At 72.2% G+C, this 115,343-nt stretch carries 76 protein-coding genes, 1 tRNA gene and 1 pseudogene (1 of these 78 running past the window's edge); 30 read left to right on the top strand and 48 right to left on the bottom strand.

All coding sequences use genetic code 11. The features are described from left to right. The 6 genes and pseudogenes from FJ309_03000 to FJ309_02975 form a co-directional block, all read left to right on the top strand. A pseudogene (locus FJ309_03000) lies at positions 1-500 on the top strand (ABC transporter ATP-binding protein) (it extends 1,885 nt beyond the left edge of the window). After that, a complete protein-coding gene (locus tag FJ309_02995; protein MBM3953586.1) occupies positions 482-949 on the top strand; it encodes a DUF1854 domain-containing protein in 468 nt (155 codons plus the stop codon). The pseudogene FJ309_03000 and the gene FJ309_02995 overlap by 19 nt, the downstream one beginning before the upstream one ends. 261 nt (positions 950-1,210) lie before the next feature. Continuing rightward, positions 1,211-3,217, top strand: a complete 2,007-nt coding sequence (locus tag FJ309_02990; GenBank protein ID MBM3953585.1) for a hypothetical protein — start codon at positions 1,211-1,213, stop codon at positions 3,215-3,217. Positions 3,218-3,383: 166 nt separating this feature from the next. Next, the gene (locus FJ309_02985) at positions 3,384-4,610 is read left to right on the top strand and encodes an NADP-dependent isocitrate dehydrogenase (protein MBM3953584.1); all 1,227 of its coding nucleotides are present in this window, start codon (positions 3,384-3,386) and stop codon (positions 4,608-4,610) included. A 12-nt stretch (positions 4,611-4,622) separates the two neighbouring features. Then, on the top strand, positions 4,623-5,498 hold the full coding sequence (locus tag FJ309_02980) for a ThuA domain-containing protein (GenBank protein ID MBM3953583.1): 876 nt from the start codon (positions 4,623-4,625) through the stop codon (positions 5,496-5,498). Positions 5,499-5,527: 29 nt separating this feature from the next. After that, positions 5,528-6,550, top strand: coding sequence for a tetratricopeptide repeat protein (locus tag FJ309_02975; protein ID MBM3953582.1), 1,023 nt, complete (start codon positions 5,528-5,530; stop codon positions 6,548-6,550). A 30-nt stretch (positions 6,551-6,580) separates the two neighbouring features. On the opposite strand, the gene FJ309_02970 is transcribed toward FJ309_02975, so the two are convergent. Together FJ309_02970 and FJ309_02965 are read right to left on the bottom strand one after the other, a co-directional pair. Further along, positions 6,581-6,976 carry a hypothetical protein gene (locus FJ309_02970; protein ID MBM3953581.1) on the bottom strand — a complete coding sequence of 132 codons (396 nt, stop codon included), beginning with the start codon at positions 6,974-6,976 and terminating at the stop codon, positions 6,581-6,583. A gap of 34 nt (positions 6,977-7,010) precedes the next feature. After that, complete coding sequence (locus FJ309_02965) at positions 7,011-7,355, bottom strand: hypothetical protein (GenBank protein ID MBM3953580.1); 345 nt, start codon at positions 7,353-7,355, stop codon at positions 7,011-7,013. Positions 7,356-7,834: 479 nt separating this feature from the next. Here FJ309_02965 and FJ309_02960 point away from each other — a divergent pair, with 479 nt between their 5' ends. Both FJ309_02960 and FJ309_02955 read left to right on the top strand, forming a co-directional pair. After that, on the top strand, positions 7,835-10,087 hold the full coding sequence (locus FJ309_02960) for a DNA topoisomerase VI subunit B (GenBank protein ID MBM3953579.1): 2,253 nt from the start codon (positions 7,835-7,837) through the stop codon (positions 10,085-10,087). Positions 10,088-10,287: 200 nt separating this feature from the next. Further along, complete coding sequence (locus FJ309_02955) at positions 10,288-11,520, top strand: glycosyltransferase family 4 protein (GenBank protein MBM3953578.1); 1,233 nt, start codon at positions 10,288-10,290, stop codon at positions 11,518-11,520. A 16-nt stretch (positions 11,521-11,536) separates the two neighbouring features. On the opposite strand, the gene FJ309_02950 is transcribed toward FJ309_02955, so the two are convergent. After that, positions 11,537-12,637: a hypothetical protein gene (locus FJ309_02950; protein MBM3953577.1), complete on the bottom strand. Its 1,101-nt coding sequence runs from the start codon at positions 12,635-12,637 to the stop codon at positions 11,537-11,539. 404 nt (positions 12,638-13,041) lie between these two features. On the opposite strand from FJ309_02950, the gene FJ309_02945 reads away from it, so the two are divergent. The 3 genes from FJ309_02945 to FJ309_02935 are packed head-to-tail and all read left to right on the top strand — an operon-like array spanning position 13,042 to position 16,148. Then, positions 13,042-14,055 (top strand): hypothetical protein, encoded by a 1,014-nt coding sequence (locus tag FJ309_02945; GenBank protein MBM3953576.1) that lies wholly within the window; start codon positions 13,042-13,044, stop codon positions 14,053-14,055. An 18-nt stretch (positions 14,056-14,073) separates the two neighbouring features. Beyond that, on the top strand, positions 14,074-14,922 hold the full coding sequence (locus tag FJ309_02940) for an RNA methyltransferase (GenBank protein ID MBM3953575.1): 849 nt from the start codon (positions 14,074-14,076) through the stop codon (positions 14,920-14,922). Further along, positions 14,919-16,148 (top strand): hypothetical protein, encoded by a 1,230-nt coding sequence (locus tag FJ309_02935; GenBank protein ID MBM3953574.1) that lies wholly within the window; start codon positions 14,919-14,921, stop codon positions 16,146-16,148. The genes FJ309_02940 and FJ309_02935 overlap by 4 nt, the downstream gene beginning before the upstream one ends. 264 nt (positions 16,149-16,412) lie before the next feature. On the opposite strand, the gene FJ309_02930 is transcribed toward FJ309_02935, so the two are convergent. The 3 genes from FJ309_02930 to FJ309_02920 form a co-directional block, all read right to left on the bottom strand. Beyond that, positions 16,413-16,841 (bottom strand): hypothetical protein, encoded by a 429-nt coding sequence (locus tag FJ309_02930; GenBank protein ID MBM3953573.1) that lies wholly within the window; start codon positions 16,839-16,841, stop codon positions 16,413-16,415. Between the two features lie 124 nt (positions 16,842-16,965). Continuing rightward, positions 16,966-18,426 carry a glycogen synthase GlgA gene (gene glgA / locus FJ309_02925; protein ID MBM3953572.1) on the bottom strand — a complete coding sequence of 487 codons (1,461 nt, stop codon included), beginning with the start codon at positions 18,424-18,426 and terminating at the stop codon, positions 16,966-16,968. Between the two features lie 4 nt (positions 18,427-18,430). After that, positions 18,431-21,499: a c-type cytochrome gene (locus FJ309_02920; protein MBM3953571.1), complete on the bottom strand. Its 3,069-nt coding sequence runs from the start codon at positions 21,497-21,499 to the stop codon at positions 18,431-18,433. 158 nt (positions 21,500-21,657) lie between these two features. On the opposite strand from FJ309_02920, the gene FJ309_02915 reads away from it, so the two are divergent. Then, the gene (locus FJ309_02915; GenBank protein MBM3953570.1) at positions 21,658-22,311 is read left to right on the top strand and encodes a hypothetical protein; all 654 of its coding nucleotides are present in this window, start codon (positions 21,658-21,660) and stop codon (positions 22,309-22,311) included. A gap of 106 nt (positions 22,312-22,417) precedes the next feature. On the opposite strand, the gene FJ309_02910 is transcribed toward FJ309_02915, so the two are convergent. The 6 genes from FJ309_02910 to FJ309_02885 all read right to left on the bottom strand — a co-directional run bounded on the left by FJ309_02910 (position 22,418) and on the right by FJ309_02885 (position 30,151). Beyond that, complete coding sequence (locus tag FJ309_02910; GenBank protein MBM3953569.1) at positions 22,418-22,759, bottom strand: hypothetical protein; 342 nt, start codon at positions 22,757-22,759, stop codon at positions 22,418-22,420. A gap of 15 nt (positions 22,760-22,774) precedes the next feature. Then, complete coding sequence (locus FJ309_02905; GenBank protein MBM3953568.1) at positions 22,775-23,104, bottom strand: DUF433 domain-containing protein; 330 nt, start codon at positions 23,102-23,104, stop codon at positions 22,775-22,777. 102 nt (positions 23,105-23,206) lie between these two features. After that, positions 23,207-25,327: a redoxin gene (locus FJ309_02900; protein MBM3953567.1), complete on the bottom strand. Its 2,121-nt coding sequence runs from the start codon at positions 25,325-25,327 to the stop codon at positions 23,207-23,209. Continuing rightward, positions 25,324-26,424 carry a serine hydrolase gene (locus FJ309_02895; GenBank protein ID MBM3953566.1) on the bottom strand — a complete coding sequence of 367 codons (1,101 nt, stop codon included), beginning with the start codon at positions 26,422-26,424 and terminating at the stop codon, positions 25,324-25,326. The genes FJ309_02900 and FJ309_02895 overlap by 4 nt, the downstream gene beginning before the upstream one ends. A gap of 149 nt (positions 26,425-26,573) precedes the next feature. Further along, complete coding sequence (locus FJ309_02890; protein ID MBM3953565.1) at positions 26,574-28,622, bottom strand: helicase; 2,049 nt, start codon at positions 28,620-28,622, stop codon at positions 26,574-26,576. Positions 28,623-28,678: 56 nt separating this feature from the next. Further along, entirely contained in the window at positions 28,679-30,151 is a 1,473-nt protein-coding gene (locus FJ309_02885) for a glycosyltransferase family 4 protein (GenBank protein ID MBM3953564.1), read from the bottom strand. Here FJ309_02885 and argH point away from each other — a divergent pair. From argH to FJ309_02870, 3 genes are read left to right on the top strand one after another with little or no spacing between them, the layout of a single operon-like run. Next, entirely contained in the window at positions 30,039-31,472 is a 1,434-nt protein-coding gene (gene argH / locus FJ309_02880) for an argininosuccinate lyase (protein ID MBM3953563.1), read from the top strand. The two genes, FJ309_02885 and argH, sit on opposite strands and share 113 nt — an antisense overlap. 12 nt (positions 31,473-31,484) lie before the next feature. Continuing rightward, positions 31,485-33,842: a response regulator transcription factor gene (locus FJ309_02875; protein MBM3953562.1), complete on the top strand. Its 2,358-nt coding sequence runs from the start codon at positions 31,485-31,487 to the stop codon at positions 33,840-33,842. Next, a complete protein-coding gene (locus FJ309_02870; protein ID MBM3953561.1) occupies positions 33,814-34,890 on the top strand; it encodes a sigma-54-dependent Fis family transcriptional regulator in 1,077 nt (358 codons plus the stop codon). Before FJ309_02875 ends, FJ309_02870 begins: the two co-directional genes overlap by 29 nt. 22 nt (positions 34,891-34,912) lie before the next feature. Here FJ309_02870 and lipA read toward each other — a convergent pair whose 3' ends face one another. From lipA to FJ309_02850, 4 genes are all read right to left on the bottom strand, one after another. After that, on the bottom strand, positions 34,913-35,806 hold the full coding sequence (gene lipA / locus FJ309_02865; GenBank protein MBM3953560.1) for a lipoyl synthase: 894 nt from the start codon (positions 35,804-35,806) through the stop codon (positions 34,913-34,915). A 40-nt stretch (positions 35,807-35,846) separates the two neighbouring features. Next, entirely contained in the window at positions 35,847-36,632 is a 786-nt protein-coding gene (locus FJ309_02860; GenBank protein ID MBM3953559.1) for a hypothetical protein, read from the bottom strand. 38 nt (positions 36,633-36,670) lie between these two features. Further along, positions 36,671-37,345 (bottom strand): DUF1080 domain-containing protein, encoded by a 675-nt coding sequence (locus FJ309_02855; GenBank protein ID MBM3953558.1) that lies wholly within the window; start codon positions 37,343-37,345, stop codon positions 36,671-36,673. 69 nt (positions 37,346-37,414) lie between these two features. Beyond that, entirely contained in the window at positions 37,415-41,407 is a 3,993-nt protein-coding gene (locus tag FJ309_02850; protein MBM3953557.1) for a hypothetical protein, read from the bottom strand. 250 nt (positions 41,408-41,657) lie between these two features. Here FJ309_02850 and FJ309_02845 point away from each other — a divergent pair, with 250 nt between their 5' ends. Further along, positions 41,658-43,151: a hypothetical protein gene (locus FJ309_02845; protein MBM3953556.1), complete on the top strand. Its 1,494-nt coding sequence runs from the start codon at positions 41,658-41,660 to the stop codon at positions 43,149-43,151. Between the two features lie 18 nt (positions 43,152-43,169). Here FJ309_02845 and FJ309_02840 read toward each other — a convergent pair whose 3' ends face one another. The 5 genes from FJ309_02840 to FJ309_02820 form a co-directional block, all read right to left on the bottom strand. After that, positions 43,170-43,958 (bottom strand): zinc-dependent peptidase, encoded by a 789-nt coding sequence (locus tag FJ309_02840; GenBank protein ID MBM3953555.1) that lies wholly within the window; start codon positions 43,956-43,958, stop codon positions 43,170-43,172. A 349-nt stretch (positions 43,959-44,307) separates the two neighbouring features. Then, a complete protein-coding gene (locus FJ309_02835; protein ID MBM3953554.1) occupies positions 44,308-45,168 on the bottom strand; it encodes a hypothetical protein in 861 nt (286 codons plus the stop codon). Positions 45,169-45,265: 97 nt separating this feature from the next. After that, a complete protein-coding gene (gene lnt, locus FJ309_02830; protein ID MBM3953553.1) occupies positions 45,266-47,035 on the bottom strand; it encodes an apolipoprotein N-acyltransferase in 1,770 nt (589 codons plus the stop codon). After that, entirely contained in the window at positions 47,032-47,322 is a 291-nt protein-coding gene (locus tag FJ309_02825) for a biotin attachment protein (protein ID MBM3953552.1), read from the bottom strand. Before FJ309_02825 ends, lnt begins: the two co-directional genes overlap by 4 nt. A 109-nt stretch (positions 47,323-47,431) precedes the next feature. After that, positions 47,432-49,705: a M28 family peptidase gene (locus FJ309_02820; protein MBM3953551.1), complete on the bottom strand. Its 2,274-nt coding sequence runs from the start codon at positions 49,703-49,705 to the stop codon at positions 47,432-47,434. A 45-nt stretch (positions 49,706-49,750) separates the two neighbouring features. Here FJ309_02820 and FJ309_02815 point away from each other — a divergent pair, with 45 nt between their 5' ends. Next, a complete protein-coding gene (locus FJ309_02815; protein MBM3953550.1) occupies positions 49,751-50,290 on the top strand; it encodes a hypothetical protein in 540 nt (179 codons plus the stop codon). Positions 50,291-50,329: 39 nt separating this feature from the next. Here the strand turns inward: FJ309_02815 and FJ309_02810 are convergent, their stop codons facing one another. Then, positions 50,330-52,099: a hypothetical protein gene (locus tag FJ309_02810; GenBank protein MBM3953549.1), complete on the bottom strand. Its 1,770-nt coding sequence runs from the start codon at positions 52,097-52,099 to the stop codon at positions 50,330-50,332. Between the two features lie 72 nt (positions 52,100-52,171). Between FJ309_02810 and metG the strand changes: the two genes are divergently transcribed. The 3 genes from metG (at position 52,172) to genX (ending at position 55,746) form a co-directional block, all read left to right on the top strand. After that, positions 52,172-54,247, top strand: coding sequence for a methionine--tRNA ligase (gene metG / locus FJ309_02805; GenBank protein MBM3953548.1), 2,076 nt, complete (start codon positions 52,172-52,174; stop codon positions 54,245-54,247). 77 nt (positions 54,248-54,324) lie between these two features. After that, complete coding sequence (locus FJ309_02800; protein MBM3953547.1) at positions 54,325-54,768, top strand: universal stress protein; 444 nt, start codon at positions 54,325-54,327, stop codon at positions 54,766-54,768. 12 nt (positions 54,769-54,780) lie between these two features. Beyond that, positions 54,781-55,746: an EF-P lysine aminoacylase GenX gene (genX, locus tag FJ309_02795; GenBank protein ID MBM3953546.1), complete on the top strand. Its 966-nt coding sequence runs from the start codon at positions 54,781-54,783 to the stop codon at positions 55,744-55,746. A 21-nt stretch (positions 55,747-55,767) separates the two neighbouring features. Here genX and FJ309_02790 read toward each other — a convergent pair whose 3' ends face one another. The 9 genes from FJ309_02790 to FJ309_02750 all read right to left on the bottom strand — a co-directional run bounded on the left by FJ309_02790 (position 55,768) and on the right by FJ309_02750 (position 64,332). Next, positions 55,768-56,451, bottom strand: a complete 684-nt coding sequence (locus FJ309_02790) for a hypothetical protein (protein ID MBM3953545.1) — start codon at positions 56,449-56,451, stop codon at positions 55,768-55,770. 6 nt (positions 56,452-56,457) lie between these two features. Beyond that, positions 56,458-57,060, bottom strand: coding sequence for a hypothetical protein (locus FJ309_02785; GenBank protein ID MBM3953544.1), 603 nt, complete (start codon positions 57,058-57,060; stop codon positions 56,458-56,460). 17 nt (positions 57,061-57,077) lie between these two features. Beyond that, positions 57,078-58,871 (bottom strand): hypothetical protein, encoded by a 1,794-nt coding sequence (locus FJ309_02780; GenBank protein ID MBM3953543.1) that lies wholly within the window; start codon positions 58,869-58,871, stop codon positions 57,078-57,080. Further along, entirely contained in the window at positions 58,871-60,079 is a 1,209-nt protein-coding gene (locus FJ309_02775) for a PilT/PilU family type 4a pilus ATPase (protein MBM3953542.1), read from the bottom strand. The genes FJ309_02780 and FJ309_02775 overlap by 1 nt, the downstream gene beginning before the upstream one ends. A 41-nt stretch (positions 60,080-60,120) precedes the next feature. Continuing rightward, on the bottom strand, positions 60,121-60,903 hold the full coding sequence (hisF, locus tag FJ309_02770) for an imidazole glycerol phosphate synthase subunit HisF (protein ID MBM3953541.1): 783 nt from the start codon (positions 60,901-60,903) through the stop codon (positions 60,121-60,123). 5 nt (positions 60,904-60,908) lie between these two features. After that, entirely contained in the window at positions 60,909-61,772 is an 864-nt protein-coding gene (locus tag FJ309_02765; GenBank protein ID MBM3953540.1) for a thiazole synthase, read from the bottom strand. Between the two features lie 16 nt (positions 61,773-61,788). After that, complete coding sequence (gene thiS / locus FJ309_02760; GenBank protein ID MBM3953539.1) at positions 61,789-62,067, bottom strand: sulfur carrier protein ThiS; 279 nt, start codon at positions 62,065-62,067, stop codon at positions 61,789-61,791. Next, a complete protein-coding gene (locus FJ309_02755; GenBank protein MBM3953538.1) occupies positions 62,064-62,594 on the bottom strand; it encodes a hypothetical protein in 531 nt (176 codons plus the stop codon). The genes thiS and FJ309_02755 overlap by 4 nt, the downstream gene beginning before the upstream one ends. A gap of 109 nt (positions 62,595-62,703) precedes the next feature. Further along, complete coding sequence (locus FJ309_02750) at positions 62,704-64,332, bottom strand: WD40 repeat domain-containing protein (GenBank protein MBM3953537.1); 1,629 nt, start codon at positions 64,330-64,332, stop codon at positions 62,704-62,706. Positions 64,333-64,471: 139 nt separating this feature from the next. Here FJ309_02750 and FJ309_02745 point away from each other — a divergent pair, with 139 nt between their 5' ends. Both FJ309_02745 and FJ309_02740 read left to right on the top strand, forming a co-directional pair. Beyond that, positions 64,472-66,157 (top strand): fucose isomerase, encoded by a 1,686-nt coding sequence (locus FJ309_02745; protein MBM3953536.1) that lies wholly within the window; start codon positions 64,472-64,474, stop codon positions 66,155-66,157. A gap of 110 nt (positions 66,158-66,267) precedes the next feature. Beyond that, the gene (locus tag FJ309_02740) at positions 66,268-67,812 is read left to right on the top strand and encodes a hypothetical protein (GenBank protein ID MBM3953535.1); all 1,545 of its coding nucleotides are present in this window, start codon (positions 66,268-66,270) and stop codon (positions 67,810-67,812) included. Positions 67,813-67,874: 62 nt separating this feature from the next. Here FJ309_02740 and FJ309_02735 read toward each other — a convergent pair whose 3' ends face one another. Next, positions 67,875-68,897, bottom strand: coding sequence for a nucleoside hydrolase (locus tag FJ309_02735; protein ID MBM3953534.1), 1,023 nt, complete (start codon positions 68,895-68,897; stop codon positions 67,875-67,877). 35 nt (positions 68,898-68,932) lie between these two features. After that, positions 68,933-70,075 (bottom strand): quinolinate synthase NadA, encoded by a 1,143-nt coding sequence (gene nadA, locus FJ309_02730; GenBank protein MBM3953533.1) that lies wholly within the window; start codon positions 70,073-70,075, stop codon positions 68,933-68,935. 179 nt (positions 70,076-70,254) lie between these two features. On the opposite strand from nadA, the gene FJ309_02725 reads away from it, so the two are divergent. Further along, positions 70,255-70,599, top strand: a complete 345-nt coding sequence (locus FJ309_02725; GenBank protein MBM3953532.1) for a hypothetical protein — start codon at positions 70,255-70,257, stop codon at positions 70,597-70,599. 69 nt (positions 70,600-70,668) lie between these two features. Here FJ309_02725 and FJ309_02720 read toward each other — a convergent pair whose 3' ends face one another. Further along, positions 70,669-71,496 carry a 3'-5' exonuclease gene (locus FJ309_02720; protein MBM3953531.1) on the bottom strand — a complete coding sequence of 276 codons (828 nt, stop codon included), beginning with the start codon at positions 71,494-71,496 and terminating at the stop codon, positions 70,669-70,671. 13 nt (positions 71,497-71,509) lie between these two features. Beyond that, positions 71,510-72,670 (bottom strand): Gfo/Idh/MocA family oxidoreductase, encoded by a 1,161-nt coding sequence (locus FJ309_02715; GenBank protein MBM3953530.1) that lies wholly within the window; start codon positions 72,668-72,670, stop codon positions 71,510-71,512. A gap of 349 nt (positions 72,671-73,019) precedes the next feature. Between FJ309_02715 and FJ309_02710 the strand changes: the two genes are divergently transcribed. Further along, positions 73,020-73,889, top strand: coding sequence for a rhomboid family intramembrane serine protease (locus FJ309_02710; GenBank protein MBM3953529.1), 870 nt, complete (start codon positions 73,020-73,022; stop codon positions 73,887-73,889). Here the strand turns inward: FJ309_02710 and FJ309_02705 are convergent. Then, positions 73,867-74,649, bottom strand: a complete 783-nt coding sequence (locus tag FJ309_02705) for a hypothetical protein (GenBank protein ID MBM3953528.1) — start codon at positions 74,647-74,649, stop codon at positions 73,867-73,869. The two genes, FJ309_02710 and FJ309_02705, sit on opposite strands and share 23 nt — an antisense overlap. A gap of 105 nt (positions 74,650-74,754) precedes the next feature. After that, entirely contained in the window at positions 74,755-77,706 is a 2,952-nt protein-coding gene (locus FJ309_02700; GenBank protein ID MBM3953527.1) for a hypothetical protein, read from the bottom strand. On the opposite strand from FJ309_02700, the gene FJ309_02695 reads away from it, so the two are divergent. After that, complete coding sequence (locus FJ309_02695) at positions 77,705-78,625, top strand: hypothetical protein (GenBank protein MBM3953526.1); 921 nt, start codon at positions 77,705-77,707, stop codon at positions 78,623-78,625. The two genes, FJ309_02700 and FJ309_02695, sit on opposite strands and share 2 nt — an antisense overlap. Before the next feature lie 9 nt (positions 78,626-78,634). Here the strand turns inward: FJ309_02695 and FJ309_02690 are convergent, their stop codons facing one another. From FJ309_02690 to FJ309_02665, 6 genes are all read right to left on the bottom strand, one after another. After that, entirely contained in the window at positions 78,635-80,179 is a 1,545-nt protein-coding gene (locus tag FJ309_02690) for a hypothetical protein (GenBank protein ID MBM3953525.1), read from the bottom strand. 425 nt (positions 80,180-80,604) lie between these two features. After that, positions 80,605-81,525 carry an NAD(P)-dependent oxidoreductase gene (locus FJ309_02685; GenBank protein ID MBM3953524.1) on the bottom strand — a complete coding sequence of 307 codons (921 nt, stop codon included), beginning with the start codon at positions 81,523-81,525 and terminating at the stop codon, positions 80,605-80,607. A 27-nt stretch (positions 81,526-81,552) separates the two neighbouring features. Further along, the gene (locus FJ309_02680) at positions 81,553-82,269 is read right to left on the bottom strand and encodes a hypothetical protein (protein ID MBM3953523.1); all 717 of its coding nucleotides are present in this window, start codon (positions 82,267-82,269) and stop codon (positions 81,553-81,555) included. 76 nt (positions 82,270-82,345) lie between these two features. Continuing rightward, entirely contained in the window at positions 82,346-83,395 is a 1,050-nt protein-coding gene (locus FJ309_02675) for a UPF0365 family protein (GenBank protein MBM3953522.1), read from the bottom strand. Between the two features lie 51 nt (positions 83,396-83,446). Beyond that, positions 83,447-84,055 carry a hypothetical protein gene (locus FJ309_02670; GenBank protein MBM3953521.1) on the bottom strand — a complete coding sequence of 203 codons (609 nt, stop codon included), beginning with the start codon at positions 84,053-84,055 and terminating at the stop codon, positions 83,447-83,449. Beyond that, complete coding sequence (locus FJ309_02665; protein MBM3953520.1) at positions 84,052-86,235, bottom strand: hypothetical protein; 2,184 nt, start codon at positions 86,233-86,235, stop codon at positions 84,052-84,054. Before FJ309_02665 ends, FJ309_02670 begins: the two co-directional genes overlap by 4 nt. Before the next feature lie 120 nt (positions 86,236-86,355). Between FJ309_02665 and pyrE the strand changes: the two genes are divergently transcribed. The 3 genes from pyrE to FJ309_02650 all read left to right on the top strand — a co-directional run bounded on the left by pyrE (position 86,356) and on the right by FJ309_02650 (position 89,806). Continuing rightward, positions 86,356-86,940, top strand: a complete 585-nt coding sequence (gene pyrE / locus FJ309_02660) for an orotate phosphoribosyltransferase (protein MBM3953519.1) — start codon at positions 86,356-86,358, stop codon at positions 86,938-86,940. An 86-nt stretch (positions 86,941-87,026) separates the two neighbouring features. Further along, on the top strand, positions 87,027-88,940 hold the full coding sequence (locus FJ309_02655; GenBank protein ID MBM3953518.1) for a hypothetical protein: 1,914 nt from the start codon (positions 87,027-87,029) through the stop codon (positions 88,938-88,940). Between the two features lie 44 nt (positions 88,941-88,984). Next, on the top strand, positions 88,985-89,806 hold the full coding sequence (locus FJ309_02650; GenBank protein ID MBM3953517.1) for an alpha/beta fold hydrolase: 822 nt from the start codon (positions 88,985-88,987) through the stop codon (positions 89,804-89,806). On the opposite strand, the gene FJ309_02645 is transcribed toward FJ309_02650, so the two are convergent. From FJ309_02645 to FJ309_02635, 3 genes are all read right to left on the bottom strand, one after another. After that, positions 89,748-90,854 carry a hypothetical protein gene (locus FJ309_02645; GenBank protein MBM3953516.1) on the bottom strand — a complete coding sequence of 369 codons (1,107 nt, stop codon included), beginning with the start codon at positions 90,852-90,854 and terminating at the stop codon, positions 89,748-89,750. The genes FJ309_02650 and FJ309_02645 overlap by 59 nt on opposite strands. Continuing rightward, positions 90,851-91,420: a sigma-70 family RNA polymerase sigma factor gene (locus FJ309_02640; GenBank protein ID MBM3953515.1), complete on the bottom strand. Its 570-nt coding sequence runs from the start codon at positions 91,418-91,420 to the stop codon at positions 90,851-90,853. Before FJ309_02640 ends, FJ309_02645 begins: the two co-directional genes overlap by 4 nt. Before the next feature lie 192 nt (positions 91,421-91,612). Continuing rightward, a tRNA-Ala gene (locus FJ309_02635) sits at positions 91,613-91,685 on the bottom strand. Positions 91,686-91,803: 118 nt separating this feature from the next. Here FJ309_02635 and uvrA point away from each other — a divergent pair. Continuing rightward, positions 91,804-97,851, top strand: a complete 6,048-nt coding sequence (gene uvrA / locus FJ309_02630) for an excinuclease ABC subunit UvrA (GenBank protein ID MBM3953514.1) — start codon at positions 91,804-91,806, stop codon at positions 97,849-97,851. On the opposite strand, the gene FJ309_02625 is transcribed toward uvrA, so the two are convergent. After that, entirely contained in the window at positions 97,814-99,139 is a 1,326-nt protein-coding gene (locus FJ309_02625) for a hypothetical protein (protein ID MBM3953513.1), read from the bottom strand. The two genes, uvrA and FJ309_02625, sit on opposite strands and share 38 nt — an antisense overlap. Positions 99,140-99,382: 243 nt before the next feature. Then, positions 99,383-113,818 carry a hypothetical protein gene (locus FJ309_02620; protein MBM3953512.1) on the bottom strand — a complete coding sequence of 4,812 codons (14,436 nt, stop codon included), beginning with the start codon at positions 113,816-113,818 and terminating at the stop codon, positions 99,383-99,385. 332 nt (positions 113,819-114,150) lie between these two features. Here FJ309_02620 and FJ309_02615 point away from each other — a divergent pair. Beyond that, positions 114,151-115,343 (top strand): hypothetical protein (locus tag FJ309_02615; GenBank protein ID MBM3953511.1); only part of this gene is annotated, 1,193 nt, incomplete at its 3' end.

Raw genomic sequence — 115,343 nt, 5'->3', positions numbered from 1 at the left:
GCCCAGACGCCACGCCCGAGCGGATCGTCGCCGCCGCCCGCGCCGCCGGCGCCCACGACTTCATCCTCCGGCTTCCGGCCGGCTACGACTCCCGGGTGGGAGAGCGCGGCAGCTCGCTGTCTGGCGGCGAACGGCAGCGGCTGTCGATCGCCCGGGCGTTGCTCGTCGACCCGCGGATCCTGATCCTCGACGAGGCCACGTCGGCGGTCGATGCCGAGACCGAGCGCGTGATCCAGGCGGCCGTCGACCGGCTCGTCACCGGACGGACGACGATCGCCATCGCCCACCGCCTGTCGACCCTCCGCCGCGCCGACCGGCTCGTCGTGCTCGAGGCGGGGCGGATCGTCGAGATCGGCACGCACGAGGACCTCCTCGCCCGGGCCGGGACGTACGCCCGGCTGTACCACGCCCAGACGAAGGAAGCCGAGGCGGCCGCCTGACCCGGCCGCCGCGGCGCCGGAATCCACGACGGAGCCACCCTATGCCCGACCCCGGCTGGCGCCTCGAGCGTCTCCCCCACGGCCGCGTCGACTTCCTCGCCGCCTCTGGACAGCGCCACGAAGACGTCGACGTCGTCCGCGCCTTCCCGCTGTCGCACCCCGACGGGCTGGTGGCGATCGTCGCTGCCGACGGCAGCGAATTGGCCTGGATCGAGTCGCTCGCCGCCCTCGGCGACGAACGTGCGGCCGATCTCCGCGCCGAATTGGCGGCCCGCGAATTCCTTCCGCTCATCGCCCGGATCGACGCCGTCAACGACGCCGAGCCGGCCGAATGGTCGGTCGTCACCGACCGCGGGCCGCGCCGCTTCCGTGTCGCCGGCAGCGACGATGTCAGCCGGCCAGGCGACGGCAGCGCCGTGATCACCGACACCCACGGTGTCCGCTACCGGATCCCCTCGCTGGCGGCACTCGACGCCGCCAGCCGTCGGCTGTTCGAGAAGAACCTCTGAGGCCTCGGGCGACGCCGGGCTTGGGCATCGTCGTCGCCTCCCGCGTCGGCCCCTGCGACCCCGCCGGCCCGGCGCCACGTTCCCCAGCCTGCCGCTGTCCGCGCGGCGGCACGGCAGGGGGCGGAAGCTGCGCCGGTTGCGCCGACGGTGCGGCCCGGCGGTCGGTTTTTTTCGGGAAAAATGCCGGAAAAAACTGAACAAACCGCTTGAAGGTCGCATTCGCGGGATTAGTCTCGGAGGATCGAACCAGGAGGAGATCCGATGCTTCGTGCGCGGTCCAAGTCGATCTTCAGCCGCCAGCTGATCGCCGTCGTGTGCGCCGCCCAGGTCGCGGCCAGCCCGCTGGTGATCGCCCGGGGGCAGTGCTGTGGCGAGGTCGCCACGGCCCCGGTCGTCACCCAGACCTACCGGCTGCAGTACCAGACCGTCTACGACGAGCGCCAGGTGAGCGCGTCGCTGGTCAGCTACGAAACCGTCTACGACACCCGCAGCTACACAGTCAGCCGTCCGGTCTGGGAGACGCAGACCACCCAGCGGCGCTACACCGTCCAACGCCCCGTCTGGGAGACCAGCACGCGCGAGGAACGCTACACGGTGATGAAGCCGGTCTGGGAGACGGTCGTGCAGGACCGGAGCTACGACCAGGTGCGCGACGTCGTCGAGACGAGCACGCGCGAGGAACGCTTCACCGTCATGAAGCCGGTCACCGAGACCGTGATGCAGCAGCAGGTCAGCGTCGTCCGCAAGCCGGTCGCCGAGACCGTCATGCAGCAGCAGGTCAGCATCGTCCGCAAGCCGGTCGCCGAGACCGTCATGCAGCAGCAGGTGAGTGTCGTCCGCAAGCCGGTCTACGAGACCGCCGAGCGCGAGGAGGCCTACACGGTCGCCGAGCCGATGACGACGATGCGCACCGCCTACGCCGACCAGGGCGGCTACGTCGACCAGGTGACGCCGATGGTCGCCCCCGGCACGACGCAGCTCTCGTGGGTACCGGGGGGTTGGGCGGTGAATCCGTGGAACGGCTTGGCGACGTGGCAGCGCGGCGGCTACGGCTGGACGATGACGCCCGGCGTGGTCGTCAACCAGGTCAACCGCGTCTACCAGCCCAACATGGTCGCGGTCCAGGTTCCGGAGACGACGGTCGTCAACCGCGTGGTCAACCGCAAGGTTCCCGTCCAGACGATGCGCTACGTCGACGAGCAGGTCGTCCAGCAGGTCCCCGTCCAGACGATGCGCTACGTCGACGAGCAGGTCGTCCAGCAGGTTCCCGTCCAGACGATGCGCTACGTCGACGAGCAGGTCGTCCAGCAGGTCCCCGTCCAGACCACGCGGATGGTCGCCGAGGAGCAGGTTCGTCAGGTTCCCGTCCAGACCGTCCGCAAGGTGGTCGAGCGGATCGAGAACAAGGTCCCTATCCAGGTCTGCCGGATGGTCGCCGAGGAGCAGGTCCGTCAGGTGCCTGTCCAGTCCTGCAAGTTCGTCACCGAGGAGAAGGTCGAACCGGTGACCGTCCAGGTCCTCAAATACGTCGCCGAGCAGAAGACCGTCCAGGTGCCGCGCGTCGTCGAGAAGCGCACACCCTACACCTACACCGTGCGGACGCCGCGGACGGTGGTCCTGAGGATCCCGCTCGATCCGTGCGGCAATCCCCTCCCCACCGCCAGCGCCGCCCCGCTCGTGCCAGCGGTCACGTCGGCCCCGGCGGTCGTGCCGGCGGCGACGTTCTCACCGTCGACGTCGGCCGTCGTCCCGGCGAGCCCCCGGCCGGCCGAGACGGGCAGCGCCGCGGCGGCCCGGCCGACCACGGCGCCTCCGGCGCTGTCGGCGGCCGAGGCCGAGAGTGCGACCCGCACGTTTTCCAGCGGGTCGACCGGCGCCAGCCCGCCGGTGGAGAACGGTTGGACCGGTTCGGCGCTGCCGCACGTCGACCCCACCGACGCCGCCGCCACGGGCAGTGAAGCGACCGGCACGATCCGGTTCGAGAAGCCGGTCGAGCCCGCGACCACTCCCGATCCGACGTCCGGCAATCCCGCGGCGACCGCGCCGAAGACCGTCACTCCGCCGGCGCCGAGCCAGGGCGCCATCCGTCCCGTTCCGGCCACGATCGCGGTCGAGACGATTCCCGCCCCCTTGCCGGCGGCATCGGGGCGCGCCGAGCGGACCGGGCCGGTGATCATCAAGCCGATGGTTCCCGTGCGCGGCGCCACCCCGCCCGCCCTGCCGGCTGCCGGCTCTGCACCGGCGGCAAGCGCCGGCCCGACGACCTGACCGGTCGCGCGGGCAGCGCGGCCGGGTTTCGGATCACCTCCCTGCCGGGTGGTGTCGGTCCACGCGGTCGCGGTCACGGCATCCAACCGACGCGCGCCGATCCTTGTCGCCGTCCCTGGCAGGGGGTAGCTTCTCCGCGGTCGTGCCACCACCGGAGCCAGCGACCGTGACGAAGCACACGCGCATCAAGGTCAAGGGCCCCGTCGTCGATCTCGACGGCGACGAGATGACGCGGATCATCTGGCGGTTCATCAAGGACCAGCTGATCCTCCCTTACCTCGACCTCGATCTCCGCGAGTTCGATCTCTCGATCCAGAATCGCGACGCCACCGGCGACCAGGTGACGATCGACGCAACGCACGCGATCCTCGGGTGCGGCGTGGGGGTGAAGTGCGCCACGATCACCCCCGACGAGGCGCGGGTCAAGGAGTTCGCGCTGAAGTCGATGTGGAAGAGCCCCAACGGCACGATCCGCAACATCCTCGGCGGCGTGATCTTCCGCGAGCCGATCATCATCGACAACATCCCCCGGCTCGTCCCCGGCTGGACCAAGCCGATCGTCGTCGGCCGCCACGCCTTCGGCGATCAATACCGCGCGACCGACGCGCGGATCCCCGGACCGGGCACGCTGACGCTCACCTTCACACCGGCCGACGGCGGCGCGCCGATGGAGATGAAGGTCTACCAGTTCCCCTCGGCCGGGGTCGCGATGGCGATGTTCAACCTCGACGACTCGATCCGCGACTTCGCCCGGGCCAGCTTCCGCTACGGCCTGGCACGCGGGTTTCCGGTCTACCTGTCGACGAAGAACACGATCCTCAAGGCGTACGACGGCCGCTTCAAGGACATCTTCCAGGAGGTCTTCGACGCCGAGTTCAAGGCCGAGTTCGCCGCCCGTGGCCTGACCTACGAACACCGCCTGATCGACGACATGGTGGCCAGCGCCCTGAAGTGGGACGGCGGCTACGTCTGGGCCTGCAAGAACTACGACGGCGACGTGCAGAGCGACGTCGTCGCCCAGGGATTCGGCTCGCTCGGGCTGATGACCAGCGTCCTGATGACACCCGACGGCAAGGTGGTCGAGGCCGAGGCGGCCCACGGCACGGTGACGCGGCATTTCCGCCAGCACCAGCAGGGCAAGCCGACCTCGACCAATCCGATCGCCTCGATCTTCGCCTGGACGCGCGGCCTGGCCCACCGCGGCCGGCTCGACGGCACGCCCGCGGTGGTGCACTTCGCGGAGACGCTCGAGCGCGTCTGCGTCGCGACCGTCGAGTCGGGGAAGATGACCAAGGATCTGGCGGTGCTGATCGGCCCCGATCAGCCGTATCTCGAGACCCGGGCGTTCCTCGCTGCGATCGACGACAATCTCCGCCGTGCGATGAACGCCTGAAGGAGGCCCGCCATGACGCTCCGGACCGCGCTGGTTTTCGTCGCCCTCCTCACCCCCGCCGGCGCCGCGGCGGCCGAACGGCTGGCCGCGCTGATCGTCGACGGCCAGAACAACCATGCCAACTGGCCGCGGACGACACGGATGATGCGGCGCTACCTCGAGGACAGCGGCCGGTTCCGCGTCGACGTCGCGACGCATGCCCCGCAGGGGGAGGATCCGGCATTCCAGCCACGGCTCTCCGACTACGCCGTCGTGATCAGCAATTTCGGCCATGGAGCCGCGCCGTGGCCGGGCGCGACGCGTGCCGCGTTCGAGCAGTTCGTCCGTGGCGGCGGCGGCTTCGTCGTCGTCCATGCCGCCGACAACTCGTTTCCCGACTGGCCGGCCTACAACGAGATGATCGGGCTCGGCGGCTGGGGCGGCCGCAACGAGGCGAGCGGCCCCTACGTCTACTACACCGACGACGGCCGGCTCGTCCGCGACGACAGCCCGGGGCCCGGGGGCAGCCACGGGCCGCAGGCTCCGTTCGCGGTCATCGTCCGCGACCGTGACCATCCGATCACCCGCGGCATGCCGGCGACCTGGATGCACGCCAAGGACGAACTCTACGACCGGCTCCGTGGCCCGGCCGCCGCCCTCGACGTGCTGGCGACGGCCTGGTCCCCGCAGACCAAGCGTCACGAGCCGATGCTGATGACGATCCGCTACGGCCAGGGGCGGGTGTTCCACACGCCGATGGGCCACGGCGACGATTCCCAGGAGTGCGTCGGCTTCATCACGACCCTCGTCCGCGGCACCGAGTGGGCGGCGACCGGGGCCGTGACCGCCCCGCTCCCCGACGATTTCCCCTCCGCCGACCAATCCCGGAGCCGCCCGTTCACCCCGTGAACGGCGGCCGATCCGCACGGGACCCGCGCATGGCAGGCGACGCGAGCGATCGGCGCCGAGCGATCCCCGGAGCCGCGGGCCCCGGGATCGACGATTCGCTGTTCGCGCGGCAGCAGCGCGGCGAGCGGCAGTTCCACACCGCCGCCCTGGTCGCCGACCTGCTCGGGATCTCTCCGGCAGCGCTGGCCCACTGGGTCCGTCGCGGCCTGCTCCGGCCGGTGACGCACGAGGCGGGGGTGGCTTGGTTCGACTATCCGCAGATCGTCGCGGCACGCCACCTCGCCACGTTCCTCGCCGCGGGCCTGTCGCTGCGCGAGATCGACGCGGCGCTCGCCGGCTTCGCCGCCGACGGCGCCGAACTGCCGCTCGACCGGCTCGTCCTCGACGGCCGGCGGATCCGCCTCCGCCGGCATGGCCGACTCGTCGGCCCGGGGGGGCAGCTCGATCTGCCGTTCGGCGCGACGGCGATCGACGAAGACGACGCTCCGGTGATCCCCTGGCCGGCATCACGCCTCCGCAGCGAACCGACCGACGACGATCCGCCGGCGGACGACGGCGAGGGGCTCGACGACCTGCTGGCGCTGGCCGCCGATCTCGAGGCCGGTGGGGAGGCCCACGAGGCTGCCGACGTCCTCCGCGCCGTGCTCCAGGCGACGGGCCCGAGCGCCGAGACGGCGTTCGCCCTGGCCGAGTTGCTGTTCCGCTCCGGCGACCTCGCCGCCGCGCGCGAGCGCTACTACGCGACGATCGAGATCGATCCCGACCACCTCGCGGCGCGCACCGGGCTGGGGAGGGTGCTGGCGGCGCTCGGCCAACCGCAGGTCGCCCTCGCGGCGCTCGAGGGGGTGATGTCCCGCGCGCCCGCCTATCCCGACGCCCACTTCCACGCCGCCGGCGTGCTCCGCGCGCTCGGGCGCGACGCCGAGGCGCGGCGCCGGCTGCGGACGTTCGTCGATCTCGCACCGGCCGGACCGTGGACCGCCGTCGCGCGGCGCTGGCTCGACGAGGCCGCTCCGGCCGGCGACGACGATCCCGGCGCGGGGCGGAACTGAACCGCTCCCGCGGCGGTCACCGGCGTCGGTTCACCACGGCCCCCGGACCGGATGGACACCGAATTGCACGGTGTCGCTGGGCCACATCGGCGTCGGGTACAGACCGCCGCCGTTCCCCGGCACCGCCCCCGGCCCCGGATAGGAACGCCGGAACTGGTGATACAGCGGCACGACGCGGTGGCTGGGAACGCCCCACGCGTACTCGGCGGTGAACTCCGCCGTCGGCGGCACGACCAGCGCCATCGGCCGACCGATCGACGGGTCGTACCAGACGCTGTGCCACGCCTTGTTGCGGCTGCGGAGGAAGTAGCGGTGGGCGATGGCGCTGTCGCCCGCCTCCGCAGCGCTCGGGGCGGCGACCGCACCGAGCGCGAGCAGTGCCAGCGCGAGCAGCGCCCGGGCAGGACGGACCGGGAGGGACTTCATCGGGGGAATCCTCGAAGGGAACGCGGGGCGGGGCTCACCACCAGTGGCCGTGGGCGACCGTCCGCAGGCCGGTGGCGCCGGCAGGGCGGACGTACTTGCGGCGGTGTTTGTAGAGGAACTCGTGCGGCATGAACGGCGGGTACGTGTACCAGGTGTGGCCGACGTGCGGCGGCACGGGGCGCGGGGCGACGTAGAGCTGCGCGCCGAATCCGGGGGCGGATCCGGCCGGCACCGGCGGCACCCAGTAGTTGTGAAAGACGTCGGGCGTCGGGGCGTCGACGCCCCAGTTGATCGGCGCGGCGGTGGCGACGGCCATCGTCGCCAGTTCCAGCGCCACCGCCGCGAGGATCCACCGGCCCGTCCGCGTCGACGTTGTCATCGTCGCACCTCCGCTGTGCTGTCCGTGGCGGCGGCCGTCCATGGCCGCCGGAGTCCGTCGTCCACGGGAGGCCCGCCTCCCGTCACCGCCCGCCGCATCCCACGGCGGACCGGCCGTGCCTTCCCGCGCCGCGCTCCTCCGTGAGCCATCGGCTGCGGGACAGCCCGACGGGCCGGCCGGATCCCTCCATGGAATTCGGTCCCGACCCGCCCCGGAGAGGCACCGCGCTGTCGCGCCGCACCGTCCGGACAAGAGGAAGGTTCGGCAACCGTGGCAGGGCCGGTTGATCCGGCAGGCCGCGGCGCCAAACCGGCTACGTCCCGGGCACATCCGGCATGAACGGCACCACCCCACCCCTCCCGCCGCACGGTCACCGCGACCGGTATACTTCGCCCCGCTTGCCAGCCCCCGCCCCGCAGACGAGAGTCGGGGGAAAGCCCGGCCGGGTCGCCGGCGCGCCCCGCCCGCACAGCATTCCGATGGCCACTCCCGCGAAGAAAACGGCACCCGTCCCCCGCCCGGCCGTCGCGCTGGCGGAGGGGACGTCGCCTCCCGCGCCTGCGCCGACGAAGCGGCGGGCCACCGCCCAGGCCCTCGCCGCCGGGCAGCGCGACATCTCGGTGAGCGAGTTCTTCGCCAAGAACCGCCACCTCCTCGGGTTCGACTCGCCGCGCAAGGCGCTGCTCACGAGCGTCAAGGAGGCGGTCGACAACGCCCTCGATGCCTGCGAGGAGGCGGGCATCCTCCCGGAGATCTGGGTCCGGATCGAAGCGGTCGGCGAGGGGGTGAGCCGCTACCGGATGGCGGTCCAGGACAACGGGCCTGGAATCGTCTCCAAACAGATCCCGCTGATCTTCGGCAAGCTCCTCTACGGGTCCAAGTTCCACCGCCTGCGGATGAGCCGCGGTCAGCAGGGGATCGGGATCTCGGCCGCCGGGATGTACGGCGTGCTCACCACCGGCAAGCCGGTGAAGATCATCTCCAAGACCGCCGCCAAGGAGCCGGCCCACTACACCGAGCTGCGCATCGACACCAAGACCAACCAGCCGGAGATCCTCAACGGCAAGGGGGCGGGCGTCGACATCCCGCCGGGCAAGGCCGGCGACGAACTGATGCGCAAGCACACCATCGAGTGGGTCGCGGCCAACGACCGCGGCGACGCGCTGGAGCACGGCACGCGCGTCACGATCGAGATGGAGGCGAAGTACCACCGCGGCCGGGGCAGCGTCGAGGAGTATCTCCAGCAAACGGCGATCTCCAACCCACACGCCCGGATCCACTTCCAACCTCCCGAGGGGGAGGAAGTGCTGCTCGAGCGATCGAGCCACGAGCTCCCGCCGGAACCGAAGGAGATCAAGCCCCATCCCTACGGCGTCGAGCTCGGCCGGCTGGTGACGCTCCTCCAGCAGCAGCCCAAGGCCACGCTGTCGCAGTTCCTCACCCAGTCGTTCTCGCGCGTCTCGCCGGGGATCGCCCGCAAGCTCTGTGAGGCGGCGAAGCTCTCGCCGCGGGCCACCGGCGCCAAGCTCGGCCGCGGCGAGGCCGACGCCCTCTACAAGGCGATCCAGGAAACGCGGATCCCGCCGCCGGCGACCGACTGCGTGGTGCCGATCGGCGAGCAGCGCCTCCTCGCCGGGCTCCGCCAGGTCGTGCCCGGGGAGTTCTTCACCGCCGCCACGCGCCCCCCCGGCGTGTACCGCGGCAACCCGTTCGTGATCGAGGCCGCGCTCGCCTACGGCGGCGGCCCGGGGGCGCAGAAGGTGTCGCTCGAGGCGCTGGTCGAGCTGGCCGGCCAGTCCGACGCGCGGAGCCTGCGGCAATTCCTCACCACGACGTTCGCCGGGCTGGGCGCCGAGGCCGCCGACGCGATCCTCGACGAGGCGAAGCTCGCTCCCCGGCAGTCGCCGTCGAAGCTCAAGAAGGCGGCGCTCGAGGCCCTCCACGGCGCCATGCAGCACGTCAACGCCGAGGACGGCCAGACGATGACCGTCCTCCGCTACGCCAACCGCGTGCCGCTCCAATTCCAGCACGGCGCCTGTGCCGTGACGCAGACGATCCTGTCCACCAATTGGCGCGCCTACGGCCTGTCCCAGTCACGCAATTCGCTCCCCGCCGGCCCGGTCACCGTGATGGTCCACGTGGCGAGCGTCTGGGTGCCGTTCACGAGCGAGTCGAAGGAGGCGATCGCCTCGTACCCAGAGATCCTCAAGGAGATCCGCCTCGCGCTCCAGGCGGTGGGGCGGAAGCTCGGCATGTACCTCCGCCGCCGCCAGCGCGTCGCCCAGGAGGGGCAGCGGCGGAGCATCTTCCTCCGCTACCTCGGCGAGGTCGCCAGCGCCGTCAGCGTGATCAACGGCACCGACCGGGCCCGGCTCTACGAAGACCTGCTCGCGGTCGCGAAGCGGAAGACGGCCGAGGCCGACGTCAAGCTCGACGACCGCGGCCGCCCGGTGGCCGAGGAGGAAGACCTCGACTTCGGCGACAACTGCATCATCGTCGCCCAGGGTGAGGTCGGGCTGACCCCGGCGGCGGCCGACGCCGTCGACGACGAGATCTCGGCCGGGCGGGCGACACCGCGGCAGGAAGGAAAGCTCCCGGCCAAGGGGAGGGGAAAGACTCGTCGCCACTCCGCCGCTGGCGACGATCCCGTGGCCGCCGACTCACGTCCCTCTCGGCCTGATCCTCGGGCGGCCGCGGAAACCCGCGGGAAGGCGAAGCGCCCGAGTCGCTGACGCGCGCCGGAGGAACCGGTGCCTGTCCACCGAAACCCTCGCTCCCGGCAAGCCCATCGGGAACGGTGCGTGTGCCACGTGGTACGATATCGTCGTTTCCACTGTCTGCAGACTTCACTCCCGGGCGGCCGCAGCGTGCCGGCTCGCGGCAGGATGGAGCTCGTCCAACGGCGGGATGTTCACCGGCAACTGGCCTATCGATGCGCGTCGCCTTGATCCAGGACGGAGCCCGCGGGCATTACGGGTTGGCGATCGCGCTACGACGGGCCGGCATCCTCGAATCGGTGTACACCGACTTCTACGCCACCCCGGCGACGGTGCATTCCGCCGTCGCCGCCGGTGTTTCCCGGATGGCACCTGCCGTCGGCAAGCGGATGAGCGAGCGTTACGCGCCGCAGCTGCAGGATGTCACGATCCGGCAAAGCCTGCCGCTCGCCGCCTCCCTCCAGGTCGGCTCCCGGTTCATCCATCCGGTGTCGGCATACTACCGCTGGGCATCGCAGCGAGTGGGCCGGTGGGTGCGCCGCGTCGGCCTCGGCAACGCGGACGTCGTGGTCGGATTCGTCCGCAACATCGACCCCGACCTGTGTCGCTGGTGCCGCGACCGCGGTCTCACCGTGATCGGCGACCAGATGATCGCTCCGGCAGCGACCGAGCGGGCCGAGATGCGGATCCAGCAGCAGCGCTGGCCCGGCTGGCAGGCGGGTGGCACCGAGAACGACGATTTCTTCAGTGCCATCGACGAGGTGGAACGGTCGACGTGGCAGAACGTCGATCATGTCGTCGCGCCGTCGCGCTACGTGAAGGACGAAATGGTGCGGCACGGCGTGTCCGCCGACCTCGTGTCCGTCGTCAATTACGCGGTCGGCGAACAATACACACCCCAAGACCGCAGCGCGGATCGCGACGTCATCACCGTCGGATTCATGGGGACGGTCGGCCTCCGCAAGGGGATTCCGTATTTCGCCGAGGTCGCGAAGCGACTCGCGCGACCGGGCCGTGTCCGGTTCGTCGCGGTCGGGCCGATCGAACTGACCGAACACGGCCGGCGCGAAGCCGGGGCAAGCGTCGAGCTGGTGGGCAAGGTGCCGCGGTCGGAGGGCGTCGAGTGGTTACGACGCTTCGACATCTTCTTTTTCCCGACGACCTGCGAGGGATCGGCCTACGTCCTCATGGAGGCGATGGCGACCGGCCTGCCGATCGTGACCTCGCCGAACAGCGGCACCGTCGCCCGCGAAGGCGAGGAAGCGTTCATCGCCCCGTACGACGCGATCGACACGCACGTCGCGCTGCTCGAGCGGCTCATCGCCGACCGTGATCTGCGCCTCGAGATGGGGCGATCCGCCGCGCGGTCGTACCGTCAATTCGACCTCGAGGCCTACAGCAGTCGGCTCGCCGACGTGATTGGCAGGACGGCGCGGGATCGCGGCTGACCGGCCACGACCGAGCTCACTCGCGCCGCGGACCCTCCGCCGCTCCCTCACGCCGCAGCGCCTGCTCGATCCGCTCGAGCCGCTCCTCGAACGCGGCCAAGCGCCGCTTGGTGTCTTCGGCACGCTCGCGCTGCTCGCCGACGGCCCGGCGCGTCTCCTCGAGGACGCGGCGGACCTCCTCGAAGCGCTCGCCGACCGCCCGTTCCATCTCCTCTCTGACCCCGCGGATCCCCTGGCCGGCCTTCTGGGAATGGGCCTCGAAGCGCTCGGTGAGCATCCGCTCGAGCTGCTCCTTCAAGTCGCGGACATGCGCTGCGGGGTCACCGTGGTCCTCCGGCTTGTCCGACGCCTTCAGCGTCCGGGCCTCGAACCGAAACACCTGCGGCGCGACGGCAACCGGCTGACCGGGCACGGCCGGGACGGCAATCGCCACACCAGGCGGCGGCGGCGCGACCGGCACCGGAGGCACGACAGCCTGCGGGGGCGCGACGGGGGCCATCGGCGGCGCCGGGGGCTGCGGTCCCGGCTGCTGTGCCATCGGCAGATGGGGAGCGTGCGGACCATGGCTCTGGTGACCGGGCCCCTGCGGACCTGGCCCCTGGGGACCAAGACCAGGCTGATGCGGGCCCTGATGCATCGGCCCCTGCTGGAACTGTCCTGGACGCATCATCTGACCAGGACCGCCGAAGCGCGGCCCCGGCTGCATGCCGGGCCGGGCGGGCGGCCCCATCGGGCGCGGCCCGCTGCCCTGACGAGCGCCACCCGATCGCGCCCCCTCCGCCATCCGCCGCTCGATCTGCTCGAGGCGCTGCATGATCGTGTCGAGCCGGCGGTCGATCTCCTGCCGCGCGCTCGGCTGCTCGCCATCGGGGCGGCGCGGCGGAACGGGAGCGTCGCGCCGTGGGCCGCTATCGCGCTCGCCTCCGCGCGGTTCGAAGGCCGGGTCCTCGGGTGGCCGCCGATCGCGCTGTGCGAGCATGTCGGTGGCGTCGCGCCACCGGTCGACCGCCTCGGCCACGGTCTCGCGGGTATCGACCGGCGTCGCTCCGGCGCTGCCGGCCAGGCAGGATCCGACGACCAGTCCCAATGACACCTCGCCGATGATCATGCGTCGCATCGTGATGCTCCTCTGTCGGATACCCGGATCGCGTTCCGGTAACGCCCGACAGTATCGCGGGGGGGTTCGGGGATTTCCAATGGATCGGGAGATGGATCAGCCATTGGGAAACCCCTGCCAGATCCATTGCCGCGAGGAAGACGCCTCTGCTCGGGCTCTGCAGAGGGGCCGCCCCCCGCGCCTCTGCCCTCGCATCGACCCGCACGACATTGCGACGGGCCGATGCGAGGGCGACGGCGGAGGGGCTCCGCGGGTCCTCGATAGAAGAAGGCGGGGACGGGCGTTGCTCGGGAGCTCGCCGCCCCTTACCGGGTCGAACGTATCGTAGGGGTGACTGCCGCCCGACACGGACGGGGCGGGTTCCGCGCTCCGCGTCGGTCGTCCGCGCCCTTCGTCACAGCCTCATGAACGCTCCGGCACCGGGAACACCGCTCGATCCGGCGCTCGTCGACCACGGGGGCGGCCGGCGCCTCGATCGGCTCGGCGGCATCCTCGTCGACCGACCCTGCGCCGCCGCGCTCGGGGCCCCGGCCGATCCCGCCGCCTGGGCACAGGCGACGGTCCGTCATGTCACGCCATCTGGGGCTGCGCCATCTGGATCACCTGAGGCCAGTCCATCTGGGTTTTCCGGCGCCGCGGCACTCGGCGCCGGGCTTCCTCGCGTCACGCCCTCCCGCGTTCCTCCACCCCGCGCCACACCGTCTGGCCCTGGCGCGGAGTGGGCGATCAGCGGCGGCGTCCCCGAGCCCTGGTCGGTGGTGCTCCCGATCGGACCTGCCACGATCACACTCGCGGTGCGGCCCGCGCCCTCCGGGCAGATCGGCCTGTTTCTCGAGCAGCTCCCGCAGTGGCGCTGGCTGGCACAGCGCGTCGGGATGGGGCAGCGGGTGCTGTCGCTGTTTTCCCATTCCGGTGCCGCGTCGCTGGCGGCAGCCGCGGCAGGCGCCGCCGTCGTGAGTGTCGATGCGTCGCGGCCGGCCACGGCACTGGCGCGTGGCAACGCCGCGCTGTCGGGCCTCGCCGACCGGCCGATCGCCTGGATCGAGGACGACGCCCGGAAGGTCGTCGGCCGGCTCGGGCGGCGCGGCGAGCGCTTCGACGCGGTCGTCCTCGATCCGCCGTCGTGGGGCCATGGTACGCGCGGCGAGGCGTTTGCCATCGACCGCGACCTCGAGCCACTCCTCGACGACGTCGCCCGGCTCCTCTCCGCCGACGGGCCGGGCACGTTCCTGGTCACCTGCCATTCGCCGCGCTGGCCCGCCGACCGACTGCGCCACGTCGTCGAGGGAACGCTGGCCCGTGCCGGCAGGCCGGGCGCGCGGATCGAAGCGGATTCACTCGTGCTCGACGCCGAGTCGGGCCGCCGGCTCGCGCTCGGGGTATTCGCCCGCGCGGGTGGCGCGGCACACTCTCGCTAGCCCTCGCTTGGATCCGCGATGCCCTCCGAGCCGATCACCAGCGCTTCCAATCCCCGGATCCTCGCCGCCGCCCGGCTCCGCGATGGCCGGCAGCGGCGCGACACCGGCCTGTCGCTCGTCGACGGCCAGCGGGAGATCGCCCGGGCGGCGGCGGCCGGCGTCGAGATCGTCGAGGTGTTCATCGATCCGGCGGCGTTCGCGACACCACCCGCTTGGCTCGCGCGGCTCGAAGCGGGCGGCACGCGCGTCACTCCGGCCCACGGCGCCGCCTTCGCCAAGGTCGCGTTTGGCGACCGCAACGAGGGATGCGTCGCCGTCGTCCGTTTCTCCGGCCGCACGCTCGACGAAACGCCGCTGCCCGCCGATCGCCCGGTGCTCGTGGTCGAGGGGGTTGAAAAACCGGGCAACCTCGGCGCCATCCTCCGCACCGCCGACGCCGCGGGGCTCGGCGGCGTGATCGCCTGTGGCGGCGGGACCGATCCGGCCAATCCCGCGACGATCCGCGCGAGTCTCGGCACGGTGTTTTCCGTGCCGTTGGCGACCGCGACGACCGCCGCCGCGATCGGGTGGTGCGCGGCCCACGGCCGCCGCGTCGTCGCAGCCACTCCCACTGGCGCCGCGCTCTGGCACGCCGCCGACCTCACCGGCCCGGTGGCGCTGCTCCTCGGGAGCGAGGCCCACGGGATCGATCCGGCCTGGGCCGCCGCCGCCGCCGCGGGACGGCTGACGCTCGACACCGTCCGCCTCCCGATGCACGGCGCCGCCGATAGCCTCAATGTCGCCGCCACCGCCGCCGTGCTGGCATACGAGGCGCTGCGCCAGGAAACTATCCGCCCCCGCCGAGCCTCCGAGGACCGCTCCCGATGACATCCCCTGCCGCCGATCCGTTCACCGCGCTAGCCGACACGGCGACGCGCGAGGGAGTCGCCGCGGCGTTCGCGGAGCTGTGCGCATCGCTCGCCACCCGGCGCCGCTGGCACGCGCTGTTCGATGCCCGGCTGCTCGAGGCGCGCCAGCGCCTCGGGCTGCCGCTCGCCGGTGATCTCTCGGCCACCCCGCAGGACGCGCGCGACGCCCTCGAGGCCGCGTCGCTGACCGCCTGCCGCGAGGCGGGCTGGCCGCTGCTCGACGAGGGGCGGGTGGCGGCCGGCTGGATGTATCTCCGCGCCGCGGCGGAGCCGACGGATGTCGCCGCGGCGCTGGCGAAGGTCGCTGACCGCCTCGACGCGCCTCGCGAGGGGGATGATCCTGCGGCCGACGAATCGCTCCAGGAGCTGATCCACGTCGCGCTGTGGGAGGGGGTCGATCCGGCGCTCGGCCTGCGGATCCTCCTCGCCCGCTCGGGCACCTGCAACACGATCACCGCCTACGAGCAGGCCGTGTCGCGCCTCCCCGCGGACCGGCAGGAGCCGGCGGCCCGGCTCCTCGTCGAGCACCTCCACCGCCACGTGGCCGAGTCACTGGCGGGCGATCTGGCGCGGCGCGGCCTCCGCGGCGACGAGCGCGTGCCGGAGGGGGAAGCGCCGATCGCGGCGCTCGTGGCCACCGCCGACGGCCTTGCCGACGGTTCGATCCACGTCGACGTCTCCCACCTCCAGTCGGTGCTGCGGATCGCGCGGGTCTGCACCGACAGGCCGTCGCTCGCGCGCGCCTGGGATCTGGCCGGCTATGCCTGCCGGCTGCCGAGCGAGGTCGTGTATCCGGGTGAGCCGCCGTTCGAGCAGGTCGGGCCGGCGTCGCGCGCCTTCTTCGGCGCCCAGCTCGGCCACGACGTCGACGGCGCGGTCGCGCTGTTTCGCAAGGCGGCGATCGAGGCGAAGGTGGCCGAGTCGGGCACGCTGCCGGCCGACGTCCTGGTGCTGCTGCTGTATCGCCTCGGCCGCGCCACCGAGGCGCTCCACGCGGCGCTCGACCGTCCGGCCGACGACGGGATGCCCAGCGCCCTGTCGGCGACCGGCATGCTGCCGTCGCTCGTCGAGCTCGCCACCACGGCCGGCGACCACGAAGCCCTCCGCGCGGCCTGCCGGCGGCACGGCGACGAGATCACGTTCATGGCGAGCCTCGCGGCCGAGCGCGCCGCGGCAGCGCGGTAGCAGCCGAAGGGCAGCGCGATCGGCCGCGGGATGCGGCCGACGGCGACCCGGGAAACCCTCCACGGCTCCCGCCGTCACCCGGATGGACCGGATCGAGCGGGTGGACGCGGCCCGATTCGACGAGGATCGGGCGAAGGGGCGATCGTGGGGCGTCATCCACGGGCCGAATCTGATCCGACTGGTCAACGGCCGTGGCAAGGCCGGCGATAGGCCCGGTCGCCACATGGCCATGCGAAGCCTGCGCACCCGAATGCGTGCGCCGCCTCAGCGGATCCAGTTGGCCGGGCAGAGCCAGCCGAGCTTCGCCAGGCAGCCGCCGAGGCAGCCACCCAGGGGGCCGGTCGTGCAGTTTGAGCACGGATCGGGAGTGATGTAGCCCTGCGTTTCCGGCGGCATGAAGCCGCGGCCCGGGGGAAGCTGCCAGGGGGCAAGCAGGTCGGGCCCCTGGCGGGCGCCGTTGCAGCCGAACCAGCGGTTGCAGGCGTCGCAGGGATCGGGAGGACAGGGCTCGTCGTGGCAGGGCCACCAGTACCGCGGCCCGCAGCCGGTGTCGCCGCAGGGAGGCTCCATGCCCCACGCCGACGGCTTGCAGGGGCGCGGCGGCCGGCAGGTGGCGCAGAAGTCACCGGCCAACGCCGTGAGCGCCGAAAGGACCATCACCGTCGCCGTGATCAGGAGTGTCGCGCGTCGCATGGCCGGAGGTATCGGCAGCCGGCGCCGTCGGGATTCGCTGAAAAAGCCACACGTCGCGCGGGACACGCCGGCCCGACGGGCACGACGATTGCCAGCACAGCGCAACTTGCCCGGCCTGCCGCGCTCAGGCTTCGAGCGGCGGATCGGCGAGCGTGCGTTCGAAGAGGCGCACGTATTCGCGGGCGCTCGAGGCCCACGACCAGTCGAGTCCCATCACCTGCTGCACGAGCCGGCCCCAGAGGTCGCGGTCGGCATGGGCGTCGAGCCCGCGGAGAACGGCCTGCTCGAGCTCCGAGCCGTCGACCGACTGGAACACGAAGCCGCTGGCCGTGCCCGACCGGACCGTGTCGGGGGACACGTCGACGACGGTGTCGACCAGGCCCCCGGTGGCCCGGACCACCGGGAGCGTGCCGTAGCGGTGGGCGTAGAGCTGCGTCAGGCCGCATGGCTCGTAGAGGCTCGGCACGAGAAACAGGTCGGCCGCCGCCTGCACGAGGTGCGCGAGCCCCTCGTCGAACCCGACGACGACGTCGATCGCGTCGGGATGGACGGCGGCGGCGTGGCTCAACTCCCCTTCCCAGTGCTCGTCGCCGGCGCCGAGGACCACGAACCGCACCCGGCCGCTCCCGCCGAGACGGTGGAGGAGATCGACGACCAGGCCGATCCCCTTCTGCCCCGCCAAGCGCCCGACGAACGCCACCAGCGCCCGGCCGTCGGGGGTCGCCGACCCGAGCCGGGCATGGAGCGCCTCCTTGGCGGCCTGCTTGCCAGCCGCCGCGTCGGCGGCGCCATACGGGCGCGGGAGGAACGGGTCGGTGGCCGGATTCCAGGCGACGGTGTCGATGCCGTTGACGATTCCCGCCACCGTGCCGCTGCGCTGCGCGAGCACCCCCTCCAGGCCACAGCCTCCCGGGCTCGACTGGATCTCGCGCGCGTAGGTCGGGCTCACGGTCGTGACCAGGTCGGCGAACACGATCCCCGTCTTGAGGAGGTTCACCCGGTCGTGGCACTCCATCTGCTTCCAGTTGAAGTAGCGCCAGTCGAGCCCCGTCAACGGCATGTCGCCGGCGGGGAAGCTGCCCTGGTAGGCCATGTTGTGGATCGTCATCACCGTCCGCGTCGCCGCCGGCACGACCGGCGGCAGGAGCTTGAGCAGCGCCGGCACAAGGCCCGCCTGCCAGTCGTGGCAATGGACGATGTCGAACGGGGCCTCGAGCCGGGCGGAGAGCTCGGCCGCCGCACGGGCGAAAAACATCCACCGCGCCGCGTCGTCGGGGTAGTCGCCATACAGCGTGGGGCGGTCGAAGAACCCGGGGTGGTCGACGAGCAGGGCGTCGAACCCGCCGGCGACGCGCGCCCGGAGGATCCGCGCCGGCTCGCGGCGCTCGCCGATCGGCACGTCGAACCCGATCCCCGCCGGCTCGATCGTGATCCCCTGGGCGAGCGCCTGGCGGTGCGCCGGGATCACGAGCGTGACGTCGCAGCCGAGTCGTGCCAGCGCCGCCGGTAGCGACCCGGCCATGTCGGCCAGGCCGCCGGTCTTGGCGAACGGGATCGCTTCGCTGGCTATCTCGAGAACACGCATGGGGCTAACGCGGCACCTTGAGGGTCTCGAGCCAGGTGACGAGATCGACCAGCTCGTCGACCGAGAGCGTCGTCGCGAGGTCGGCGGGCATCAGCGACACCGGCTGCTTCACCAGCTCGGCGACATCGCCCGCCGCCAGCGTGACGTCGATCCCGTCGGCGCCGCGGACGACGACCTCGGAGGGGGTCTGCGAGACGACCAGGCCGGTCACGCTGCGGCCGTCCTCGCCGACCATCGTCCAGGTCTCGTAATTGTGGCTGATCGCCGCCGACGGCGCGAGCAGCGATTCCCACAATCCCTCACGCGACAGCTTCGCGCCGACGCCCGACAGATCGGGGCCGACCGCCTTCCCAGCGCCGGCGACGACATGGCACTTGCCGCACGTGCCGGCACCGGCAAAGAGCGCCTGCCCCGCGGCGGCATCCCCCGTGCGCTTCACGAGCTCGGCCACCGGCGGCAGCACCACGCCACCGCGCGCCGGCGGCAGCGGCAGCACGCCAGCCGCCTCCTTGCGGATCTCCGGCCAGGGTGACGCGGAAATTGCCAGCGCTGCTCCTTGGGCCAAGGCGCCTGTGACCACGCCCTCGCGGGCCAGCTCGATCAGCCGCCGGCTGCCGCTCTGCGAGCGCGCCAGAGCGCGGACGGCGACGGCGCGCAGCGCGTCGGGCACGTCCGCCTTCACGAGCAGCCCGGCGAGCAGATCGGTCCCCTTGCCGCTCCCGCCCGCCCCGACCGCGGCGAGGAGCCGGGTGGCCGCCGCCTCGTCGCCACCGCGGGCACGATGAGCGAAGGCATCGCCGGCGCCGAGCTCGAGCGCGGCGCTCGCGGCGGCGACGGCGAGTTTTTCATCGGTCCCGGCCGCCGCCGCGAGGGTGACGAGGGAGTCGGCCCGGTCCCGCAGGCCGAACCGTGACACGAGCGCCACTTCCTGCGCCGTGCCGGCGGCGAGGTCGGCGGCCGCGGCGATCGCCCCGGCCAGCGGCCCGGCCGCATCGGCCGGATCGAGTCGCAGCGTTACGATCGGGAGAATCACGCTCCGTTTGTCGGCCGGCCAGCCCGCGGCAGCGGCGAGGATCGCCGGCAGGGCAGCGCGGACGGTGGCGGCCGGCTGGAAATCGAGCGCCCTCACCAGCGCCAGCGACTCGCTGGTGCCGAGCGAGGGATCGGCGATCAACCGGGCGATCAACTCGGCCGAGCGCGTGCCGCGGCTGCGCCACACGATCTCGCGGGCCGCCGGCGAGAGCGGCTCCTGGAGGTCGGGCTGCCAGGCGGCGAGGCGGCTGTTCCAATGGCCGTCGGCGCCGATCCCGAGGGCTTCGAGCTCAAACCGGTCGCCGGCAACGTGGGCGCGGGCGAGGCGCGCCCAGATTCCGTCGGCACGGCCGCCGCCATGGCCGGCCAGTGCGATCGCCACCTCGCGGCGCACCGCCGGCGATGCGTCGCCGGCGAGCACGTCGGCAAGCGCGAGCGTGTCGCCGCGCGTCGCCCGCGAGAGCCGCAGCGCCACCGTGCGCAGCTCCGGCGCCGGCGCCCCGGCGAGAAACGCCACCACCCACTCCGGGTCGCGCCCCGGCAGCGTGCCCAGCGCCCAGGCGAGGCGCGCCGCATGGCGCAGGTCGGTCGCCTTCTCGAGCGCGGGGAGCAGCGCCGTCCCCGCCGCGGCAGGGTCTCGCGTGAGGCGCTCGAGCGCCGTGGCACGGGTCGACAGGTTGGGGCTGGCCAGCGCCGCGACGGCGCCGTCGACCGTGGCCAGATCGGCCGTGGGCACCGTCCAGCGTGCGCCGGCCGGCGCGATCCGGTACAGCCGCCCCTTCTCGACGTCCCCCATGCCGTGGCCGCCGACGCCAGGGTCGTACCAGTCGGCCACGATCAGCGATCCGTCGGGAGCGACACAGACGTCGCTGGGGCGAAACCAGCGGTCGGCGGCGCCGTCGACGAGCGTTTCGCTACCGGCCTCGTAGCCGGCACCCGCGGCGCGCACATGGTAGGCGCGGACGACGTTGGGCCCGGCGTCGCAGTGGATCAGGGAACCGTGGAAGCGCTCGGGCAACAGCCTGCCTTCGTAGACGCAGATCCCGGTCGGCGAGCCGGCGCCGGTATGGAGCAGGTTGGGGACGACGCCGGGGTCGTTCTGGTGCCAGTGGCGGCGCTCGACCGAGTCTTCGAGGTTGGCACGGGACTGCTGCCAGCCGGCGCCGGTGAGCTCGTCGACGTAGCCGTAGTTGCCGCGCTCCATCACCCAGTTGATGCGGACGCCGCGGTTGCCGTCGTCGTCGTTGTCGCTCTGCCACAGCGTGCCGAAGGAATCGACGGCGACCTCGTAGTTGTTGCGGAAGTTGTGGCCGAGGACCTCGAGCTCGCTGCCGTCGGGGCGGCAGCGGAACACCATCCCCTGGCGAAACGGCTTCCCCGAGTCGTCGACCGTGCGCCCCTCGCGGTCGACCACCGGATGCCCGTCGCGGTCGTGGATGGCGTGGCCGGTGTTGCCGAAGTTGAAATACCAGCGGCCGTCGGGGCCGACGACGAACGCATGGACCGAGTGGTCGTGCTGCGGCTGGCCGGTCTTCGTGAACAGCACCTCCTTGCGGTCGGCGACGAGGTCGCCGTCGTCGTCGTGGAGGATGAATACCTCCGGCGCGCACGACACGATCGCCCGCCGGCCGGGTCCGTCGCCGATCACGCAGATCCCCAGGGCGCTATCGACGTCGCGCCCCTGGTGGAACACGGTCTGCTTGTCGGCCGCGCCGTCACCGTCGGTGTCTTCGAGGACGAGGATCCGGTCGCCGTCGGGGCGCGTGTCCTTGCGCCCGCGGTAGTTGGTGACCTCGCACACCCACACGCGCCCCGACGCGTCGACGTCGATGTCGGCGGGGCTCGAGAGGAGCGGCTCGCCGGCGAACAGCGTCGCCGCCAGCCCCTCCGGCAGCACGAGCGTGCCGGGGCCGTCGGCCGGCTCGACCGGGCCCCCCGCCGCCCGGGCGACCGGCGGTGCGGCACCGGCACGAGGGGCGACGAGCACGAGGGCTGCGGCAGCGGCGGCCCCGATGGCAAAGCCCGAGCGTCGCATCGGCATCTCCGAAATGCGTGGAAGAGGTCCTGTTGAGCGGTGTGGCCGGGCCGGTGGCCACCGGCTCGTTCCGCCCCCGGAGCCACCCCGCGCGGGCAGTATAGTATGGAGGGAGTTGATCCTCCGGTCGCCACGCCTCCGGGTGCCCTCCGCCTGACTGCCCCGTGACTCCCCTCGTCAATCCGGCCGCGCTGTTCACGTTTCGGTTTCCCTGCCGGAAGCGCGACGCGCTGTGGCCGCCGGCTTCGGCGACACTCGACGACGCCTGCCGGCTGCCGTCCCTGGCGGCGGTCGTCGAGGTCCCCGACGTCGTCGAACTGTCGACCGCCTGGAACGAGCGCGGGCTGGCGGTCCGCGGCGTCGCCCGGGGCGTCGGCACGGCGCGGTGGTGCCAGCCGACACGCGCCGAAGACAGCGACGGACTGCACCTGTGGATCGCCACGCGGCCCACCGGCGAGAGCCACCGCGCGGGGCGCTACTGCCGGCGGCTGGCGCTGTTGCCCACCGGCGGCGGGCGCACGGCCGACAAGCCGATCGCCGTGGCCTGCGCGATCCCGCGGAAGAGTGAACCGCTCGCCGAGCTTCCCGAGGGGAGCGTGTCGATCGCCGCCACGCTGGCCGCCGACGGCTGGCGGATCGACGCCTTCGTCGCCGCCGCGGCGTTGCCCGGCTGGGATCCGGAGGAGATTCCCCGGCTCGGGTTCTTCGCGGCGCTCGTCGACCGCCGTCTCGGCCGCGTGCCGCTGTTCGCCCCGCCGGAGTACCCGTGGGACTCCGACCCCACGACCTGGGCCGAACTGGAACTCCTCGCGGAGTAGGAGGTAGGTGCCGGGCTGGCCAACCGAGGCCGCCTCCTGAACAGCAGGGCGGACCGCCGGGAAAACCCGTGGGATCAGCCGTTGATTGGCAGGGAGCGGCCGCCGTTCACTGCGCAGGCCGATTCACCCGCAGCAGCAGTCCATCGAGACTCTGCGGCTTCCGAACCGCCTCGTCGATCCGCGTTGCCAGCCTTTCGAGATCGTGATCGGCACTGCACACGACGATGCCCGCATGGCCCGGCCTCTCATCGTGAAGGCGGACGAAATGGCGCCGGTTCAGGGTGACTAGCACACGCTGCTCGCCGGTCGCGAATGCGAGCACCGCGTCATCGGTCAACGCCTGGCCCGCCAGACCGCTCTCCTGGATGGTCACCACGTCATGACCGAGCCTGCGTAGGTGCCGGGCTGCCGGCTCGGGAAAGTTTTCGTTTGTGTAGAGACGGGCCATCGGCCTCCCGATCCGTCACGCGGCCTCGTTGTCGTGGATCTGCCGTTCGATTTCCGCAGGGTGGGCGCGCCAGTAAGCCCACGCCGCGACGAGATCCTGCGCCCGTAGTGTCGGGTATGACCGAAGCAGATCGGCCTCGCTCGTGCCGAGCCGGTGTGTCTGCACCAGCAGCCACACCGGGATCCGGGTTCGCACGATGCACGGCTCCCCCCCGCAGACATCCGGGCGGGAATCGACACCGGGAAATGTCTCGTCGATCTGGGCGACGATATCCCGGACAAGCCGTGCCTTCTCCCCCCGGGTCAGGCGGCCGATCAGATCCAGCGCTTGTTCGAGAGCCGTCATCGACCCTGACCCAATGTCCCATGTGACCATCCCGATCGTCCCTCATCATACCCTTCCACCCGACCAGCACGACCGATGACGCCCCGTGCGATGCACCGGCCGTCAGGGTGTCGCCCTGCCGCGGAGCAGACCGCGGCCGCGGCGCAACCCCGGCGGCGACTCCCCCGGCGCGAGCCCCGGAACGAAATACTCGACGTAGCCGAGGTACATCTCGTCGAACGTCTGCGGCCCCCAGCGAACCGTCTTCGTCGGGTCGGGATTGGCGGGGTTGGCGGCGCTGTTGTCGAACCAGGCGGTGAACACCAACCGGTCCCCCGCCCGGAGCTCGAGCGGCTCGTGGAGCCGGTAGAGGAGTTGCCAATTGAAGTCGTAGCGGGGGATGTCGAGGAGCGTCGAACGGCCGCCGTCGCGGCGGACCAGTTCGTAGCGGCAGGCCTTGCCGCGGACGTGGAGATGGGGGAGGAAGCCGATGATCGTGGCGTCGAACGGCACGGTGAGCGACGCCTCCTCACGGTGGTCGGCGGCGTGCGGCGGGATCGAGATCCGCGGATTGACGATCCCCGCCACGCGGACCTCGTGCTTCGGGGGCTCCTTCGCGTAGATCACGCCGACGCGCGTCCGGTCGGTCGTGGCGGTACCGTTGGGCGTGTAATGCATCTGGAACCGCAGCCGTGCCCCCTTGGGGAGCTTCTTCGCGAAGCCGTCGGGAAAAACGAGCGTGCTCTGCCCGGGGACGTATTCGCCCCAGAAGCCCCCCCGTTCCTCGGCGGCGGCGGCGACGTCGGCCAGCGAGTCGATCTCGCCGGCGAGGTGGATCAGGGCATGGTGCACGACTCCAGGATCGCCGGGCACAACCTCGATCGCTTGCACCCAGCGATCCTCCGGGAGGTGCGTGTCGACGAACACCGTCTGGTAGGGCATCACGCCTGTCGCCTTCACCGCCACCGGCTCGGCAAACTCGAAGACGGCGTCAGGAGTGCCGATGTGCCACTCGTCCGGATAGACGCGCGGAGCGGGTCCATCGGCAGGATCCCCTTCGGGCCGGCCACCGGCCAGCCAGGCGAGGAGATCGCGCTTGTCCCCCTCCGCGACCGAGCGGTCGTTGGCCCACGGCGAGTGGACGCGGCCCGTCTCCGGATCGGGCGCCGGTGCCGCGGCAAACCACGGGGGCATCGTGCCGCGCTCGACGACGTCGCGCACCATCCCCGCGTGGGCGACGAGGTCGGCGTACGAATCAAGGGGAAACGGGCCGGCACCGCCGTCGCGGTGGCACTCGGCGCAATGCCGAGCGACGATCCGCGAGACCCGGCCATGGTAGGTCACCGCCGCGGTCGGGCCGGCGTCGACCGGCTGGTCGAGCACGCACCCGGGCGCCTCGGTCGCGGCGACCGGTGGGTCGTTGCCCCGGCCGAGCGCGCTCAGCGCGTCGGCGAGGTAGCGCCGCCGCGGCGCGTCGAGCGCGTAGCCGAAACCGTATTGGTCGTCGATCGCGCCGTGGTAGGCCACGGTCCGGTCGGGCGCGAGCACGACGACGTCGGTCGTGGAGAGCGCACCGACCGCGGCGGCGAGGCGCCCCTCCCGGTCGTGCACCCAGACCGCGCGGCCGAAAAACCGTGCGGCCGCCTCGCACTGCATCGCCTGGTCGTCAGTCGCGACGGGATCGACGAGGATCCAGGCGATCCCCTCCCCCGACGCCGCCACGAGGTCGGCGAGCGTCGGCAGGTATTTCCTGCTCAGCGGGCAGCTGGTGCTCGTCATCGCGAACACCACGACCCGGCCGGCCGCGAACCGCGCCAGGTCGTGCACGGTGCCGTCGAGAGCGGTGAACGTCACAGCGCCGACGCGGCGGCCGATGCCATGATCCCCGGGCCGGACGGGCTTGGGTCCCGCGCGCAGCGGTGGCTCGGCCGGAGCCGACGGCGCGGGCGTTGCCGGGGCCGCGGGCGGGGCCCCCGCGTTATCGCGCACGTCCCGCAGTGCGCCAGCCCGCACCGCTTCGAGCGCCTCGCGCTTGATGATCGCACCGTCGCCGTCGAGATCGAGCCGCTCGAAGAACGCCCGGGCGGGCAACTCGTCGGGGGTCACCCGGCCGTCACCGTCGCGGTCGAGCCGGTCGAACCGTTCGCCGACCCCCGGCTGCGCCGCGGCGCGGCCCGCAAGGGCCACCCCACCGATGGCCAGCACAAGGGCGGCGCCCGAAACCGTCACACGGAACCTCGTCATGGCTGGTCCTCCGAACGATCGGAACCAACCGGCGGCCCGTCCGCTCCGCGGACGGTTGCCGCCGGAATGGCGCGCGCGAGCCGGCGCCACAGCTGCACATCGAACCGGGATTGCGTGCCGTTCCCCTCGGTGTCGCCGCCGTGGCCCGCGGCAGGGTTCTCGCCGAGCCGCACGACCACCAGCCCCGCGCCGGGCGCGACCGAGATCCGCTGGCCGCCCTTGCCGTTGGCGCTGACCATGTCGGCGGGTGCGTCGGGCACCAGCGCGCCGCGCACGGCGGCACGCGGAGGTCCAACCGTCCGAAACGACTCCTGGCCGTTGAGCCACCAGAGGTAGCCGTAGGCGCGATTGAGCCGCTGCGACGGCGCGAGCATGGCGGCGAAGTATGCTCGATCCTCGATCACCGACCGGTCGTTCCAGGTGCCCCGGGCGAGGATCAACAGTCCGAACCGGGCCATCTCGCGGGCGGTCATCACGAAGCTGTGGGAGCGGAACCGGGAGTGCTTCATCCCCAACGGCTCGAACAGCACGCGTGCCGAGAACGCATCGACGCTCGTCCCGACCGCCTTCTCCAAGAGCGGATGGAGCTGCTGGTAGGCGGGGGTGTTGTAGCGCCATACGGCGCCGGGGGGCGCCTCGTAGGCCAGCCGGGCGTCGAGGCCGCTGGTCATCGTGAGCAGGTGCTCGACACGGATCTCGCGTTCCTGCGTTGGCGTCGCGCGCGACCAACCGGGTCCGATGATCTCCGACACCGGCTGCCCGAGCGTGAGCTTCCCCTCGGCCCTCGCGACCCCGACCAGGAAGGCCGTGATGCTCTTGCCGGTCGACATCACGTACTGCGCGTGCGCGGGCCCGGCCGCAGTCCAATGGCGCTCGACGACGATCCGGCCGTCCTTGAGGATCAGGAACGACTTGCCGTGGGTGTCACGGACGAAGTCGCACGCCTCGTCGAGCGCCGCGCGATCCCACCCCAGTGCCTCGGGGCTCGCCGTCTCCCACGTCTCGTCGGCGGTCGGCAGAAACAGGTCGCGCGCAGGAGCGAGAGCGGTCGCTGATACGAGTGCCGTAAGGCACAGTGCCCCGATCAGCGTCGGCATCGATCGCTCTCCGAAGGACTGCCGGGTGATCTGCCCCCGGCTGCACCTGCAGTCGACACGGTCCCCGCACGGTGTTCAACGCCCGCCGATTGCCGGTGTCGCGGAAACGCACGCACTACCCGAAATCGCCCGGTTGCACAGGGCCCCCGTTACGCCTGCTCGACCACCAGGCGCGCCGGGGGGAGGCTGTCGAGAAACACCTTCCCGTAGGGCTTGGTGCGGACGCGCGGATCGAGGATCACCACCCGGCCGGTGTCGGTGGCGGTGCGGATCAGCCGGCCAAACCCCTGCTTGAGTTTCAGCACCGCCTCCGGCACCTGGTAGTCCATGAACGGATTGCCGCCGGCGGCCCGGATGGCGTCGATCCGCGCCGCCACCAGCGGCCGGTCGGGGACCGCGAACGGGAGCTTGGTGATGATCACGGTCACCAGTTGCTCCCCCGGCAGGTCGATCCCCTGCCAGAAGCCGTCGGTGCCCAAGAGCACGCTGCCGGGCCCGGCGCGGAAGTCGGCGAGCATCTTCGAGCGCGACAGGCCGTCGGCCTGGCTGACGAGGCGGAGGTTGTTCCGCGCGCAGAACCCGGCCAGGTCGGCGGCGACGCGCTCGAGCGACCGGAGGCTCGTGAACAGCACCAGGGCACGGCCGCCGGAGCGCTCGATGAACCGGTGGATGACCGGAATGCTCGCGCGGTCGAAGGCCTCGCGCTCCGCCGGGTCGGGCATCCCCTCGATGAGCACCAGTTCGGCGTGCGCGGCGTAGTCGAACGGGCTGCCGAGGCGCGCCGCCAGCGCCGTGTCGATCCCCAGCCGGGCCCGCGCGAAGGCGAACGGATCGGCGGCCGGCGCCACGCCCCCCGCCCGCGGCGGCTCGACGGCCAGCGTGGCACTGGCGAGGATCACGGTCGGGATCCGCTCGAACAGCTCGCGGCGCAGCGTGGAGCCGACGTCCACTGGCGCGCTCGAGAGCGTGATCCGCGCCCGGCCGCGGCGGCCGCGCGCCACCTCGACCCAGTGCACGTTTCCCGACTCGTCCTGCCCGAGCCAGCCGGCCACGGCGGCCGCCTGGGTGGTGAGCCGGTCGGCCACCGAGAGCAGGTCGTGGCGCTCGGCCTCCGCGGCCAATTCCTCGGCGGCGGCGCGCAGGCCGCGGGCGAGCGCTGCAAGGGCGTCGCCGAGCGTGTCGGGCACGGCCGGCGGTGCGCTGACGCGCCACGGCCCCTCGCCGCGGTCGGCGACCGCGGCGTGGACGGCGGCGAAGAACCCCTCGGCCGCGCGCCGGCAGCGGAACACGTCGGCTTCGAGATCGTGCATCCCGTAGTGGCGCAGCAGCCCACGGTGGCCGCGCTCGGCGAGGAGCCGGGAGAGAAGCCGCTCGACCCCGGTGCTCGAGACCCCGACGCCGAGGTGGTCGCCGGCCACCGCCTCCACCATGTGGGCCTCGTCGAAGACGACGATGTCGTGGTCGGGGAGGAGGCTGGCGCCGCCGCGGCGGAGGGCGAGGTCGCTGAAGTACAGTGCGTGGTTGACGACAAGTAATTGGGCCCGCGCCATCCGCCGCCGGGCAGCGTAGTAGAAGCATTGCTGGTGCTCGGGGCAGGTGCGCCCCATGCAGTTCCCCGAGTCGCTGCGAACCTCGTCCCAGACGGCGGCCGCGGGAACATGGTCGAGGTCGGCCAGCGACCCGTCGGCCGTGTCGCGGGCCCAGGCCGCCAGCGCCTCGAGCTGGGCGATCTCCTCCTCCTCGCCGAACAGGTTCGCGGAACGGTCGACCGCGAGGTCGAGGCGGCGGCGCGAGAGGTAGTTGCCCCGCCCCTTGACGAGCACCGCGGAGAACTCGCGCGGCAGGACCGCCGCCACCAGCGGGATGTCCTTGCCGATGAGCTGCTCCTGCAGCGCGATGGTGTGCGTCGAGATCACCACGCGCCGCGGCCGGGAGCGCGGCGGCTCCGGGGCGTCGGGATCTTCGTCAACGCCGGCCGGGAGCGGCTCCTGGTCGCCGGTCGCCGCCAACAGCGCCGGCACGAGGTAGGCGAGGCTCTTGCCGACCCCGGTACCGGCCTCGACCAGGGCGTGCCGCCGTCCGGCGATCGCCTCGGCGACCAGCCGCGCCATCTCGAGCTGCTGCGGCCGCGCCTCCCACGCCGGCAGGCGCGCCGACAGCCGGCCACCGGGCGCGAGGAAGTCGTCGGGGGTCGTCATGGAGCGGACGCCATCGGGAGGGCTGTCGGGGGCATCGGGCGGACACCGCGGCGCGGTCAGGCAGGCTGGTCGTGCCGGCCCGCCGGACCGTCCCCCTCGAGGATGTCGCAGACGCTCCCCAGGAAGCGCTCGCGCGCGAACTCACGCCGGGCCACGTCGCGCGCCCTCTCACCCATCGCACCGAGCTCCGCGCGCGGCGTGCGGACGAGGTCGCGGAGAATCGCCACCAGCCCGGCGATGTCGCCATGCTCGACGCGCCACCCGACCCCGTGCTCGGCGATGATGTCGGAGACGTGGCTGGCGCGAGGCGCCAGGCCGAGGATCGGGCGGCCGATCGCCAGCGCCCCGTAGATCTTGCAGGGATGGACCACCCCGACGCCGTCGTTGCCCAGCGACACGACATGGACGTCGGCACTCGACAGCGAATAGCGGATCCCCGGAAGCGGCTGGTAGGGAAGGGTGACGATGTTGGGGGGCGCGTCGCGGTCCACCATCTCATCGATCGCCCGCTTCAGCACCCCCCCGCCGACGAACACGAACAACAGCCCCGGCTCCCCCTCGAGGGCCTTGGCGGCGTCGAGCAGTGTGTCGAGCGGGTGCGAGTAGCCGTGATTCCCGGAATACATCACCACCAGCCGGTCGCCGAACCCGTGGGCGGCACGGAACGGGTTGTCCTCGTGGGGGACGTTGTCGCGGACGACGTCGTGCGACCAAGGGGGCACGACGGCGGTCTTCACCGCGATGTCGGCCTTGCGCAGGATCCGCGCGCGCATGTAGCGGTCGAGCACGATCACGTCGCGGGCTCCGCGGAGCGTGACGCGGTTCATCCAATCGAAGACCCGTGCGACCAGCGACGTCTCCGTGATCCGCCCCGAGGTCACCATCTGGTCGGGGTTGATGTCCATCACCCACCAGGCGAACGGCACCCGGCGGATGGCCGCCAGCAGGGCGCCACCGAAACCGGCGAATGGCGGGCTGGTGCTGACGAGGATCCGCTCGAGCCCGCGCGTGAACAGCGCCCGCGGCAAGGCCTGGATCATGAACAGCGCCTGGGCCGCGAGCCGGACGGCGATCGCCCCCTTGCCGAAGCTCGAGAACGGCAGCCGCCGTACGTCGACGCCGCGGAGCCGTTCGCGCCAGGCGAAGCGCTGGCTCGGGTCGTCGTACCCCCGGCGCGACGTGTACACGACCACGCGCCAGCCGCGGGCCGCCATCTGCTCCGCGACGTCGGCGATGTGCTGGCCGACTGCCGCGGGATCGGGCGGGTAGGTCTGGGAGAGGATGAGGAAGGTGCGCATCGACGGGGTGGCGTCCGTGCCCGCGAGGGGCCACCGTGGGGCGATTGGTAGCATACGGCCGTCGTGGCGGGCCAGCGAGCGGGCCGCGCCGCGTTCCCATCTTTCCGAGAGATCCGCCATGACCGATCCCGTCCCCCCGCAGCACCGGCCCGAACCGCTCGCCCCGAAGGCGTGGGGGGGTGTGTTCAGCGAGGCGACCGACGGGCGCGTCGAGGCCTTCTCGGAGAGCATCTCCTACGACCGCCGCCTCGCCGACGACGACATCGACGGCTCGATCGCCCATGCCCGGATGCTCGCCGCCACCGGGATCGTCAGCGCCGCCGAGGCCGAGTCGATCGAGCGCGGCCTCGAGGAGATCCGCGCCGAGATCCATGCCGGCACGTTCGTCTACTCGATCGCCAAGGAGGACATCCACCTCCACGTGGAAAGCGCGCTCACCGCGCGGCTCGGCGACGTCGGCCGCAAGCTCCACACGGCGCGCAGCCGCAACGACCAGGTGGCGACCGACCTGCGCCTCCACTGCCGGCGGGCGATCGACCGGCTCGACGGCGCGCTGGCCTGCTTGCAGCGCGCCTTTCTCGCGCTCGCCGACGCCCACCGCGACCTCGTCATCCCCGGCTACACCCACCTCCGCCGCGCCCAGCCGCTCCTCGCCGCCCACCAACTCCTCGGCTGGTGCGAGCGCCTCGACCGCGACCGGCAGCGGCTCGCCGACTGCCGGCGGCGCACCAACCTCCTGCCGCTGGGCAGCGGCGCGCTCGCCGGCACGAGCCTGCCGATCGACCGCGACCACGTCGCCGCGACGCTCGGCTTCGAGGGGGTCACCGCCAACAGCCTCGACGGCGCCAGCGACCGCGATTTCGTCTGCGAGCTGGCGTTCGTGGTCGCGCTGGCGATGGTCCACCTGTCGCAGTGGGCCGAGGAATGGATCCTCTGGAGCGGCGAGGAATACGGGTTCCTGCGGCTGCCGCAGGCGTTCTGCACGGGCAGCTCGATCATGCCGCAGAAGATCAACCCCGACGTCCTCGAACTGGTCCGCGGCAAGTCGGCACGGGCGATCGGCAACCTCCAGACGCTGCTGGTGCTCCTCAAGGGGCTGCCCACGGCCTACAACCGCGACCTTCAGGAGGACAAGGAGGCGATCTTCGACTCGATCGACACCCTCGAAGCCGCGCTCGGGGTCGCCGCGCCGCTGGTCGCCGCGACGCGCTTCGACGCCGGACGGATCGCCGCCACACTCGACCGCGGCCACCTCGACGCCACCAGCCTGATGGAGGCGATCATCGACTCGGGCGTGCCGCAGCGCACCGCCCACGAGACGGTCGGCCGTCTCGTCCGCCGCGCCCTCGACAAGGGGGTGGCGCTGGCCGACCTTGCCGACGGCGAGTTCTCGGCGGAGTGGGCGGGCTGGAATGCCGCGCTCCGCGGGGCTCTGGGGGCCTCCCGGGCGGTTGAACGGATGCGGAGTTTCGGCTCGACCGCGCCGGCCCGCGTGGCCGACCAGATGGAGTGGTGGCGGCGGCGGCTGGAGGCCGCCCCCGGGGGGCGTTGACGGGGCAGCGTCGTGAAGGTGTCGCGGCAGGCGAGCGTGTGGTGCGCCGTGGCGGCCGGGGGGCTGCTCGGCGGAGCCCTGCGGGGTGCCGAGCCGGCGCGGCCGGCGTTCCGGCCCCTCGATCAGCTCGCCCAGTCGGTCGTCGACTCGCTCGACGCCCGGCCGCGGACGACGCCCGCCGAGCGGCTCGACGCCGCCGTCCGCGCCGCGGAGGTCGATGCCCGCGAGGCAGCGGCGCGGTACTTCGCCGATCTGGTCGACTCGCTCCGCGACCTCGACGACGCCGCCCGCCCCGGCGTCCTCGCCGACCTCGGCGACGCGGTCGACGACGCGGCGCTGTCGCGGCTGGCGCGGGCGGTCGCCTCCGCCGACGACGATGCGGTGCGCGTCATCGACGCGATCCGCGACACCGGACGCGCGCGGCGCCGTGATCCGCAGGTCCTCCGCGCGGCTGCCGCCGACCTCGCCAGCCCCGATGCCGCGGCGCGCCGCGCCGCCGGCGACCGCCTCGCGGCCGCGGGGGTCGACGCCCTGCCGGCCCTCGCCGGCGTGCTGGCCTCGGCCGATCCGCGACTCGGCCGGGCCCGACCTCTGGCGGGGGCGCTCGTCGCCGCACTCGGCGACGATGCCCGCGAGCCGCTCCTCTCCTGGCTGGCGACCGCGCCCCCCGACCAGTGGCCGGCCGTGATCGCCGCACTCGATGCCAGCACCGCCGCGGGGATCGACGACTTCCTCCTCGCCCCGGCGGCCGTGCCGGGGACGCCTCCGGCGATCGCCCGCCCGGCGCGGGCCGCACTGGCCGCCCGCGAGAGTCGGCCACCGACGGTCGTCGACGCGATCGGCCGGCTCGGTGACCGCCTCGGCAAGATCCTCTCGCCGGCCGGCCTTCCGGCCGTCGAGTGCGACCCGTTGGCCGGCCCGCCGACCGTCGCCCGGACCGTGTGGAACCCGGCCGCCGGCCGGTTCGACCGCGTCCAGCTGCGGCCGCGCGCGGCGCGCAGCCTCGACGCCCTCCACGTCGCCCGCGACCTGGGGGCGCTGGGTGTCCGTGATCCCGACACCGTGAAGCTGGTGCTGCTGGCGCGCGTCGAGGCCCTGCTCCTCGGCGCCGGCGATCCGCTCACCGCGACCGACTCGGTCGATCCCGAGCGGCTCACCGCCGCGCTCACCGGACCGGACGGCGAGGATCCGGCACTGCTGCTCGACCTCGTCGACGAGGCGGTGGCACGCGAGATGCCGGAGGCGGCCGTGGCGGTCCTCCGCGAGCTCGAGCGACTCCACTCGTCGACACCCGAGGCGCTGGCGACGACCCTCCCGCTCACGGCGCGGAAGCGCCTGGCACGCCTCCTCGACGCCCCCGACGAGGCGCTGGCGCTGGCGGCGGCACGGACGCTGGCGCTGTGCGGCGGCGGACCGTCGTTCCCCGGGGCGAGCCGCGTCGTCGCCCGGCTGCTACGGACGGCGGCCTCGGAAGGAGTCGACAAGGCGATCGTCACCCACCCCGAGCATGCCGTCGTCGAGGAGCTGGCGACGGCGATCTCGCGTTATGGCTACCGGCCGCTCCGGGCCGGCACCGGTCTCGACGCAGTCCACCTGCTGCGCCACGATCCCGACGTGACGCTCGTGCTCCTCGCGGCGCGGCTCGGTCACCCGTCGGCGTTCGAGACGGTCCAGCTCATCCGCGGCACCGGCCATGGCGACCTGCCGGCGGTGATGGTGGTCGTCGATCCGCTCGACGACCTCGGCCGCGGCCGCAAGCTGACGCAGCTCACGCTGCAGGCCCGGGCCCACGACCACGTCGCCCTCGTCGACCGGCTCGACAGCTTTTTCGAACCGCTCACCGACCCGGAGTCGGGGGCGACGACGGCGCCGCGGTTTCCCGAGGCGCTCGCCGCGGCCGCAGGCCCCGAGGCAGCCGATCCGACCACGAGGCAATCCCGCGCCGCTGCCCGTCTCGTCCGCGCCCGGCAGGCGCTCGACCTCCTGGCTACGCTCGGGGAGCGGGGCTGGGACGTCATCGCCGCCGCCGACACGGCGCGGCGGGCCCTCGGCCGCGACGACCTCGCCCCGGCGGCCCTCGGGCTGCTGGCGACGATCGGCACCCCCGATGCCCAGGGGGCCCTCGTCGAGCGGGTCATCGACCCGGCGCGGCCGGCGGAGGAGCGCACGGCCGCCTTGGCGGCCCTCCGCGACCACGTGGGGCGGTTCGGCACGGCGATCGACTGTGATCGGCTGGCGGAGGTGGCGCGGGGTTACAATCGGGCCGCCGACACGGACGGCCGTGATCTGGCCGGCGCGGTGCTCGAGACCGTCCGCGCCCCCCTCCCGCCCCCCGAGGCCGATGCCCTCCCGCGACGGACAGGCCGGTGACGACTCAGCGGCCTCGCCGATCCGCGGCCTGATCGGCTCGGCGCCGGCGATGCACGAGGTGTACGCGATGACGCGGCGCGTCGCCGCGAGCAACGCCTCCGTGCTCCTCGTCGGCGAGACAGGCACCGGCAAGGAACTGATCGCCAAGGCGATCCATCAACTCTCCCCCCGTGGCACCGGGCCGTTCGTGCGGGTCAACTGCGGCGCGCTGTCGGAGAGCCTGCTCGAGAGCGAGCTGTTCGGCCACGTCCGCGGGGCGTTCACCGGTGCCGTCGCCAACCGCACCGGCCGCTTCGAGGCCGCCCACACCGGCACGATCTTCCTCGACGAGATCAACTCCACGACCCCCAAGCTCCAGGTCAAGCTCCTCCGCGTCCTCCAGGAGCGCGAATTCGAGCGCGTCGGCGACACCGAGACGATCCGCGTCGACACCCGCGTGATCGCCGCCTCCAACCGCGAGCTACTCGACGAGGTGGCGCGGGAGAACTTCCGCGAGGACCTCTACTACCGGCTCAACGTCGTGCCGATCTACCTGCCGCCGCTCCGTGCCCGCCGCGACGACATCCCGCTCCTCGTCGGCCACTTCCTCGAGCACTACAACGAGGCCAACGACCGCTACGTCGTCCACATCCAGAAGGAGGCGCTCGGGGCCCTGGTGAAATACCACTGGCCGGGCAACGTCCGCGAGCTGCAGAACGTCGTCGAGCGCTGCGTGGTGCTGGCGCCAGGCGACGAACTGACGCTCGACCTCCTCCCGCCGGCGGTCCGCGGCGGGCGGCCGCCGGTCACGCTCCCCGGCCGCGGCGGCGACCTCGACAGCCTCGCCCGCGAGCTCGTCGAGCAGGGTTTGGCCGCCGCCGCTCCCGACGACGACACCCTCTTCGAACGGATCGTGAGCCGCGTGGAGCGCGAGCTGATCACCCAGATGCTCGCCGCCTGCGGTGGCGTGCAGCTCAAGGCGGCGGCGCGGCTGGGGATCAACCGCAACACGCTGCGCAAGAAGCTCGTCGAGCACGGCATGGACGGCGCCGGCGACGACGAACCCTGATCCGGCCGGGACGCGGCCCCGGTCAGGCTTCCGCCATCTCGCGGGCGTGGTAGCTCGAGCGCACCAGCGGCCCCGAGGCGACGCGGGCGAAGCCGAGCGACTCGGCCAACCGCCCCAGCTCCACGAACTCCTCCGGCGGCACGTAGCGCTCGACGGGGAGCGAGTCGGCCGTCGGCTGGAGGTATTGGCCGAGGGTCAGGAAGTCGACGTCGTGGTCGCGGAGGTCGGCGAACACGTCGAGCAGTTCGTCGCGCGTCTCGCCGAGGCCGAGCATCAATCCGCTCTTCGTCTTCACCCCCGGGAGGATCCGTTTGGCGTCGGCCAGCAGCTGCAACGTCCAGGGGTAGCGGCTCTTGCGGCCGCGGACGGCGCCGTACAGGCGGGGAACGGTTTCGGTGTTGTGGTTGAAGACGTCGGGGCGCGAGGCCATCACGGTCTCGAGGGCCCCCGGCTTGCCGAGGAAGTCGGGGACGAGGACCTCGACGGTCGCCCCGGTCGCCTCGCGGACGGCGATCACGGTGCGCCGGAAGTGCTCGGCGCCGCCGTCGGGGAGGTCGTCGCGGGTGACGCTCGTGACGACGACGTGGGCCAGGCCCAGGCGCCGCGCCGCCTCGGCGACGCGCTGCGGCTCGTCGTCCTCGAGGGCCTCGGTGCGCCCGCGCGGCACGGAGCAGAAGCCGCAGGGGCGCGTGCAGACGTTGCCGAGGATCATGAACGTCGCCGTCCGCTGCGACCAGCACTCGAGGCGATTGGGGCACTTCGCCGAACTGCAGACCGTCTCCAGGCCCAGTTCGGCGATCAGGGCGGCGGTCTCGCCGTGGCCCCCCCCGGGCTCGAGGTTGCGGCGCAGCCACGGGGGGAGGCGGCGCGCTCCGGCCGGAGGTGTCACCTCGAGCGACACGATCGGCAGCGCCACGGCAGCCGGACGGGCGCCGGCACGGGAATCGACCTGCTCGCTATCCGACACTGCGGCTCGACTCCTGCTGCGGCTCGGCGTCGCGCACCGGGAGGGGAAACCCGGCGTGGACGTGGGGGGATCCGAACGCGAACGCGTCGGCGATCTGCTCGACCAGCGCGGCACGCGCGTCGGGGAGACGGACACGGCGGCCGAGGTCGGCTTCGACCGATCCCATCATAGCCCCGCCCCCGGCACCGCGCCCCGGCACCGTCCGGACCCGCCGCACCGTCTCCAGCGCCGGCGACACGTTGAGGAAGGCGCCGTGCCAGGAGACGCCGCGGCGGATCGCGATCCCGACGGCGGCCAACAGCCCGCTGCGGCCAAACACGCCCGCGGCCCGCGAGTCGCGGGCGGTGCCGCAGCGGAGCGAGCGGATCGCCCCTTCGAGGCCGGTCTCGAAACGCTCGACGAACGGTCCGACGGCATGCCGTGCCAGGCCGACGTCGGGGAGCGCCACGAACAGCGCCGCGAACACCTGCCCGGGCAGGTGGACCACCGCCCCGCCGCCGCGGCCGACGAAGCGCACGGCCAGCGACCGGGCCGCCAACTCTTCGTCGGTGAATTCGACGTCAGACCGGCTACCGAGGCGCCCGACGGTGATCGACGCGGCGAGCTCGCCGAGCACGAGGGTCGGTGGTCGGCCGTTGGGCTCCGACACCTCCCAGGCGAGCTGCTCGGCCATCCGCAGGTAGGCCTCCCAGCCGATCCGCCCTGCCATCCACACCGACAGCGAGCGCTGCGGCGCGGGGCGCGGGTCACGGCGGCGCGGGGACGGGGACGGCATACGGCGGTTGTACCACGGCTGGTGGGCGCCGCGACCGCTCAGTCCGCCCCGGCCGCGAGCGGCTGGAGGCGCAGGTTGCGGTAGCGCACCGTGCCCACCATGCCGCCGTGGATCTGCAGGGCGACCATCCCGCGCCGCGCCACCGCCGACTCCGGCTCGGGCTCCGTCCAGTCGACCGTCTCGACGCCGTTGAGCCACAGCCGGACACGCGGACCGGTGCAGCGGATCCGGTAGTCGTTCCAGCCGTCACGCGTGGCAGCCAGCGCCTTCTCGACGACTTCGTCGGCCGGCTTGACGAGGATCCGGTTGCGCCGGCTCTCGTCGTACAGCGCGCCGAAATACCCGGGGCCGATGTCGGCCTGGTAGCCGCTGACCTCGTGGTGGTCGGGGATCCGCCGCGAGCGGAACTGCACGCCGGCGTTGCCGGCGCGGGTGAAGTCGAGGCGGTACTCGAGACGCAGTTCGAAATCACCGAACTCCCGATCGGTGGCGAGGAACTCGTTGCGCGGCACGGGACGCGCGGGATCTCCGGCGACGATCGCCCCCTCCTCGACGCGCCACGTCGTCGCCGTGTCGCCGTTCCACCCGGCGAGCGTGCGGCCGTCGAACAGCGGCTCGAACCCCGGCTCGGCGCCGCGCGCCGGTGAGGCGACCGGCAGCGCCACGAGGATCGCGACGGCCCACACGATGTGGCAGCGGGGGACGGGCTTCATCGGATCCTCCTGGCGATGTCCGGGACCGGCGCGGATGCCGTGACGGCCGAGTATCGCGCGCCGCCCCCTTCATGGCGACAACGACGCGACCAGTTCGGCCCAGGGCACGCGCCGCCAGGGCAGTGCTTCGGGAAGTTGGTCGGCACGCCGTGCGCCGCCGTCGGGAGTCGTCTCCAGCGCCTGATCGACGCACGCCGCGAGCCGCTCGCACCACTCCGGCACCTCGACACCCGAACCGCCGGCGAGCCCGAGGAACGACTCGGCGCGCGTCTCGAGCGACTCCCCGGCGGCCCCGGGGCGGCCCGCCACCGCTTCGGCCACCGCCGGTGCGACAAGGGCTTCCAGTTCGTCCTGCTCGAGGACGGCCGTGAACGGCCGGCGGAGCCGGTCCGAGACACTCGCCAGGCGCACGCCCGAGCGCGACTCGAGCTCCGCCAACCGGGTCACCAGGTCGGTGGCGGTGTCGAGCGTCTCGTCGCGCATCCGTCCGCGCCACGCCTCGGCCGCGGCGGTCGCGCCGCGCCGGGCGAGGACGCGGTGCGCCATGTTCACCGGACGCAGCGTCCAGGCGATCCGTTCGTACTCCGCCTTGAGCCGGAGGAACTCGAGCAGCACGTGGAGGCATTCGCCGCGGTCGGACTGCGTGGTGGTCGAGTTCCAATCGCGGTACTCGGCGTGGTTCTCGGCGACCGCCTCGAGCACGAAGCGGATCCGCGCCGCGGCCTGCCGCAGCGGCAGCACGCCCGACTCGAGATCGGCCAGCAGCCGCAGCGGGCGGCGCGGGGCCCCGTCGACGGGCTGCCCCCCTTCGCGGGCGTGCTCCTCGAGCAGCGCCTCGAGGTAGGCGGTCACCCCGCGGCGGAGCACGCCGCGCAGCGTCGCCGGCGCGAGGAGATGCTGGGTGAACAGGCCGGCGCCGTAGCGCTCGATGAAGTCGTGGACCGGCGCGAAGCTCTTCGGATCGCGGACGCGCTCGAGCACCGACAGGCGCAGCTGCCGGGCGTGCGTCATCCAAGTGTCGAGCAGCCGCGGCACCAACAGCGCCAGCCCCTCGAGGATCCGGGCGGTGACGACGTCGGCCGGCGGCGGTGCACCGTCGCCGTCGCCGGCGCTCTCGACGATCCGCTCCACCAGGGCGGTCGTCCCTGCCTCGAAGACGCGGTCGAACTCGCTCACGCTCGCCGGGCCCGGTGGGCGGCGGCTCTCCAGCGCCTTGGCCAGCTGCACCGCGGCCGAACCCTCGGCGACCAGCCCGACGCGCGGCAGCGCGGCGGCGAGCCGCTCGAGGAGCCGCTCCCGCGACCGGGCCCGCACGACGCGCGCCGGGCGCCCCCCGCGCGACAGCGGGACGTAGAGCACCGGCCGCCCCACCAACCGCTGCCGGACGCGCTCCAAGGCGTCGCGGACCGCCCCCACGTCGCCGGCGGCGAGCGCCGCGAACAGCCGCCCGACGGCATGCCCGCGCCGCTGCGGCCGCAGCATCCCGAGACGGGCCGCCACCAACCAGCGGGTCTCGGTCGCCTGGACGGCGGCGTCGACGAGGCGCTCGACGGTCACGTCGCGCTGCCAGCGGGCGCGCTCGTCGTCGGCCGTGACGGTGCCGGGGACCACCGCCGTGTCGTCGGCGGCGACGACGTCGGCGGCGGCGACGAGCGCCCGGCCGAGCCGCTCGAGGAAGTGGCGCCAGGCGACGAGCGAGTCGTGCTCGAGCCGATCCTCCGAGGCCAGCGCCCCCTCCGCCTCGCCGCCGGCACCGGCGGGAACGACGATCGCCGCCGCCAGCGCCTGGCGCAGCAGCCGGCAGACGCCGCCGATCAGCTCCGCCGCACCTTCCAGTTCGCCGAGGCCCGTCGCCGACGCCCCGGGGGTGCCGCCGGCGTCGAGCATGCCCCCCTCGTGACCGTCGTCGGCCGAATCGCGCCAGACCATCGATTCGTACGCCGCCGCGAGCCGCTCCTCGCCGTCGGCCGACTCGTCGGCGTCGCCGTCGTCGCCGCGCCGTCCGCGCCGCGGCGCCGCCCCGGCCTGTTCGACGCAGTCAGCGACGGCCGAGATGTTGGCCTCGACCAGTTCGAGGAAGCGCCGCACCCGGGCCCGGCCGCCGGGCGAGCGGTCGGCTCCGGCCAGCGCCACCCACCGTCCTGCCGCGGCCAACCATTCGGTCCCAGAGCGCTCCACTGCCGGACCTTCGAGGAGCGACGCCCAGTGGACGAGCAACCCCATCGCCCCGTCGAGGTCGTGTTCGTCGAGCAGCTCGGCGGCGGCCTGGGCATGGCTCCGCGGCGAGGAGAACGAGGCCATCTCGGTCCGCCAGAATCCCGGTGGCGGTGCGGCCGGTGCGGCGCGGCGGCGGCGACCGAGCGCCGCGATCACGTCGCGGGTCCCGTCGACGATCTCGCGGCCGCTGAGGTGCCTGACCCCCGATACGGTCGCGGTCGCGTGGCGGTCCCACCAGGTCGCGAGCCGTTCCAGCGCCCCGGCGGCGCGGGCCTCGGTGGTCCGGTCGGCGGCGGCACTGGCGGCGCGCCAGGCGGCCGCCTGCCCCTCGAGGATCGATGCGGTCGTTGCCACGAGGTCGTCGACGCGCGGATCGGGGAGGCTCTCGCCGCCGGGGTCGTGGAGGGGAAACTGACCGCCCAGCCCGAGGATGTTCCAGGGATCGACCAGCGCTCCGCAGGCCACGCCACGGAACAGCAACTCGACGGCGGTGTCGAGGTCGTCGAGCGCGGCCGCCGCCCCGGCGCCTTCGTCGTGCAGGTGGCGCTGGGCCGCCACCACGCACGCCGTGATCCGCGACAGCAGCCGGGCCGACGCCGCCGGCACCCGGGCGGTGAGCCGTTCGGCCGCGGTCGCCCGGCCGAGGCGCGCGAAGACCGCCGCCAGCGCCACTGCCTCGACCTGCCGTGCCCGCCGGCCCGCGAGCAGCGAATTGATGTGCCGGCGCACGCCGCCGAACGGCTGCCGGAGGCGGGCCGTCTCGCCGTCGAGGGCGCTGCGGTGGTCGGCGGGAAGCTGCCCGAGGAGCCAGCGGTAGAACCCGTCGCGGTACTCGGCGATCCGCGGCAGGAGTTCCGCCAGCGGCATCCCCGCGTGCCGCGCCGCCGGACCGTGCCCCGACAGGCCGGCCGCCATCAGGATCACGCCGGCGAGGACGCCGGCGGCCTCGACCTCGAGCTGCGCGGCGGTCCGCCCGTGGTCGGCACCGGCGGCCGACCAGGAGAGGATCCCGTCGAGCGTCGCCTGCTGGACCACCATCCGCCGGTAGCGCCCTGCCTCGTCGATCCGGGCGGGATCCCACAGTCCGAACAGGTAGTTGGGCCGGCTGGCGGCCGGATGGAGGAAGTCGAACGCGCGCGGATCGATCGCCAACTCCTCCATCTGGCCCGGATCGAAGTCGGCCTGGCCGAGGAGCGCGGAGGGGGCGGAACCGAGGATCCCGACCGCGGCACCGACGAGCGTCCGGTAGCGCCCGGCGGCGGCCCCGGACCCCGGCAGCCAGAGGGGCAACGGCCGGACCCGTTCATGGGGATAGGGAGCCGAGAGGCGCCCGTTCTCGAGCACGGCGACCGGGCGCCAGCCGACGTAGTCGTTGAGACGGTCGATCGCGGCGGCGATCGCGGCGCTCCAGCCGGGGGTTCCGCTCTCCGGCCATGGCCCCCCCGCCTCGAGCACGGCCTGCACGGCGGCCATGACGAAGTACGGGCGTTCGAGGCCCCCGGGGGGCTGGTGCTCGAGCAGATCGGCGTGAAATTCCCGGTACCCAGGGAGCACGCCGTCGCTCACCAGCCGCAACACACGCCGGGCCTGCGTCGAGTCGCGGAACGCCGGGGCCTCGCGTTCGAGGTCGTCGAGACGCCGTGACAGCCGGGCCGCTACCTCGGGCCACGCCGTCGGCGACTCGCACGCCGAACCGCTGCCGTCCCCTTCCTCGACGGCCGCATACAGATCGTTCAATCCCCCCCAGACCGCAGGATCGAACGCTCCGGAACTGAAGTTGAGGTAGCCCAGGATCCGGGCGGCGACGTCGGGAACGGTGGCCAGCGTGCACTCCTGCCGCGGCATCCCCGCGGCCCCACGAGACGGCCCGGCCCGGTCGTTCGTACGTCGGGAGGGCGGACGGACGACCGGCATTCTACCGGCCGGATCGCCCGCCTGGCCGCGCCGCGTGGGCTATCTTTGCCGGGTGGTCCACGGCCCGAGCCGTGGACTGTCCGCCGAGCGCGGATGGGTGGCCGAGCGTGTTTCGCCACCCGGGCACGACCACGCCCCCGACGCCGTGCGCCCTTGCCAGCGTTCCCTGGGGAGCCACCTGATGCCTGCCACCGCCCCTGCTCCGACCCGACGCCCCCGCACATCCAACGCTCGTGGCAGGCATACCGCCGCCTGGGCCGTCATCCTGCTCGGGCTCGCCGCCGGCCGCGCCCCTGCCGGCTGCCTGCAGGGCACGCTCGCCGACGAGCTCACCGCCGACCGTCTCGGCCTGGAACGTGATTGGCTCGTCCAGGTCCCGTTCGATTCGTCCGGGTACGGCGTCAGCCACGTCGTCGTCGGTGACGATCTGGTCGTCGTCCAGACCGGCGACGGTGGCGTGCACGCGATCTCTGCGACCGACGGCAGCGCCGGCGAACCGTGCCGCGGTGCCGTGCTGTGGTCGGCGCACGTCGCCACCGGCGGGCAACCGGTGCCACCGGCGGGCATCGGCCGCGACCTCATCGCCGTCACCGGCGGCCGGGGGATCGTCGGGATCGAGCGCCGCACCGGCGCCGTCCGCTGGGAGCACCGCCTCCAAGGGTCGCCGATCGGCGGCACGCTCGTGATCGGCGATTGGGTCTACCAGCCGGAAGGGGCCTCCTCGATCCTCCGCCTCCCCGCCAACCCGCTCGGCAAGCCGGCCTCCGTCGTCGCCGCCCAGGCGGCGGCCAAGGCCGAGCGTGAGAAGGCCAAGGGGAAGACGAAGCCCGCTCGCACCACGCAGATCAACGACACCGCCGCGTCGCGCGAGCCGCTGTCGCTCAAGGCGGGCGGCACCCTCGACCTCGCCCCCCAGGCCTTCGAGGACGGCCTCGCCTGGGTCACCCGCGACGGCCTGCTCGTCGCCCTCGAGGAGGACCAGTCGGGCTGGCAGCGTGCCGAATTCGACCTCGTCAGCACACCGGCCGGTCCGCTCGCGATCGCCGACAAGGCGATTTTCGCCGCCACGACCGGCGCCGACCTGGCGCGGATCGATTCGTCGGTCATCGGTGGCGGCGGGCTGCGGCTCGGCTGGCACGTGCGCCTCGACAATACCCCGGACGACGGTCCGTTCCTCGCCGGGGAGGTCGTCGTCGTCTCGCTCGGCGAGGCGGGGATGCGCGGATTTTCGGCCGCGACCGGCGACCTCGTCTGGGAGACCTGCGTGCCCGGCACGATCGTCGCCGCCTGCGCCGGCCGGATCTGGTTCCTCGACCGGGCCGGCCGGCTGGCGAGCCTCGATGCCGCCACCGGCGCCCCGCGCGATCTGGTCTGCCTCGGCGGCTTCTCTGTGGCCGCACCCAGCCGCGTCGCTGACCGCCTGATCCTCGCCAGCCCCGACGGCGCGCTGGTCGCGCTGTCGCCGCGCGGGACCGCCGCGCGGCGGGCGGCTGCCGCCCGCGAGGCGCTGCCGACGCCGACGGCGACGCCTGCCGCCCCGACCCCCGAGCCCCCCGCCCCCGAATCGCCGTTCGACACGCCTCCGGAGACCGGGCCGGACGATGCCATGACCGGAGAGGACGCGCCGGCGAAACCGGAGGAGGAGGATCCGTTCGCGGCCCCGGGCGATCGCTGAAGCGCCGCGCGGCCGCGGTCAGCCACCGCGACGAGCGCCCCCGCTGACCGGCACGCGGCGGCGCGGATCCTGGCGCCACGCCATGGCCAACACGTCGTACAGCGTGTGGTCGAACCGCCACAGTGGATGGGGATCCTGGAAGAAGCATTCGCTGGCGACGGCGAAGAACTCCGCGGGGCTGGTGGTGGCGTAGTCATCGAACGGCACCGCACGCCCCTCGTCGAGTACTTCCGCATAGTGTTCGCGGCAGACAGCGAACTGCTCCTCCCAGCGACCACCGCCCCCGGTGATCGCGCCGTCGATCTCCCCGTCGAGTCCGTCGAGAAGGTGCGCCGTCTCGTGGATCACCAGCGCCCTGGCGCCGTCGCGCAGCCGGCCCCCGGCGCGGACGCGTGGCCAGGAGAGGGCCATCGCCCCGGTGGTCGAGACCTCCCCTTCGAGCGGTTGGCGCCATTCGATGTCGACACCGCTTCCGAGCGACTCGGCGCGCGGGGCCTTGAAGTCGCCCGGGTAGAGGAGCACCGACCCGAGCCGATCGAACAGATCGACCGACAGCCCCAGCGCCGTCAGGGCCATCTGCCCGGCGGTCACCACCCGGATCTCATCGTCGACTTCGAGCCCGCCGCACCCCTCGAATCGCTTCTCGGCGAGGAGGACCGCCACCATGCCGCGGAGGAGTTGGCCGTCGTCGGGCGGCAGCCAGGCCACCTGGCGCACGCCGGCGACCAGGAGCCGCTCCCACTCGGCGGGAAACGGCACCGTGGCGAGGGCACGACGCCGCCGGGACCTGAGCCAGGAAAAAAGCATCGTCGCGGTGTCTCGGTCACGCGGTCGGTGGCGCCCACGAAGGGGAGCGTCCACCGGCCGCGTCACGCCTCGGCTCGTCGGCCGCCGGGCCCCGGGGCCGCACGCCGGCGCCGAGCGACGCTGCGACCGGTCAGGACCTCACGTCGCCCGGGGGCTGCACCTGGAACCCGTACCGGTTGAGGTCGAGCGCCAGGAAAATGCAGCCCACCGCGATCGCGATGAAGCTCAGGACCAGCATCGCCGTGTAAACGTTGACCGGCGGGCGGGTCTGGGAATCGGCAGCCATGCGGTCCTCCGGACCCGTCGGGTATCTGGTGATCGCCCCGCGAACCTGCCCTCGGACGGGTGCTCAGGCCTTGAGGCGGGTGGCCACGCGGTCGCCGCGCTGGATGACGCCACGGACGAACTGCGGCACGACGACGGCCACCGAGCGATCGGGTTCGACGCTCACCACGCGCAACCGGCCGAGGTACTTGTCGTTGCGATAGACCTCGACCTCGTGGCCGGCCTGGAGGCCATCGTCACCGCCGAGCGAAAGCTCGACCGAGTCGGCCACGACAGCAGTCACCACGCCGTCGATCGCCGGAACGCTGTCGCGCGGCAGGCTGTCGACCGAGAGACCGTTTTGCTGGAGCAGCAGCCGGGCATTGGCGACCTGCTTCTCGAGCTGTGCTTTGCGCTCGTTGGCGATCGCCAGGAACGACTCCTGCTCGTGGAGCTCGCCGGCGAGCTTGGCGGCACGGTCGACGTGCTCGTCGACGGTGGCCTGCATGTCGCGGATCTCCGTGCGGAGGTCGGCGACGACCTTGGTGGCGGTTTCCAGCTCGAGCCGCGTCTTGACCAGCTCCGCCTGCGCCTTCTCACGCTCCAGCTCGCGGGCTTCCTTGTCCTTGCGCAGGCTCTCGAGGTCCCTGTTCTTTTCCTCGAGCGCGGTCTGGATCTTGGCGACGACCTGGTCGCGGGCGGCCTCGGAGGCGGACACCTCGGCGGTCAACCGGGAGATCTCGGCGGTCAACTGCTCCCGTTGCTTCTGGGCCTCGGCGAGCCGGACCTTGTACCCGACCGTCTGCCCAGGCCGCGCCTGGTCGGCCGTGCGCAATACCTCGTCGCGCCAATTGGTGTGGGTCGAGTAAAGCGCGACGGCGAACGCCATGAACAGCAAGCTCATGACGAACACCGCGAACACGAAGATCTTGCCGATGATGTTCATGGGATCCCCGCTGAGGGCGCCCGGCCACCCCACGGGGGCGGGTGCGGCGGTGCATGCCGTGCTGACAACCGAGAATAGTTGTGCATCGGCCGGGGGGTCAACGCGTCTGGAGCGGCCCGGGACCCGCCGTTCCAGCCTCCCGCGCCGCCGCCGGATCCCGCCGCAGCCATTCCCGGAAACACCCGGTCAGGGCGACTGCCAGGATCGCCACGGTCACCCCGGTCGGCACACTCCCCCAGGTCAACCAGGGACTTTCACGCCCGTCGGTGGCCACCACGGCCCGGAGGGTGGCGGTCGCCCGGCGCGGGCCCCGGGCCCGGATCCGGCCGGCACCGTCGATCACCGCGGAGAACCCGGTGTTGGCGGCGACCACCAGCGGCGTCCGGACCTCGACCGCCCGGAAGACGGCGCTGGTGAGGTGCATGTCGAGTTCGCTCGACCCCCAGAACCAGCCGTCGTTGGTGAGGTTGACGAGCACGTCGGGGCGACCTCCAGCGGCCGCGAGCCGGTTGACGATCGCGCGGATCGCCTCCGGGAGCGTGGTTTCGTAACAGATCGTGGGCGCGATCCGGCACCCCTCCAGATCGACCGCCACCGGCTCACGGCCGGCCGTCAGCCCAGCCGGGAGAGGGGTGAGCCGCTGGAGCCAGGGGATCCGGTCCGCCAGCGGGACGTATTCCCCGAACATCACCCGATGCATCTTGTCGTACCGGGCCCGGATCCGCCCCGTGCCGTCGAGACACACCGCGGTGTTGAAGTACCGGGCCCCGGCCGGGAGGCGGGGATCGACCTCCTGGCGGTCGACCCCGACCAGCCACGTGGTCCCGTAACGCCGGGCGTAGGACGCCAGCGCCGCGCGCCGCTCGGTCTCGATCGCCTCGCGGCATTCGCGCTGCCGTCGCTGATCGAGCGCGGCCGATGGCGGTTCCGTGGCCGGTCCGAGGACGCGGTCGACGACGGCGTCGGGGAGACGTTCGGCCGGATCGATGTCGACCAGCCCGTAGCGCCACATCGTCTCCGGCCAGACGATCAGGTCGGGGAGCCGGTCGTCTTCGGCGAGGCCCGCGCGCGTCAAACCGTCGTAGTGTTCGAGCACCTCGCCGGCGGCTTCGGGGTCGTGCTTGAGCTCGGTGTCGATCGATCCCTGGACGAGGAGCACGTCGAGGCAGGACCGCGCCGCGCCGATCGCCGCCGGCTCCGTCGCCAGCCGCCACCCGCCGTAGGCCATCGCCAGGCCGAGCAGTGTCCCGGCACCGGCCAGCACCCGGAGCGTGCCGGCGGGGTGCCGCGGTGCCGAGCCGCACCCGGGCGGTGCCGGCAGCGCCGTCGCCAGCGCCGCGGCGACGGCCATCACCAGGCCACCGACGCCACAGGCACCGAACAGGTCGGCCACCTGGAGGAGCGGCAGGACGCGCCACTGTGTATGGCCGAGGGCCCCGAGCGTGAACCCACCGAGGATCCAGCCGCGCGCCTGCTCGAGGCCGACCCAGGCTACCGGCGCTGCCACCACCAGCCCCCAGCCCCAGGCTCCCGTCATGCGGCGGGCGGCGGCCACGAACAGCGGCAGCGAGCACCCCAGATACGCCGACAGCGCGATCCAGCCCAGCGACGTCGCCGGATGGGGCAGCCGCAGCCAGTGGAGCGTGAGCATCCAGTGGAGCCATCCCGCAACGAACAGCGTGCCCCAGGGAATCGCCCCCCGGGAGCGGACCAACCACAGCCACGGGAACGGTGCCACCCAGGCCAGCATCCACAGATCAGCCGGTGGCTGGACGAGGAACATGCTCACGGCGCCGGCGAGCGCCAGCCACCGCGCCGTCCACGGGCCGGTGCCGGCCGCATCGGCGGGGGAGACGGGAGCGGTCACGGGGCGGCCCCCGCAGCGCCCCTGAACGCCGCCAGCACGTCCCCCGGGGCGACCACGGCGTCCTCGTCGACGCACTGGTGCACCAGCCACCCCGACACCGGTGCCTCGAGGTCGAGCGTCGCGCCGCCGGCCACCAATTCGACGATCCGGTCTCCCTCGCTGACCGCGGCCCCTTCGGGCACGAGCCACAGCGACACCAGCACCTGCCCGTCGCCGAGACCGAGATCGGGCACAACCAAGAGGTGCTCGGCCGGGGAGGTGCCGGCGGGTGCCGGATCGACGTCCATCGAGGTCTCTCCCGGAAGCCGCCGGTGTCTCGCGCGGCCGCCGACGTCGTTCGACCGGGCGGGCCGCTCCGCCACCGCCCCGGGTCACGGACGTCCCGGCCCCCACCGGCTAGCGCTGCTCGCGCAGCCAGGTGAGGACGACGCGCCCCACCGCCCCGAGCGACTCGGCCGAGCAGCGGGCGGCGACGTCCTCGGTGGTGTGCCAGTGGGGATAGTCGAAATCGATGACGTCGCAGGTCGGGATCCGGGCGATGTTGCGCAGCGGCACGTGGTCGTCGTCGACACGGTACCGCGGCCGGGGCACGAACTGCCGCACGCCGAGCCGGGCGGCGACTCCCCACAGCGATTCGACGACCGGGCGGGTGTCGTCCCACTCGACGCTGTACTGCTCCTGCCAGATCGCGAGGTCGGCGTCGCCGACCATGTCGAGGAGCACGCCGCACCGGTAGCGGCGGACGTCGGTGCCGGCGGGCCGGCCGGCGAGGTACTCGCGGGCGAAGTGCCGCGACCCGAGGAAGTAGGGATCGCGCGGGGAGACGACGCACTCCTCGGCGTCGAAGCAGACGAAGTCGACGCCGACCGGCCCCTCCAGCGCCGGCATCCACCGCGCCAGTTCCATCAGCACCGCGACGCCGCTGGCGCCGTCGTTGGCCCCGACGAACACCCCGCGCGGGTCGACCGGATCGCGGTCGGGAAAGGGACGGGTGTCGTAGTGGGCGGCCAGCAGGATCCGGTCCTTCCGGTCTGCGTGCCACTCGACGATCAGGTTCTCCATCTCGATCGACTGTCCGGTGCGCGGATCGCGGCCACGGAAGCGCTGCGGAACGACGGTCGCGCCGGCGGCGCGGAAGTGGTCGGAGAGCAGTTGTCGCTGTCGCGCCATCCCCGGCGATCCACTCGGCCGCGGCCCGAGGCCGACGAGGCCTTCGAGATGGGCCATCGCCCGGGCTCCGGAGAAGTCGTCCGCCGTCGGCTCCGCGGCCCCGGCCACAAGCGCGACGGAGAACAAGGCTGCCGAGAGGAACTGCAGCGGCGGGGCAACGCGACGATTCATGCGCCGAGTGTAGCGGTCGGCGGAACGATCGATCCATGGCATCCTGGCCGCCCCCGCACGGGGCGGTGGAGCGGACAACCATCGCCGGCTACATTCCAGGGCGCGGGGTCGCCGTGGCGGTGCCTTCCGCCAGGGCCGGTGGTCGCAGCGGATCAGGGAGGGGCCATGCCGGGGGAGACGAGACGCAACTGCCGCGGGTGGGCGATCTGCCTCGCCCTCGGGCTCACGTGTGCCGGCGGCGCCGCCCGCGCGGGCGGCGGGCCGGAAAACGTGTTTCTCGTCGTCAATTCGACCAGCGGCGGCAGCATCGCCGTCGCCAATGCCTACGTGCGGCTGCGGCGGATCGCCCCGATCAACGTCTTCATGATCCCCTGGGAGGGGAGCAGCGAGGCGGTGTCGATCGGCGCGTTCCGCGACCAGATCCTGACCCCGATCCTCAAGACGATCGATGCCCGTCGGCTGTCGACCCAGATCGACCAGATCGTCTACTCGACCGATTTCCCGTGGCGCGTCGACTTCAAGGACGAACTGCCCCCGCAGATCGCCGCCAAGGACCAGTACCCGTCGGGGTCGCTGACCGGGATGACGATGCTCTACGCCAACGTGATCGCCGGCAACTACGGCTATCTCGACGTCGCCAGCAACCATTACTACCGGCCGATCGACGGCGACGGGGTGCCGGTGACGACCTTCGGGTTCCGGAATTGGTACGGCTGGGGCCGGCTCGGCGAACTGTACGAGGCCGGCGGCACGCGCTACCTCCTGTCGACGATGCTCGGCGTCTCGATGGGACGCGGGAACAGCATCCGCGAGATCATCACCTACCTCGATTCCGCCGCCACGGCCGACGGCAGCCGGCCGGCCGGCACGGTCTATCTGGTGCAGAACGGCGACGTCCGCAGCACGACGCGGAGCAACGCTTTTCCGGGCGTAGCGCGGGAGTTGACGAAGCTCGGGGTCGGCTGCGAGATCGTCACCGGCACGTTGCCGGTACGGAAGCCCGACGTGATCGGGGTGACCACCGGCGTCGCCGACTTCGACTGGTCGGCCAGCGGCAGCACGATCCTTCCCGGGGCGATCTGCGAGAACCTCACCAGCTACGGCGGGATCTTCACCGCCTCGTCGTTCCAGACGCCGCTCTCCGTCTTCCTCCGTGCCGGGGCGGCCGGTTCGAGCGGCACCGTCACTGAACCGTTCGCCCTGCAGCCGAAGTTCCCCCATCCGGGAATCCACATCCACTACGCCCGCGGCGCGAGTCTCGCCGAGGCCTTCTACCAGTCGATCCAAGCGCCGTACCAGATCCTCGTCGTCGGCGATCCGCTCTGCCAACCGTGGGCGCGGATTCCCGATGTCGAGGTGGTATCGGTGCCCGACATGAAGGCGCTGACCGCAGGGCAGAGCCTGTCGGGCGAGGTTCTCCTCGAACCGCGCGCGGTGGCGACGGGTCCGGCGGCAGTCGACCGCTTCGAGGTGTTCGTCGACGGGATCCGCCTGGCACAGTACGGCAGCGGCGAGCGGTTTCCGCTCGACACCCGGCTGCTCGCCGACGGCTACCACGACCTGCGCGTGGTGGCGATCGAGTCCTCGCCGGTCGAGACGCAGGGGCGCGTGGTGATGCCGATCACCACGTCCAACCACGGCCGCGAGCTGGTGCTGTCGGTCGATCCCAATCCGGTCGACCTCCGCGCGACCGTCCACATCGCCGCCGTCGGCCGGGGCATCGACACGATCACCGTATTCGCCAGCGGCCGCGTGATCGGCCGGATTTCCGGACCGGACGGCGAAGTCGAGGTTCCGGCCGCCAAGCTCGGACTCGGCATGGTCACGCTGATGGCGATCGGCCGGGATGGTGCCGGGCCGACGCAGGCTGTCAACGCGATCCCGGTCACCGTCGACGTGCGCTCGGGACAGTGACCGCGACGGCACCGGGCCGCTGCCCGTGAACGCCGTCCGTCAGCGCCCGGACGGCGCGGGTCCCGCGGGTGGAGCCACGGTGGCGCTGCGGAGCCGCGTCAACCCGTCGAGAAACTCCCGGCTGGTCGACTGGAGGACGAACACCTCGCCGTCGCCGGTCGCGGCCGGCGACTGCCGGGCGGGACGGACGATGCAGATCACCTCGGCATCGCCGTGTCCACGGACGTGTTCGAGGAGACTCTCCTCGGCACCGCTCAACCGGGGCCCGACGGCGGCAGGGGCAGGGCCTCCCGGGGCAGGCACGCCGGCCGCATCTGGCCCGGGACCGGATCCCGCCGTCGGCAGGGCGCCCGAGCGGTCGCGCCGGTCGAACGCGACCGCCGGCATCTGGGTGGGCAGCGCGGGCACCGCCGCCCCCGCCGCCTCGGCGACCGCCTGGCTGGGATACGACGCACGGTACACGAACGCGAGTCCGGCCTCGTCGAGGTGCTCGTGGATCGCCGGAAGGGCGGCGAACAGCCCCTGGTCGTCGGTCGGGTCGGCGGCGTTGCAGACGCCGATCAGCGTGCCGTCGAGGCCGAACAGACCGCCACCGCTGCGTCCCTGGACAGGTTGCCCGGCGACGAGCAGGTTGGCGGGGCCGAGGTATTTGTCGACGGCCGTGACGCGGCTGTAGCGGAGGCTCGCGTCTCGTCCGCCGTCGCAACCGACCGTGACGACGCCGGCGCCGACGGAGGTCACCCGGTCGCCACCGCCGACCCGGACCGGCTCGATCGGCACGTCGGTGAAGATGCTCACCAGCGCGACGTCGCGCTCGAGATCGTAGGCGATCACCTGCCCGGCGAGACCGCGCTGGCCACGCGGGCCGAACAGATCGACCTCGATCCGTCCGCGCCCCTTCGATTCGCGGAACACGTGCCCGCAGGTGAGGATCAGCGCCTCCCCCTGGCGGCAGTCGACGACCGTGCCGGTGGCCCACGACACGCCCGTCGCCTCCTCGACGCGGAGCCGTGCCGTCGCCGCGAGCAGCCGGGCCTCGAGGGCCGCGCGCTCGGCGGGGGGAATCGTCGCCTCGGCCGGCGCGGAGGACGCGCGAGCGGGAAGCCCGGCCGACGACACCGGCACCGCGGTGGCGGGCGGGGCGACGACCTGGGCCGGTGCGGCGGCCGGCCGCGGCACGCGCGCGTCGATCGCCAGCGGCCGCGCGGGGGCTTGGGCCGGGAGCGGGATGCCGGCGAGCTCGGGGACCGGCGCGGGAGCGGCGGGCGCCGCCTGGGGCGCGACGCGTGCCCGGGCCAGCAGCCCCTCCAGTTCACCGCGCGACGTCGCGCCATTGATCCGGCCGACCTCCTCGCCGCGCACGAGCAAGACGTAGCAGGGCACACCGGTGACGGCGAAGCGGCGGACGAGATCCCCCTCGCGGTCGACGTCGACGTGGCGCACCGGCCAGCCGGCGGCGGCGATCTCGGCGACCAGCGGCGCCATCGCCCGGCAGGGACCGCACCATGATGCGGCGAAGTCGAGGAGCACCACGTCGCCCGGCGCGGGCGGCTGCGCGAGGGCGGAGGGCGCCAGCGCGAGTAGCCCCAGCGCCAGCGACAGTCCGCGGCCGAGCCGCATCACGCCGCGCACGGGGCCGGAGGCGAACGCGTGCATCCGAAGCTCCGGGAAGGGCCGGGGGACACCGACGGGCGCGGCAGGCAGCGGCCGGGCTGACGGGAGGGGGCGGATAGTGCCGGCGACCAGCGGCGCCGACAAGGCCACTTTCAGCCCTGCCGTGGGGCGCGGCGTGGCGCCGGCGTTCTCCATCCTCGCGCCGCCATTTCCCCCGCCACACTCCCTTCCTACAATCCGCGTTCCTCTCACCCCCTCGCGCCCGGCATGGCTTCACCCGCATCGCGCCGCATCCTCGTGACCGCGGCGCTCCCCTACGCCAACGGGCACATCCACCTCGGTCACCTGGTGGAGTACGTCCAGACCGACATCTTCGTCCGGTTCCAGAAACTGCGGGGGCACGACTGCATCTTCCTCTGCGCCGACGACACCCACGGCACGGCGATCATGATCCGGGCCCGTGCCGAGGGGCGCGGCGAGCACGAGGTGATCGCCGAGATGCGCGCGGCCCATCTCGCCGACTTCGCGGGGTTCGAGATCGGCTTCGACCACTACGGCAGCACCGACAGCGACGCCAATCGCCGGCTGTGCGCCATCGTGTGGCAGAGCCTGCGCGACCGGGGATTGGTCGCCGGCCGTGCCGTGGAGCAGCTGTTCGACCCGGTGGCCGGGGTGTTTCTCGCCGACCGGTTCGTCCGCGGAACCTGCCCGCGCTGCCGGGCCACCGACCAGTATGGTGACGCCTGCGAGAAGTGCGGCGCGACCTATTCGCCCGCCGACCTCGTCGATCCGCGGAGCACGCTCTCCGGTGCGACCCCCGAGGTGCGGTCGGCCGAGCACCTGTTCGTCCGGCTCGAACCGCTGCAGGAGTTCCTCCGCGGCTGGACGCAGTCGTCGGGTGCCCTCGCCCCGCAGGTCGCCAACTACCTCACCGGCCACTTCCTCGGCGAGCCGCTCCGCGACTGGGACGTGTCGCGACCGGCGCCGTATTTCGGCTTCGAGATCCCCGACGCCCCGGGGCACTACTGGTACGTCTGGTTCGACGCTCCGGTCGGCTATATCGCCGCCACCGAGGAATGGGCGGCGGCCCGGGGAGGGTCGTGGCGCGACTGGTGGCAGCCGGGCGACGCTCCGCCGGCGGAGATCCACCACTTCATCGGCAAGGACATCACCTACTTCCACACCCTGTTCTGGCCGGCGATGCTCGCCGCGGCCGGCCTCACGCTGCCGACGAAGGTGCGGATCCACGGCTTCCTCACCGTCAACGGGGAGAAGATGTCGAAGGCACGGGGGACGTTCGTCCTGGCGCGAACCTACCTCGAGCACCTCGATCCGGCGGCGCTGCGCTACTACTACGCGGCGAAACTGTCGGGAGACATCGACGACATCGACCTCAACCTCGACGACTTCGCCGCCAAGGTGAATGCCGACCTCGTCGGCAAGGTGGTCAATCTCGCCAGCCGGACGGCCCGCTGGTTGGAAGCGACCGGGCTGGCGGACCGGTATCCCGAGGACGGTGGCCTGTTCGCCCGCGCGGCCGCCGACGGCGCCGCGATCGCGGCAGCCTACGAGGACTGCGACTTCGCCCGGGCGATGCGCCTGATCATGGCCGCGGCCGATCGTGCCAACGCCTACGTCGACGCCGAGCAACCGTGGAAGCTCGCCAAGGCCGGCCCCGCCTCGGCCGCACGGCTGCGCGACGTGGCGACCGTCGCCCTCAACCTGTTCCGGCAACTCGCGGTCTACCTCGCCCCCGTCCTGCCACGGCTCGCCGCCCAGACCGGGAACCTGGTCGGCGGCCCGATCCGCTCGTGGGACGAGTCTCAGCAGCCCCTCGTCGGCCTGCCGGTGGCCCCGTTCACGCCGCTGGCAACGCGCGTCGATCCGGCCCGGATCGCGGCGCTGCTGGCCGCGACGACTCCCTCCCCGACTGCCCTTGAACCCCCTTCCACCACAGGCGCACCGATGACGACCGATCCCGGAGCCCCCCTCGCCGCCGAGCCCCTCGCCCCGACCTGCACGATCGACGACTTCAGCCGGGTCGACCTCCGCGTCGCCCGGATCGTCGCCGCCGAGGAGGTCGCCGATTCCCGGAAGCTCCTCAAGCTCGCCGTCAGCCTCGGCGGCGACACGACGCGGACCGTGTTCGCGGGGATCAAGGGATTCCACGCGCCGGCGGACCTCGTCGGCCGGCTGGTCGTGGTCGTCGCCAACCTCGCCCCGCGGACGATGAAGTTCGGCACCAGCGAGGGGATGGTCGTCGCTGCCAGCGGCGCGGGAGCGGAGGGTGTCTACCTGCTCTCCCCCGATGCCGGGGCCCTCCCCGGCATGCGGCTGCACTGACCGGCCGGCCGGCGGCGCTGGACCGTATAGTTGGCTCGGTTTCCCCGCCCGCCCCGTCCCTCCGGGAGGCTGTCGCCATGCCCCAGCGCACGATCCTGTTCGCCACCGATTTTTCCACCGCCAGCGACGCGGCGCTGCACCACGCCGAGGCCCTGGCCCGCCAGGCGGGTGCGCGCTTGCTCATCGTCCACGTCGAGGAGCCGCCGCTCGCCTACGGGGGGGGCGAGCTCTATTACGGGATCCCCGAGCCCGATTCGGCGCGGATCCAGGCGATGCTCGAGGCCGTCAAGCCCGCCGCGCCCGACGTCCCCTTCACGCACCGGATGGGGATCGGCGATCCGGCGGCGGAAATCGTCAGGATCGCCGGTGACGAGGGGGTCGAATTGATCGTCATCGGCACCCATGGCCGAACCGGCATGCTGCGCCTCCTGATGGGAAGCGTCGCCGAGGCGGTCGTCCGCCGCGCACCCTGCCCGGTGATGGTCTACCGGGCACCCGTGCCGGCCACGGTGCCGGCCTGAGAGGAGCGCCCGGTGCGCGACGGCCCGCGTTCCGCGTCTGAAACCCACGACCTGCTCCGCCGCCGCGCCGCCCTGCGCGCCGCGCTGCGCCGGTTGTTCGACGAGCGCGGCTTCGTCGAGGTCGACACGCCGGTGCTCTCCGCCGAGGTCGTGCCCGAAGCCCACATCGATCCGTTCGTCCTCCACCCCGACGGGCCCGGGGCGGCGCCGGCCTACCTCCAGACCAGCCCCGAAGCCCTCATGAAGCGGCTGCTGGCGCGGGGCGCGGGACCGATCTACCAGTTCGCCCGCGCGTTCCGCGCCGGTGAGCGGGGCGCCCGCCACGACGTCGAGTTCGTGCTGCTCGAGTGGTACGCCCCCGGCACCACGCTCGACGACTCGGCCGAACTGGTCGCGGCGCTGTGCACGACCGCGTTGGAAACGGCGGGAATCGAGCGGATCGGCTGCGCCGAGGCGTTCGGCCATCATGCCGGCGTCGATCCGTTCACGGCCACGCCCGCCGACTGGGAAGCGGCCGCGGCGCGGCTGGGCATCGCCGCCCCCCACGGTCACGCCCCCGACGGCGACGGCTGGTTCGAACTGCTGCTCGCCGAGGCGGTCGCCCCGCGGCTCGGCCATGACCGGCCAACCCTCCTCGAGGGCTGGCCGGCGAGCCAGGGGGCGCTGGCCCGGCTCGATCCCGCCGATCCGCGTCGGGCACTGCGCTTCGAACTGTTCGTCGCCGGCGTCGAGTTGGCAAACGGCTGGGAGGAGGAACCGTCGCGCGAGGAACTGGCCCGGCGCATCGACTCGGCCAACCGGACCCGCGCTGCCAGCGGTCGGGAACCCCTTCCCGTCCCGCAGCGGCTCCTCGCCGCCCACGGCGCCGACATGCCCAGGGGAACCGGCGCCGCCCTCGGCTTCGATCGCCTCGCGATGCTCGCCGCCGGTGCCGATGGCATCGACGCCGCCCGCTGCTTCTCGTCGCGCGACGCCTGAGCGCGACGGGAGCCGGCACGTTCACCCGCCCGGGAGCCCGGCAGCGCGGGGGTCGGCGAGCTTGAACACCTGCCAGGAATCGTAGACCCGGCCTTTGCGCGTCAGCGGCAGGCTACGGAGGATCATCCGTGCCTTCACCTCGCCGCCCGTCGCGCCGCCGCACGGTCCGAGCCTGACAGCCGCCACCCACAACCGCGCATCCTCGGGCATCGTGCCCTCGATGACCACGCTCGGCGTTGCGCCAGGGCCGCAGTCGCGGATCGCCGCCGCCACCGGATGCTTGGCGAGCAGCGCCTCGAGCGGCTCGTCGAGCGACCCGGGCATCATCGGGCCACGGTCGATCGCGCCTGCGTCGAGCATCTTCGCCGCATCGGTGACGTTACCCTGCTGGACGGTCGCCACCCAGTGCCGCACGGTCGCCTCGGCCCGGCGACCGGCCACCCAGCGCCCGACCAGATGCCCGGAGATCGCCTGGGAAGCGAATCCGATGGCGAGGAACAATCCCGCCAGCGCCGCCCAGCGCCCGACCTTCGTGGCGCCGTCCCGGCCGACATCGGCCAGGGCCACCAGTGCCAAGAGCGTGGCCAGCAGCGGCACCACCCAGAACAGCGGACCGAGGAGGGCGATCGCCGACACGATCCCGCCGATGGCGGCGGCCACGGCCAGCCAGCTTACCGGCCGGTAGTCACCCGATTCGTCCACCACGGCCGCTTACTCCCGGTTGACCCGCAGCCCCTCGGCCCGCTCCAGCGCCGCCCGGCGGTCGCCGTAGGCGAGGATGAACCGCGCGTCACGATCGAAGACGTCGGCCCGGTTCGCGCCGGGCCTGCCGAACGGACCGTGCTCGGTGGAAAACCGCGTCCAGGCGAGCCATTTCCTGTCGGGGGCGAACCCGAGGAACATCGTCGATTCGGGGGTCGGCTGGACGAGATCGCGCGGCACCGCGGCGGTGTGGAGGGAGGCCGCGGTGAAGCAGACCATCAACCACCCGGCCATCATCCCGACCAGCGCGCTGCCGCCCAGCTCGACCTGCTTGACGAACTTGACCTTGGTCCGCGACAGCCGGTCGGTGACCTCGCGCATCACCAGGAGCACCAGCGCGAACAATCCCCACCAGGCGAGGAAATCGATCAGGTAGGTGAAGGTCGGCAGATGGCCGTCGGCGAAGTTCGCGACGACCGGGTACCAGGCGGTGGCCGCGGTCGTCGCCGCGAGGAGGTTGAGGAAAATCACCATCGCGCTCCACAGCCCCTCGCGGACGAGCACGAGGGTGACGGCGAGGAACACGATCGCGAGGAGGATGGTGACGATCATGGCTGCTTTCCGGCAGTTCAGGACTTCGCGGCGAACACGCGCTGCAACTCCTCGAGCCCCGTGACGTTCTCGAGCACCAACCGCAGCCCCTCGTCGCGCATCGGCTGGAGGCCGTCCTTCTCCGCCGCGCGGCGGAGCGTGGCGGCATCGACCTTCTTGGCGACCGCCTGCCGCAGGGTCGGGCCCGAGGCCAGCTCGAAGATTGCCGTCCGGCCGAAGTAGGCGCTGCCCCCGCACAGCCGGCAGCCGTGCTCGCTGGGCTTCTTGAGGAACGGCAACTCCTCGGGTGTCTTCTTCAGCTTTGCCAGCAGGTCGGGCTGCGGCACGAATTGCTCCCGGCACTTCGGGCACAGCTTCCGCACCAGCCGCTGCGACAGCGATCCGATCAGCGTCCGGGCGAAGAGGTCGGCGGGAACACCGGCGGCGGCGAGCCGGGCTACGGCGTCGACGGCGTCGTTGGCCCGGAGGCTGATGATCACCATCTGCGAGTCGTCGGCGAGCTCGAGCAACTTGACCGCCAGATCCTTGTCGGTCAGGTCACGGGTCACGATCCCGCGCGGGTATTCGCGCATCGCCGTCTCGAGGGCGGCGACGGGCGTCGTCCCCGAGCGGGCGTCGTAGCGGACCGGCTTGACGTTCTGGATCTCGCGCGGCGGGGCGGCGGCGTCCTCGATGGAGATGAAGTCCCGGAGGAGCCGGTCGCAGGCGAGGACGACGACGTCGAAGGTGGTCGACAGGCCGTTGCCGCGCGGCGACGACACCAGCAGCACGCCCTTCTCCAGCGCCAGCAACTCACGGAGCCGCTCGGCGATCGGCTTCGGGACGCCGAGGTCGTCGTAGCCCTTGAACAGCAGTGCCGGAGACTCGATCTGCACGAGCATCTGTTCGCCGCCGTGGGCCGAGCGGACGGTCAACCGGCAGTTCCGCGGCTTGCCGTCGGACAGCACGGCGAAGGTCCCCGAGAGCTGGCCACGCCGCTCCTTCGGCTCGTGGCCGGTGAGCGTCTTGAGGGTGACGGCGATCGCGTCGGCCACTGGCCGCTCGAGCGGCGGGGCGTCGGCCCACACCTCGCCCGTCTTCCGCCCCCCCTTGCTCTTGAACACCCGCTGCGGCATCCACACCCCGTCGACCTCGTTGCGGAGGTTGACGACCGACGGCCCCCACTCGAGAAGCAGCGTCGAGGCCCGTGCCGCGACGGCCTGTTGAAGGATCTTCTTCGTCTCCTCGATCCCGGGAGTGGCCGCCGCCGCCTCCGAGCGGGCCTTGTTATCGGCCTCGTCCTTGCCCCCGACCGGCAGCAGGGTGATCGCCGGGAGGGCGTCGGCCGGCTCGTCGCCGACCTCCATGTGGATCCCGAACCGGCCCAAGACCCCGGCCAGTGCCCGGCGGGCATGGCCGACGGTGAGGATCTTCTCCGACTCCTTGAGCTTGGCGTTCCGCCGCCCGGCATAGACGAACAGCGGCACCAGCCAGCCCAGCCCCATCAGTACCTGGCCGATGATCGCCGAGGGGACGAGCCAAGCGACAAGCGCGGTGAGGAAGAACGGGACCGTCGTCACCGCGCCCCAGAGGTTGGGCTGGATGTTGCGCTTCGAGGCGTCGCGCGTCACCCAGTCGGAGGACGCGGTCCAGCAGAGGACCAACAGCCACCACGTCACCAAGGGCAGGATCGCCAGCCCACCGCCAGCCGGCCGGTCGAGCCACTCCGGGCTGGGCACGGGCCAGCCGTCGTCGGCGCGGGCGATCGCGCCACCGGTCACGGCCGCGTGGAAGGCGACGACGAGCACTGCCGGGAGGCAACGGCCCCGCATCACGAGACACCGATCCCCTTGAGGGCCATCATCAGCGCCTCGCGGTTGGGGGCGATCTCGAGCGCGTCGTTGCGATCGATGAGTTGCTGGTCGATGAGCGACTTGAGGCTCGCCGTGAAATCCTGCATGCCGTCCTTCGCTGACTTCTTGATGTGGTCGGCGATCAGGTGCTCCTGCTCTTCGAGGACGTACTTCCGTACCAGCACGTCGAAGTACAGCACCTCGCAGATCGGCACCCGGCTGACGCCGGGGCGGATGCTCTTGAGGAGCTTCTGGGCGATGATCCCCTTCATGTTGAAGGCGATCGCGCTGCGGATCGCGGCGTGCTCTTCCTGTGGAAACAGGTCGAGGATCCGGCCGATCGTGCTCGGGGCACTCGCGGCGTGGATCGTACCGAATACCAAATGTCCGGTCTCGGCGGCGTGGATCGCAGTCTTGAAGGTTTCCACGTCGCGCATCTCGCCGACGAGGATGATGTCGGGGTCCTCGCGGACGGCGTGCTTCATCCCGATCTCGAAGTTCTTGACGTCCTGGCCGATCTCGCGCTGGTTGATCAGGCACTTGTCCTCGGTGAACACGAACTCGATCGGGTCCTCGAGCGTGAGGATGTGCTTGCGGTAGTTCTTGTTGATGTAGTTGAGCATCGAGCCGATCGTGGTGCTCTTGCCGGAGCCGGTGACGCCGGCGAGCAACACCATGCCTTGATCGAGCTGGCAGAGCCGCTCGATCGACGTCGGCAGGAACAGCCCCTTGAAGTCGGGGATCGTGTTGTTGACGCGCCGCGCCACCAGCCCCATCGCCCCCTGCTGATGGAGCAGGTTGACACGGAACCGCCAGCGGACGCCGTCGACCGGCACGGTGTAGGCGAAGTCGCAGCCGCCGTCGTTCTCGAGGATCCGCCGCTGGCGCTCGTCGAGCATCGGCAGGCACAGCCGCCGCATCTGCTCGTCCTCGATCTTCGGCGCCTTGAGCGGCTGCAAGGCCCCCTTCACGCGGACGATCGGTGGCTGGCCGACCTTGAGGTGGAGGTCGCTACCCATCAGCTTCACCAGCGCCTCGAACAGCCGGTCGATCTCGAGCCGCGGGCGGCCGCCGCTGGCGACCGGCTTCTCGGACGCGGCCTCGGCTGCCGGCTGGGCCGGGATCTCGGCCACGGATGGGGTGGCCGGTGCAGGGGCTGACGCAGTCGCACTGTCGATCGTCGCCATCGGACGGTGATCCCAACGAGGATGACGTATTGCCCGCACCTCTAGGGTGCGGCGGGCGGACGGACGGGAATCCCCCGGGCCAGGAACAGTTCCTTGACGTCCCGGATCGTACACTGCCCGAAATGGAAGATTCCAGCGGCCAGCGCCGCATCCGCCCCTCCCTCGGTCACCGCCGCAGCGAGGTGCTCGGGGGCGCCGGCGCCGCCGCTGGCGACGACCGGGATCCGCACCGCCCGGCTGACCGCGGCGGTGATCTCCAGATCGTAGCCGTCGCGCGTGCCGTCGCGGTCCATGCAGGTGAGGACGATCTCCCCGGCACCGAGCTGTTCGACGCGCCGCGCCCATGACACCGCGTCGAGGCCGGTCGGCTCGCGGCCGCCGGAGATGAACACCTCCCAGGCCTCGCTGCCGTCGCCGCGGCGGACCCGCTTCGGATCGATGTTGACGACCGTCGCACAGCTCCCGAGCCGGTCGGCGACCGCCGCGATCAGGTCCGGGGTGCGGACGGCGGCCGAATTGATGCTCACCTTCTCGGCACCGGCTTGGACGAGGCGGCAGGCGTCGTCGAGCGTGCGGATCCCGCCGCCGACGGTGAACGGCATGAACACGCTCTCGGCGACGCGGCGGACGACGTCGAGCATGATCGCGCGGCCTTCGTGGCTGGCGGTGATGTCGAGGAACACCAGCTCGTCCGCCCCCTCGGCCTCGTAACGCGCCGCGACGGCGACCGGATCCCCGGCGTCGACGAGATCGACGAACCGCGTCCCTTTGACGACGCGCCCCCGGTCGACGTCGAGGCAGGGGATCACGCGGCGCGCGAGCATCGGCTTCACTCCGCGCGCCGCGGAGTGCCGATCACCCCTTCGACGGGGCTCGAGGCCGAGGCGTAGAGGCGCCGGGGGATTCGCCCGGCCAAAAACGCCTGGCGCCCGGCGAAGCAGGCGGCGCGCATCGCGTGGGCCATCCGCTCCGGCTCGGCGGCCAGCGCGATGGCGGTGTTGAGGAGCACCCCGTCGACCCCGAGCTCCATCGCGGCCGCGACGTCGCTGGCGGTGCCGACACCGGCATCGACGATCACCGGGTAGTCGGGGTCGTCCCCCTTGAGGAACTCCAGGCAGATCCGCAGGTTGGCGGGATTGAGGATCCCCTGCCCCGAGCCGATCGGGCTGCCGGCGGGCATCACGCTGGCGGCGCCGGCCGCCTTGAGGCGCCGGGCGACCACCGGATCGTCGCTGGTGTAGACGAGCACCGCGAACCCGTCGGCGACGAGACGGGCGGTCGCCTCGAGGGTCCCGACCGGATCGGGGAGCAACGTCTTCGGGTCGCCGAGGACCTCGAGCTTGACCCACTCGGCGCCGGGGTTGCCGAGATCGCGGAGCAGTTCGCGGCCGAGCCGCGCGACGCGGACGGCATCGTCGGCGCTGTAGCAGCCGGCGGTGTTGGGGAGGAGCGTGTACCGGGCAGGGTCGAGGAATTCGAGGATGTTCTCGCCGGCGGCGGTGACGAGCCGCTCGCGGCGGACCGCCACCGTCACGCAATCGGCCCCGGCCGCCTCCAGGCAGCGGACCATCGACGCCATCGACGGATACTTGCCGGTGCCGACCACGAGGCGGCTGGCAAGCGTGAGGCCGGCGACGCGGAGTGGCCGGTCGGCCAGCGCGGCATCGACGACGGGCACGGGGCCGACGGCCATGGAAGGTCCCGGCGGCTCAGCCGCCGCCGACGAGGGTCACGATCTCGATCACGCTGCCGGATTCCAGCATACAGCCGGCGAGCCGTGCCCGGGGCACGACGCGCCCGTCGATCTCGACGGCCAGCGGTCGCCCGGCCAGCCCGAGCGCCACCACCAGGTCGTGGGCGGTGGCCCCGGCCGGCACGGTGCGGGGCGTGCCGTTGACGGTCACCACCGACTGGCCGTCGGCAGGTGATCGGCCGCGTGGCTCGGCGGCGTCGGACGGGCCGCGCTCCGGCTCTATGGCACCGCTCATCGGGTCTTGCCACCACCGCGCGGATTGACGACGTCGAGCCGCACCAACTCCGCAAACGCCCCGGCAGCCGGCGCGGTCAGCGACGGAATGCCGTACGCCACCGTGGTCCCGGTCGCCGAGTCGGTGACGAACAACGCCGACGGCGACAGCGTGAGCGGCCCGAGACGGGTGACGTTGGCGATTCCCGACACGAGGAGGAACTTGGGGTTCTTCGCCTGACCAGGCTTGAATCCCAGGTCCTTGAGGACGTTGGTCTTGTAGAGGCCGGTGAACTTCCCCGTCGCCGGTTTGAGAATCCCGCCGGACAGGTCGCCGGTCTCGAAGTCGAGGAGGAACAGCCCCTCGAAGCCGTCGAGCGGCACCGTGCAGGTCGCGAACGAGCCTTCGGCGAGGCTCGAGGCGGCGCGCACCGCCGGCAGCGTTTCGGGCGACCGGAGTCGCGGCCCCACGCAGCACGCGACGCCGGCCACGAAGCCGGCCCCCGCGACGACGAACCAACCGGGAATCCGCAGTCCACGCCGCTCCATCGCCGTATCCCTCCTGGTTCCGCTCTCACGCCATCGGCGGTCCATCCTAGCAGCCGTCGGCGCGTGCTCTCGCGCCGGCGGACGGCGCTGGACCGTCACTGAAGACCGCTCAGGGCTTGGGAGCCTCCGCCGGCGGCGCGGGAGCCGGCGGAGGAACCTCCTGAAGGAGGTGGAGGCGGAACTTGCCCAGCGCGTGGGTGCCGTCGGCGTGCTGCTGGTCGATCGAAATCGACAGCGGGCTGCCGGCGGGAACCACCACGTCGGTGGACAGGTCGTAGGAGGCGACGTGATTGGCGCCGATCCCGCCGCCGATCGCCCAGCCGCTGTCGGCCTTGTCGTCGAGCGTGCCGGCGATGGCGTAGTTCTCCTGCTCGAAGTCGGCCTTGGCGCCGGCGAACTTGACCGCGGTCGGCGTCTCCGCGCCCCCCGCGGGCCCGAATTGGACGGCGAACGTGCTGACGACGAAGTTCCCGTTGTCGGCCCGCCCCGGTCCCTTCGCGGGCAGGGTGTCATCGGCCAGAGCCTCGAGCCTGACACCCTTGAGGTTCCCACCCGCGGGGACGACCGCCTTGAGCGTGTAGGTGTCCTTGGCACGGTTGCCGGTGACGAGCACGACGCCGTCGGCGCCGATCGCCGCGGTCGCGCCGGCCGCACTGGTGAACGCGGTCGGGACCAGCGCCACCCACTGCGGCTGCGGCGGCGGGGGGGGCGGCGGGGGCACGAGCTTCGGCTCCGGCACCGGCACGATTCGCCCGCCGGCGTGGCTGCCGATGAACAGCGACTTGCCGTCAGGGGAAAAGGTCACGGTCCAGAGGCTCGACTTGATCGCCTCCGGCCCATACTGCTCCGCGCGCGACGCGGTGTCCCAGAGCTTGACGACGCCGTCGAGGCTGGCGGTCGCCAGCCGGCTGCCGTCGGGAAGGAAGGCGGCGCTGGTGACCCAGTCCTTGTGACCGGCGAGCGTGCCGAGCTCCTTGTTGTCGGCCGTGTTCCACAGCTTCGCCGTCCGGTCGGCGCCGCCGCTGACGATCTTCGTGCCGTCGGGCGACCAGGCGAGCGTCCAGAGGGCGTCGCCGTGCCCCTCGAGCTTCGCCTTCTCGGCGCCGTCGGCGGCGTTCCACAGTTTGACGAGCTTGTCGCCGCCGCCGGTGGCCAGCGTCGCCCCGTCGGGGGAGAAGGCGAGGCAGGTCGTGGCCGCGGCATGGGCCGTGATCGCCCGGACTTCGGCGTTCGTGGCCGTGTCCCACACGACGACCGTGCCATCCTCCCCACCCGTCGCCAGCTTGGTGCCGTCAGGGGAGAAATCGAGCGACCGGACCCATCCCTTGTGCTTCTTGAGGTCGGCCTTGAGGGCCCGCGCGGGCAGGTCCCAGAGCTTGACCAAGCCGTCGTAGCCGGCAGTCGCCGCGAGCTTGCCGTCCTTCGACACCTTCACCGCCCAGACAGCGGTCGGGTGGCCGGCGAGGTCGCCGATCCGGTTGCCGTCGGCGGCATTCCAGACGACGACGTCGCCGGGGCGGTAGAGGAGGCTCTCCCCACCGGCGGTGACCAGCTGCGCCCCGTCGCGCGTGTAGTCGGCGGCGATGATCCAGCGGGTGAACGCCGGGAGGTTCGGCGCCGGGGCGGGGGCCGCGGCGGCCGGTTCCTGGGCGGCGCCGGGGAGGACGGCGAGAATTCCCCAGGCTGCGAGGGCGCAGCCGGCCGACAGCCAGACGGGAATGCGGGTGGCACGACGCATGGATGGGCAGCTCCACGGGGTCGCTCCGGGGTCCGACCGACGCCGTCCCGACCCGGAGCGGCGGTGAGTATAGTTTCGCCCCGGGGGCCGGTTCCAATCGGCTCCCGCGTGTTCGATCCGGTTCTCCCAGGGTGACCCGATGGCGACCAAATCCCGCCCGACGTCCGCCAAGCCGAGTCGCGCCGACGTGGTCCTCGTGGCCAGCGGCGACCTCCGTGAAGAGGCCAACCGCACCTGCTGGCCGGCCCAGCGCGACATGGAGACGGCCCTCGCCACGGCGCTGTCGCGCGCCGGACGGAAACTGGTGCGCGGCCACGCCGTCTCCAAAGCGCGCGGCCACGGCTTCATCGGCAGCGCGCGCGAGGGGCTCGACGTGTTCGCCCATGTCGATCCGGAAGCGCCGCTGGTCGTCGCCGAGGCGGTGTGGCAGTACTCGAACCACGTCCTCCCCGGGCTCTCGACCCATTCCGGCCCGATCCTCACCGTCGCCAACTGGTCGGGGCAGTGGCCGGGGCTGGTGGGGATGCTCAACCTCAACGGGTCGCTCACCAAGGCCGGCGTGCCCTACGCCACGCTGTGGGCCGACGACTTCGCCAGCCCGAGCTTCGCCCGCCACCTCCAGGCCTGGCTCGACCGGGGCACGGTCCACCACGACACCAGCCACGTCGTGCCGATCGGCGCCGTCCGCGTGCCCCCCAAGCTCGACCAGCTGGGCCGCCAGATCGCCGCCACGCTCGTCCACCACAAGGCGCTGATGGGGGTCTTCGACGAGGGCTGCATGGGAATGGAGAACGCGATCATCCCCGACCGCCTCCTCCACGCCACCGGCGTGTTCAAGGAACGCCTCAGCCAAAGCGCGCTGTACCACGAGACGACGCGTGTCAACGAGGCGGAGGGCAAGGAGGTGTTCCGCTGGCTGGAGAAGGCGGGGATGACCTTCCACTTCGGCCGCAACGACGCCACCGACCTTTCCCGCGAGCAGGTGCTGTGGCAGTGCCGGATGTACGTCGCCACGCTGCGCCTCGCCGACCGCTTCGGCTGCGACCTGGTCGGGATCCAGTACCAGCAGGGCCTCAAGGACCTGCTCCCCGCCAGCGACCTTGTCGAGGGGATGCTCAACGACTCGAAGCGCCCGCCGGTCACCGCCGAGGGGTCGAGCCGGATCCTCCACAAGGGGCGGCCGCTGACCCACTTCAACGAGGTCGACGAGTGCGCCGGCCTCGACGGCCTGCTCACGCAGCGCGTCCACGAGGCCCTCGGCGAGCCGGTCGAGAACACGCTCCACGACATCCGCTGGGGCGACTGGGACCAGTCCCACTCCACCGACCAGTGGGTCTGGGTGTTCGAGATCTCGGGCGCCGCGCCGCCGGCACACTTCATCGGCGGGTGGAAGGGAGCACATGGCTACCGGCAACCGCCGATGTACTTCCGGCTCGGCGGCAGCACGCTCGCCGGCGTGTCGAAACCGGGGGAGATCGTCTGGAGCCGGATCTGGGTCGACGGCACCGGCCCTGCCGAGAAGCTCTGCATGGACATCGGCCGGGCGGCGGTGGTCCGGCTCCCCGACGGGGAGACGCGCCGGCGCCTCGACGCCACCACGCCGCAGTGGCCGATCATGCATGCCGTGACCTACGGCGTGTCGCGCGACCAGATGATGGCACGCCACAAAGCCAACCACGTCCAGGTCGCCTACGCCACCGACGCCGCGGCGGCCGACCGCTGTGCGCTGGCCAAGGCGGCGGCGGCGCGGGCGCTGGGGATCGAGGTCGCGTTCTGCGGGACGCGCGGGCCCGGCGAGTCGGCGGCGGTCCGCTGGAACGGCTGACGGCCGGATCGTCCTGGTATCATCGCGCCGCGTCGATCCGCCGGTCGCCCGCCGTGGCGTGAGCCGTGGCCGGCGATCGTGGCATCCCCGTCGCGCACCGCGAGGCTCCGATGGCAGCAGGCTTCCTCGGCATCGACGCCGGCACCCAGGGACTGTCGGTGATCCTCACCGACCCGGCGCTGCGGATCGTCGCCACCGGCTCGGCGGGCTACGGCATGGTTCCCGGCCTCGCCGCCGAGTGTTACGAGCAGGCGCCGGCCGACTGGGAGCACGCCCTGGCCGCCGCGATGGCCGACGTCCGCGCCGCGGCGGCGCGCCGCGGCATCCCCGTCGACGTGGCCGCGATCGGGATCGCCGGGCAGATGCACGGCGCTGTCCTCTGCGCCGCCGACTCGACGCCGCTGGCACCCGCGCGGCTGTGGTGCGACGGCCGCAACGAAGCGGAGGGGGAGGAACTGACCGCGTTGCTCGGCGTGAAGATGCCCAAGCGGATCACCGCCGCGCGCTGGCTGTGGACGCTGCGGAACCGCCCCGATCTGGCGGGCGCGACCGGTCGGCTCACGACCCCCGCCGGCTGGCTGGCGCGGCGTCTCACCGGCCAGTGGCGGCTGGGAATCGGCGATGCGGCGGGGATGTTTCCCATCGACCAGGCCACGCTCGGCTACGACCCGCGGCGCCTCGCCGCCTACGAGCGCCACGCCGCCGCCGTCCCCGGGGGACCGTTCCCCGCGCTCGGCGCACTGCTCCCCGAGGTAAGCCGCGCCGGTGGCGACGGGGGCGTGCTCGACGGCCATGGCGCCGCCCTGCTCGGCCTGCCTCCCGGCATCCCGGTTGCTCCGGCCGAGGGGGACCAGTCGGCCGCCCTCGCCGGCTCGCTGATCGGCACGGCCGGTCAGGTGGCGCTGAGCTACGGCACGAGCGTCGTCGCCAACTCGGTCGGCGACCGGCCGTTCCAGGGGGTGGCCCGGGCGATCGACCACTTCTGTGCTCCCGACGGCAAGCCGATCAACATGGTGTGGATCCGCAACGGCACGACGCCGATGAACACCGTCGTCGACCTGTTCGGCCGGGCCGGCGCGGGGAGCGGAGGGGACGCGTTCGCAACGCTGATGCCCGAGATCGTGGCCGCCCCCGACGACTGCGGCGGGATCCTCGCGCTGCCGTTCCAGGACGACGAGCCGGGGCTCGGGGTGTCGCGCGGCGGCACCGCCCTGGTGATCGGCCTCAACGAACGCAACGCCACCCCCGGCAACGTCGCCAAGGCGATGCTCCTGGCAACGGTCTTCAACCTCCGCCAGGGGAGCGACCTGCTCGACGCCCAGGGCTTCCCGCGGACCGAGGTGATCCTCTCCGGCGGGCTGACGAAGACGCCGGCCCTCGGGCAGGTGATCGCCGACGCCTTCGCCACGCCGGTCACGCTCCTCGACGGTGCCGCCGAGGGCTGCGCTTGGGGCGCTGCGCTGCTGGCGGCGTACCGCGCCGCCGTCCTCGGCGGCGACCGCCGCGACTGGGCGACGTTCCTCACCGCCCACGCCACCGGCACGCCGCGCCGGTTCTCGCCGCGGCCGGAGGGGGTGCGGACGCTGGCGGCGGCGTACGAGCGCTCGCGCAAGCTGGTCGCGGTGTGGCCGACGCTCGACGCGGCGGTCGGCTGAACGGGCGACGTCAGCGTGGAACGCTGACCAAACACGTCAGCGCGGGGCGCTGACGAAACGAGTCAGCGCGGCTGGCTCACCAACTGGACCAGCGCCTCGGTGACGCGTGCCTTGGCGGCCTCGTCGCGGAGGATCAGGTAGCGGTGCTTTCCGGCGGCTTCGGCCGTGAACGTCGTCGCCCCCTTCTCGGTCACCGTCACCCGCCCCGGCGGCGAGCGGTCGAAGTAGCCGCGGCTGCCGAGGACGCCGTCGAGAACGCTCGTCAGGTCCCAGCTCGGCCGGTCCTGCGGCGGCGGCGAGAGGATCCGGTAGGCCTCGGCGACGGGATGGTGGGGCACGTCGCGGAAGTCCTCGAGGATGCTCCGGCTCGGATAGGGCAGCGCGATCCCGATCTCGAACCCGCTCCACACCATCTCGGTCGGCCAACGCTCGGCGACGAGCGCGGCGGCCGCCCGGTCGCGGACGACGTTGTATTCCCCGTAGGCGGCATTGCCGTCGATCGGCTGGAACGCCCCGGCCATGAGCTGGAGGCACTTCACCTTCCGCGCCACCAGTTCCGCGCCCGGGAGCGGGCTGACGGCGTCCGGGGGGCTGTCGAGGAGCCGGGCGAGGTTGGTGGAGAAGCCGACCTGGATCACGACCACGGCGCCATCGGGGGCGCCGGCCAGCGCCGCCCGCAGGACCCCGACCGCCTCCGCGGCGTCGGCCGCGTCGCGGAGCCGGTGGGGATAGCGCTCGCGGCCGGCGAAGGCGGGGTCGTCCCAGGTCGCGTCGGCGAGCTTCAGATACACGCTCTGCTCGACGACGCCGCCGGGGCGGACGACGCCGACGGGGATCCCGGTCCGGCCGTAGAAGTGGTTGACGCAGTCGACGAACGGGGCGGCGCGCGGATGGCTCGCCGACACCGTCACCGCCAGCAGCCGGCACTGCTCCCGCGACTCGAGCGCATGGAGCATCGCCAGCGCCGCGACGTCATCGCAATCGCCGCACATGTCGGTGTCGAAGATCACCGGTACCGGGGGTGCGCCATGCGCCATGACCGTGCCACCGATCACCACCAGGCACCAGGCTGCCACCGACCGCATGACATGTCCTCCGCGCGGCTGAAGATCCCCCGGGCTCACCGGACGGCGAGCATCCGCTCCAGCGCCGTCACCGCCCAGCGGGCGGTGTCGTCGTCGACGGTGATCACGTTCACCGGCCGGCCCGCCTCGAGGTGCTCGAGGCTCCAGCAGAGGTGCGCCAGGTCGATGCGGTACATCGTCGCGCACATGCAGACCACCGGCGAGAGGAAGCGGATCGACTGCTCCGGGTGATTCGTCCCGAGGCGCTTGACGAGGTGCAGTTCCGTGCCGATCGCCCATGCCGTGCCGGCGGGGGCGGACTCCACCTGGCGGACGATGTAGCTCGTCGACCCGACGAGGTCGGCCTTGTCGACGACCTCCATCGAACACTCCGGGTGGACGAGGATCTTCACGCCAGGGACCGCGCGGCGCACGGCGTCGACATGTTCCGGACGGAACATCGCGTGGACGCTGCAGTGCCCCTGCCAGAGGATCACCCGGCTGGCCGCGAGCCGGGCGGCGTCATTGCCTCCGAGCCGGGGCTCGTGCGGATTCCAGACGCACATCTGCTCGAGGCCGATTCCCATCGTCCGGGCGGTATTGCGGCCGAGGTGCTGGTCGGGGAAGAACAGCACGCGGTCGCCGCGGGCGAACGCCCAGTCGAGGACGGCGCGGGCGTTGCTCGACGTGCAGACGATGCCGCCGTGACGTCCGCAGAACGCCTTCAGGCTGGCGGCCGAGTTGATGTAGGTGACCGGCACGACGCGCGCCGTGTCGGCCACCGTGCCGAGATCGGCCCAGGCATCCTCGACCTGATGGATCGCCGCCATGTCGGCCATCGAGCAGCCGGCGGCCATGTCGGGGAGGACGACGGAGACGCGCCGCCCGCCACGGTCGGCGACCTTCTCGGGACGGTTGACGAGGATGTCGGCCGTCTCGGCCATGAAATGGACGCCGCAGAAGGCGATCGCCTCGCAGTCGGTCCGGGCGGCGGCGGCGGCGGAGAGCTGGTAGCTGTCCCCCTGCAGGTCGGCGTGGGCGATGACGCCGTCCTGCTGGTAGTGGTGTCCGAGGATCACGAGCCTCCCCCCCATCCGCCGGCGGACCGCTTCGATCCGCTCGTCGAGCAGACGGTCCTCGAGGCCGCGGTAGGCGGTGAGCGGGGAGGCGAGCGGAAGGTCGGCGACGGCGCTGTCCATCGGGGATTCCGGCGGTCCTGCGGAGGTGGCGGCCCGGCGGCGGGCAGCGGCACGACGAGTATAAGACGGCGGTCGCGGCGCGACGCCGACCACTCGAGGGCCGATGCAGGGGATCCACGCCGGGCTATACTCCGGCGAGAGTTTCCACCCACCAATCGCGTACGAGGACGGCAGGCGACATGGCACGGAAAGTTGTGAACCGCAAGGAGCTCCGGGCCCAGTCCGACGCCGCCGAGGCGCGCGAGAAGTCGGGGGGAAAGAAAGAAAAGCCGGCCAAGGAGAAGGCCGTCAAGGAGGGGGCGGCGAAGGAGCCCAAGGTCGCGGCCAAGAAGCCGGCCCGCAAGAAGGTCGCCAAGGAGGCGCGTCTGAAAGCCTATTGGGGCGTGTTCAATCCGGCGATGAAGCGGCTGGTGCTGTTCGAGTACGCCGACAAGAAGGCCGCCGAGAAGAAGGCCGCCGATCTCACCGCTTCGTCGCGTGCCCAGCACTTCATCCAGCTGGTCAAGGAAACGATCGCGGAGTGACCGGCGGCCGTTCCGGGTCACGACGCCGCTCGGGCCGTCACCGCGGTCCGACCGCGCGCCGCGGCGCTCTCACCCCGGCCACGGGCTCTGCCAGTCGCCCCAGGCTGCCAGGTAGCGCTTCAGTCCCGGCGTCGACTCCGCCTTGGCCGTGATCCAGTCCCGCGCCTGGTCGATCAGCTGCTGCTCGTGGGCGAGGTCGATGTCGCCGGCGAGCACACGCGAGCGGAGGAAGATGAAGTACGTGTCGAGGACGTCGCCCCGGCAGTAGTCGTGGATCTCGGCCGCCCGGCCGGCATCCCACAGGTCCTGCACCATGTGGCCGGCGACGTCGGTCTTGCCCGGCTTGCCGATGAGATTGGCCGCCAACGACAGCCCGCCGACGAACCGCGAAGCGCCGCTGTTGGTCAGCCACTCGTGAAGGTCGAGATGGGCCGCGGTGTTGTAGCGGTTGCGCGGCTGGTCGAAGCTCTTGCGGTCCTCGGCGAACCAGTCGCCGATCGCGATCCCGTAGCGGAAGGCACACAGCTCGAGGAGCGGCATGTCGAAGCCGCGGCCGTTGAACGTCACCAGCCGCGGCCGGCCGTAGCGCTCCCAGCCCTCCCAGAACAGGCGGACGATCTCGTGCGGACGCGACTGGGCCTCGTCGAGGGCCACCAGATCGAGGAGCCGGTAGTCGCCGGCGATCCGGGCGATGACCAGCGAAACCGGGAGCTGGAAGGTGTAGGGGATGAAGTCCTTGCCGTTCTCGGCGAGCAATTCCGCGCGGTAGCGGCGAATCGCCTCGGCAGGGGCGAGGTTGTCTCCCGGATACTTCAGCCGCGACACCAGCGCCCCATCGGCCACGCTCTCGATGTCGAACACGAAACAGGCGGTGTCGCGGCGGCTGGTCGGGGGCATCGGGAGAGAACCCTCAGCGGCGTGCGAGCGGATGGCCCAGCGGCAGCCAGGCGCCGTCGGCCCGGCTGCTGGCCACCGACTGCTCGATGAACTGCATCCCTTCGACGCCGTCGTGGATGTTGGGATAGACGGTGTCGGTCCGCTCGAACGGCTGGCCGGTCGCCGCCAGCGCCATGGCGTCGAACGCCGAGCGGTAGACGTTGGCGAAGGCCTCGAAGAACGCCTCCGGATGCCCCGACGGCAGCCGGCAGGCGGCCTTGCCGGCATCGTTGGTGAACGGGGCGTTGGGATCGCGCGTGTACACCGCCAGCGGGTGGCCGTTGCGACGGACGAGGAGCTTGTTGGGCTCCTCCTGGTGCCATTCGAGGCTCGCCTTGGTGCCGTCGACCTGGATCCGCAGATCGTTCTCCCGCCCGTGGCTGATCTGCGAGGCGGTCACCGTCCCGAGGGCGCCGTTGGCGTAGCGGATCACCGCGTGGCCGTAATCGTCGAGGGCCCGGTGGGGCTCGAAGATCTCGAGGTTGCAGCTGATCTTCTCGGGGAGCAGGCCGGTGATGTAGCGGCCGAGGTTGTAGGCGTGGGTGCCGATGTCACCGAACGCCCCGGCGGCGCCGCTCCGTGCCGGGTCGGTCCGCCACGCCGCCTGCTTCTGCCCCTCGGCCTCGAGCCGCGTCCGCAGCCAGCCTTGGATGTATTCGGCGCGGATCGCCTGGATCTCGCCGAGCTCGCCGGAGAGGACCATCTGCCGGGCCTGGCGCACCAGCGGGTAGCCGGTGTAGTTGTGGGAGACGGCGAACACGACGTTGCTCGACCGCACCAGGCTCGCCAATGCCTCCGCCTCGGCGAGATCGAGCGTCAACGGCTTGTCGCAGACGACGTGGAAGCCGGCCTCGACCGCGGCCTTGGCGACCGGGAAGTGCATGTGGTTGGGGGTGGTGATCGAGAGGAAGTCGATCCGCTTTCCGGCGGGAAGCGCCTTCTCGGTGGCGATCAGCTCCTCGTAGGAGCCGTAGGCGCGGGCCGGCTCGATGTCGTAATCCGCGGCACTCGCCTTGGCACGGGCCGGATCGCTCGACAGGGCACCGGCGACGAGGGCCGCCCGGTTGTCGAGCACCGCAGCGGTGACGTGGACGCGGCCGATGAACGAACCCTGGCCCCCGCCGACCAGCGCCATCCGGAGTTTTCTGCCCAATGGACCGTTGGTGGCCATGCCCGGAGCCTCCCCATGCCCTGATTCGCCGCGGCATCAGCGCCGCGCTGCCGCCGGCCGGGACACCCCGGCCCGGATCACGATGCGGGCGAGAATGTAGCACATCCCCCCGCGCACCGGGTCGTGCGTGGGCGGTTGCAGGCCCCCCCCACCCCGCCTACGATGCGACGGTGCGCGGCGGCGGAGGTAACGTCTCGGCCAATCGGGGATTCACACCGGCCGCGCGGTCGCGGACGGCCTCCCCCGGGCCGATGACGACCTGACCGATCAATGCCCTCACGGCTTCCGTCCGCCCCGCAGGCGTCAGGACACGATGGGCTTCGCCGATCGCCGCTACGAGGGATCATTTCCGCCGGGTCTGACCACGGCGTGGTCGGCCGTCGCCACGCTGATCGCGGTGACGGTGGCAGTGTGGATCGCCAACCTCGTGTTCCACGAGGTGGACCTCGACGGCTACCTCGCGCTGCCGGGGAATCTGCCGCGTCAGCCGAGCCGGTTCTTGAACCTGCTCACCTACGGCTTCGCCCACGACCCGGGGAGCATCCTCCATCTGGCGATGAACATGCTGGCGATCCTGTTCTTCGGCCGTGAGGTCGAAGACATCATCGGCCGGTCCGAGTTCTTCCGCTTCTACTGCACCGCGATCGTCGTCGCCGGGATCGCCTGGGTCGTGAGCGTCCAGGTATTCACGCCCTTGGACGCCGGACGGTTCATGGTCGGGGCCAGCGGCGCGGTGATGGCGGTGATGGCGCTGTTCATTTGGCACTACCCGAACATGGAGCTGCTGCTGTTCGGGTTCCTGCCGATGCCGGCCTGGGCGCTGGGCCTGCTATACATCGGCTGGGACGCCTATAGCGCCTATGCCGCCCGCGGCTCGGTGGCCCACGTCGCCCACATCGGCGGGGCGGCGTTCGGGCTCTGCTACGCGTGGCGCGGGTGGAACCTCGGCGAGGTGCTCCGGGCGCCGTCGCTGCCCCGGCTCCGCGTCGTCCGACCGCCGTCGCGGGACGATGAAACCTCGCCGTCCCCGCGCGGCGGCAACCGCGCCGACGAGGAGCTCCGCGAGGCGGTCGACCGGATCCTCGAGAAGATCAGCCGTTCGGGTGAGGCGAGCCTGACACCCGCCGAGCGGGCCACGCTCACCGAGGCGAGCCAGCGGTTCAGGGAGCGCCACCGCTCCTGAGGACAGCGGCCGGCGCGGCCACCGCCGGTGGTCCACCCGCCGGCACGACCCCGCCGCGGCCGGGCACGGTGCCCGATGCCGGCTGTACGCCGCCGGGCTGGCTCCCCGCCGTCGCCAGCGCCGGCTGGGCGAGGGCCGCGACCCGGAGGCGATCGATCGCCGTCACCAGCTCCCGATAGCGCAGCTCGTCGACCTGGCCGCGGACGACCCCCTGCGCGTGGCCGCGGGTGTCGACGAGCAGGACGTTGGGCACGCCGTCCTCGAGGCCGAACTGTCGCGGCATCACGCCGGTGAAGTCGAGCCACACCGGCACGTACGGCGATTCCTTGCGGACCTGCGCCCGGACCACCGGGTGCAACGCCCGCGGGATCTCCGGAAGGCAGGCGACCGCCACGGCGTGGACGTCCGGGGGACGGCGATCGGCGGGCCACCCTTGCGGCGCGACGACCGGCTGCCGCCCCCACTCCGGCCCCTCGACCGTGGCCGCGGTGGGGTGGAAGTGGACGTGGAGCCGACGGCCGAGATCGTGGCTGGCCTCGGCCCCGTTGCGCTCGGCATACACCAACACGACGACATCGCCGACCAACCGGGCTGTGTCGCGCGGATTGCGGAACTGATCCTCGAGGCTCACCGCCACCGGGCGGGTGGCGGGTTCCGCCGCCGCTCCGGCGAGGCACTGTACGATCCCGCCGGCGAGGCAGGCCACGACACACACGCCGCGACCGGCGGGGCGGCGGAGAAACGATGGGCGAAGGTTCATGGTTGCTCCGCGGGCAGGGCGAGGATCCGGCGGGTAGCTACCGCGCCGGCGGACGACGGCACAAGGCAGACTTGGCGCCGGGCCGGGGGGCCGAAGGCGACCGCCTCACGCGGTGGATTCGGCCGGCTGTCCGGCGGCGGCCGCGGGCGCCGGGGCGCGGCCACGGAGGAGCACGAAGATCGCCGGGAGCAGGACGAGCGACGTCACCGTGCACGCCGTGACACCGAGCGTGAGCAGTCGACCGAGGCTCTCGAGCCCGCGGTGGCTGGCGACCATCAACGCGCCGAACCCGAGGATCGTCGTCAGGGCATCGACGAGCACGGCGTTGGCGGTCGAGGCGCTGATCATGTAGGGGCCGGGGCGTTCCCGGGCGTCGTGGACGATGTGGACGCCGTAATCGACGGCGATCCCGAGGATCAGCGGGATGCCGATCACGTTGGCGGGGTTGAGGTCGATCCCCACCAGGCCCATCAACCCGAGCGTCTGCAGCATTCCCAGGGCCAGCGGCAGCGCCGCCAGGAGTGAATGGCCAAGGTGGCGGAAGTCGAGCCACAGGACGGCGAGGATCACGACCAGTGCCGACAGCGCCGCCTGCTCGTAGCTCCGCTTCATCTCCAGCGACGCCTCGTAGGCCTGGACGGGATGGCCGGTGGCCCGGGAATCGACGCCGCGGACGTCATGCACGAAGCGCTCGAGGGCGTGGAAGTTCCAGATGTCGCCACGGCCGTAGATCTTGAGGAGGTGCCGTCCGGTCGACCCCACGAAGCGATGGACGAGGTTCTCGGGAAGGTCGTCGAGCGACGGCGGCGCCGGATCGGCGACGGCGGCCAGGGCGTGGAGGCGGCTGACGAGATCCCCGGCCGACCGCTGCTGGAACGACGCCAATGCGTGGTAGCACTCGGTCGGCCCCATCCGCCGCAGCGTGTCGCGCGTCCGCTCCAGATACCAGGCGGAGCGCAGCGCGCCCGGCAGCCGGGCCGCCTCCCCCTGGGCCCAGGCGAGCGTCTCGCCGAGCTGGTCGACGCGATCGACGGGGATCTCCGGGGGCCGCTCCGGCAGCGTCGCCAACCGCTGCCGGATCCGCTCGATGAGCGGGCGCTTCTGCTCCTCGTCGCCGGGAAGCAGCGAGGCGATCTCGTCGACGCGCTCGACGCTCGGCAGGGCCAGCAGCCGGGCCTTGCGCGCGAGCAGTTCCTCGCGCGAGTCGGCCATCGACAGGGCGTACCACACGCTCTGGTCGCTCTCGTCGAGGAGTTTCTTCTCGACCGCCACGCTCTCCAGCCCCTCGGGCTGCATGTTGAGCAGGTTGTGGTCGTAGTCGAGGTCGTGGAGCCCCGAGGCCACCGCCAGCGTGCCGGCCATCATGGCCAGGGCGACGAACCGCGGCTGGCGCAGCAGCGGCGCGATCCAGGTCTGCACGGGCACCGGCTCGGGGATCGACCTCCCCAGCGGGCCGCGGTCCACCAGCGCGATCGCCGCGGGGAGGACGAGCAGTTCCGCGGCCGCACAGAGGAGGATCCCGCCGCCGGCGATCAGGCCGAGCTCCGCCACGCCGACGAAGCTCGTCAGCGCCGCCGAGAAGAACGCCACCGCGGTCGTCACCGCCCCGGTGAGGATCCCGGGGCCGACCGCGGCACCGGTCTCGAGCAGCGCGTCCTCGCAGCCGAGTCCCTGGCGGCGCGCCTCGAGATACCGGGCGACGTAGTAGGTGCCGTAATCGATCCCGACGCCGATCAGCGTCACGGTGAAGGTGACGCTGAGGATGTTGAGATGGCCGACGGCGGCAGTCGCCCAGGCGAACGCCCAGGCCATGCCGATGCACAGGACGCCGTTGGCCAGCAGCGCGTGGCGCACGCCGCCGAACCCGGCGACGATCACGACGATCACCGCCGCCATCGACAGGACGCTCGCCCACAGCATCGACGACTGGCTGGAGCGCATCTCGTCGTCCTCCATCACCGGCAGGCCGGTGAGGCCGACGCTGCAGTCGGGATGGCGCGAGGCGACGAGGCACACGAGGCGGCGCAGCTCGTCGGTCGCCGCCGAGGCTCCGGCGAAGCCCCCCGCCTGACGCGCCAGACGGAGGAGCACGAACCCGAGCCGCCCGTCCTTGGCGAGGAGGTGCTGGCTGGCGAGGTCGTGGAGGGTCGACAGCGAGGCGGGCATCCCGGGCCAGGGCGAGGGGGCCTGGTCGCGGCGGCCGTCGGCACCGGCCGTTCCGGTCTCCAGGCTGTCGAGCAGGCATTCGACGTAGCGTTCCAGCGCCTTGGCCGGCGGTTCGCCACCGGCCGCCGCGTCGGCGGGCACCGCGAGCTGCGCGGTGAGGCCGCCGACCATCGTGCCGACGCGGAGCTGTGCCCAACCACCGTCGAGGAGCGGCGCGGCGTGCTCGAGGAACCGGTCGATCGCCTCGAGATCGGTGACCGGAAGGTAGTGCAGTCCCTTGGAGCGGATCCGCGACAGATCGACCTCGTGGAGGACCTCACCGAACAGCGCACCGTCGCGCGAGACCTCCGCCGACACCTCCTCGAGCACACGGATCACGGTGGCGCGGTTCGGCCCCTCGACGACCACGACGGCATCCTCGTGGTCGCCGAACTCGGTGACGTAGTCGGTCCACAGGCGCGCGTAGTCGCTGTGGGGGTCGAGCAGGTCGGTGCGGTTGACCTTGTAGCCCAGCGACCGTGCCGTCCACGCACCGGCGGCGACGGCGAGGACCACGGCGGCGAGGACGACGATGCCCCCGGCGCGGAGGCAGAGTTTGGTCCAGGCGACGAACCCGCGGCCGAGGAGGCCCGTGGGCCGGACGGTGGCGAAGCGATCGGACGTCATGCGCGCTCCCGCGAACCCTTCGTCCGGGCTACGGACGAGGGGGCGGGATGATATGGAACCTGCGGGGCCGGGCCAAACCCACTTTCGTGTCCCCGGGGCGAGCCAGGGGACCTGGGCAAGCCGCTCCGTGGACCCCTGCGGATTGAGTGGTTCTCGCGGCGGCGGCGAGCCGAAAAGCATGGCGGTCGGCGTCGTCATCGAATCGATCGGTCCGTAACGCGGCATGCCGGGGGGCACGACGGTGGATCGGGGGGCAAGCGCGGTGATCGTGCGCGGCTGGGTGATCGCGGTGGCCTGCGTCGCCGGCGTGGCGGCGGCGGCTCCCGGCGAGGATGCGAAGCGACTCCTGCCCGACGGCGGCGGTTCGTCGCGTCAGGCGCGCGCGGATGTCCTCCGCCAGCTGCCCCTCGAGCGGCTGCCGGCCGCACAGCGGAACGCCGTCGAAGACTGCGTCCGCAACAGCACCCTCTACCGTCGCCTGCCCGCGCTCGACATCGACTGCGACACGGCACTGCTCCACTTCGCGCTCGACAAGCCCGAGGTGGTCGTCGACATCTGGCGTGCTCTGGGGATCAGCCAACTCTCCCTCGACCCGACCGGCCCCGGACAGTGGCATCTGGCCGACGGCTACGGCACAGTCGGCGTCATCCGCCTCCTCCATGCCCGGCGCGACGGCAACGGCGGACTGCTGGTGTTCCATGGCCGCGGTCGCTACACCGGCTCGCTCGCCCCCCGACCCTTGACGGGGTCGTGCGTGATCGTCGTCCGTCACGGACCGGTCGGCACGACGGCCCTGGGGCACCGCCACCGCCTCGTCGTCGATGCGTTCGTCGACATGGACGGGATCGGACTGGAATTGGTGACCCGGACGCTGCAGCCGCTCGTCGTCCGCTGCGCCGCGGCGAATCTCCGCGAGATCGGCTTGTTCATGGAGACGCTGTCGACGACCGCCATCGACAATCCCGCGGGCGTCGAGCGTCTCGCCAGCCGTCTCCCACGGACACCGGACGAGGACCGTCGCTCGCTGGCGCGGATCGCCCGCCGGGCGGCGGCCGCGGCCGGTGCCGGCGGTGCCGGGGACGACCACGAGTCCGCGGCGACGCGGCTGGCGGCACGGTGGAAGCCCGCACCCGCGCAACGCTGACGGGAGCCGTCAGCGTCGGGTCGCGCCGTCCTCGAGCGGCGCGGCGGCGAGCCGGGGGCGGGCCTCGGTGGCGACCACGTAGGGGCGCTTGTACTCGGGCATGAAGCCGCGCGGCCCGCGAACGGTCACCTGCTGGCCGACGAGCGGCGCGAGGCTGACGCCGGGCTGCGGCGTGACGAACGACAGGACGGCGTTGTTGGCGTCGACGATCGCGAACCGCGGTGCGTCGGGGCGCCGCGAGACGACCGTCGCCAGCCGACCGCTCGATTCGACGACGTCATTCGGCGTCCAGGTGGGCTGGCCGTCGGCCGGCACGCCACCGGGGAGGACACCGGGGCGGATCGGGCGCGAACCGAGCGCCGACAGACTCGACCACATGCCCCCGATCCGCACCGGCGCGGCGGCAGCCGCGGGGGCCTCGGCCAGCGAGCGCTGGCGGGAGGCGATCGCCTCGAATCGCGACAGGCGGGCGTCGATCGCCTCGATGCGGAGGCGATCGGCCGGCTGCGTCGACCGGGCGGCCGCCAGGCGGAGGCGCTCGCGCACGGCCGGCAGGTTCCACGACTCCGTCGGTCCGGCCACCGCCAGCGAAAGGGCCAGGTCGATGTCCGCCAAGTCGTCGGCCGTCGCGACGGCCTCGGGAGAGCTGACGGCACGGGGCGCGGTGCCGTCGATGACGGTGCTGCCCCGCGGCAGCCAGCCGGTGAGCAGGCGCCGGGCCTCGGCCATCCCGCCGAGCGGTGCCGGCGGGTCGGCTACCGGAGCGGCGGAGAGTGGTTCGCGGAACTGCGCGGCGACGGCCTCGGTCGCCGCCCTGGCGGAGCGGATCTCCGCCAGCGCCGCCGCGGCGGCCGGTGCGGCCGGCACCGCGGCCGGCTCCATCCCCGGCGGTGACTCCAGATCGCTCCGCGCCGCGAACCGAAACTCCCCCGCCGGCGGTGCGATCTTCACCCAGTCGCCGGCATGGCGGCCTGCCGCGACGCTCACGCGCCCCAGCACGCGAACCCGTTCGCCCGCCTCGAGGCTCACCTGCGCGACGTGCCGCAGGTCGTTGAGCTGCGAGCCGATCCGCGCCAGCGCCCCGTCGTGGATCACCACGCCCTCGCTGCCCGGAGGAGCCACCGCCCCGAGCGGGCGATCGTCGAGGCGAAGATCGGAGGCGCGGACCCAGCTGAAACTCCCGGCGACCGGTCGGACGGCGCAGAATCCCGCTTCGTCGACCGCCCAGATCTCGACCGATTCCCCCTGCGCAAGCCGCTCGGTCGGATAGTAATCGGGACCGGGACCGGCCCGGAGGTAGGTGTGGTCGGCGAGGACACGGACCGTCGCCGGGAACGGGGGCGGGCCATCGTCGGCGTTGGCCGTCTGGTGGCCGACTGCGGCGGCGATCACCAGCGCGGCGGCCCATCCACGCAGCGCGGCGGCCCATCCACGCAGCGCGGCGGTCCATCCGCGCGGGATCGGGGCTCCGCCGAGGCACGACTCCCGGGTCCGGCGGTGTGCCGCGGGCCGTCGCGGAGCACGCGGCGTGGCGACGTGCTGCGGGTCGTCCATGCCCCTGTCCTCCGCGCCACCACGATCGCCGGCCGCGCCCCGCGGACGATTCCTTCCGCGCCGCAGGGCGTGCCGAATCCACCGGCCGCCATCCCGAGGAAGGCAGCGGCAGACCTGCAGAAAACGAGCGCGTAGGCGAGGCTTGGGCGACCTCGTCTACGCGCAGCGGGAGGCCGCCGAAGCAGCCGCCGATCCGACTTGTAGAGCAGCGCCGGGCGCGGGACAAGGCGCGGATCGACGATTCCCGGAGGAGCCACCGGCACGACTCCGATGGGGGTGTCGGCTGGAGAACGGGGGCGATTCCGGCGGAGTGCGCGGAATGCCCTCCCAGCCCGAAGTCGGCGGCCGGCCAGGCGCCGCGGGACATGGCCAACGCCGGGGTTTGCGCGCTCAACCGGCCCGGGGACCGCGCGTCCCTTTGCAGCTCAGCAGGTCGGCCACCGCAGCGCTGCATGCTCTGCCAGCGCCAGCACGAGGCTCTGCGTCCCCAGCCGGCCGCGGCCACTGTCGGCGAGCCGACGGTACAACGACTCGGCCAATTCGAGCCCCGGCAGGCGCAGGTCCATCCGCCGGCACTCCTCGAGGGCGAGCTCCATGTCCTTGACGAAGTGCTCGACGAGGAAGCCGGGCGCGAAATCACCCCGGAGGATCCGTGGACCGAGGTTCGACAGCGACCAACTCCCCGCCGCCCCCCCGGCGATGGCGCCGAGCGTCACCTCGGGATCCAACCCGGCGCGCCACGCGAACAGCAGCGCCTCGCACATCCCGATCATCCCCGCGGCGATCGCGATCTGGTTGACGAGTTTTGTCCGTTGGCCGCTGCCCGGCGGCCCGCAATCGACGACGCGGGCGGAGACGGCGGGCCAGCAGGCGTCGAGCGCCCCCCGCGCGGCCGGATCACCACCGACGAACACCGTCAGCGTGCCCTCGCGGGCACCGCGATCCCCGCCGGTGACCGGCGCGTCGAGGCTCGTCGCGCCGCGCGCGGCGACCGCCGCGGCGATCCGCTCCGCCAGCGCCGGGCTGCTGGTGGTGTGGTCGACGAGCAGCGCTCCAGGGGCGAGCGCGGCGAGGACGCCGTCGGCACCGAACACGACCGCCTCGACGTCGGCCGGGTAGCCGACGATCACGAACGTGGCGGCGGAGCCGGCGGCCGCCGCGGCCGGCGTCGGCGCCCACTCGGCCCCCGCCGCAAGCAACGGCTCGGCCTTGGCCGGCGAGCGGGTGTGGACGGTGAGCCGGTGCCCCGCCGCGAGCAGCCGCGCCGCCATCGCCCGCCCCATGATCCCGGTGCCGATCCAGCCGAGGCGATCCGTGCCGGGACGGATCGGGGACGGGGTGGGCATCGTTCGCCTCCGCGGAGACCCCGTCGCTCACCAGCGGTCGACGGGCCGATCGAGAATCTCACGGACGAGGATCATCCGCTGCAAGGCACGCGGGTCGCGGATCGCCGCCACCAGCTCGGCGACGACGGGGTGTTGCGGGGTCGTCGCCACCGTCGGCGCCACCGGATCCGTGACAGTCAGCGCGCGCGGTTCCTGGCGAAACGCCGCTTCGACATGGCGGCTGACGTCGGTCGGCAGCCGCCCCAGATCCGTCGCCGCTGGCGGTGGTGCCGGTGCCTTCGCCGCTGCCCCTGGCCGCTGCGGCTGTCGGGGATCCTTCCGCTCCCCATGACGCGACGCCCGCCGCTCCGTGCCGGGAGGGCGGGCTGCGGCGGGCTGCGGCGGCGACGGCTTCCGCACCGCGGACCCCTGCCCACGGGCGATGAACTCCTCGATCTGCTTGGCAAGCTCGAACGCCGGATCGGCGGCGGCGGGGGGTTCGCCACCACCGGCGACCGGGACCGGGACCGGGCGCCGCGCAGGGGCGGGGGGGCGCGGCGGCGCGGCACGCCCGGGGGCCGGTCCACGCCGCAGGTCGCGGACGACGTCGGGTGGAAACGGCTGCGGTCTGCCCGGCGGCGCGTTGTTCATTCCCCGCACCACCGCGGCCAGCCGCGACAGGACCCACAGACCGACCGGCAGGAGGATCGGGGCCAATTCGAGGAGGTCGCTGAAATCGATGGCCGCCACGGGCATTCCCGGCATCGCAGTCTCTCCTCGCTGGAACGGAACGCCGCGGTGCCGGGGGCCGGCACCGCCGGTGTTCACCCCCGGACGACGCTCACGCCGGCGGCGGCGCCGACGCTCCCGACGCCGAAGCGCCGGCGATCGAGCGGCGCATCTCCGTGTCGGCCTGGAGATTCCGCAGTTTGTAGTAGTCGACGATTCCCAGCTGCCCCGAGTGGAGCGAGTCGGCGATCGCGCGGGGCACCTCGGCCTCGGCCTCGACGAGCGCCGCCCGGCTCTCCTCGATGCCCGCCACCATCTCCTGCTCGCGGGCCACCGCCATCGCGCGGCGCCCCTCGGCGTTCGCCCGGGCGACGCGCGTGTCGGCCTCGGCCTGGTCGGCCTGGAGCCGGGCGCCGATGTTGGCCCCGACGTCGATGTCGGCGATGTCGATCGAGACGATCTCGAACGCGGTGTTGGCGTCGAGGCGCCGCGCGAGCACCGTCTTCGAGATGACGTCGGGGTTTTCGAGCACGTCGGTGTGCTTCTCCGCCGATCCGATCGCCGACACGATCCCCTCGCCGACGCGGGCGATGATCGTCTCCTCGGTGGCTCCGCCGATGAGCTGGTTGAGGTTGGTGCGGACGGTCACCCGGGCGCGGACCTTGAGTTGGATCCCGTTCTTGGCGACGGCGTCGAGCGAGTCGCGGCCGCTGTTGCGAGCGGGGCAGTCGATCACCTTGGGATAGACGCTCGTCTGCACCGCCTCGCGGACGTTGCGGCCGGCGAGGTCGATCGCGGTCGCGAGCTTCCAGTCGAGCTCCGTCATCCCCGCCTTGTTGGCGGCGATCAGCGCCTGGACGACCAGCGGCACCCGCCCCCCGGCGAGGTAATGCCCCTCCAGCGCCTGCCGGGTGATGCCGCTGGCGTCACCGAGACCGGCTTTCACCGCCATGATCTTGCTGCGGACGATGACCGTCGGGCTGACCTTCTTGAAGCTCATCGCCACCAGATCGAACAGCCCGATCCCGGCACCCGAGGCGTAGGACTGCACCCACAGCCGCAGGTAGCGGGCCATGAGCAGCGCCATCACGAGGAGGGCGAGGAGACCGAAGACGAGGATTGCCACCGAAACGTATCGCATCGGGACTCCCTGGAACGGCATGGCCGGCGACCGGACATCTCCGGGCAAGCGTTGATCCGCCACCGCGGCCAGTCAAGCGGGCGGAGGGTCGAATTGGTCGAACTCGAAGGTCTCCAGGGTGGGCGAGAGCCGGTCGCCCGGGGGCGGGGCGGACTCGTCAGGACCATGGGCACCGTGACGATCGGCGGATGCACTCCCCACGGGACGGACGATCACCGCCAGCCCCTGGACACCGACCACCCTGACCCGGCTCCCGGCCGTCAGCGGCCCCGCATCGCTCATCCCCTCGACCCGCTCGCTCCCCAGCGCCACCGTGCCCCAGGGGAGCAGGTCGGTCACCGCGTCTCCCGATTGCCCGACCAGGTCGCGCAAACGCTGCCGCTCGGCCGCCTGCGGGACCACCTCCGTCCCTTCCGGAGGCGGAGGCAGGACACGCCTGCCGAGCGCTGTTTCGGGAAACCAGCGGAACGCGAGCCCGAGCACGGTCGGCACGCTCACCACGACGACCGCCAGTGTCATCACGCCGGCGCCCGGACCGACCTGGAGGAAGGCCAGTGTCACCGCGGCGAGGATCGCCATGATGCTGACGAAGCCGAGCACCCCGCCGGAGGGCACGAACACCTCGGCCACCATCACCGCCAGGCCGAGCACCAACAGCAGCACGACCCACATCAAGCTCATGGCACGGCGGCCCTGACGACGACCCGCTGGCCGCGCAGCGCCACCACCGTCACCGCCACCCCCGGCTCGATCAGCGGTCCGTCGCTGGCGACGTCGCAGACGATGCCGTCGAACAGCGCCTTGCCGGCCGGGGCGAGGCGCGTCGTCGTCGTGCCACTGCTGCCCACCGCGGGCAGGGCCACGGAATCGGTGACCGTGCCGGCCGACGGCTCCTCGGCGATCACGTCCCGCAGCCAGGGGATCGCCGGCAGCCAGCGGCGCATGAGCACGCCGAGCACGGCGACGCCCACGGCGACGCCGAGGAGCGTCGCCAGCGACCACTCGAGCTGACGGAGCTGGTAGTCGTTGGCCGGCAGCACGAACGACTGGCTGGCCAGCACCAGCGCCGCCACCATCAGCAGCCCGCCGCCGAGGCCGAGGACGCCGAACCCGGGAAACACGAAGATCTCCATCGCCAGGCAGAACAGCCCGACGACGAACAGCATCACCTCGAGCGATCCGCTCGTGCCGCGGAGGAACTGGCCCCAGAAGTAGACGACGAACGCCACCGTGGCGACGAACCCGCCGAGCCCGACGCCCGGGGTCTGCAGTTCGAAGAGCAGCGCCGCGCCACCGATCAGCAGCAGCAGCCAGGCCAGCTCGGGACTGGCGAGGGCTTCGAGCAGCGACTCCGCCCACCCCGGGATCGAGGGTTTGATCTGTCCCTCGATCCCGTAGGCCTGGGAAATGCCGTCGATCCCCTCGACGACGTGCCCCGCCAGGCCGAAGGCCTCGGCCTCGGCGGCCGACAGCTGCGTCGGCCCCTTCTTGACCTGGGCCCCGAGTTGCCAGGCCGCGCGGTCGGCCCGTTCGGCGAGCTCCTCGGGGGAAAAGTACTCGACCCGCCCGGTGGCCGTCTCGGTGGCGCGGTGGACCGCCACGTCCGGGCGGACCAGCGCCACCGGCAACGACCAGGAGCGACCGCGCGGTTCGGCGACCTGTTTCCTCCAACTGGTCGTGATGTCCGCTCCGGCATCACGACCGATCGATACCTCCCCCGGCCCGCCGATCACCGCCGAAGGGCCCATCACCAGGTCGTCGCAGGCGAGTGCCACCAGCCCCGCGTCCCCGCGCGCCTGCACGGGCACGTAGGCCACCGTGCGGACGCGGCCGGCGTCGAGCCCCGCCAGCCATCCGCTGAGGACGAGGCTCTGGTCGGGTTCACCTCCGCGGCTGTCGATCCGCAGGCAGACGAAGTTGACCCCTTCGGCGACGAGCCGCTCGATCCGCCGCTGGGTCCGCGCGACGACGTCGCCGCCGATGACGCCGGAGAGGTCGATGACGGCGGCGTTCCAGCCTTCCGCCGTCCCGGGATCGGCGAGCAGGGCACGCTCGAGGGTCCCCAGCCCCCGCGCCAACTCGGCCGTGTTCTCCGCGAGCAACGACGCCAGCCCGAGCGATCGCGCCCGGCGTCCCGTCGCCACCAGTGGGCTGGGGCCGACATCCTCGACTTCCAGGACGGTCGTCGTCTCGCGGAGTGCGGCGACGCGATCGGCAGGGACGAACTGGTCGCCATCCTCGGTCGCCGCCCGGACGACGCGGGCGGTCGGATCCACCAGCGCCACGGCCAGCGCCTCCGGCACGGTACGGTGGCGGCCGGCGATCTCCGTGTAGGCCGTCCGGATCGTGTTGTCGATGGCGTCACCGGCCAACACGGCGGGCCCGAGCTCCGCCTCGGGCGCGATCACGATCTGCTCGCAGGCCAGTGCCACGAGCACGGCATGGCCGCGGATGCCCTGCGGCAGGAACGCGACCGTCTTGACCGCCGCCAGACTTGGCGACCCGAGAAATCGGGCGAGTTCGAAACAGTGGCCGAAGTCGCTGACATCCCCCTCGTCACCGGGGGCGAACTCGACGACCAGGATCCCACGCTGGCCGGGGCGTGGCTTCAGCCGCTCCACCTGACGGGTGATCGCCGCCATCGCCTGCTTGTCGCGGGTCCCGGAGATCGGCAACCGGACGACGATCCGGCCCACGCTCGGCGGATCTTCCGCGGGGGGCGGCGCCTCCTGCCCCGGCGCCGGCACAGCGACGGCGAGGATCGCCGCGAGCCAGACTGTCGCCGCCTGCAGGTCGAGACGGCGCCCGGCACCCGCTGCGACGAACGTCGGCCATCGCCACGGTCGTCTCGGGGCCGGCATGATCGACTCCACTGCGGCGTTCGAAATGGTGGCTTCTCCAGTTGATTCTAGGAGGGGGTCGGTGCCAGTCAAAAACCGGGAGCCTGCCCGGAACCCGAGAGCTTGCTATAAGAAGGACCCATGGAACACGGTCAACCGGCAGCGGGCGGGAATCAGGCGGAACTGATCGCCCTCATCGAGCGCCGCGCCCTGCGGCGCGGCACGTTCAAGCTCGCCAGCGGCCGCGAAGCGAGCTACTACCTCGACGCCAAACAGGTCGTGCTCGAGGCCCGCGGGGCGATGCTCGTCGGCCGGTCGATCCTCGCCCGGTTGTCGGCCTGCGGGCCGCTGCCCGACGCGATCGGTGGCCTCGCCATCGGTGCCGACCCGATCACGGCCGCCGTCGTCACCATGGCTGGAGTCGCCGGCCTTCCGCTGCTCGGGTTCCTGGTCCGCAAGGAACCCAAGGACCATGGGACGCAGAAGTTCATCGAGGGCCCGGTGCAACCCGGCCAACGGGTCGTGATCGTCGAGGACGTGACGACCACGGGAGGCTCGGCGCTGGTGGCGATCCAGCGTGCCCGCGCCCATGGGCTGGTGGTCGAGCGGGTGGTGACCGTGATCGACCGACTCGCCGGAGCCTCCGCGGCGTTCGCCGCGGAGGGGGTTCCACTGGAGTCGTTGGTCACGATCCGCGACCTGGGGCTCGAACCCGACATCGCCTGAGGGCGGCCACCGTCGGCTTGCCCTGCCCCCGCCGCCGGTCGTAGGCTCGAAGAAGAGCCGCTGACTTCTCGGGGGACGAGTCGACCGTGACCAAGGCCGCCGCACACCGCGATTCGCCCGCCGGCCACGGCGCCCGCGCCCGTCTGCGGGAAGCCCTGTGCGTGGTCACGGCCGCATGGTGGCTGGTGTCCTGCACCTCCTCGATCGTATCGGCCACGGCCCCGGCGAATGCCAGCGCTTCCCCGGACGCACTTCCCCTCGACGAACTGATCGCCCGGCTCGGGGCGGAGGAGTTCCACGTTCGCGAAGCGGCCGCCGCGGCCCTCCGCGCGGCCGGGCCCGCGGCGATCGACGACTTGCTCCGTGCCGCCGAGACCAGCCAGGACCTGGAAGTCGCCCTCCAGGCGCGGTGGCTCGTCGACACGATCCCGCTCGACATGCCCCATGACCCGCCCCCGGTGGCTCGTCTCCTGGCCCAGTACCGCGGCCAGAACATCGACGACCGGGGGGTGACGATGCACCGGTTGATGGATCTCGACGACGAGGCGGGGATCGAAGCCCTGGCGCGGATCGTCCGCCTCGACCGCTCGACGCTCTGCTCGCGCCGGGCGGCGGCGCTCCTGGCCGCCGAATGGTATCCCGACGATCCCGCGTTCGACCGGCTCCGGCCGAGGATCACCGCCGGCCTCGGAGCCAGCCAGCGCCCCGCCGCGGTTCTGCTCCGGGCCCTCGTCGAATTCGACGCTGCCGGGGACGACGCCGGCCGATCCGCCGCGCTGGTGGTGGCCGAGGGAGCGTGGCGCACGCTGGCGGCGTCCACCCCGCCACTCGACGCACTCGACGACTGGCGGGGCGACCGCGTGGAACCTTCCAACAGCATCTTCGCCGGGGTGTCGGGCGATCCGGCGCGGGACCTGGCCAGGCTGCAAATCAGGCTGCTGGCGGCCGCCGGCCGGCGCGACGATGCGATCGCCACGGCCCGCGACCTGCTTCGCGACCTGCTCCCCGCCGATCGCCCGTCCATGCGGGCGGCGACGAAGCTCGCCGACACGCTCGTATGGTGCGTCCACGAGGGGTTGCCGGAGGCCGTCGACGCGCTCCTCGATCCCCCGCTTCCTTGGCTCGGCAGCGTCGCGGTGACCGGATTCGCCGTCGCGCACGCCGAGCGGAGCCGTGGCCGCGACGCGCTCGCCGCGCCGATCGCCGAGGCGGCGTTCACCGCCAGCCGCGCGGCGATCACCGAGCAACCGTGGCTCGCCGGCCGGGTCGCCCACTGGGGATGCGGCGACTGGGCCGCACGGCTGTACCAGGAGGTGATCGACCGTCCGACGCTCGTCATGGCGGTCCGGATCGAGGCCGCGATCCGGTTTGCCGAATTCCTCCATGACGGCGGCGACGACGCGGCCGCCGCCCGGATCATCCGCGAGACGCTCGAGCGGCGCGACGGCCGCAAGGATCTCGACGACATGTTCAACCAACTCCAGCGTGAACAGGCCGCGGTCCGCTCACGGCAGCTGTACTTCGAGGCCTGCGCCGCACGGGCCCGCGGCGACGGCGCCGCCGCGCGGGCGGCGATCGAGGCCTCGCTGGCGGCCAACGGCAAGGATGTCGATTCGCTGATCGCCCTCTACAAGACGGCCGCCGACACGCCGGCCGAGCTCGCCGCGGCAACCGAGCGCGTCGAGGAGGCGCTGCGGCAGATCGAGAACATCATCCAGGCGGTTCCCGAAGACTCCAATTCCTACAACGAATACGCCTGGCTGGTGAGCAACACCACCGGCGACCTCGAGAGGGCGACACGCTACTCGCGGATTTCGCTCGACAGGATGTTCGACAGCCCCGCCTACCTCGACACCCTCGCCCACTGCCGGGCCGCCGCCGGCGACTACGACGGCGCCGCGCGCTGGCAGACGCGGGCCTGGCGGCGCGAGCCGGCGAGTCCGACGATCAAGCGGAATCTCGACCGTTTCCGCCGCCTCGCGGCGACGCCCGCCCGTTGACCGCCCCGTCCGCCTCCGACGGGTCGGACCGGCCTCATCCCGCCATGCGCGACGTCCCCCTCGCCGACACGACGCTGCGGGTCCACGACGTGGGCCGGGGCGAGCCCCTGCTGCTGCTGCACGGTTTTCCCCTCGATCACCGGATGTGGTCGGGGCAGGAGGCGCTCGCCGGGCGCCTCCGGCTGCTGGCGCCCGACCAGCGCGGCTTCGGCCGCAGCGGCGGATCGGCCCCTGCGTCCGTCGAACAACTTGCCGACGACGCGGCGGCGGCCCTCACGGCCCTCGCGCCCGGCGCCCGGGCGGTGGTCTGCGGGCTGTCGCTGGGGGGCTACGTCGCCCAGCACGTCGCCATCCGCCACCCCGATCTCGTCACGGCGCTGGTGCTGGTCGATACCAAGCTCGAAGCCGACACCCCCGACGCGCGCGCCGCGCGCCACGACCTCGCCGCGCGCGTCCAGCGCGCGGGTACGCGCGCCCTCGCCGAGGCGATGCTACCGCGGTTGTTCGCGGCGTCCGCGGTCGCGCGGGGCACGCCACAGCGCGGGGGTGCCGAAGCGCTCGTGCGCGCGATGATCCTCGGCACGCCGGTCGCGACGGTCACCGCCGCGCTGGCGGCGCTGGCCGCCCGGCCCGACATGACCGGGGCATTCGCCACCCGAACCGCCCCGACGCTGCTGGTGTGCGGAGCGGAAGACGTGATCACGCCGCCGGAGAGGATGGCCGCGGACGCCGCGGTGATTCCCGGAGCGCGGCTCGCCGTCGTCCCCCGCTGCGGCCACATGACGCCGCTGGAAGATCCCGCGGCGTTCAATGCGCTGCTGGCGGAGTTCGTGGACGGCCTTCCCCGCCGGGAGCGGCGGGCTTGAGGCCGCCGGCCCCCGCGGGAGCCGGGCCGGGAGACCGCGGGCCGCCGTCGGGTGTTCCGCGCGGGGTCCCTTCGCCCCCGCGCCCCGCGCCGTCGGGACGGGAGCCACCGGACCCACGGCGTGGGTCCCAGTCGCGCTGCCCGCGGAACGGGAACCGGGCGTAGAACCGGGCGAGCGACTCGAGCCGCTCCTCCTTCGAGAGGTCGACCACGTCGTCGCGCTCGGCGGGGTCGCGGAGCGCGAGGTACTGGTGCCAGACCGCGACGGCGTTCTCGAGCCGCTCGCGCTCCGCCGCCCGACCGTCGCCCGACGCGGCGAGGAACCGCGCGAGTTCGAGGACGTCGTGCCGGGCGACCTCGGAAAGCCCGAGAAACTCGTTGGCCCGGTCTGAAAGCTCGCGGCGCTCGTCGGCCGGCAGCGCCTCCACGTCGCCGCGCCGGCGCGCGAGGACGTCGGCGGGGGTTTCCTTGCCCAACGGCTCGCCGGCGAGTGCGGTGACCGCCGCCTCCCACTCCGCCGGCACGGGGATCTCGGCGGCTCCCCCGTCGGATCCTCCGGGAGCCTCGTCGGCTCCCTCGCCGCCGCGCGCCTCGCCGGGGCGGCCCCCGAACATCCCGAAGCGGCGCGGCACCGGGTAGTCGCGCTTCGCGACCTCGGCGAGGAACTCCATCGATCCCGCTTCGCGCAGGGCCCCGACGTGGCGGATCACGGGAAGGTATTCCAGCGCCCGCTGGTCGGGATCGGGAGCCGACGCCCGGCCGAGCAGAAGGCCCGCCACGAGACCACCGAGGATCGCGCCCCCCGGCAGCGTCCAGCCGAGCGTCGCCCGGCCCCGCCCCGGCGTCTCCCCTCCCGTGCGGACACCGACCGCCGCCATCTCGACGGTCGTCGCGGTGAGCGCCGGCGAGGCGACCGCCCGGGGAAGGCTGTCGAGGGCCCCCCACACGCTTTCCAGATCGAGGGCCGGGTCGTCGGCGCGGTTCCCCGGCGAAGCCGTGGGCCCGGCACCAGGCCCAGCGCCGGCGGTCGGATCGTGGTCGCCGCTCATCGCAACCCCTCGCGCTCGTAGGGAGCCAGCGCCTTCCGCAACTGGTCGCGGGCCCGGAAGAGGAGCGATTTCACCGCCGGCACGGTCAGCCCCATCGCGGCGGCGATTTCCTCGTAGGAGCAGTGCTCGAACTTGGCCAGCAACAGCGCCATCCGCTGGTTGTCGCCGAGCCGGGCGATCGCCTCCTGGACGACGTCCTGCAGTTCGCTGCGATCGATCTGCCGCGCCGGCCGCTGGCCGCTGGCCGCGACGGCGAGTTGGTCGAGGCCGATCTCCCCGTGCGACGCCGAGGCCGACACCGGGACCCCCTTTTCGAGGCGCCGGTAGGCACGCTGCCTGAGGTCGCTGGCGACGTTGTTGGCGATCGTGTGGATCCAGGTCGAGAACCGCGCCGTCGGCTTGTAGGTGCCCCGCGCCCGGTAGACGCGGAGAAACACCTCCTGGGCGAGGTCCTCGGCGGTGGAGTGGTCGCCCGTGTGGTGGAGGAACAGCGTCACCAGCCGCCCCTGCCAGAGGGCGACGAGCTCCTCGAAGGCCTCGGCGTCGTCGGCCCGGACGCGGAGCATGAGGTCGGCGGACGGGTCGGTGGATGGCGTCATCTCACCCTTTCGTCACCGCGTCGCGGTCAGACCGGGGGCGGTCACACGACGGGGTGCACCACAGCGGCCAGAAGCGGCACGCGAGGACCGATCGGAACGGCGTGGCATCCGCGGGCCCGAGCCCACGGCGCCGACGCCGATACCGAACCGACAGGCCAATGGAGCGGAGGAGGATCGAACTCCCAACCTCGGCATTGCGAACGCCGCGCTCTCCCAGTTGAGCTACCGCCCCTCTCCCCGCGGGCGCGGGGATTGGACGAGAATCGATCGTAAGCCCGGCCCTGGTGACTGTCCAGCCTGCGGCGGCCGGGGCGCTACAATCACCGATCCACTCCGTTCTCCCGGACCGCATGAACGTTCCACCCATCGTCGTCCGCGGGGCCCGGGAGCACAACCTCCGCGACGTCACCGTCGCCCTGCCGCGCGGCCGTCTGGTGTGCCTGTGCGGCGTGAGCGGGTCGGGAAAGTCGAGCCTCGCCTTCGACACGCTGTACGCCGAGGGGCAGCGGCGCTACGTCGAGAGCCTGTCGACGTTCGCCCGCCAGTTCCTCGGCCAGTTGCCCCGCCCCGACGTCGATGCCGTCACGGGATTGTCGCCGTCGATCTCGATCGCGCAGAAGTCGGCCGGGTCCAATCCGCGGTCGACCGTGGCGACGATGACGGAGATCCACGATTTCCTCCGCGTGCTCTATGCCCGTGTCGGCACGGCACACTGCCCGGCCTGCGACGCCGTACTCGAGGCCCAGCCGCGCGACGCGATCGTCGAGCGGATCCTCGCCGCCCGCGGCGGTCGCCGCGTGATGGTGCTCGCGTCGCTCGTCCGTGGTGCGAAGGGAGAACACCGCGACCTGTTCACCGATCTGGTACGCCAGGGGTTCACCCGGGCGCGGGTCGACGGCACGCTGTGCCGCGCCGAGGACCCGCCGCCGCTGGCCAAGACGCTCAAACACACCGTCGAGGTGGTGATCGACCGGCTCGTCCCCGGCGACGCCACGCGCGGCCGACTCTCCGAGGCGGTCGACCTGGCACTGCGGACCGGCGGTGGGCAGGTGATCGTGGCCCTCGAACCGAACGGTGACGGCGACGGTGCCGACGCGCCGCCGCGGCGCGGCCGGGGCGCTCCACCGGTGCCCATGCCGACCGACGACCTGATCCTTTCCAGCCGCTATGCCTGCACCGCCTGCGGGACCAGCTACGACACGCCCGAGCCGCAGCTGTTCAGCTTCAACAGCCCCCAGGGCGCCTGCCCGGCCTGCGACGGGCTCGGCGACATCTACGGCGTCGACCCCGACAAGCTGGTGACCGCGCCGCAACTCTCGCTCCGCAAAGGCGCGCTCGGGGTGCTCGGCACCTTCCGCGACATGCCGCGCTGGCTGCGGCGGCTGCTGACCGCGGTCGCCGGCCAGGCCGAAGCCGCGCGGCGCTGGCCGGGCGGCACACTGCTCGACACGCCGTGGGAACAGCTCACTGCGCTGCAGAAGCGCGTCTGGCTCGACGGCACGGGCCTCGGGGAGATCGACGTCCGCTGGAAGCGTGGCCGTGCCGAGCGCGGCGCGAAGACGCGCTTCGAGGGGCTGCGGGCGATGCTCACCAGCCGCTGGCGCAACGCCAAGAGCGGGATCATCCGGCGGATGCTCGAGAAGGTGATGAGCGTCACCCCCTGCGGCACCTGTGGCGGCGCCCGGCTCAACCCCCAGGCCCGCGCCGTGCGGATCCGCACGGCAGCGTCGCGCGCCGCCCGGCTGGCCGCCGCGTTGCCGGAGGAACTCGCGCTCGACCGGTTGTGCGCCCTGCCGATCGCCGCTGCACGGCAATTCCTCGCCGACGTCCGGCTCGACGCGACGCAGACGCTGATCGCCACCGAACTGCTCAAGGAGATCCGTGGCCGGCTCGGGTTCCTCGACCAGGTGGGGCTCGGCTACCTGGCGCTCGACCGCCGCGCGCCGACGCTGTCCGGCGGGGAGAGCCAGCGGATCCGGCTCGCCGCCCAGATCGGCTCCGGCCTGTCGGGCGTGCTCTACGTCCTCGACGAGCCGTCGATCGGCCTCCATCCGCGCGACAACACCCGGCTCCTCGAGGCGCTGGCGGCGCTCCGCGACAAGGGCAATACCGTGGTCGTCGTCGAGCACGACGAGGAGACGATCCGGGCGGCCGACTGGGTGGTCGATTTCGGCCCCGGCCCCGGGAAGCGCGGCGGCGCGGTGGTGGCGGTAGGGACGCCCGACGAGGTCGCCGCCACGCCGGCGAGCCTGACCGGCGCGTTCCTCGCCGGGCGCGAGGCGATCACCGTGCCGCAGCGCCGCCGCCTACCGTCGGGGCGGTCGCTCCACCTCCGCGGCGTCTCCCACAACAACCTGCGCGATATCGACGTCGAAATCCCCCTCGGCCAACTGGTCTGTGTCACCGGGGTCTCGGGCAGCGGCAAAAGCTCGCTGGTCGGCGACGTCCTCGAGCCGGCGCTGCGGCAGATCCTCGGCAGCGAGGCCGCCCGGCCGGGCCAGTTCGTGGCGCTCGAGGGGACGGAGCACGTCGACAAGGTGATCGTCATCGACCAGTCGCCGATCGGGCGCACGCCACGGAGCAATCCGGCGACGTACGTCAAGGTCTGGGACGACATCCGCGCCCTGTTCACGATGCTCCCCGAGGCGAAGAAACGCGGCTGGAAGGCGGGGCGGTTCAGCTTCAACGTCGCCGGCGGCCGCTGCGAGGCCTGCGAGGGCAACGGCTCGGTGCGCCTCGACATGGACTTCCTCGCCGACATCTGGGTGACCTGCGAGGTCTGCGGCGGCGCCCGGTTCGCCCGCGACACGCTCGAGGTCCGCTGGAAGGGACACGACGTCGCGGCGCTGCTGAAGATGGAGATCGGCGAGGCGCGCGAGCTGTTCGCCGACGCCCCCGACATCGCCCACAAGCTGACGACGCTGTGCGACGTCGGCCTCGACTACCTCCACCTCGGCCAGCCGTCGCCGACGCTGTCCGGCGGGGAGGCGCAGCGCGTCAAGCTGTCGCGCGAGCTCGCCAAGCGATCCACCGGGCGGACGCTGTACATCCTCGACGAGCCGACCACCGGCCTCCACATGGCCGACGTCCGCCAGCTCCTCACGGTGCTCGAGCGGCTCGTCGACGCCGGCAACACCGTGCTCGTCGTCGAGCACAACCTCGACGTCGTCAAACGCGCCGATCACTGCATCGACCTCGGGCCGGAGGGGGGCGCCGGCGGCGGCCGGATCGTCGCCACCGGCACTCCCGAGAAGATCGCCAAGGCGCGCGGTTCGGCGACCGGCCGGGCCCTCGCCCCGCTTCTCGCCGCGGCGCGCGACAGCCGCCCGCGTCGCGCCGGGCGCCGCCGCCCGATCGACGACGCCGCCGAGGTCGCGCGGGTGCTGGCCCGCGCGGAGGCTGCGTCGATCGATCCCGGCCCGCCGCGGATCGCGATCCGCGGCGCCAGCCAGCACAACCTCCGCGCCGTCGACGCCGACATCCCGCGCGGTGCGCTGACGGTGTGCTGCGGCCCGAGCGGGTCGGGGAAGACCTCGCTGGCCTTCGACACGCTGTATGCCGAGGGGCAGCGCCGCTACGTCGAGAGCCTGTCCCCCTACGCGCGGCAATTCGTCGGCCAGGTGCCCAAGCCGATCTTCGAGCGGATCGACGGCCTGTCACCGGCCGTGGCGATCGAGCAGCGCTCGACCGGCGGCACGCCGCGCTCGACCGTCGGCACGCTCACCGAGATGTACGACCACTTCCGCGTCCTCGCCGCGCGCCTCGGCCAGCTCCACTGTCCAGACTGCCGGATCGAGGTGGGGAGCCGGAGCGTCGACCAGATCGTCGCCGGGCTCCTCGCGCTGGCGGGGGGCACGCGGCTGCTGCTGCTGGCGCCGGTGGAACCACGGCCGGGCCAGACGCCCGAGGCACTGCTGGGGGCGCTGCGCGCGGCGGGGCACGTGCGCGTCCGGATCGACGGCCGCACCGTGCGCCTCGACGAGTTGCCCTCGATCGACCGGAAGCGGCAGAGCCGGATCGAGATCGTCATCGACCGCGTGACCGTCGAGCCCGAGGCGCGGAGCCGGCTCGCGCAGTCGGTCGAGGCGGCGCTCGACGCCGGCAGCGGGACGATGCTCGTCGCCCGTGTCGTCGACGGGCGCGACGAACCCGAGTGGCCGGTCGAGGTGGCCAGCCGGCTGCTCGCCTGCCCGCAGTGCGGGCGCGGTTTCCGGCCCCTCGAACCGCGCCAGTTCTCGTTCAACAGCCCGCTCGGCTGGTGTCCGCAGTGCGACGGCCTCGGCACCCGTGCCGGAGTCGCCCACGGGGCGCTGGTTCGCGACGCCGCGGCGAGCCTCGCCGACGGTGCCCTCGACCTCTGGCCGACGCGCTCGGCACCGGTCAGCCGGGCGATGCTCGCCGGGCTCGCCGGCGCCGCCGGACTGCCGCTCGACGTGCCGCTGGTGGAGTTGTCGGGCATCCAGCAACGCGCCCTCTTCGAGGGAACCGGCGAACGGTGGATCGACGTCCCGCGCCCCGCGGGGGTGCCCGGCTCGGGGCCCTGGTTTTCCTTCCGCTTCAAGGGGCTCGAGAACGCCTGCGAGGAGGCGGCCCGGCAGGTGGTCGGGCTCCGTGCCCGGGTCGACGCAGTGATGGGGGAGGTGCCCTGCAGTGCCTGCGGCGGCAGCCGGCTGGCCGACGTCGCCGCCGCGGTCACGCTCTGGGGCCGGCCGCTCGACGTCTGGTGCCGGATGCCGCTGGGGCGGATGGTCGCCGAGCTGGAGGGCGTCACCCTCTCCGACACGGAGCGGTCGGTGGCCGGCGATCTGCTCCGCGAGCTCCTTTCGCGCGTGCGTTTCCTCGTCGACGTCGGGCTGGAATACCTCGACCTCGCCCGGCCGGCGGGCAGCCTCTCGGGGGGCGAGATGCAGCGGATCCGCCTCGCCGCCCAGGTCGGCAGCGGCCTGACCGGCGTGCTCTATGTCCTCGACGAACCGACGATCGGCCTCCACCCGCGCGACACCCACAAGCTGATCGCGGCCCTCGGCAAGCTGCGGGCGCTGGGCAACACGCTGGTCGTCGTCGAGCACGACCGCGACGTCGTCGCCGCCGCCGACCACGCGCTCGATTTCGGACCCGGGAGCGGCCGCGAGGGGGGGCGGATCGTCGCCCAGGCACCCCCTGCCGCCCTCGAAGCGACGGCCGGCAGCGTCACCGGCCCCTACCTCCACCGCCGCCGTGCCTGCGACGGAATCCTCGAACGCGTCGCCCGCGAGGGGCGGCGGAGCCCGACCGGCTGGATCGGCGTCCGCGACGCCTCTCACCGGACGCTCAAGGGGATCGACGTCGACTTCCCGCTCGGCGTCATCGCCGCGGTCACCGGCCCGAGCGGATCGGGGAAGACGTCGCTGGTCCTCGAGGTCCTGTGGCGGGCGCTGGCCCGGCGCCTCCATGCCGCCCGTGAGCAGCCCGGCCGGCACGGCTCGATCACCGGCCTCGATCTGGTCGACAAGGTGATCCTCGTCGACCAGGAGCCGATCGGGACCACGCCCGGCTCGACGCCCGCCACCTACACCGGGGTCTTCGACCATGTCCGGCAGTTGTTCGCCAAGGTCCCGGGGGCCAAGACCCGCGGGCTGACGCCGCGCGCGTTCAGCTTCAACGTCGCCGGGGGGCGCTGCGAGGCCTGCGAGGGGCTCGGCCAGCGGCGTGTGGAGATGCACTTCCTCCCCGACGTGTGGGTCGAGTGCGAGCACTGCAAGGGGAGCCGTTACGCCACCGAGACGCTCGCCGCCACCTGGCACGGCCGCTCGATCGCCGACGTCCTGCGGATGAGCGCCGCCGAAGGGGCGGCATTCTTCGCGACGGTGCCGCAGATCGCGCGGATCCTCGACACGCTGGTCGACGTCGGCCTCGGCTACGTGACGCTCGGCCAGCCGGCGCCACAACTCTCCGGCGGCGAGGCGCAGCGCGTCAAGCTGTCGCGCGAATTGGCCAAGCCCGGCACCGGCCGGACCCTCTACATCCTCGACGAGCCGACCACCGGGCTGCACTTCGCCGACATCGAGAAGCTGCTCCTCGTCCTCGACCGGCTCGTGTCAGCCGGCAACACGGTGCTCGTCGTCGAGCACAACCTCGAGGTGATCTCCGCGGCCGACTGGGTGATCGACATGGGCCCCGAGGCCGGGGACGGCGGCGGCCGGGTGGTCGTCGCCGGCCCTCCGGAGGACCTCGTGATCCACGCCGCCGCCTGGGAAAAGTGGCAGGGCTCCGCCGGCGGCGCCGGAGCCCCCCTGCTCCGCAGCCACACCGGCGAAGCCCTGCGGGCGTTCGCCCCACGGGCGCCGGCCGGAGCCGGCGGCGCCGTCGGGGCGGCGCCTGTCACCACCGCGCCTCGAGCCCGGTCGAGACGCCGCTGAGCAGCACGCTGCCGTTGGTGTTGATGAGCACCGAGGCCGGGCTGCCGCCCGTCGTGTTGGCATTGGTCAGCGACAACTGGTCGGCAGGGACGGCCACGCCGGAGAGCCAGAAGAAGTTGTAGCCCGCGCGCCACGTCCACCACTTGTTGAGCTGGACGGTGCCGAGGATCCCGAGCTCGCCGAAGAACGACGTCTGGTCGGCGGCGGCGGCAAGCGGGCCGATCGGCGAGCCGGCGAACGTCACCGTCGAGCGCTGCAGGGCGGTGTTGTAGAACACGCCCGCTTTGCCGACGGCGCTGAACTTCACCGGGCCGCCGTCGTTCCAGAGGACGAGGTCCATGCCCCCCTGCCCGCCGTACAGGTCGTTGGCGGTGCCGACCACGAACTGGTCCGAACCGACCGGGGGCGTGGCGGTGGTGTCGGTGTACTGGTCGTTGACGGTCATCGTCTGGTTCCATTCGACCCAGCGGAAGCCGGCCAGCCAGGTGATCGGCCCACAGGTCCGGCGCCGCCAGTTGAGCTCGGCCGACTGGATCTGGCCGGTGCTGATCACCTGGGCCCAGTTGATGTCGGCGAAATTGAAGCCGGCGAGGTTGACCTGCTGGTAGCCGCCCTGCGTGTGGGGCGTCGACTGCTCGCCGTAGAAGTTGCGGACGGTGAAGTAGTTACCCTCGATGGCGTAGACGCTGTCGAGGTTCAGCAGCACGCCGACGCGCGGGCCGATCGCCATCTGACTGGTGGCGTCGGCGGCATCGAGCGCCACCCGGTTGGCCGGGGCCGTCTCGACGAACAGCGGCCGACCGACGGGATTGTTCTGCCAGAGCATCAACGCGTCGACCTGGACCTGGATGCGCGGGAAGGTCGGGAGGAGCAGGGTGTTGACGACGCCGTAGGAGCCGGTCGCCACTCCCGGCTCGAGACCCGACGACGGGAACCACCCACCGCTGCCGCCGTTCATCGGCCAGACGCCGACGATCCGTCCGAGGCCCCCGGTGCCCTCTTCGACCCCGGCGCCGTCGTCGATCGCTCCGCCCGGGGGGACGATGACCGCCCCATCGTCGGCGGCCACGCCGGCATCCTCGGGGACCATGATCGAGACGTCGCCGGCGACCTGGCCGGGGCCGGTGGGCCCGAGCAGGTCGTCGAACCCCTGCCCCGCCGCGAACGACGCACCCGACATCCCCAGGGCGACCGCCGCCACGCGCACCCAGCGCCGGCCGATCCTCGTCCGTCCGCCGGCACGACCCGTACGGGCGGCACCCGTGCCGCGATCCAACCAAGCGCTCATGGCGTGATGATCCTCCCAGGGGGAAATGTTCCCGGGAGTTTTCGTCGTCCGGTCGCACCGGTCGTGACCGTCGTTCGTCGAATACCGGTCACGGAAGCTGGGGAAGCCGACCCGACGGCGCGCGAGTTTGACGCGGTCGCCGGCCTGCCCATTCCCCCTGGACCGTGCAGCCCGCGATCGGCGCGGCAAGCCTGGCAACCTGGCTCGCACGCGGCCCGCGCTGCACGATCCCCCGTGTGCCGCTCAGCTTGCGAACGGATTGATCGGGCCGCCGATCTCCGACCAGGCGCTCTGCCCCTTGGCATTGACCGCCGCCACGCGGAACAGGTGCCCGGTCCGGACCGTGAACCCGCTGACCACTGCCGAGAGCGCCGTCGACGGCGCTCGGACCACCGTCACCCAGTCGTTGCCCGCGAGGTTGACGCGGTACTGGATGACGTAATCGGTGATCGCCGCACCGCCGGTGTCGGTCGGGGCGTTCCACCGCAGCGACACGCTCCCGGCCCGCCCGGTCCCGGTCACACCGGTCGGCGCTGCCGGCACCGCCAGCGGCATCGCCGCCGCCGACTGGGCCGAAGGAGCGCTGTTGCCGGCGACGTTCACCGCCGTCACCCGGAACACGTAGTTGAACCCGTTGGTCAGGCCCGTCACCACGGTGCTGGTCGCCGCTGACGCGGGACGCGACAGCGTCGTCCAGGCCGCGTCGCTCACGCGACGGAACTCGACGATGTAGTTGCTGATCGCCATCCCGCCGTTGCTCGCCGGGGCGTTCCAGGCCAGCGCCACCTGCCGGTCGCCGGCGGTGGGCACGACCCCGGTCGGCGCCGACGGCGTGCCGTAGACCGTCACGCCGGCCGACTCCGCCGACGCCGGGCCGAGGCCGACGACATTCCGCGCTGTCACCCGGAAGGCGTAGTTGGTGCCGTTGACGAGGCCCGTCACCACGGCGCTGGTCGCCGTCGAAGCCGGCCGCACGAACGGCGTCCAGAACGAGTCGCGCAGGCGCCGGTATTCGACGACGTAGTCGGTGATCGCGGCGCCGCCGGTGCTCGCCGGCGCCGTCCACCGCACCGTCACCTGGCTTTCGCCACGTGTGCCGGTCACGCCGGTCGGGGCCCCGGGGAGACCGCGGACCGTGACGCCGTTGCTCTTGGCCGACGGCGTCCCCAGCCCCTGGGCGTTCCGCGCCGTCACCCGGAACTCGTAGTTGAAGCCGTTGGTGAGCCCCGTCACCGTCGCCCCCGGCGTCGTCGATGGCGCCCGGCTGAACGTCGTCCACGTGCTGTCGGAAAGCCGCTTGTATTCCACCACGTAGTCGGTGATCGGGCTGCCGCCGGTGCTCGCCGGCGGGGCCCACGAGAGCGTCGCCCGGCCGTCACCACCGGCCGCCACCACGCCCGTCGGTGCGCCGGGCACCGTCACCGGCGTGAGCGTGCCGGTCGACGTGCTCGGCGTGCCGGGACCGGCGGCGTTGATCGCCGTCACGCGGAAGACGTACCCGACGCCGTTGACCAGCGGTGTGACGACGGCAGTGGTCGCCATCGACGGGGCCCGCGTGAACGGCGTCCACGACGTGCTCCCCGCGCTCGCGACGCGGTATTCGATCAGGTAGTCGGTGACCGGGCTGCCGCCGTTGGTCGCCGGTGCGGTCCACGAGAGCGTCACGCGGGAATCGCCGATCATGCCCGACAGCGCGGTCGGCGTGCCCGCCACGGTGAACGGCGTCGCCGGACCGGCCTCGACGAACGATCCGATACCCACCGGGTTCACCGCTGCGACGCGGAACCGGTAGGCCGTGCCGTTGGTGAGGCCCGTCACCGTCGCTCCGGTCGTCGCCGACACGCCATCGGCGAACGTCGACCACAGCCCGCTGGCCGTGTCGGGGCGGAACTGGACGACGTAGTCGGTGACCGGCGTGCCGCCGTTGTCGACCGGCGCCGTCCACGACAGCCGTACCTGGCCGTTGCCCGCGACGGTGCCGACCGTCTGCACGATACCCGGGAACGTCAGCGGCCTGACCGGTGACGACTCGGCGCTGGCCGGGCTCGTGCCGGCCCCGTTGACCGCCCGGACGCGGAACAGATAGCTCGTCCCGTTGACCAGACCGGTGACGGTCGCACTGGTGGCAAACGACACCCCGTCGGCGAACGTCTGCCACCCGGCGCCCGTGACGTTCTCACGGAACTCGACGACGTAGTCGGTGACCGGTGTGCCACCGTTGTCGCTCGGCGCCGTCCACGACAACTCCACCTGGCGGTCGCCACGCGTGCCGAACGGCGCGCCCGGCGCCGTCGGCACCGTGACCGGCGTCACCGGGCTCGACACGAGCGACTGGGCACCGGCACCGAACGTGGTGATCGGCGTCACGCGGAACACGTAGCTCGTGCCGTTGACGAGGCCGTCGACCGTGGCCCCCGTCGTCCCCGACACGCCGTCGGGGTAGGTCAGCCACCCGCCGCCCGATGCCAGCCGGTATTCGACGACGTAGTCGGTGACCGGCGAGCCACCGTCGTTGGCCGGAGCCGACCAGGCAAGCGAAACGCGCCGGTCACCCGGCGTGCCGACCAGGCCCGTGGGCGCGGTGGCCGGCGCCAGCGGCGTGACCGGACCGGCGACGCCCGAGAAGGGGCTGGTGCCCGTGGCGTTGGTGGCCGCGACGCGGAACACGTAGGCCGTCCCGTTGGTCAGGCCGGTCACGCGGATCGAGGGCGCGCCCGACGGCGCGTGGACGAACGTCGACCAGTTCGCACCGCCGTCGCTCGAGTACTGGACGACGTGGTCGGCCACCGGCAGACCGCCGGTGTCGACGTTGGCCCAGGCCAGATCGACGAACTGGTTGCCGAGCGTCGCCGTCAGGCCGATCGGGGCCGCCGGCGCCGCCGTCGGCGTCACCGGACCCGAGACCGCGGCCGCACCGGGGCCAAACTCGGTGATCGCACGGACGCGGAACAGGTAGCTGGTGCCATTGACGAGGCCATTGACCGTCGCGGTGGTGTTCGTCGACACGCCGTCGGCGACGGTCGTCCAGGTGATTCCGTTGTCGATGCTGTACTCGACGCCGTAGTCCGACACGGTTGAGCCACCGGCCGAGGCCGGAGCCGCCCAGGTGAGCGTCGCGTCGCGCGGGCCGATCACCGCCGGGCCGAGCGTGACGACGAGGTTCTGCGGTGCCGATGCGGGGGCGAGCGGCTTGACCGGCGCCGACGGCGCCGACGGGCTGCCGACACCGACCGCATTCTGCGCCGTGACGCGGAACACGTAGCTCGTGCCGTTGACCAGGCCAGTCACCGTGGCCGTCGTCGCCGCCGACACCGCGTCGGCGAACGTCGTCCAGCTCGTGCCGCCGTCCGACGAGTACTCCACGATGTAGTCGGTGACCGGAGTCCCGCCGGGGTTGGCCGGGGCCTGCCACGAGAGCTGGACCTGCGTGTCGCCGCGGGTGCCGACCACGGCCGTCGGCACGCCGGGGAGGTCGGTCAGCGCGATCTGGAAGCTCGTCGAGCCGTCGGTCTTGTTGGGGAGGAGCGTGTTGTTGGCCAGGTCGGTGAGCAGGCCCACGGTGCTGCCGACGGTCGCCCGCGTCGTCGTTCCGATCACGTACGTGCCGAGCGGGTAGACGGAGTTCGACTCGAACACCACGCGGTTGGTGTTCTCGATGTAGCGGAACAGGTAATCGACCCCCTCGGTGAGGAGGACGCCGTCGCGCCGCAGCGTGAACGCGGCCTTGGTGACCGTCGCCCGGTCGATCCCCACGCCGACGTCGGCGATCTGCAGGGCGAACTGGGTGATATTGACCGCATCCTCGCGCTCGAGGCGGATCGCGTTGGGGGCCGGATCGCGGTCGACCGGCGTGGTGTTGCGGTCGTCGAGCGGCTCGACGATCGCCAGCGACGGCTGGAGGAAGTCGACGCGGTCGATCGCCCCGCGGTCCTTGAAGACGTTGCTGCCGAGGCCCGGAGGCGTCGGCTGTGCCGGGTCGTCGGTGCGGAGCTGGCCGTAGATGTCGCGGTCGGGCGCCAGCACCGGCGATGGCGGGACCCCCAGCGGCTCGGTGACGACCGTGTACTCGGGCCGGTCCTGGAGGCTGTTGAGGGCACTGTCGATCGCCGCCGTCCCGGAGACGAGGTAGAAGTTGCCCCCGTCGGCATTGACGAACGGATTGCCCGGGAGCGTCAGCGAGCTGCTCGCCGTGACGCCGCCGGAGACCTCGATCCCGACCGCGTAAAACGCCGACGTGCCGATCACCGTGGAGCTACGCGAGCCGGCGTCGACGCTGACTCCGGTGGCGAGGTTGGCGAACAGGTTGTTGAGGATCGTCGGGCCGGCGCTGTCGCTGACCGCGATGCCGACTCCGGACGGCGTCGAACCGCCGTAGATCGTGTTGTTGACGAGGCGGCCATAGGGCACCACGGACTGCGGCACGGCGCCGCCGGTGGAGTCACCGCTGAACCGGATCCCGGCCGTACCGGCGCCGGAGATGATGTTGTTGATCGCCACCGCCCCCGGAGCGAGGCGCTGGTTGTTGAGGACCGGGAGGTTCCGCGCCACGCCGGGGTTGGGCTTGTCGCTCCCCGCATCTCGGGCCCCGGCGTCGAAACTGATCCCGTAGCTTTGGGCAAACGAGATGATGTTGTTTTCGACGAGGAACTGCCCCTGCGTCCGCGGGTGGTTGGAGTCACCGAGCGACTCGACCGACGCCACCGGCGCCGTGGCCCAGACGCGCAGGGCATCCAGCGCGATCCCGCCGGCATTGGCCGGATTGGGGATCGGGAACAGCGAGAGGAACTGCCGGTCGCCCGACTGGAAGAAGCCGATCACGGTCGTCGCCGACAGCGGGCCGGCCGCGGCGACGAGGTCGACGGTCGCCGTCGAGAGCACGTTGCCGGTGCCGGCGAACGAGAACACCGTCGTCCACGTCGTGCCACCGTCGGTGCTCACCGCCACGCCGTCGCCGACCGGCAGGATCCGGTTGCCGCCGGGCAGCGCCGGCGTCGTGAACGTCGCCGGCAGCCGCGTGAGCACCTCGCGCGGGAGGACACCGTAGGCGAATTCGAGGAACGCCGCCGGCTGGCCGGCGAGGTCGACCGACCACGACAGCAGGTTGTTGGCGACGGTGCCGTTGGCGGTCGACTGGAGGAGCACGAACGTGTCGCCGTCCACCGGCTCGATACCCTGGCCGGCGAGGATGTCGAGCTCGTTGGCGGTGAGGAAATGGATGTCGCCGTTGCCTACCGCACCGAGGACACCGGGTACGAGGGCGTCGACGACCTGTGTCTCGAGCTGCCGCCGGGCCGCCTGCGGGAACCGGACGAACCGGTCGTTGGTGTCGAACGTCTCGAAGATCGTCACGTCCGGTGCGGCCGAGTCGAGCTGAATGCCATACTCGATGCCGCGGCGGATCTCGAGTTGGTACGGACCCTGCAGCGACTGCGTCGGGTAGGTCTGTGAGACCGGGGTAGCGAGGTCGAAGAAATCGACCTGTCCCGCCGCGGCGTCGGTCACCATCTCACCGCGCTCGGCGAACCCGACGATGATGTCGTCGACGTAGAACCCTTCGAAGGCGTTGTTCTGACCGCGCTCGACGTGATTGAAATTGCCGAGCGTGCCTGCCAGGCCGTTGATGCCGTTGAGCACCCGATCGGCGGTGTTGAAGAACGACAGCACCGTCCCCGCCGTGACCGTCACCGGAGCCGACAGCATGACCGTTCCGGCGGCGGAGTCGATCGAGTTGACCGTCACTGGCGTGCCGCCGACGAGTGCCCCGACCCCCGTGCCGGTCACCACCATCCCGGTCCGCAGGCCCTGTAGGTTGCCGAGCGCGACCGTGGCGGCGTTGGTCACCGCGCTGGCTACCGACTGGGTGGCGTCGGGCGTGCTGCGCAGCTGCGCCGAATCCATCTCTCCTGCGGTGCTGAAGTCGAACCGCAGGCGGATGTTGGAGCTCCCCGCCCATTTGCCGAGGTCGACCCGCGCCTGGCGCCAGTTGCCGGTCGAGTCGAACAGCTCCTGGACGTGTTGGTTGGGGCTGGTGCCGATCGCCGACGACGTCGAGAGGACGTTGGGGAGCTCGGCGGTGAGGTTGTCGCGCTCGGTCCGTGCCTGGTTGTTGGTCGCGATCACGGCCCAGGTGCGGCCGTCGTCGGTCGAGATGAAGACGCGTGCGCTGTCGCGCATCGCCGAGCCGTCGACCCGTGTGTCGGCCGAAGCGTTTTGCGAGTCGAGGAAGTAGTTGAAATACAGCGTCGGCTTGTCGGTGTAGGCGTAGCCGGCGAGGCTGAACGGATTGGTGATCAGGCTGCCATAGGCGCCACCGGGGAGGTTGTAATCGTTACCGATGACGCCGGCAGTGAGGTCCTGCTGCCAGTCGTAGGGAGTCCCGGCACGAACACCGTACTGGCCGTTGGCGCCACCCGGGTTGAACTGTCCGTACGTACCGGATGGATCTTGGAGGTACTCCTCGAGACCGAAGTACATGCTCGCGGCCCCTTCGCGGGCGTTGCGCGTGGCGTCCGGGATCGTGTTGCCGTTGGAGTCACCCGTGCCGTTGATGCCGTGGCCCCGGTCGGCGCCACGGAGCCCCGTCGGGTGCCAGAGGTTGATGTCGAGCGGTGAAAATGCCAAACCGGTCGCGCCGGCCACCATGACGTTGGAAATCGCGCTGTCGGGCACGCCGTCGCCGTTGGTATCAAACACGTTGGGCATCAGCCGTGCGCTGTTTCCCGGCTGCAGTTCGATACACACAAGCCGCCCGTTGTTGGTGATCGCGAAGAACGCGCCCGCGTACTTTCCGCCTTCCAGATTGGCAGGTGCCGACGCCAATCCCTGGAAACCGGTGGTACCGGCGACCGTTGCCAGCGTCGATGCGAAGTCAGCGACGAGCGTCGCCGCACCACTGCTTGTACTCACGGTGTGAAACTGTCCGCCGCTGCTGACGCCGTAAAGCGTGCCGAAGTTCTCGTTGCGGAACTGCAGGCCGGTGGTCAGGCCGGTGATGCCGGTGCCGGTGATCTGTCCCCGGAGGCTGAACGGCGGATCGCTATCGCTGTAAGCGGCGTTGCCGCTGGTACGTCCCCAGTACAGCAGCGACTCATTGCTGCCACGACGAAGTGAATAAAAGATCGAGTTCTCGTACGTCGCGACATCGGTCCGGCCGATCGCCAGGGCATCGACAGAGCTGCTCGTGAGTTTCCAGAAGTCGCCCGCACCCGGGCTCGAGGGCACGTCCGGCACGGCGTCGCCGACGTCGGAAAGCGGGCTCGATCCGCCGGCGGTACTGATCTCACGGAGGTGCGCGACGTTGCTGGCGTCATTCAACTGACCGAACGCCTGGAACAAGCGCCCGTCGGTCCGCATGTCGATGTCACCAACGCTTCCCTGACCGCCGTAGGCATTCTCGAAGAGGTGCGTCTCGATCCCACCGGAAAACGGATCTACCGTGTACATGCTGCCGCCCGTCGACACGAACAGCGTCACGTCGGCGAGGCTGAACGGCCGGACGTTGGCCGACAAGGGCAGCGGCGACCCGGTGGCCACCATCGCCGCGACGTTGATGATCGGGCCGGTCACCGGATCGACCGGGAGGCCGTTGCTCGTGTAGCCGGTCGTGCCGATGTGATCTTCGACGATCCGCTTCACCGACGTCACCGGCTCGAGACGGATGAAGGGATTGGCCGCCGCCCCCTGGAACGTGGCGTTGATCGCCGACGGGAGCCGTTCGTTGCTGCTCACGGCGACGTAGTAGCGCGTCGTCGAGCCCGGCGTACCGGCCGGGAGCTGGACCGGTCCGATGAACGGATCGAGTTTGCCGACGCTGCCGCGCGACAGGTCGTCGAAGTCGTTCCCCTGGCCCGGCCCCGGCTGGTCGTCGGCGACGTTCGAATCGCGGCTGACGAAGATCAGCTTCCCGGTCGCGTCGAACACCGACAGCGTCAGGTCGCCGCGGAAGCCGTCGGCGTAGTCGATGTCGAACACCGTCGACCAGGTCTTGCCGCCGCCGTTGACGCCGCCGATCGCCTGGATCATCGCGTAGTCGAGCGTGAACGAATACCAGTCGACGTCCCCCTCGGCCGCCAGGCTACCGGCAACGCTGATCACGTTCTGATCCGACTGCAGCAGCCGGCCGATGTCCTGGGCCGAGCCCTGGATGTCGTTCGCCGCGGCGCTCTCGCCGGTCTCCCCGACGACGAGCGAATTGCGCGGCAGCCCCTGGACGTCGATCGCCGTCGTCGCATAGCGGATGTCGGCGTAGCGCACGGTCGAACCGGGCTTTTGGTCCTGCTGCTGGAGGCGGACGCGCAGCTCGTAGGTGCCGGACGTGATCCCGCTCTTGACCAGCGCCGGATCGCGGAGCCGGGCTTCGTAGGCCAACTGGGTTGCCACGCCGGCTGCCGACGGCTGGCTGCGGACGCGGATGAAATACTGCCCCGGCGCGCCGGCCGTGCCGGGGAGGATCACGCGCATCCCGGGATCGCGCGGGTTGGTCGAGTAGTAGTCGAGCCCGCGGAAGCCGTCCTTCCCCATCGGGAAGGCGCCGTTGCCGCCGGTGGCGGTGAAGCCGAGCGTCTGCCGGGTGAGCGTGCCTGCGGCGAAGGCCACGTCGCGGATGCTCGTCACCCCGGGATCGCCGTTGAACGTGAACGTCACCAAGCCGGTCGTGAAGTCGAGCGTCGCTCCGGTCGCCCGGACGGCCGGAGCGCCGATCGCCGTCAGCGTGAACGTGCCGGCGCGGTTGACCGAGAAAGTCTGGATCGCCGTGTTGTTGCGATACAAGACTCCCGACAGCGTGCCGGGGAGGATGTTGCCGGCGGCGAGCTGGTAGGTCCGCGCCGTGCCCGTACCGCTGCCGGCGACGAGGTCCTGCGTCACCATCTGCGAGTCGTTGGTGGCGTCGATCGAGCGGGCGAGCACCGTGCCGGAGGCGTCGAGCAGCTCGAGCATCGAGTCGAGCCCCGACGACGTCTTGTCGAGGTCGATCCACACCTCGCTGCCGGCATAGCCGCCGAAGCTGTAGACGTCGACGTCGGTCGGATCGTCGTAGGCGATCACACCGTGGACCTCGAACCCGTTCTTGCGGTTCTCGTCACCCCCCTTGTTCTGCGCCGACTCGGTGGAGTTGGTCCCGGTGGCGAAGTTGGGGGCGAGGACCCCGAGCACCTGCGCCGTACTCGCCGTCTGGTTGGCCTCGAGCTTGCCGGTGTACGACTTCTCCGCCTCCTTCTGGATCGAGACGTTGGTGTCGTTCGACAGCGGCATGAACTTCAGCCCGCGCCAGTCGCCAGGCGCCGGCGCCGTGGCCGTCGCATCGACGCCCACAACGCCGTCGTTGTTGGTGTCCTTCACCGTGCGGCCGAGCGGGTCGAGGCTCGCCCCCACCGTATCGTCGGCGAGGCTCGTCATCACGACGGGGAAACCTGGCTGGCCGATCACCTGCACGGTTCCGCCGATCCGGTCCTCGATCTCGAGCGGGAACCCGGCGGCGGTGAACCCCGCGTTGGGCCCGTCGAGCTTGACGACGAGGCTCGCGTCGGAGCGGCTCATCAGGCGCAGGCCGGTCGTCGTGTGGAAGTTCTCGACGACGACGTCGATCGTCCCGGTGAGCACGTGGACGACGTCGGTGTCGTCCCACACGCTCTCGACGGTGATCTGCTCGGGCCGGACGACGACGCCGCTGATCACCGCCGTGGAGCCGGTCGGGCCGGTCGTCACACCGCTCCCCGGCAGCGTGTAGCTGTCGGCGGCCGCGTAGGAGACCGTGTAGCCGAGGTCCTCGAACGCCCCGATCGTCACGCGGCTCAGCGGATTGACGCCGGGGTTGATGAACCCGGTCATGATCTCGTTGTCGAACTCCGCCTCCGACCAGTGGGCCCCGGTCGTGCCGGCCCCGCCCCCCTGCTCCAAGGGCACCGTCGCCGCGGTCGGCCGGAAGCGCTGGTATTCACGCAGCGCGCTCGATCCGGTGTAGGTGAAGCCGTTGATCAAATTGAGGATGCTGGCGACCGACGGGAACCCGAGCGCGTGGCCGAGCTCGTGGACGAGGATCGTCGCCATCTGCGGATTGGAGATGTCGGCGGTGTCGATGCCGACGTCGGCCAGATACGGGAGATGCCTGTTGACGTCGGTCGCCGAGCGGAACGCGCGCGGGCCGGCGTTGGCGAGTGTGCCGCCGGCGCCGTCGCTCGTCGAGCCGCCGAGCAGCCCGGCCTGAACGGTGACGAGGATGTCGTCGATCTGCTGGCCGGTCGCCGGGTCGGTGACCAGCGACAGGTCGCCGACGATGATCGCCTCCCATTTGTCGACCGCGACTTGCATCGCTTGCTGCGCCGCCTGCGGCACGCCGGGGCCGAACGTGACGTCGATGTTGAACGACCCCTGCGGCTGGCCGCCGGAGAAGTTGAGCGGATTAAAGATCCGGTTGGCGCGGACCAGCGGGCCGAAGTTGTCGTCGTAGCCGGTGAAGCGCTCGATCGATCGCGTCGACCGCCCCGGATCGCCGAGCTTCACGTCGGACATCGCGTTGGCATTGATGCTCACCGTCGCCCCGGCGTTGGCGCGGAAGTCGTTGCCGACGACCACCGGCTGCGCCCCGCGCACGAACACGGTCGCGGCGGCATTGGTCCCGCGCGCGTTGCGGTTCCCCACCGCCTGTCCGGCGGCGTTATTCTCCACCCGGCTGTTGGCCAGGCGGAGGAAGCCCTGGTGGACCTCGATCACGTTGAACGTGTCGAATCCCCCCTCGATCGGCGTCTGGCCGCCGCCGAAGGCGAGGTAGGCGTTGTCGATGCTCACCCGGCTGGCGGCGTTGGCGACGATCCCGCCCCAGTCGCCGGCGGCGCGCGTGTCGGGCGAGGGGCCGTTGGTGTCGAACGTCCCGCCGGCGCCGAACCGGTTGTCGGCCAGGCTCGTGAACACCACCCGGTTGCCCGGCGTGCCCTCGGCGATCAACTGGCCAAGGCCACGCTCGAGCTCGATCCGCGACCCGAGCAGCTTGACGACGACCCCGGGATCGATCACCAGCCGGCCGGTCTCGCGGGCGAAGGTCTTCGTCACGCCGTCGGCCGGATCGACGCGCTGCTCGTAACCGCCCACGCCACCGGCGATCTGGAGGTTTTCGGCGATCACATAGGTGATGTCGGGGCTCTTGAACCGGGCCGGCACCGTCAGCCGGTCGACCGGGCTGCCGAGCTGCGTGCGGATCCGCACGAACAGGCCGTTGATCGTGTTGTCGACGATCCGGTTGCCGCGGACGTCGGGGCCCTGGCGGACCGCGGTGTCCTCGAACGCGTCGGGGTCGGCCGAGATCGCCGCCCCGGCGCTCCGGGTGATCTCGTTGAATATCAGCGTCGGCCGCGTGCTCTCGAGGTGGATCGGTGCGAACGCCTGGAGCTGCGAGTTGACCAGGACGTTGCCGCCGCCATAGGTCAGCTGGGCCTGGCCGACGACGTTGAGAAACACCTTCTTCGTCGCCGAGTCGGAATCCTCGCGGAGCACGATCCCGCCCCACTGCCCGCCGGTCGCCACCGGGCCGAGGTTGTCGCTGTCGCCGCCGAGAAAGTCGTCGTGGTACGACGTGAACCGCACCCGGTTGGCCGGCGTGCCGAGGACCTGCATCGCCGCCCCCGCCCGCGACACCAGCTCCGGCGAGCTGCCGACGTCGATGTTCGCCGCCCGGAGCTTGAACAGCGCCCCTTCGTCGACCATCACCGTCACGCCGGCCGGCACCTCGAATGTCATCCCGTCGGCCAGGGGGCCGCCGGCGAGCGTCGTCCCGATGAGATACGGCTTCTCGTCGGCCGGACTGGCGTCGTTGCCGGTGTTGCCGACGATGCGGATGATCCGCGTCGAGGGTGTCGCGGCGGCCAGCGCCGCCGCGATCGTCGGATAGGGTGCCGCCAGCGTGCCGGCCGCGCCGGCGACGGGGGCCGCCTTGTCGACGACGATCGTCGCCGCTGCCGCCGCGGTCTCGAACCAGAAGTTGAACCCGCCCCCGGCCGCGCCGTCGCGGTCGCCGTCGAGCGCCGTGCCGGTGGCGTCGACGATCGTGTTGGCGACGACGCTCGCCGGCGTGAAGCCGAGCTTGAGCTCGTAGGCACCCTGCGACCGGCCGCCGTAGCCGCTGTCGGCCGACTCGGGGTTGAAGTCGGTGTTGCCCGTGCTCGTCACCGCGATGAAGTACGTGCCCGCCTCCAGATCGAGGCCGACGAACGAATCACGCCCGTAGTAGTCGTCGTTGCGGGCGACGAGCGTCCGCACCCCCGACACCTCGCGGTACAGCGAGATCACGCTGTCGAGCCGGCTGGTCACCGCCGTGCCCGGACGCGAGACGACCGTCTCCGCCGTCAGCGTGCCGGCCGCCTCGAGCGCGAACGAATAGACGTCGATATCCGACCCGGTCTTGGGATACAGGACATTGGTGTGGATCAGGTCGTTGTCACCGGGAAACACCCCCTCGCCGGTCAAGCCGCCGCCCATGATCGAGGGCAGGTCGTAGGAGTGGCCGAGGCCGAGGGCGTGGCCGATCTCGTGCATCGCGGTCTGGAACCATCCGCCACCGTATTCGCTCGCCCCCCAATTGAACGTCGAGTTCATGATCGTGAGCGTGCCGCCGCAGATCCCCGCCACCGCCGTCGGCGGCAGGCTCGGGCTGACGGCGCGGACGTCGCCGGTGACGACCGTGATCCCCTGGTCGGCCGTCTCGGTGAAACGGACGCCGGTGTACAACGAATACAGCTCGAACACCTCGCGGGCCCGCTGCTTCTGCGTCTCGGTGATCAGGTTGAACAGCGGGTTGCCCTGCGGATCGCTGCCGTAGGCCGACTTGAAGTTGTAGGAGATTTCCGGGATCGCCACCGCCGGCGCCAGCGACGCGTCGGGCGAGGCGTGATCCTCGATCCCCACCGGGATGTCGCGGTGCCCGGGCTCGTCGCCGGTGCCCTGCTGGCTCGGGAAGAGGAGATTCCCCGCCGGAGTCGGCACCGTCGGCCGCAGTTCGATCGCCGCGGCGATGCTCTGCCCAGCGGCGCCGAGCGAGCCAAGACCGGTCGCCGTCGCGAAACTCGAGTTCTCGTCGCTCGTCCCCGGCGCCACCGCGGCACGGAATGCGACCGTGTACGAGCCGCGCGTCGTCCCACCGGTGGCCCCCGTACCCGTCGTCGGCTGGTAGGCACCGTTGCCCGCGCTCGACACGCCGATGAAGTAGGTCCCCGCCGCCGGCGCCGCCAGCGACAGCGTCCGCGCCCCGCCCGCGCCGCTGCCGGTGATCGTCACGCCCGCCGTGATCGCCGTCCCCGCCGCGTCGAAGACGCGCAGCAGCGGATCGAACGCCGCGTCCGGTGCCAGGTTCACCGTCACGGTCGTCGCCGCCGTCACCGCGAACCGGTAGAGATCGACGTCGTTGACCCCCTCCGGACCGTCGCCGAGGAACGACACCGTCTGGAACGCCGCTGCACCCCCCGCGCGGGAAAACAGACTGCCGACGTGGACCGCCTTCACCGTCGTCGCGTTGTCGTCGGTCGAATCACCGACCTGCAGCCGGTAGAGCTTGTCGTTTGCCACGTCCCCCGAGGAAAAGCCGAGGACCGCCGTCCCGCTCGTCGCGTCATACGTCACCGCCGACGGCACGCGCACCGCCACGTCGGCGCCCGTCGTCGGATCGGTCTCCACGAGCCGGTAATTGCGGATGTTCGTCGCCGACGCCGAAGCCAGCGGGTCGTTGGCATTGAAATAGACGACCACCTTGTCGGTCGCCTGTGACAGCGGTAGCCCGTCGCCGATCGACAGCGCCGCCGGAGTCGGCACGGCGCCGGCACGCGTGTACGAGACCTTCGGCGTGAACTGGCTGCCGGTCACCGTCGCGGTGGCGCCCGCCGCCGTCGCGCCGCCGAGCTCCCCCGCCAGCGACGTCGCCGCCGCGATCCGCGTGGCGATCGCGCTTGCGATCTGCGCCGCCGTCGAGGCGTTGCTGATCGGGACCGCGGTGGTGCCCGGGGTCGCCGACGAATTGCGGTCGAACTCGAGGTTCAGCACCCGGCCGCGGATCTGCACGGTGAGCAGGTCGCCGTCGAGGATCTGGGCCGGATTGCCGACCGTGATCGTCTTCGGCCGCGTCACCGGCTGCGGCACCACCCCCACCACCTGGGCCCCGAGGTCGAGCCGGAAATTGAGCGTGAACGTGCCCCCGGCACGGAACCGCTCCACCGCCGTCGTCCCCTGGGCGAGCGTCCGCAACCCCCCGGTCCCGGCCCCCGTGATCGTGATCCGGTACGAATCGTCAGGCAGCGTGTCGGCGAACCGGACGACGACCTGATTCTGGTTCGGCGCGTCGTCCACCGTGATGCTGCCAGGCTCGACCCTCATGTCGCTGCCGTCACCGATCGTGCCGTCGTGGTTGGCTCGGGTCACCGTGATCCCGGTCGCGATCGTCGCCGGATCGACCTGTGTGCCGGGGCTGAACCGGATCGTGATCTGCTGCGGCGCCTGCCGCCCCACTGCACCCTCGGTGATGAACGTCCCGACGTTGGGAAACGCCGACACGAAGTCGAACGCCAGCAGCCGGCGCGACTCGAGCGACTCGGGCGCCTGGCCGGCTCGCCCCTGTTCACCGCGCGGAGCGATCCGCCGCGAACCTCCGCGGCGACGGGCAAACAGACCGCGGACGCTCGTCAGCCAGAATGGCAGAATCATGGATCCCTCTTTCAGGGAAAAAACAGACCGAACCGCTGCCCCCTCGAAGACGCGCGAGCCTGGCGCGCGCCGAACGGCCGTGAAGACCGGAAAAACAGCTCATTGCCGAACATATCGTCGGCCTTCGGACGGGGCAATGTTTTGGACCGTGGGTCTGCCAATCTGACGGCAAACTGGCGCGATCGCACCCCAGGCCACCCAACCGCCCGCGGCTTCCACTCCCCATTCTCCCCATCCCACCTGACAGGAACTACGAGCACAACCCTACCGCGGCACGACCGTCACGACCGATTTCACCGGGCAGTTCGGATTCTTCATCGGAGACGGCAACGATGATGCGATTGCAGTGGCGGAACGGTGGTTTTGTCGCACCGTTCACGCTGGCGGCGACGGTACTGGTGGCCCTTGGCAGTGTCCGCGCCAACGCCTGGCAGGTCGGCTCCGGTTCGGCCGGGGGATGGCTCGCCGGCGAGGTGGTCTCCGAGACGGTCGTCGGCGACCGCGCGTTCGCTGCCACGGACGCGGGCGAGGGATCGGTGATCCAGCGCGACGCCGTTCCCGCCGGCCCGCTCCCCGTCGACGATCCGGCGCTCGGCGGCGAGTCGGCCGTGCCCGGCGACCTGCCGATCCTCCCCGAGGGGATCGACGGCGGCCACGGGATGGATTGCGGCTGCCCCGAATGCGCCGCCTGCGAGCAGCCGGGCTTCATGCAGGTGCTCCACGACCACCTCCACGGCTGCTGGACGCTCCGAGCCGACGCCCTGCTCCTGTGGCGCAACGCCCCGCGCCTGCGGCCGATCTATTCGCAGTACCTGCCCGGCGTCACACCCAACGACTTCGGCGCCACCGCCCTCGATGCCAACCAGCTCGAGAGTACGCCGGCGGCGGGCCCCCGGTTTTCGCTGTTCCGCAGCAACAACTGCGGCGAGGCGATCGAGGCGACCTGGTTCCGGGCGGCCAACTTCCGCTCGCTCGAGGCGACTCCGCCGACGATCGCCGGCTATGCCCTCACGCCGCCAGGCGTGTTCGGCAACGAGTTCAACGACCTCGACACCGCCACCGCCGACCTCGGCAGCTCGCTGCAGAGCTTCGAGCTCAACCGGCGCTGGCACGCGCTGCCCAACGTCGTCCTGCTGCAGGGATTCCGGTGGTTCGAATGGAACGAGTCGCTGTCGCTCGTCGACCACTACGGCGGGGTCGTGCCCCCGGCCCCGATGATGGACGTGTTCAACAATGCGTGCATCAACAGCCTCTACGGCTACCAGCTCGGCACCGACATCCGCCTCTGGGATCGCGGCGGCTTCCTCCGCGTCGACGGGCTCCTCAAAGGCGGGGCCTACTACAACAACGCCGTTCAGAAGTCGCAGTACGTGTTCGATGCCGGTGCCGGGCCGGCGCTCAAGGGACTCCGCGTCCAGGGGGACGGCGCGGCGTTCGTCGGCGAACTGGGGCTGACGACCACCGTGCCTCTCACCAAGCACTTCGACCTCCGCTGCGGCTACATGGCGCTGTGGCTCGAGGGCCT

This window comes from Planctomycetota bacterium (assembly GCA_016872555.1).
GTDB lineage: Bacteria > Planctomycetota > Planctomycetia > Pirellulales > UBA1268 > F1-20-MAGs016.
This window is presented reverse-complemented; position numbering and strand designations above follow the sequence as displayed.

Excerpts from the sequence above, each read along its gene's own strand:
- FJ309_02745 (MBM3953536.1), top strand. The coding sequence starts at position 64,472 with ATGGCGACCAAATCCCGCCCGACGTCCGCCAAGCCGAGTCGCGCCGAC.
- FJ309_02620 (MBM3953512.1), bottom strand. The coding sequence starts at position 113,818 with ATGATTCTGCCATTCTGGCTGACGAGCGTCCGCGGTCTGTTTGCCCGT.
- FJ309_02740 (MBM3953535.1), top strand. The coding sequence starts at position 66,268 with ATGGCAGCAGGCTTCCTCGGCATCGACGCCGGCACCCAGGGACTGTCG.
- FJ309_02650 (MBM3953517.1), top strand. The coding sequence starts at position 88,985 with ATGCGCGACGTCCCCCTCGCCGACACGACGCTGCGGGTCCACGACGTG.
- FJ309_02825 (MBM3953552.1), bottom strand. The coding sequence starts at position 47,322 with ATGGACGTCGATCCGGCACCCGCCGGCACCTCCCCGGCCGAGCACCTC.
- FJ309_02715 (MBM3953530.1), bottom strand. The coding sequence starts at position 72,670 with ATGGCGCTGGTCGGCGGGGGCCAGGGTTCGTTCATCGGCCGCGTCCAC.
- FJ309_02765 (MBM3953540.1), bottom strand. The coding sequence starts at position 61,772 with ATGGCCGTCGGCCCCGTGCCCGTCGTCGATGCCGCGCTGGCCGACCGG.
- FJ309_02695 (MBM3953526.1), top strand. The coding sequence starts at position 77,705 with ATGCCGGGGGGCACGACGGTGGATCGGGGGGCAAGCGCGGTGATCGTG.
- FJ309_02670 (MBM3953521.1), bottom strand. The coding sequence starts at position 84,055 with ATGAGCTTGATGTGGGTCGTGCTGCTGTTGGTGCTCGGCCTGGCGGTG.
- FJ309_02815 (MBM3953550.1), top strand. The coding sequence starts at position 49,751 with ATGAAGGCGCTGACCGCAGGGCAGAGCCTGTCGGGCGAGGTTCTCCTC.
- argH (MBM3953563.1), top strand. The coding sequence starts at position 30,039 with ATGACCGATCCCGTCCCCCCGCAGCACCGGCCCGAACCGCTCGCCCCG.
- FJ309_02965 (MBM3953580.1), bottom strand. The coding sequence starts at position 7,355 with ATGACAACGTCGACGCGGACGGGCCGGTGGATCCTCGCGGCGGTGGCG.
- FJ309_02785 (MBM3953544.1), bottom strand. The coding sequence starts at position 57,060 with ATGATCGTCACCATCCTCCTCGCGATCGTGTTCCTCGCCGTCACCCTC.
- FJ309_02750 (MBM3953537.1), bottom strand. The coding sequence starts at position 64,332 with ATGCGTCGTGCCACCCGCATTCCCGTCTGGCTGTCGGCCGGCTGCGCC.
- FJ309_02845 (MBM3953556.1), top strand. The coding sequence starts at position 41,658 with ATGCCTGCCACCGCCCCTGCTCCGACCCGACGCCCCCGCACATCCAAC.
- thiS (MBM3953539.1), bottom strand. The coding sequence starts at position 62,067 with ATGAGCGGTGCCATAGAGCCGGAGCGCGGCCCGTCCGACGCCGCCGAG.
- FJ309_02960 (MBM3953579.1), top strand. The coding sequence starts at position 7,835 with ATGGCCACTCCCGCGAAGAAAACGGCACCCGTCCCCCGCCCGGCCGTC.
- FJ309_02995 (MBM3953586.1), top strand. The coding sequence starts at position 482 with ATGCCCGACCCCGGCTGGCGCCTCGAGCGTCTCCCCCACGGCCGCGTC.
- FJ309_02645 (MBM3953516.1), bottom strand. The coding sequence starts at position 90,854 with ATGAGCGGCGACCACGATCCGACCGCCGGCGCTGGGCCTGGTGCCGGG.
- FJ309_02895 (MBM3953566.1), bottom strand. The coding sequence starts at position 26,424 with ATGCCGACGCTGATCGGGGCACTGTGCCTTACGGCACTCGTATCAGCG.
- uvrA (MBM3953514.1), top strand. The coding sequence starts at position 91,804 with ATGAACGTTCCACCCATCGTCGTCCGCGGGGCCCGGGAGCACAACCTC.
- FJ309_02990 (MBM3953585.1), top strand. The coding sequence starts at position 1,211 with ATGCTTCGTGCGCGGTCCAAGTCGATCTTCAGCCGCCAGCTGATCGCC.
- hisF (MBM3953541.1), bottom strand. The coding sequence starts at position 60,903 with ATGCTCGCGCGCCGCGTGATCCCCTGCCTCGACGTCGACCGGGGGCGC.
- FJ309_02735 (MBM3953534.1), bottom strand. The coding sequence starts at position 68,897 with ATGCGGTCGGTGGCAGCCTGGTGCCTGGTGGTGATCGGTGGCACGGTC.
- FJ309_02720 (MBM3953531.1), bottom strand. The coding sequence starts at position 71,496 with ATGCCCCCGACCAGCCGCCGCGACACCGCCTGTTTCGTGTTCGACATC.
- FJ309_02940 (MBM3953575.1), top strand. The coding sequence starts at position 14,074 with ATGCCCTCCGAGCCGATCACCAGCGCTTCCAATCCCCGGATCCTCGCC.
- FJ309_02935 (MBM3953574.1), top strand. The coding sequence starts at position 14,919 with ATGACATCCCCTGCCGCCGATCCGTTCACCGCGCTAGCCGACACGGCG.
- FJ309_02930 (MBM3953573.1), bottom strand. The coding sequence starts at position 16,841 with ATGCGACGCGCGACACTCCTGATCACGGCGACGGTGATGGTCCTTTCG.
- FJ309_02955 (MBM3953578.1), top strand. The coding sequence starts at position 10,288 with ATGCGCGTCGCCTTGATCCAGGACGGAGCCCGCGGGCATTACGGGTTG.
- FJ309_02975 (MBM3953582.1), top strand. The coding sequence starts at position 5,528 with ATGGCAGGCGACGCGAGCGATCGGCGCCGAGCGATCCCCGGAGCCGCG.
- FJ309_02890 (MBM3953565.1), bottom strand. The coding sequence starts at position 28,622 with ATGACGACCCCCGACGACTTCCTCGCGCCCGGTGGCCGGCTGTCGGCG.
- FJ309_02755 (MBM3953538.1), bottom strand. The coding sequence starts at position 62,594 with ATGGAGCGGCGTGGACTGCGGATTCCCGGTTGGTTCGTCGTCGCGGGG.
- FJ309_02680 (MBM3953523.1), bottom strand. The coding sequence starts at position 82,269 with ATGCCGGGAATGCCCGTGGCGGCCATCGATTTCAGCGACCTCCTCGAA.
- nadA (MBM3953533.1), bottom strand. The coding sequence starts at position 70,075 with ATGGACAGCGCCGTCGCCGACCTTCCGCTCGCCTCCCCGCTCACCGCC.
- FJ309_02840 (MBM3953555.1), bottom strand. The coding sequence starts at position 43,958 with ATGCTTTTTTCCTGGCTCAGGTCCCGGCGGCGTCGTGCCCTCGCCACG.
- FJ309_02700 (MBM3953527.1), bottom strand. The coding sequence starts at position 77,706 with ATGCCGCGTTACGGACCGATCGATTCGATGACGACGCCGACCGCCATG.
- FJ309_02855 (MBM3953558.1), bottom strand. The coding sequence starts at position 37,345 with ATGAAGCCCGTCCCCCGCTGCCACATCGTGTGGGCCGTCGCGATCCTC.
- FJ309_02980 (MBM3953583.1), top strand. The coding sequence starts at position 4,623 with ATGACGCTCCGGACCGCGCTGGTTTTCGTCGCCCTCCTCACCCCCGCC.
- glgA (MBM3953572.1), bottom strand. The coding sequence starts at position 18,426 with ATGCGTGTTCTCGAGATAGCCAGCGAAGCGATCCCGTTCGCCAAGACC.
- FJ309_02905 (MBM3953568.1), bottom strand. The coding sequence starts at position 23,104 with ATGACGGCTCTCGAACAAGCGCTGGATCTGATCGGCCGCCTGACCCGG.
- FJ309_02775 (MBM3953542.1), bottom strand. The coding sequence starts at position 60,079 with ATGGCGACGATCGACAGTGCGACTGCGTCAGCCCCTGCACCGGCCACC.
- FJ309_02885 (MBM3953564.1), bottom strand. The coding sequence starts at position 30,151 with ATGCTCTCCGAGAAGGCCTCGACGCGCCCGTCGGTCGCCTCGCTGAAC.
- FJ309_02640 (MBM3953515.1), bottom strand. The coding sequence starts at position 91,420 with ATGCTCCGCGTCCGGGCCGACGACGCCGAGGCCTTCGAGGAGCTCGTC.
- FJ309_02810 (MBM3953549.1), bottom strand. The coding sequence starts at position 52,099 with ATGGAGAACGCCGGCGCCACGCCGCGCCCCACGGCAGGGCTGAAAGTG.
- FJ309_02920 (MBM3953571.1), bottom strand. The coding sequence starts at position 21,499 with ATGCCGATGCGACGCTCGGGCTTTGCCATCGGGGCCGCCGCTGCCGCA.
- FJ309_02780 (MBM3953543.1), bottom strand. The coding sequence starts at position 58,871 with ATGCGGGGCCGTTGCCTCCCGGCAGTGCTCGTCGTCGCCTTCCACGCG.
- FJ309_02665 (MBM3953520.1), bottom strand. The coding sequence starts at position 86,235 with ATGCCGGCCCCGAGACGACCGTGGCGATGGCCGACGTTCGTCGCAGCG.
- FJ309_02710 (MBM3953529.1), top strand. The coding sequence starts at position 73,020 with ATGGGCTTCGCCGATCGCCGCTACGAGGGATCATTTCCGCCGGGTCTG.
- FJ309_02690 (MBM3953525.1), bottom strand. The coding sequence starts at position 80,179 with ATGGACGACCCGCAGCACGTCGCCACGCCGCGTGCTCCGCGACGGCCC.
- FJ309_02945 (MBM3953576.1), top strand. The coding sequence starts at position 13,042 with ATGAACGCTCCGGCACCGGGAACACCGCTCGATCCGGCGCTCGTCGAC.
- FJ309_02850 (MBM3953557.1), bottom strand. The coding sequence starts at position 41,407 with ATGCCGCGGCAGGAGTGCACGCTGGCCACCGTTCCCGACGTCGCCGCC.
- FJ309_02725 (MBM3953532.1), top strand. The coding sequence starts at position 70,255 with ATGGCACGGAAAGTTGTGAACCGCAAGGAGCTCCGGGCCCAGTCCGAC.
- metG (MBM3953548.1), top strand. The coding sequence starts at position 52,172 with ATGGCTTCACCCGCATCGCGCCGCATCCTCGTGACCGCGGCGCTCCCC.
- FJ309_02870 (MBM3953561.1), top strand. The coding sequence starts at position 33,814 with ATGCCCTCCCGCGACGGACAGGCCGGTGACGACTCAGCGGCCTCGCCG.
- FJ309_02625 (MBM3953513.1), bottom strand. The coding sequence starts at position 99,139 with ATGAGCGCTTGGTTGGATCGCGGCACGGGTGCCGCCCGTACGGGTCGT.
- FJ309_02910 (MBM3953569.1), bottom strand. The coding sequence starts at position 22,759 with ATGGCCCGTCTCTACACAAACGAAAACTTTCCCGAGCCGGCAGCCCGG.
- FJ309_02685 (MBM3953524.1), bottom strand. The coding sequence starts at position 81,525 with ATGCCCACCCCGTCCCCGATCCGTCCCGGCACGGATCGCCTCGGCTGG.
- FJ309_02800 (MBM3953547.1), top strand. The coding sequence starts at position 54,325 with ATGCCCCAGCGCACGATCCTGTTCGCCACCGATTTTTCCACCGCCAGC.
- FJ309_02860 (MBM3953559.1), bottom strand. The coding sequence starts at position 36,632 with ATGCCGTCCCCGTCCCCGCGCCGCCGTGACCCGCGCCCCGCGCCGCAG.
- FJ309_02950 (MBM3953577.1), bottom strand. The coding sequence starts at position 12,637 with ATGCGACGCATGATCATCGGCGAGGTGTCATTGGGACTGGTCGTCGGA.
- FJ309_02835 (MBM3953554.1), bottom strand. The coding sequence starts at position 45,168 with ATGAACATCATCGGCAAGATCTTCGTGTTCGCGGTGTTCGTCATGAGC.
- FJ309_02900 (MBM3953567.1), bottom strand. The coding sequence starts at position 25,327 with ATGACGAGGTTCCGTGTGACGGTTTCGGGCGCCGCCCTTGTGCTGGCC.
- FJ309_02675 (MBM3953522.1), bottom strand. The coding sequence starts at position 83,395 with ATGCCGTTCCAGGGAGTCCCGATGCGATACGTTTCGGTGGCAATCCTC.
- pyrE (MBM3953519.1), top strand. The coding sequence starts at position 86,356 with ATGGAACACGGTCAACCGGCAGCGGGCGGGAATCAGGCGGAACTGATC.
- FJ309_02970 (MBM3953581.1), bottom strand. The coding sequence starts at position 6,976 with ATGAAGTCCCTCCCGGTCCGTCCTGCCCGGGCGCTGCTCGCGCTGGCA.
- FJ309_02705 (MBM3953528.1), bottom strand. The coding sequence starts at position 74,649 with ATGAACCTTCGCCCATCGTTTCTCCGCCGCCCCGCCGGTCGCGGCGTG.